86 protein-coding genes, 1 tRNA gene and 7 pseudogenes (2 of these 94 cut by a window edge) are annotated in these 115,343 nt (G+C 73.8%); 60 read left to right on the top strand and 34 right to left on the bottom strand.

Going from position 1 to position 115,343, the window contains the following annotated elements:
- From OYE22_RS05060 to OYE22_RS05030, 7 genes are all read left to right on the top strand, one after another.
- A protein-coding gene (locus OYE22_RS05060; RefSeq protein ID WP_277319283.1) for a citrate:proton symporter crosses the window boundary here: on the top strand, nucleotides 1-412 show its 3' end. Its footprint begins 1,157 nt before the window's first position; the window shows 412 of its 1,569 coding nt (coding positions 1,158-1,569); its start codon lies off the left edge, out of view; the stop codon is at nucleotides 410-412.
- Between the two features lie 3 nt (nucleotides 413-415).
- A complete protein-coding gene (locus tag OYE22_RS05055; protein WP_277319282.1) occupies nucleotides 416-1,810 on the top strand; it encodes an MFS transporter in 1,395 nt (464 codons plus the stop codon).
- Between the two features lie 280 nt (nucleotides 1,811-2,090).
- A complete protein-coding gene (locus tag OYE22_RS05050; RefSeq protein WP_277319281.1) occupies nucleotides 2,091-2,993 on the top strand; it encodes a hypothetical protein in 903 nt (300 codons plus the stop codon).
- A gap of 123 nt (nucleotides 2,994-3,116) precedes the next feature.
- On the top strand, nucleotides 3,117-4,028 hold the full coding sequence (locus tag OYE22_RS05045; RefSeq protein ID WP_277319280.1) for a class F sortase: 912 nt from the start codon (nucleotides 3,117-3,119) through the stop codon (nucleotides 4,026-4,028).
- A gap of 509 nt (nucleotides 4,029-4,537) precedes the next feature.
- Entirely contained in the window at nucleotides 4,538-5,956 is a 1,419-nt protein-coding gene (locus tag OYE22_RS05040) for an aldehyde dehydrogenase family protein (protein WP_277319279.1), read from the top strand.
- A gap of 529 nt (nucleotides 5,957-6,485) precedes the next feature.
- Complete coding sequence (locus OYE22_RS05035; RefSeq protein WP_277319278.1) at nucleotides 6,486-7,568, top strand: Zn-dependent alcohol dehydrogenase; 1,083 nt, start codon at nucleotides 6,486-6,488, stop codon at nucleotides 7,566-7,568.
- A gap of 189 nt (nucleotides 7,569-7,757) precedes the next feature.
- Nucleotides 7,758-9,317, top strand: a complete 1,560-nt coding sequence (locus tag OYE22_RS05030) for an alpha/beta hydrolase (RefSeq protein WP_277319277.1) — start codon at nucleotides 7,758-7,760, stop codon at nucleotides 9,315-9,317.
- A gap of 88 nt (nucleotides 9,318-9,405) precedes the next feature.
- On the opposite strand, the gene OYE22_RS05025 is transcribed toward OYE22_RS05030, so the two are convergent.
- Nucleotides 9,406-10,050 (bottom strand): TetR/AcrR family transcriptional regulator, encoded by a 645-nt coding sequence (locus tag OYE22_RS05025; RefSeq protein ID WP_277319276.1) that lies wholly within the window; start codon nucleotides 10,048-10,050, stop codon nucleotides 9,406-9,408.
- A 70-nt stretch (nucleotides 10,051-10,120) separates the two neighbouring features.
- Between OYE22_RS05025 and OYE22_RS05020 the strand changes: the two genes are divergently transcribed.
- Nucleotides 10,121-11,275 (top strand): acyl-CoA dehydrogenase family protein, encoded by a 1,155-nt coding sequence (locus tag OYE22_RS05020; protein WP_277319275.1) that lies wholly within the window; start codon nucleotides 10,121-10,123, stop codon nucleotides 11,273-11,275.
- 124 nt (nucleotides 11,276-11,399) lie between these two features.
- Nucleotides 11,400-12,020, top strand: coding sequence for a TetR/AcrR family transcriptional regulator (locus OYE22_RS05015; RefSeq protein WP_277319274.1), 621 nt, complete (start codon nucleotides 11,400-11,402; stop codon nucleotides 12,018-12,020).
- A gap of 55 nt (nucleotides 12,021-12,075) precedes the next feature.
- On the opposite strand, the gene OYE22_RS05010 is transcribed toward OYE22_RS05015, so the two are convergent.
- The 3 genes from OYE22_RS05010 to OYE22_RS05000 form a co-directional block, all read right to left on the bottom strand.
- Complete coding sequence (locus tag OYE22_RS05010) at nucleotides 12,076-12,540, bottom strand: MaoC family dehydratase (protein WP_277319273.1); 465 nt, start codon at nucleotides 12,538-12,540, stop codon at nucleotides 12,076-12,078.
- A 257-nt stretch (nucleotides 12,541-12,797) separates the two neighbouring features.
- Nucleotides 12,798-13,388, bottom strand: coding sequence for a hypothetical protein (locus tag OYE22_RS05005; protein WP_277319272.1), 591 nt, complete (start codon nucleotides 13,386-13,388; stop codon nucleotides 12,798-12,800).
- Nucleotides 13,389-13,997: 609 nt separating this feature from the next.
- Nucleotides 13,998-14,567, bottom strand: a complete 570-nt coding sequence (locus tag OYE22_RS05000; protein ID WP_277319271.1) for a hypothetical protein — start codon at nucleotides 14,565-14,567, stop codon at nucleotides 13,998-14,000.
- A gap of 348 nt (nucleotides 14,568-14,915) precedes the next feature.
- Here OYE22_RS05000 and OYE22_RS04995 point away from each other — a divergent pair, with 348 nt between their 5' ends.
- From OYE22_RS04995 to OYE22_RS04980, 4 genes are all read left to right on the top strand, one after another.
- A complete protein-coding gene (locus tag OYE22_RS04995; RefSeq protein ID WP_277319270.1) occupies nucleotides 14,916-15,290 on the top strand; it encodes a hypothetical protein in 375 nt (124 codons plus the stop codon).
- 216 nt (nucleotides 15,291-15,506) lie between these two features.
- Entirely contained in the window at nucleotides 15,507-16,274 is a 768-nt protein-coding gene (locus OYE22_RS04990) for an SDR family oxidoreductase (RefSeq protein WP_277319269.1), read from the top strand.
- A 106-nt stretch (nucleotides 16,275-16,380) separates the two neighbouring features.
- The gene (locus OYE22_RS04985; RefSeq protein WP_277319268.1) at nucleotides 16,381-18,039 is read left to right on the top strand and encodes an AMP-binding protein; all 1,659 of its coding nucleotides are present in this window, start codon (nucleotides 16,381-16,383) and stop codon (nucleotides 18,037-18,039) included.
- Between the two features lie 77 nt (nucleotides 18,040-18,116).
- Entirely contained in the window at nucleotides 18,117-18,716 is a 600-nt protein-coding gene (locus OYE22_RS04980) for a TetR/AcrR family transcriptional regulator (RefSeq protein ID WP_277319267.1), read from the top strand.
- Between the two features lie 89 nt (nucleotides 18,717-18,805).
- On the opposite strand, the gene OYE22_RS04975 is transcribed toward OYE22_RS04980, so the two are convergent.
- The 6 genes from OYE22_RS04975 to OYE22_RS04950 all read right to left on the bottom strand — a co-directional run bounded on the left by OYE22_RS04975 (nucleotide 18,806) and on the right by OYE22_RS04950 (nucleotide 23,860).
- Nucleotides 18,806-20,041, bottom strand: coding sequence for an acyl-CoA dehydrogenase family protein (locus OYE22_RS04975; protein WP_277319266.1), 1,236 nt, complete (start codon nucleotides 20,039-20,041; stop codon nucleotides 18,806-18,808).
- Between the two features lie 7 nt (nucleotides 20,042-20,048).
- Nucleotides 20,049-21,116 carry a phosphotransferase family protein gene (locus OYE22_RS04970; RefSeq protein ID WP_277319265.1) on the bottom strand — a complete coding sequence of 356 codons (1,068 nt, stop codon included), beginning with the start codon at nucleotides 21,114-21,116 and terminating at the stop codon, nucleotides 20,049-20,051.
- Nucleotides 21,117-21,241: 125 nt separating this feature from the next.
- Nucleotides 21,242-22,183, bottom strand: a complete 942-nt coding sequence (locus OYE22_RS04965; RefSeq protein WP_277319264.1) for an MBL fold metallo-hydrolase — start codon at nucleotides 22,181-22,183, stop codon at nucleotides 21,242-21,244.
- A 119-nt stretch (nucleotides 22,184-22,302) separates the two neighbouring features.
- A complete protein-coding gene (locus OYE22_RS04960) occupies nucleotides 22,303-22,614 on the bottom strand; it encodes a DUF202 domain-containing protein (RefSeq protein ID WP_277319263.1) in 312 nt (103 codons plus the stop codon).
- Nucleotides 22,614-23,099, bottom strand: a complete 486-nt coding sequence (locus OYE22_RS04955; RefSeq protein WP_277319262.1) for a DUF202 domain-containing protein — start codon at nucleotides 23,097-23,099, stop codon at nucleotides 22,614-22,616. Before OYE22_RS04955 ends, OYE22_RS04960 begins: the two co-directional genes overlap by 1 nt.
- A gap of 218 nt (nucleotides 23,100-23,317) precedes the next feature.
- The gene (locus tag OYE22_RS04950) at nucleotides 23,318-23,860 is read right to left on the bottom strand and encodes an NUDIX domain-containing protein (protein ID WP_277319261.1); all 543 of its coding nucleotides are present in this window, start codon (nucleotides 23,858-23,860) and stop codon (nucleotides 23,318-23,320) included.
- 159 nt (nucleotides 23,861-24,019) lie between these two features.
- On the opposite strand from OYE22_RS04950, the gene OYE22_RS04945 reads away from it, so the two are divergent.
- From OYE22_RS04945 to OYE22_RS04930, 4 genes are all read left to right on the top strand, one after another.
- A complete protein-coding gene (locus OYE22_RS04945) occupies nucleotides 24,020-25,693 on the top strand; it encodes an FAD-binding dehydrogenase (RefSeq protein WP_277319260.1) in 1,674 nt (557 codons plus the stop codon).
- 569 nt (nucleotides 25,694-26,262) lie between these two features.
- Nucleotides 26,263-27,210 (top strand): hypothetical protein, encoded by a 948-nt coding sequence (locus OYE22_RS04940; protein WP_277319259.1) that lies wholly within the window; start codon nucleotides 26,263-26,265, stop codon nucleotides 27,208-27,210.
- Between the two features lie 49 nt (nucleotides 27,211-27,259).
- A complete protein-coding gene (locus tag OYE22_RS04935) occupies nucleotides 27,260-28,813 on the top strand; it encodes an APC family permease (RefSeq protein ID WP_277319258.1) in 1,554 nt (517 codons plus the stop codon).
- Nucleotides 28,814-29,055: 242 nt separating this feature from the next.
- Nucleotides 29,056-30,987, top strand: a complete 1,932-nt coding sequence (locus OYE22_RS04930; protein ID WP_277319257.1) for a primary-amine oxidase — start codon at nucleotides 29,056-29,058, stop codon at nucleotides 30,985-30,987.
- Between the two features lie 278 nt (nucleotides 30,988-31,265).
- On the opposite strand, the gene OYE22_RS04925 is transcribed toward OYE22_RS04930, so the two are convergent.
- On the bottom strand, nucleotides 31,266-31,703 hold the full coding sequence (locus OYE22_RS04925; RefSeq protein WP_277319256.1) for a (2Fe-2S) ferredoxin domain-containing protein: 438 nt from the start codon (nucleotides 31,701-31,703) through the stop codon (nucleotides 31,266-31,268).
- Between the two features lie 349 nt (nucleotides 31,704-32,052).
- Between OYE22_RS04925 and OYE22_RS04920 the strand changes: the two genes are divergently transcribed.
- Nucleotides 32,053-33,312 carry a glycoside hydrolase family 6 protein gene (locus OYE22_RS04920; protein WP_277319255.1) on the top strand — a complete coding sequence of 420 codons (1,260 nt, stop codon included), beginning with the start codon at nucleotides 32,053-32,055 and terminating at the stop codon, nucleotides 33,310-33,312.
- Between the two features lie 252 nt (nucleotides 33,313-33,564).
- Here the strand turns inward: OYE22_RS04920 and OYE22_RS04915 are convergent, their stop codons facing one another.
- From OYE22_RS04915 to OYE22_RS04905, 3 genes and pseudogenes are all read right to left on the bottom strand, one after another.
- Complete coding sequence (locus OYE22_RS04915) at nucleotides 33,565-33,705, bottom strand: hypothetical protein (RefSeq protein ID WP_277319254.1); 141 nt, start codon at nucleotides 33,703-33,705, stop codon at nucleotides 33,565-33,567.
- 195 nt (nucleotides 33,706-33,900) lie between these two features.
- Entirely contained in the window at nucleotides 33,901-35,844 is a 1,944-nt protein-coding gene (locus OYE22_RS04910) for a galactose oxidase-like domain-containing protein (protein ID WP_277319253.1), read from the bottom strand.
- Nucleotides 35,832-37,679: pseudogene (locus OYE22_RS04905) on the bottom strand (cellulose synthase catalytic subunit); the annotation flags it as partial. The gene OYE22_RS04910 and the pseudogene OYE22_RS04905, both read right to left, overlap by 13 nt.
- A 1,253-nt stretch (nucleotides 37,680-38,932) precedes the next feature.
- On the opposite strand from OYE22_RS04905, the gene OYE22_RS04900 reads away from it, so the two are divergent.
- The 8 genes and pseudogenes from OYE22_RS04900 (at nucleotide 38,933) to OYE22_RS04865 (ending at nucleotide 51,839) form a co-directional block, all read left to right on the top strand.
- The gene (locus OYE22_RS04900; RefSeq protein WP_277319252.1) at nucleotides 38,933-40,348 is read left to right on the top strand and encodes a glycosyltransferase; all 1,416 of its coding nucleotides are present in this window, start codon (nucleotides 38,933-38,935) and stop codon (nucleotides 40,346-40,348) included.
- Nucleotides 40,345-42,117, top strand: a complete 1,773-nt coding sequence (locus tag OYE22_RS04895; protein WP_277319251.1) for an exopolysaccharide biosynthesis polyprenyl glycosylphosphotransferase — start codon at nucleotides 40,345-40,347, stop codon at nucleotides 42,115-42,117. The genes OYE22_RS04900 and OYE22_RS04895 overlap by 4 nt, the downstream gene beginning before the upstream one ends.
- A 2-nt stretch (nucleotides 42,118-42,119) precedes the next feature.
- Nucleotides 42,120-43,349, top strand: a pseudogene (locus OYE22_RS33375) (O-antigen ligase family protein); the annotation flags it as partial.
- A 1,479-nt stretch (nucleotides 43,350-44,828) separates the two neighbouring features.
- Nucleotides 44,829-46,589 (top strand): annotated as a pseudogene (locus OYE22_RS04885) (lipid II flippase MurJ); the annotation flags it as partial.
- Nucleotides 46,590-46,887: 298 nt separating this feature from the next.
- Nucleotides 46,888-47,715 carry a polysaccharide deacetylase family protein gene (locus tag OYE22_RS04880; protein WP_277319250.1) on the top strand — a complete coding sequence of 276 codons (828 nt, stop codon included), beginning with the start codon at nucleotides 46,888-46,890 and terminating at the stop codon, nucleotides 47,713-47,715.
- The gene (locus OYE22_RS04875) at nucleotides 47,712-49,082 is read left to right on the top strand and encodes a glycosyltransferase (protein WP_277319249.1); all 1,371 of its coding nucleotides are present in this window, start codon (nucleotides 47,712-47,714) and stop codon (nucleotides 49,080-49,082) included. Before OYE22_RS04880 ends, OYE22_RS04875 begins: the two co-directional genes overlap by 4 nt.
- A 457-nt stretch (nucleotides 49,083-49,539) precedes the next feature.
- Nucleotides 49,540-50,472 carry a hypothetical protein gene (locus tag OYE22_RS04870; protein WP_277319248.1) on the top strand — a complete coding sequence of 311 codons (933 nt, stop codon included), beginning with the start codon at nucleotides 49,540-49,542 and terminating at the stop codon, nucleotides 50,470-50,472.
- Nucleotides 50,469-51,839, top strand: a complete 1,371-nt coding sequence (locus tag OYE22_RS04865; protein WP_277319247.1) for a GNAT family N-acetyltransferase — start codon at nucleotides 50,469-50,471, stop codon at nucleotides 51,837-51,839. Before OYE22_RS04870 ends, OYE22_RS04865 begins: the two co-directional genes overlap by 4 nt.
- Before the next feature lie 34 nt (nucleotides 51,840-51,873).
- Here OYE22_RS04865 and OYE22_RS04860 read toward each other — a convergent pair whose 3' ends face one another.
- On the bottom strand, nucleotides 51,874-53,070 hold the full coding sequence (locus OYE22_RS04860) for a glycosyl hydrolase (protein WP_277319246.1): 1,197 nt from the start codon (nucleotides 53,068-53,070) through the stop codon (nucleotides 51,874-51,876).
- A 232-nt stretch (nucleotides 53,071-53,302) separates the two neighbouring features.
- Entirely contained in the window at nucleotides 53,303-54,250 is a 948-nt protein-coding gene (locus tag OYE22_RS04855) for a LysR family transcriptional regulator (RefSeq protein WP_277319245.1), read from the bottom strand.
- A 137-nt stretch (nucleotides 54,251-54,387) separates the two neighbouring features.
- Here OYE22_RS04855 and OYE22_RS04850 point away from each other — a divergent pair.
- Nucleotides 54,388-55,581 (top strand): annotated as a pseudogene (locus OYE22_RS04850) (MFS transporter); the annotation flags it as partial.
- A 125-nt stretch (nucleotides 55,582-55,706) separates the two neighbouring features.
- Here OYE22_RS04850 and OYE22_RS04845 read toward each other — a convergent pair.
- From OYE22_RS04845 to OYE22_RS04835, 3 genes are all read right to left on the bottom strand, one after another.
- Nucleotides 55,707-57,773: a GTP-binding protein gene (locus tag OYE22_RS04845; protein ID WP_277319244.1), complete on the bottom strand. Its 2,067-nt coding sequence runs from the start codon at nucleotides 57,771-57,773 to the stop codon at nucleotides 55,707-55,709.
- A gap of 256 nt (nucleotides 57,774-58,029) precedes the next feature.
- Nucleotides 58,030-59,766 carry an MFS transporter gene (locus tag OYE22_RS04840; protein WP_277319243.1) on the bottom strand — a complete coding sequence of 579 codons (1,737 nt, stop codon included), beginning with the start codon at nucleotides 59,764-59,766 and terminating at the stop codon, nucleotides 58,030-58,032.
- Between the two features lie 538 nt (nucleotides 59,767-60,304).
- Nucleotides 60,305-60,389: transfer RNA gene (locus OYE22_RS04835), tRNA-Leu, on the bottom strand.
- A gap of 238 nt (nucleotides 60,390-60,627) precedes the next feature.
- Here OYE22_RS04835 and OYE22_RS04830 point away from each other — a divergent pair.
- The 3 genes from OYE22_RS04830 to OYE22_RS04820 all read left to right on the top strand — a co-directional run bounded on the left by OYE22_RS04830 (nucleotide 60,628) and on the right by OYE22_RS04820 (nucleotide 63,451).
- A complete protein-coding gene (locus OYE22_RS04830; protein ID WP_277319242.1) occupies nucleotides 60,628-61,965 on the top strand; it encodes a M20/M25/M40 family metallo-hydrolase in 1,338 nt (445 codons plus the stop codon).
- 205 nt (nucleotides 61,966-62,170) lie between these two features.
- Nucleotides 62,171-62,404, top strand: a complete 234-nt coding sequence (gene chpH, locus OYE22_RS04825; RefSeq protein ID WP_277319241.1) for a chaplin ChpH — start codon at nucleotides 62,171-62,173, stop codon at nucleotides 62,402-62,404.
- Nucleotides 62,405-62,545: 141 nt separating this feature from the next.
- Nucleotides 62,546-63,451 (top strand): chaplin, encoded by a 906-nt coding sequence (locus OYE22_RS04820; RefSeq protein ID WP_277319240.1) that lies wholly within the window; start codon nucleotides 62,546-62,548, stop codon nucleotides 63,449-63,451.
- A gap of 134 nt (nucleotides 63,452-63,585) precedes the next feature.
- On the opposite strand, the gene OYE22_RS04815 is transcribed toward OYE22_RS04820, so the two are convergent.
- Nucleotides 63,586-63,774: a DUF5703 family protein gene (locus OYE22_RS04815; RefSeq protein ID WP_014059547.1), complete on the bottom strand. Its 189-nt coding sequence runs from the start codon at nucleotides 63,772-63,774 to the stop codon at nucleotides 63,586-63,588.
- Nucleotides 63,775-63,821: 47 nt separating this feature from the next.
- Between OYE22_RS04815 and OYE22_RS04810 the strand changes: the two genes are divergently transcribed.
- The gene (locus OYE22_RS04810) at nucleotides 63,822-64,499 is read left to right on the top strand and encodes a hypothetical protein (RefSeq protein ID WP_277319239.1); all 678 of its coding nucleotides are present in this window, start codon (nucleotides 63,822-63,824) and stop codon (nucleotides 64,497-64,499) included.
- A gap of 141 nt (nucleotides 64,500-64,640) precedes the next feature.
- Here OYE22_RS04810 and OYE22_RS04805 read toward each other — a convergent pair whose 3' ends face one another.
- Together OYE22_RS04805 and OYE22_RS04800 are read right to left on the bottom strand one after the other, a co-directional pair.
- Nucleotides 64,641-67,361 (bottom strand): helix-hairpin-helix domain-containing protein, encoded by a 2,721-nt coding sequence (locus OYE22_RS04805; RefSeq protein ID WP_277319238.1) that lies wholly within the window; start codon nucleotides 67,359-67,361, stop codon nucleotides 64,641-64,643.
- On the bottom strand, nucleotides 67,358-68,341 hold the full coding sequence (locus tag OYE22_RS04800) for an aldo/keto reductase (protein ID WP_277319237.1): 984 nt from the start codon (nucleotides 68,339-68,341) through the stop codon (nucleotides 67,358-67,360). Before OYE22_RS04800 ends, OYE22_RS04805 begins: the two co-directional genes overlap by 4 nt.
- 127 nt (nucleotides 68,342-68,468) lie before the next feature.
- Between OYE22_RS04800 and OYE22_RS04795 the strand changes: the two genes are divergently transcribed.
- Together OYE22_RS04795 and OYE22_RS04790 are read left to right on the top strand one after the other, a co-directional pair.
- Nucleotides 68,469-69,518 carry an LLM class F420-dependent oxidoreductase gene (locus OYE22_RS04795; RefSeq protein ID WP_277323983.1) on the top strand — a complete coding sequence of 350 codons (1,050 nt, stop codon included), beginning with the start codon at nucleotides 68,469-68,471 and terminating at the stop codon, nucleotides 69,516-69,518.
- Between the two features lie 235 nt (nucleotides 69,519-69,753).
- A complete protein-coding gene (locus OYE22_RS04790; protein WP_277323982.1) occupies nucleotides 69,754-70,542 on the top strand; it encodes a ferritin-like domain-containing protein in 789 nt (262 codons plus the stop codon).
- 63 nt (nucleotides 70,543-70,605) lie between these two features.
- Here the strand turns inward: OYE22_RS04790 and corA are convergent, their stop codons facing one another.
- Nucleotides 70,606-71,598, bottom strand: coding sequence for a magnesium/cobalt transporter CorA (corA, locus tag OYE22_RS04785; RefSeq protein ID WP_277323981.1), 993 nt, complete (start codon nucleotides 71,596-71,598; stop codon nucleotides 70,606-70,608).
- Between the two features lie 64 nt (nucleotides 71,599-71,662).
- On the opposite strand from corA, the gene OYE22_RS04780 reads away from it, so the two are divergent.
- From OYE22_RS04780 to mshC, 4 genes are all read left to right on the top strand, one after another.
- A complete protein-coding gene (locus tag OYE22_RS04780; RefSeq protein WP_277319236.1) occupies nucleotides 71,663-72,364 on the top strand; it encodes a histidine phosphatase family protein in 702 nt (233 codons plus the stop codon).
- Nucleotides 72,365-72,512: 148 nt separating this feature from the next.
- Nucleotides 72,513-73,103, top strand: coding sequence for a DUF3090 domain-containing protein (locus OYE22_RS04775; RefSeq protein ID WP_176164842.1), 591 nt, complete (start codon nucleotides 72,513-72,515; stop codon nucleotides 73,101-73,103).
- Nucleotides 73,067-73,957 (top strand): SCO1664 family protein, encoded by an 891-nt coding sequence (locus OYE22_RS04770; protein ID WP_277319235.1) that lies wholly within the window; start codon nucleotides 73,067-73,069, stop codon nucleotides 73,955-73,957. Before OYE22_RS04775 ends, OYE22_RS04770 begins: the two co-directional genes overlap by 37 nt.
- Nucleotides 73,958-74,053: 96 nt before the next feature.
- Nucleotides 74,054-75,283 carry a cysteine--1-D-myo-inosityl 2-amino-2-deoxy-alpha-D-glucopyranoside ligase gene (gene mshC / locus OYE22_RS04765; protein WP_277319234.1) on the top strand — a complete coding sequence of 410 codons (1,230 nt, stop codon included), beginning with the start codon at nucleotides 74,054-74,056 and terminating at the stop codon, nucleotides 75,281-75,283.
- Nucleotides 75,284-75,396: 113 nt separating this feature from the next.
- Here mshC and OYE22_RS04760 read toward each other — a convergent pair whose 3' ends face one another.
- The 6 genes and pseudogenes from OYE22_RS04760 to OYE22_RS04735 all read right to left on the bottom strand — a co-directional run bounded on the left by OYE22_RS04760 (nucleotide 75,397) and on the right by OYE22_RS04735 (nucleotide 83,148).
- Nucleotides 75,397-76,644, bottom strand: coding sequence for a PAC2 family protein (locus OYE22_RS04760; RefSeq protein ID WP_277319233.1), 1,248 nt, complete (start codon nucleotides 76,642-76,644; stop codon nucleotides 75,397-75,399).
- A 252-nt stretch (nucleotides 76,645-76,896) separates the two neighbouring features.
- Nucleotides 76,897-77,574 (bottom strand): annotated as a pseudogene (locus OYE22_RS04755) (hypothetical protein); the annotation flags it as partial.
- Nucleotides 77,575-77,888: 314 nt separating this feature from the next.
- On the bottom strand, nucleotides 77,889-79,490 hold the full coding sequence (locus tag OYE22_RS04750) for a glycerol-3-phosphate dehydrogenase/oxidase (RefSeq protein ID WP_277319232.1): 1,602 nt from the start codon (nucleotides 79,488-79,490) through the stop codon (nucleotides 77,889-77,891).
- A gap of 2 nt (nucleotides 79,491-79,492) precedes the next feature.
- Nucleotides 79,493-81,052, bottom strand: coding sequence for a glycerol kinase GlpK (gene glpK / locus OYE22_RS04745; RefSeq protein WP_277319231.1), 1,560 nt, complete (start codon nucleotides 81,050-81,052; stop codon nucleotides 79,493-79,495).
- 36 nt (nucleotides 81,053-81,088) lie between these two features.
- The gene (locus OYE22_RS04740) at nucleotides 81,089-81,886 is read right to left on the bottom strand and encodes an MIP/aquaporin family protein (protein ID WP_277319230.1); all 798 of its coding nucleotides are present in this window, start codon (nucleotides 81,884-81,886) and stop codon (nucleotides 81,089-81,091) included.
- 497 nt (nucleotides 81,887-82,383) lie between these two features.
- Complete coding sequence (locus tag OYE22_RS04735; protein ID WP_277319229.1) at nucleotides 82,384-83,148, bottom strand: IclR family transcriptional regulator; 765 nt, start codon at nucleotides 83,146-83,148, stop codon at nucleotides 82,384-82,386.
- Between the two features lie 266 nt (nucleotides 83,149-83,414).
- Between OYE22_RS04735 and metH the strand changes: the two genes are divergently transcribed.
- From metH to OYE22_RS04715, 4 genes are all read left to right on the top strand, one after another.
- Nucleotides 83,415-86,924, top strand: a complete 3,510-nt coding sequence (gene metH, locus OYE22_RS04730) for a methionine synthase (RefSeq protein ID WP_277319228.1) — start codon at nucleotides 83,415-83,417, stop codon at nucleotides 86,922-86,924.
- 427 nt (nucleotides 86,925-87,351) lie between these two features.
- Nucleotides 87,352-88,080 (top strand): HAD family phosphatase, encoded by a 729-nt coding sequence (locus OYE22_RS04725; protein ID WP_277319227.1) that lies wholly within the window; start codon nucleotides 87,352-87,354, stop codon nucleotides 88,078-88,080.
- 622 nt (nucleotides 88,081-88,702) lie between these two features.
- Nucleotides 88,703-90,307 carry an ABC transporter substrate-binding protein gene (locus OYE22_RS04720; protein WP_277319226.1) on the top strand — a complete coding sequence of 535 codons (1,605 nt, stop codon included), beginning with the start codon at nucleotides 88,703-88,705 and terminating at the stop codon, nucleotides 90,305-90,307.
- Nucleotides 90,308-90,374: 67 nt separating this feature from the next.
- On the top strand, nucleotides 90,375-91,961 hold the full coding sequence (locus OYE22_RS04715) for an ABC transporter substrate-binding protein (RefSeq protein WP_277319225.1): 1,587 nt from the start codon (nucleotides 90,375-90,377) through the stop codon (nucleotides 91,959-91,961).
- An 86-nt stretch (nucleotides 91,962-92,047) separates the two neighbouring features.
- On the opposite strand, the gene OYE22_RS04710 is transcribed toward OYE22_RS04715, so the two are convergent.
- Together OYE22_RS04710 and OYE22_RS04705 are read right to left on the bottom strand one after the other, a co-directional pair.
- Nucleotides 92,048-92,719, bottom strand: a complete 672-nt coding sequence (locus tag OYE22_RS04710; RefSeq protein ID WP_176164854.1) for a response regulator transcription factor — start codon at nucleotides 92,717-92,719, stop codon at nucleotides 92,048-92,050.
- 14 nt (nucleotides 92,720-92,733) lie between these two features.
- Nucleotides 92,734-93,633, bottom strand: a complete 900-nt coding sequence (locus OYE22_RS04705; RefSeq protein WP_277319224.1) for a PD-(D/E)XK nuclease family protein — start codon at nucleotides 93,631-93,633, stop codon at nucleotides 92,734-92,736.
- A gap of 292 nt (nucleotides 93,634-93,925) precedes the next feature.
- Between OYE22_RS04705 and OYE22_RS04700 the strand changes: the two genes are divergently transcribed.
- The 3 genes from OYE22_RS04700 (at nucleotide 93,926) to OYE22_RS04690 (ending at nucleotide 97,165) form a co-directional block, all read left to right on the top strand.
- Entirely contained in the window at nucleotides 93,926-95,158 is a 1,233-nt protein-coding gene (locus OYE22_RS04700; RefSeq protein ID WP_277319223.1) for a site-2 protease family protein, read from the top strand.
- 183 nt (nucleotides 95,159-95,341) lie between these two features.
- Complete coding sequence (locus OYE22_RS04695) at nucleotides 95,342-96,292, top strand: tRNA (adenine-N1)-methyltransferase (protein WP_277319222.1); 951 nt, start codon at nucleotides 95,342-95,344, stop codon at nucleotides 96,290-96,292.
- A gap of 237 nt (nucleotides 96,293-96,529) precedes the next feature.
- Entirely contained in the window at nucleotides 96,530-97,165 is a 636-nt protein-coding gene (locus tag OYE22_RS04690; RefSeq protein WP_348652183.1) for a hypothetical protein, read from the top strand.
- Between the two features lie 333 nt (nucleotides 97,166-97,498).
- Here OYE22_RS04690 and OYE22_RS04685 read toward each other — a convergent pair whose 3' ends face one another.
- Entirely contained in the window at nucleotides 97,499-97,837 is a 339-nt protein-coding gene (locus tag OYE22_RS04685; protein WP_277319221.1) for a ferredoxin, read from the bottom strand.
- A gap of 240 nt (nucleotides 97,838-98,077) precedes the next feature.
- Here OYE22_RS04685 and arc point away from each other — a divergent pair, with 240 nt between their 5' ends.
- From arc to OYE22_RS04655, 6 genes and pseudogenes are all read left to right on the top strand, one after another.
- Nucleotides 98,078-99,844: a proteasome ATPase gene (gene arc / locus OYE22_RS04680; RefSeq protein ID WP_277319220.1), complete on the top strand. Its 1,767-nt coding sequence runs from the start codon at nucleotides 98,078-98,080 to the stop codon at nucleotides 99,842-99,844.
- Nucleotides 99,845-100,112: 268 nt separating this feature from the next.
- Nucleotides 100,113-101,624 (top strand): depupylase/deamidase Dop, encoded by a 1,512-nt coding sequence (gene dop / locus OYE22_RS04675; protein WP_348652182.1) that lies wholly within the window; start codon nucleotides 100,113-100,115, stop codon nucleotides 101,622-101,624.
- Nucleotides 101,625-101,754: 130 nt separating this feature from the next.
- Nucleotides 101,755-101,973: a ubiquitin-like protein Pup gene (locus OYE22_RS04670; RefSeq protein WP_176164861.1), complete on the top strand. Its 219-nt coding sequence runs from the start codon at nucleotides 101,755-101,757 to the stop codon at nucleotides 101,971-101,973.
- Between the two features lie 242 nt (nucleotides 101,974-102,215).
- Nucleotides 102,216-103,061 carry a proteasome subunit beta gene (gene prcB / locus OYE22_RS04665; RefSeq protein WP_277319219.1) on the top strand — a complete coding sequence of 282 codons (846 nt, stop codon included), beginning with the start codon at nucleotides 102,216-102,218 and terminating at the stop codon, nucleotides 103,059-103,061.
- A gap of 56 nt (nucleotides 103,062-103,117) precedes the next feature.
- Nucleotides 103,118-103,999: a proteasome subunit alpha gene (prcA, locus tag OYE22_RS04660; protein ID WP_277319218.1), complete on the top strand. Its 882-nt coding sequence runs from the start codon at nucleotides 103,118-103,120 to the stop codon at nucleotides 103,997-103,999.
- A 137-nt stretch (nucleotides 104,000-104,136) separates the two neighbouring features.
- Nucleotides 104,137-105,008 (top strand): annotated as a pseudogene (locus tag OYE22_RS04655) (IS5 family transposase).
- Between the two features lie 15 nt (nucleotides 105,009-105,023).
- Here OYE22_RS04655 and OYE22_RS04650 read toward each other — a convergent pair.
- Nucleotides 105,024-105,317, bottom strand: a pseudogene (locus tag OYE22_RS04650) (rhodanese-like domain-containing protein); the annotation flags it as partial.
- Nucleotides 105,318-105,343: 26 nt separating this feature from the next.
- Nucleotides 105,344-106,396 (bottom strand): LacI family DNA-binding transcriptional regulator, encoded by a 1,053-nt coding sequence (locus OYE22_RS04645; protein ID WP_277319217.1) that lies wholly within the window; start codon nucleotides 106,394-106,396, stop codon nucleotides 105,344-105,346.
- 489 nt (nucleotides 106,397-106,885) lie between these two features.
- Here OYE22_RS04645 and OYE22_RS04640 point away from each other — a divergent pair, with 489 nt between their 5' ends.
- The 10 genes from OYE22_RS04640 to tatC form a co-directional block, all read left to right on the top strand.
- Nucleotides 106,886-108,157 (top strand): MFS transporter, encoded by a 1,272-nt coding sequence (locus OYE22_RS04640; protein ID WP_277319216.1) that lies wholly within the window; start codon nucleotides 106,886-106,888, stop codon nucleotides 108,155-108,157.
- 9 nt (nucleotides 108,158-108,166) lie between these two features.
- Complete coding sequence (gene pafA, locus OYE22_RS04635) at nucleotides 108,167-109,528, top strand: Pup--protein ligase (RefSeq protein ID WP_187064369.1); 1,362 nt, start codon at nucleotides 108,167-108,169, stop codon at nucleotides 109,526-109,528.
- Between the two features lie 130 nt (nucleotides 109,529-109,658).
- Nucleotides 109,659-110,657 carry an FKBP-type peptidyl-prolyl cis-trans isomerase gene (locus OYE22_RS04630; RefSeq protein WP_277319215.1) on the top strand — a complete coding sequence of 333 codons (999 nt, stop codon included), beginning with the start codon at nucleotides 109,659-109,661 and terminating at the stop codon, nucleotides 110,655-110,657.
- Nucleotides 110,658-110,697: 40 nt separating this feature from the next.
- A complete protein-coding gene (locus OYE22_RS04625) occupies nucleotides 110,698-111,072 on the top strand; it encodes an FKBP-type peptidyl-prolyl cis-trans isomerase (RefSeq protein WP_187064367.1) in 375 nt (124 codons plus the stop codon).
- A gap of 191 nt (nucleotides 111,073-111,263) precedes the next feature.
- The gene (locus OYE22_RS04620) at nucleotides 111,264-112,259 is read left to right on the top strand and encodes a WYL domain-containing protein (protein WP_277319214.1); all 996 of its coding nucleotides are present in this window, start codon (nucleotides 111,264-111,266) and stop codon (nucleotides 112,257-112,259) included.
- Nucleotides 112,260-112,275: 16 nt separating this feature from the next.
- Nucleotides 112,276-113,229 carry a WYL domain-containing protein gene (locus tag OYE22_RS04615; RefSeq protein WP_277319213.1) on the top strand — a complete coding sequence of 318 codons (954 nt, stop codon included), beginning with the start codon at nucleotides 112,276-112,278 and terminating at the stop codon, nucleotides 113,227-113,229.
- Between the two features lie 278 nt (nucleotides 113,230-113,507).
- Nucleotides 113,508-113,756: a hypothetical protein gene (locus OYE22_RS04610; protein WP_277319212.1), complete on the top strand. Its 249-nt coding sequence runs from the start codon at nucleotides 113,508-113,510 to the stop codon at nucleotides 113,754-113,756.
- 183 nt (nucleotides 113,757-113,939) lie between these two features.
- Nucleotides 113,940-114,143 (top strand): hypothetical protein, encoded by a 204-nt coding sequence (locus tag OYE22_RS04605; protein WP_176164872.1) that lies wholly within the window; start codon nucleotides 113,940-113,942, stop codon nucleotides 114,141-114,143.
- A gap of 242 nt (nucleotides 114,144-114,385) precedes the next feature.
- A complete protein-coding gene (tatA, locus tag OYE22_RS04600) occupies nucleotides 114,386-114,685 on the top strand; it encodes a Sec-independent protein translocase subunit TatA (protein ID WP_176164873.1) in 300 nt (99 codons plus the stop codon).
- Between the two features lie 63 nt (nucleotides 114,686-114,748).
- A protein-coding gene (gene tatC, locus OYE22_RS04595; RefSeq protein WP_277319211.1) for a twin-arginine translocase subunit TatC crosses the window boundary here: on the top strand, nucleotides 114,749-115,343 show its 5' portion. 377 nt of this gene lie beyond the right edge of the window; only the first 595 of its 972 coding nucleotides appear in the window; its start codon is at nucleotides 114,749-114,751; its stop codon lies beyond the right edge, outside the window.

The following is a 115,343-nucleotide window of genomic DNA, read 5'->3' as shown; positions in this document are numbered from 1 at the left end:
CTTCGCCGCGGCCGTGTTCACCGGCGTCCTCACCGGCACCGGCATGGTCGAGCACATGGCCCGCTGGCTGGTGGACGGCGTACCCGACGGGCTCGGACCGCACATGGCCGTGGTCACCGGCGTGCTGAGCATCCCGCTCACGTACTTCATGTCCAACGACGGCTTCTACTTCGGCATCGTGCCCATCCTGGCCGAGGCCGGCGCCGCGCACGGCGTCTCGCCCACGGAGATCGCCCGCGCCTCCCTCGTCGGCCAGGCCCTGCACATGTCGAGCCCGTTGGTGCCCGCCGTCTACGTGCTGGTCGGCATGGCCAAGGTGGAGTTCGGCGACCACACCCGCTTCACCGTGAAGTGGGCGGCGCTCACCGCCCTGGTGGTGCTGGGCGCCAGTCTGGCGTTCGGCATCATCTGAGGCATGACGGGGACGACGGGGAAGACGGGGACGAGGCCCGGTAGGGGCTGGCTGCTGCGCTTGGTCATCGCCTTCGCGTTCGCGCAGGGGGCGGTGAGCATGGCCAGGCCGGCCGTCTCCTACCGGGCCCTCGCGCTGGGCGCGGACGCCCGCGCGGTGGGGATCATCGCCGGCGTGTACGCGCTGCTGCCGCTGTTCGCCGCCGTACCGCTGGGCCGCCGCACCGACCACGGCCGCGCCGCCCCGCTGCTGCCCGTGGGCGTCGTACTCATCGCGGGGGGCTGCGCGCTCAGCGGGCAGGCCGGTTCGCTGTCGGCGATGGCGCTGTGGAGCGGCGTCATGGGCCTCGGGCACCTGGCGTTCGTGATCGGCGCGCAGTCCATCGTGGCCCGCCGCAGCGCCGCCGCCGACCAGGACCGCAACTTCGGCCACTTCACCATCGGCGCCTCGCTCGGCCAACTCGTGGGACCGATCGCCGCCGGGCTGCTGGTCTCGGCGCAGGGCGACCAGTTGGCCCGCACCAGCGCCACGGCGCTGCTCACCTCGGCGGCGGTGGCGCTGTGCTCGTTCGCCGGCCTGTGGCGCGTCGAGAGCGCCGGCGGGAGCACCGGCGGAGGCTCGGGCGAGCGCGCCGGCGCGCGGGGCGCGCGGCCGGCGGCGCGCGAGGCGGGCGAGGCGGGCGAACGGCCGGCCGGGCCGTCCGTGTCCGTCTGGGGCATCATGCGCTCGCGCGGCGTGGCCTCCGGCATCTTCATCAGCCTCGCCGTGCTCTCCACGACCGACGTCCTCACCGCTTACCTGCCCGTGCTCGGTGAGCACCGTGGCATCGCCCCGGCCACCGTCGGGCTGCTGCTCAGCCTGCGGGCCGCGGCCACCATCGCCTGCCGACTGGTGATGACGCCGATGATCCGACTGGTCGGCCGCACCGCGCTGATGGCCGGGAGTTGCCTGCTGGCGGCGGTGCTGTGCGCGAGCGTCGCGCTGCCGCTGCCGGTGTGGGGCCTGGCGACAGCGCTGGCCCTGCTCGGGTTCGCGCTCGGCGTGGGGCAGCCGCTGTCGATGACCACGGTGGTGCGGGCCGCGCCCGACGGCGCGCGCAGCACCGCACTCGCGCTGCGGCTGACCGGCAACCGGTTCGGCCAGGCCGCCGCGCCGGCCGCCGCCGGCGCCCTGGCCGGCCTCGCCGGCACGGCGGCGCCGTTCGCGCTGCTCGGCCTGTTGCTGCTCGGCTCGGCGGTGGTCGCCGGACGCGACCTGCGGCACGGGGGCGACGCGGCCTCGCGCACGGCGGCCCGGGGCGCACCGCGCGACGCCGCGTCGGGCCACCCGCCGACGCCGGACCTCGCCCCCGGGCCAGAACCGCGCGGCGGCGAGGCCACCACCCGCCGGCGACCCTGACCGCCGCGCCTCGCGGAGCGACCGGCCCGCGCGTCCGGGGGTCAACCCTGACCGGCGGGCTCGCCGCGCTCGCCCGGCCCCGCCTCGCCCGTCCGCCTCCCGTACGGCCCGCGCGGGCCGTACGGGCAGTGGGGGTTGGGCCGGCTGGGGGGTAGGGGCGGGCGTTCGGGCGGCGGTCGTTTCGTCGCGTCGTGCACGTGACACGTAGTCAGGCAAACGACTGATTCGTATGAAACGTATGACCGGTCGGACGAAACGTCCCGGTGTGAAGGAGACCCACATGGCCGCCCCGGTACCGCTCCGTCTCGCCGGCGCTCGCGCCGCCGTGGTCGTCGTGGCCGCGCTGGCCACCGGCGCCGTCGCCGCGCCGGAGGCGCCCGCCGCCGAGGCGCCGGGCGCGGACATCCGCATCCACGACGTGGACACACCCGTGCGGGACCCCCGGGACGAGCGCACGGTCTGCGCCTTCTACCTCGTCGCCGCCGACGTCCCCGACTCGCGGGAGCTGCCCTGGCGGATCGCGCCGCGCCCGAACCCCCGCGAGCTGCCCGGCATCGACGGCACCATCCTCATCGAGGCCGGCCGGGGCCACACCGGCCCGTACACCCTCCCCAGCGGCGGCTACGAACTCACCTGGAACGGCGCGGGGGAGGAGTGGGACGAGGACCGGCGCAAGGCGTTCACGGTCGCGTGTCCCCCGGGCGACCAGGGGCAACCCCCGACCAACGACCCCCCGACCAACGATCCGCCGCCCGCCGCCGACGAGACGCGGGGCGACGCCCCGGACGGCCGGCGGGAACCGGCCACGGGGCGAGAGGGCCCGGCCGTGGCCGACGAGGACTGGCTCACCGACACGATGTGGAGCGCGGGCGCGTCGGACCGGAACCGGACGGACCGGCGGCAGGGGCGCGGTGCCGTGCCGGCTGCCGCCGGCCGGCCCGAGGCCGAGGCGCCGTCCGCACCCCGAGAGGCGCGTGCCGAGCGGGCGTCCGTGGATCCGGACGCCGTGCCGGCCGCGGACGGGCGGCAGCCACGGGGCGCCGTGGCGGCGGGTGGCGGTGGCGAGGCCGACGCGGGGGCGGCGCCACCCGGCGTGGGTACGGCGCTGGCCGTCGGCGCGGTCGCGGTGGTGGGCCTTGTGGGGGGCCGCCGCGCCCGCCGTCGCTCGCGGCGCCTCGCCTAGGACGCCATGAGGCCAGGCAGTGGCACACCGCCGCGCCCCGCGCCGTCGCGCCCCGAGGCGGCGCGTCCACGGCCCGGTGGCGCCGGGTGCTGTCGCTGCCGCCGTGGGGCGCCGCGTCGGCGCATGAGCCGCGCCCGTCGGCGTCGCCTGGCGGTGACGCTGAGTGCGGCCGTGTGCCTGCTGGTTGGTGGTGTGTTCTGGGCGCCGGGCCCCGCGTCGTCGCCGGGGGACCGGGCGCACCCGCCCGAACTGTCCGCCTGGGCGGCGGGCGCGGCGGCCATGTGGCTCGTCGCCGAGGGCGACGTGGCCGCTCCCCGGGCCACGGGGTCGCGGGCCGCCGGCCCGGCAGCGGATGGGCTCGCGGACGGCGCTCGGCGCGCGGGCGGTACGGGGCGGCCGGGCGCGGCCGGCACCGGCGCGGCCGGCGCGGCGCGCGACTCCGGTGGGCGCGCGGCGGCTCCCGGTGCGCCCGGCGCGCGGCCTCCCGCCGGCGAGCGCCCGGGTGGCGCGGCGCGCGGGCCGGCGCGGGCTACCCGGCCGCTCGTGCCGCGCGCCCCCATCTCCCGGGCCCGGCCCAGCACCGTGACCATCCCCGCGCTGCGCCTCGACGCCCCGGTCGTCGGCCTCGGCCTGGACCGGCACGGCCGCCTGACGACGCCGGCGGTCGACGCCCCGCGCGTGGCGGGCTGGTACGAGCGGGGGCCGAGCCCCGGCGAGCGCGGCACCGCGATCATCGTCGGCCACCGCGACACCCGCCGCGGCCCGGCCGTCTTCCTCGAACTGCCCACGCTGCGCCGGGGCGACCTCATCGAGGTGGCCCGCCACGACGGCAGGACGGCCGTGTTCACGGTGGACGCGGTGCGCGCCTACCCGCGCTCCGACTTCCCCGACCACGCGGTCTACGGCGACGCGGGCCGCCCCGAACTGCGGCTGCTGACCTGCGGCGGCCCCTTCGAGCCCGGCCGTGGCTACCGCTCCAACGTCGTCGTCTTCGCCCATCTGTACGACGTGCGGGACGCGGCACGAGCGCGCTGACCGTACGGGCACGGCCGGGCGCCCCCGGGCCCAGCGCATCCCTGCCCGTGCGCCCCGGGCCCGGCACACCCCTGCCCGCGCGCCCCCGGGCCCGGCGCACCCTTGCGCGCCCGCGCCCCCAGCGGCGCGCCCCGGACACCCCACGCGCGCGTGGCGCGGCTGTAAACCGCCGCCGGGCGCGGGCGAGCGGCTCGGCGGGGTGGTGCGACGCGCCGGCCGTCGGGCACCGTGGAGGCGACGGACGACGGGCCCCACCGGCCCACCGTGCGTGGCGTGCGGTCGTCGGCACCAGACGTCGACGGGGCCAAGGGGCCGCTCCCGTACACCGGTTGGCGCCGACGGGAGGTAGGTCGGGTGCGCCGCGTGGTGAGGGCGGGGCGACGTGTGCGGCCCGGGAGGGAGCGGCACGCGTGATCGAGGGCACGCGGCGGCCCCTGGCGTCCGAAAACTACCGTCGCTAGTTTGGTGGGGTACGACGGGCCTAAGCGGTGCGCTGGAGGGCGAACGACGTGAAGTCGCATGACGAGATGTACATCGACGGCGCCTGGCGGCCCGCGACCGGCACGGACTCGATCGAGGTGGTGAACCCGGCGGACGAGCAGGTCATCGCCACCGTGCCGGCCGGCACGGCGCTCGACGTGGACACCGCCGTACGGGCCGCGCGCGCCGCCCTGCCGGGCTGGGCCGCCGTTCCGCCGGCCGAGCGCGGCACCTATCTGGCGGCCCTGCGCGACGGGCTCGCCGCCCGCCGCGACGAGATCGCCGAGACCGTGGTGGCCGAACTCGGCTCCCCCGTCGGCTTCGCACAGGCCGTCCACGCCGGCCTGCCGATCGCCGTCGCCGACAGCTATGCCGAGTTGGCGAAGACGTACGCGTTCGAGGAGCGGATCGGCAACTCCACGGTGTTCCACGAGCCGGTGGGCGTCGTCGGCGCGATCACGCCGTGGAACTACCCGCTGCACCAGATCGTCGCCAAGGTCGCCCCCGCGCTTGCCGCCGGCTGCACCGTCGTCGTCAAGCCCGCCGAGAACACCCCGCTGGTGGCCCAGCTCTTCGCCGAGGTGGTGGCCGGCGCGGAGCTGCCCGCCGGCGTCTTCAACCTGGTCACCGGCCTCGGCCCGGTCGCCGGCCAGGCGCTGGCCGAGCACCCGGGCGTGGGCCTGGTCTCCTTCACCGGCTCCACCGCCGTCGGCCGGCGCATCGGCGCGAGCGCCGGGGCGGCCGTCAAGCGGGTCGCCCTCGAACTCGGCGGCAAGTCGGCCAACATCGTCCTGCCCGGCGCCGACCTGACCCGGGCGGTGAAGGTCGGTGTGGCCAACGTGATGGCCAACGCCGGCCAGACCTGTAGCGCCTGGACCCGGTTGCTGGTCCACGCCGACCAGTACGCGGAGGCCGTCGAACTGGCCGCCGCTGCCGCCGCGAAGTACGTGCCGGGCGACCCGCGCGACGCCGAGACCCGGCTCGGGCCCGTGGTCAGCGCCGCGCAGCGGGACCGGGTCCGCGGCTACATCGACCGCGGCGTCGCCGAGGGCGCCCGCCTGGTGGCCGGCGGCCCCACGGCCCCGGAGGGCCTGGAGCGCGGGTACTACCTGCGCCCCACCGTGTTCGCCGACGTCACGCCGGAGATGACCATCGCCCAGGAGGAGATCTTCGGCCCGGTCCTCTCCATCCTGCGGTACGCCGACGTCGACGAGGCCGTACGGATCGCCAACGACTCGGCGTACGGGCTGGCCGGCGCGGTGTGGGCGGCCGACGAGGCCGAGGCGGTGGCCGTCGCGCGCCGCCTGGAGACCGGCCAGGTGGACATCAACGGGGGCCGCTTCAACCCGCTCGCCCCCTTCGGCGGCTACAAGAACTCCGGCGTCGGGCGCGAACTCGGCGTGCACGGCCTGACCGAGTACCTCCAGACCAAGTCGCTCCAGCTCTGACGCCTCGCCGCCCCAGCACGCCCGGCGCCGCACTCCGACGGCGGCGCCGGGCCAGGCCGTCCGACCCCGCAGCCCGCCGCCTCGTACAGGCCGCCGCCCGTATCGCCCGCTGGCCCGCGCGTCTCGTCCCGCCTCCTCCCGGCGCCCGACGGCCCGGCGCCGCCCCGTCCCGTACGCCTGCCCGTACGCCCGCCCCGCCCCGTCCCCCCGCCCGCGCGCGCCGCGTACGCCCGACCGCCCACCCGCCCCCCGGGCCGGCCGCCCGCCCACCGCGGGCGCGCCCGCACCGCAGCGCATCGGACATAACCGAACCGGACCGTCCGGTACGGCCGGGCGCACGCTGTGCTCGGCCGCTCCGTCGCCGTACGATCCGCACCGTCGTGTTGCTCGAACCGGCGTGCGCACCCGCGTACGCCGGAGCACCCCGTCCGTCCGCCCACCCCGTCGGCGCCGGGTCCATCGGCCCGCTGGTGACGGGGGCGGGCCAACGCCCCACCCCCACACCGTGCCTGTGCCCCTAGGAGAAACCGTGGTTCGCGCCGCTGTACTCACCGCAGTCAACGCTCCGCTGGAGATCACCGAGATCGACCTCCCGAAGCCGGGCCCCGGACAGGTCCGGGTCAAGCTCACCGCCGCCGGCGTGTGTCACTCCGACCTGTCGCTGTCCAACGGCACGCTGCGGCAGCCGGCGCCGGCCGTGCTCGGGCACGAGGGGGCCGGCGTCGTCAGCGCCGTGGGCGAAGGGGTGACATCGGTGGCCACCGGCGACCGCGTCGTCCTGAACTGGGCACCCTCGTGCGGGAACTGCCACTTCTGCGCGCTGGACGAACCGTGGCTGTGTGTCCACGCGGGCGCCGCCGCCGACGCCCCGTACGCCACCCTCGCGGCCGACTCCACCGCCCTGTACCCGGGCCTTGGCACCGCGGCGTTCGCCGAGGAGACCGTGGTGCCCGCGCACGCGGTGTTGCCGCTGCCGGACGGCGTGCCGCTGATGGACGCCGCGCTGCTCGGCTGCGCGGTGCTCACCGGGTACGGGGCCGTCTTTCACGCGGCCAAGATCGTCGAGGGCGAGTCGGTCGTGGTCTTCGGCGTCGGCGGGGTGGGCCTCGCGGTGCTCCAGTGCGCGCGGATCGCCGGCGCGGGACCACTGATCGCCGTCGACATCTCGCCCGAGAAGGAGGAACTCGCCAGAGCCGCCGGCGCGACCGACTTCCTGATAGCGGGCGAGGACACGGCCAAGCGGGTGCGCGCCCTCACCGAGGGGCACGGCGCCGACGTGGCCATCGAGTGCGTGGGCCGCGCGGACACCATCCGCGCCGCCTGGACGAGCACCCGTCGCGGCGGCCGGACCACCGTCGTCGGCATTGGCGGCAAGGACCAGCAGGTGACGTTCTCCGCGCTGGAACTCTTCTACTTCGGCCGCACCCTCTCCGGCTGCGTCTACGGCAACAGCGACCCGGTCCGCGACCTGCCGGCGATCGCGGAGCACGTGCGCGCGGGAAGGCTCGACCTGTCGGCCCTGATCACCGACCGGATCGGGCTCGAAGGCATCCCCGCCGCCTTCGACGCCATGCTCGCGGGCCGCGGTGGCCGGGCGCTCATCGTCTTCTGAGCCTTCTGGGCTCTCTGAGCCTTCTGGGCAATCTGGGTTTCTGGGCTTTCCTACCCGCCGGGCCGACGGCCGGTCCGTACGACGGTGGTCAGCCCGACGGGCGCGCCCCGCACGCTGGTGCTGTCCCCCTTCCCAAGGCGGGGGACAGCACCAGTGAGTGGTCCGGGGCGCGCGGCCTAGCGTGCTGTCATGCATGCGATGACAAGGCCGGCGGCGGCGGGCACGGCGCTCGCCGCCTGCCTGACCCTCCTGCCCACGGCCGTCATACCGGCCGCGGCCCACGACGGCCCGCCCGCCGCGACGAGCGAACTCTCCCGCTTCTACGACCAGCGTCCGCAGTGGCGGAGTTGCGTGCTCGGCCCGGGGGACGAGGAGGGGAGGCAACTGGAGAAGGCCGGCGCCCAGTGCGCCGACATCACGGTTCCGCTGGACTACGCGCGCCCCACCGGCCGCACCATCACCGTCGCCCTCTCCCGGATCAGGGCCACCGACACCGCCCACCGCGTCGGCCCGATCGTCTTCAACGACGGCGGCCCCGGCGGCCCCTCCCTCACCAGCCCGCTGGCGGCGCGGACCGCGATGCGGGACAACGCGGCCCGCTACGACCTGATCGGCCTGGACCCCCGGTTCGTCGGCCGCAGCACCCCGCTGGACTGCGGCTGGCCCGTCGGCACCGGCCTGGTCTCGGCCGGCATGACCCGGGCCAGCTTCGACCGGCAGGTCGCCCACCAGAAGGACCTGGCCAGGCGCTGTTCCACCCGACACGGTGCCGTCCTGCCGCACGTCACCACCCGCAACACCGCCCGCGACATGGACGTCGTACGGGGCGTGCTGGGCGAGCGGAAGATCTCCTACCTGGGCTACTCGTACGGCACCTACCTGGGCACCGCCTACACCCAGATGTTTCCGGGCCGCTACGACCGGGTGGTGCTCGACGGGGCCATCGACCCGCGTGAGTACCGGCCCCGGCTGCTCAAGGGCCGGGAGGAGATCGGAGACCAGGCATTGCGCGCCTGGGCCGAGTGGACCGCGCGGCGCCACGCGACCTACGGCCTCGGCACGAGCGGGCCGCGGGTGCTGCGCACCGTCGAGCGCACCGCGCGGGCCGCGGCGGTGCGCCCGCTGGTGGTCGGCTCGGGCCCGGACGCGTACCGGGTGGACGACGCGACGGTGCCGATGATCGCCTTCGCCGGCGCCGCCGACGACCGCGACCCGGCCCGGCACGCGCTCGCCGGCCAGCTCTCGGTGCTCGCCCGCGCGGCGCGCGGCGAGCGCGTCGAGCCGACGCCGGAGTTGGTGGAGATGCTGGACTTCGCCCTGACCGGCAAGCAGTCGGGGTACGGCAGCGCGCAGGTCGCCATCCTGTGCGGCGACGGGACGGCGCCGCGCGACCCCGAGGTGTACTGGCGCGACGTCCAGCGCAGCCGGGACCGTTATCCGCTGATGGGGCCGATGGCCAACAACGTCAACCCCTGCACGTTCTGGCCCGACCTGCCGCGCGAGGCCCCGGTCCGGGTGGAGCGGGACGCCCCGGCGCTCATCGTGGCCGCCACCGGCGACCCCCGCACCTCCTACCAGGGCAGCAAGGCCCTGCGCGGCATGCTGCCCAGCTCCCGGCTGCTGACCCTGGAGGGCGCGAACCACCACGGGGTGTTCGGCGAGTACGGCAACGCCTGCGTGGACGACCAGGTCAACGCCTACCTGCGGACGGGCAGGCTGCCCGGATCGGACGTGACCTGCCGCAAGTAGCGCGTCGGCGGGCGGTGGCGCCCGGGCGCCGGGCGGGTCGGGGAGCCGCGCGCCCCGACCCGCGTCGGTCTCGGGACCCTAGCCCGGCTCAGATCAGCCGCTGGAACTGGAGCTCAAGCCCGTCCAGCAGGGCCGTCAGGCCCGTCTCGAACGCGCCCTCGTCCACCTGCTGTTGCCGCTCGGCCAGCAGGTGCGCCTGGCCCAGGTGCGGATAGGCCGCCGGGTCGTACGCCCCTGGATCGTCCACGAAACCGCGGGCGAAGGAGCCGAGCGCGGACCCGGCGACGAAGTAGCGCATCAGCGCCCCCACCCGCGTCGCGTGGGCGGGCGGCCACCCCGCGCGCACCATGGCGCCGAACACCGCGTCCGCCATCCGCAGCCCCGTCGGCCGCCGCCCTGGCCCCTGGGCCAGCAGCGGCACGATGTGCGGGTGGGCGGTGAGCGCCGCCCGGTAGGAGCGAGCCCAGGCGAGCAGTGCCGGGCGCCAGTGCTCGGGGCCGTCGCGCCCCGCGTCGAACATCGAGAGGTCGACCTCGGCGACCACGGTGTCCGCGACCGCGTCCAGGATCTCGTCCTTGGTCGGGAAGTGGTTGTACAACGACGGCCCGCTGACCCCGAGTTCGGCGGCGAGCCGGCGGGTCGAGACGGCCTGCAACCCCTCGGCGTCCACGAGGGCGAGGGCGGCCGTGACGATTCTCTCGCGGCTCAGCAGGGGCTTGCGGGGGCGGGCCATGCGCCACATAGTAGAGCCCGCCACACAAAAACTAGCGCTGCTAACTACGCGCACACCCTGGGGCGGCGACATGGACCTGGAGCTCACGGACGAGCAGAACGCGGTGCGCCGACTGGCCAAGGACTTCGTCGACCGGGAGGTCGCGCCGCACGCCGCCGCGTGGGACCGCGCCGAGCGGGTCGACCGCGCCATCGTGCCCAAGCTGGGCGCGCTCGGCTTCCTCGGCCTCACCATCCCCGCCCGCTACGGCGGCTCCGACGGTGACCACCTCTCGTACGCGCTGGTCACCGAGGAACTCGGGCGCGGCGACTCGGCGGTGCGCGGCATCCTGTCGGTCTCGCTCGGCCTGTGCGCCAAGTCCGTCGCCGCCTGGGGGAGCGAGGCACAGAAGCGGGAGTGGCTGCCGCCGCTGTGCGCGGGCGAGGCCGTGGGCTGCTTCGGGCTCACCGAGCCCGGCACCGGATCGGACGCCGCCTCGCTGACCACCCGCGCGGTACGCGACGGCGCGGGATACGTCATCGACGGCACCAAGACGTTCATCACCAACGGCACCTGGGCCGACGTGGTGTTGCTCTTCGCCCGCACCGGGCCCGAGCCCGGACACCGGGGCATCAGCGCCTTCCTGGTGCCCACGGACACGCCGGGGCTCGGACGCAGCGAGATCCACGGCAAGCTCGGGCTGCGTGGCCAGGCCACCGCGGAGCTGACCTTCGACGGGGTGCGGGTGCCCGCGTCGGCGCTGGTCGGCGAGGAGGGGCAGGGCTTCAAGGTCGCCATGTCGGCGCTGGCCAAGGGCCGGATGTCGGTCGCGGCCGGCTGCGTGGGCATCGCCCAGGCGTGCCTGGACGCGGCGGTGGCCTACGCGGGCGAGCGCGAGCAGTTCGGCGGCAAGACCATCGCCCACCACCAACTCGTACAGGAGCTGCTCGCGGACATCGCCGTCGACGTGGCCGCCGCCCGCCTGCTGACCTGGCAGGTGGCCGACCACATCGAGCGCGGGCTGCCGTTCGCGACCCAGTCGTCGGTGGCCAAGCTCTACGCCAGCGAGGCGGCCGTACGGTGCGCCAACAACGCCCTCCAGGTCTTCGGCGGCTACGGCTACGTGGACGCGTACCCGGTGGGCAAGCTGCTGCGGGACGCGCGCGTGATGACCCTGTACGAGGGCACCAGCCAGATCCAGAAGCTCCTGATCGGTCGCGAGCTGACCGGGGTCGCCGCGTTCTGATCGGCCATGGGAGCGCAGCCGACGGGCGGCGCGGAACGCGGGACTAAGCGCCCGCTCACCCGCGCGGTAGGGTGAGCCTCCCGTCGCGGAGGGTCCGTGGCGGGCTGGCAGAGCGGGGCCTTCCATGAGCGCGCAGGCGCAGCAGTCCGAGGAAGAGTGGGCCGACATCGCCCCGGACGCCGCCCGGCGGCTGGTCATCGCCGCGGTGCAGGCGTTCGCCGAGCGCGGCTACCACGCCACGACCACCCGCGACATCGCCAGCCGCGCGGGCATGAGCCCGGCCGCGCTCTACATCCACTACAAGACCAAGGAAGAACTGCTCTACCAGATCAGCCTGGTCGGCCACCGGCTCGCGCTCGACATCCTGGAGCGCCCGGCGCTCGCCGACGGCAGCCCGGCCGAGCGGCTGGCCGACGCCGTCCGTTCCTTCGTCCGCTGGCACGCCGAGCACCACACCACGGCGCGCGTGGTGCAGTACGAACTGGACGCGCTGGGCCCCGAGCACCGGGCCGAGATCGTCGGCATGCGCCGGGCCACCGACGCCGCGGTGCGCGGCATCATCGAGGACGGCGTGCGCTCCGGCGACTTCGACGTCACCGACGTGCCGGGCACGACCCTGGCCGTCCTGTCGCTCTGCATCGACGTGGCCCGCTGGTTCAGCACGGAGGGCCGCCGCACCCCGGACGAGGTGGGCGACTCGTACGCGGCCCTGGCCCTGCGCATGGTGGGCGCGGCGGGCGCGTAACCCGCGGCGCGCGGCGGGTGCGTGGCCCACGGGCTTGGCGGGCGCCGCCGGGCGGCTAGTGGAAGAAGCGGCTGACCGACTCCGCGACGCACACCGGGCGTTCGCCGCCGCCCTCGCGCTCGATCGTGATGACCGTGGTGAGTTGGACGCCATCCTTGACCTCGGCGACCTCCGTGATCCTCGCCGTCGCGCGCAGCCGCGAGCCGACCGGCACCGGGGCCGGGAAGCGCACCTTGTTCACGCCGTAGTTCACCCCCATGCGGACGCCCTCGACGCGCCAGAGCCGGGGCATGAACGCGGGCACCAGCGACAGCGTCAGGTAGCCGTGCGCGATGGTCGTGCCGAACGGCCCGGCCGCGGCCCGCTCCGGGTCCACGTGAATCCACTGGTGGTCCCCGGTCGCCTCGGCGAACAGGTCGATCCGCCGCTGGTCGACCTCCAGCCAGTCGCTCGGCCCGAACTCGGTGCCGACCGCGGACCGCAGTTCGTCGAGCGAGGTGAAGATCCGGGGTGGGGTCATGGCGGTGCCTCCCGTGGTGCCGTGCCGTGCTGGCGGCGCACGTACCGGCACGGGGAGCGCCCGCGCCCGTACTCCGTTGACTAAGCGGTTGCTCAGCATGCTGGCCCGGGGCGGGGCTGTCAACGTGCCCCGGGGCGCGCGGGCGTGCGCCACCGGGCGGCAGCCGGCCGGCGCGGTCGCCCCGATCCGCCCGGCGCGCCACGAGCGGCGCGCCGCCAGGCCCCACCCCGAGCGGCGCGCCACGCGCCACGCCTGGCTCAGCGCGCGCCCGCCATCGCGGGGGCCCTGGGCGCGGGCACGGGGCGCGGCACCACGATGCCGCAGCTCGCGCAGACCGGCCCGGGCTCCCAGGCGCGGCCCGCGAGCCCGTGCCAGGTCACGCGGTCCTGCCCGCACACAGGACAGCCGCTGGCCGACCCCTCCGGCGCCTCCATGGCCGCGATGACCTGCCGCAGCACCTGCGGCAGCGGCGCGGCCGGGTGCGTCTCGGGGTCGGCGCACCGGACGACCTCGCAGCCGCCCCAGGTGAGTCGGTGCCAGTCGTCGACGGCGCCCGGTTGGCGTACCCCGTCGTGCTTCTCGCGCCTGCGCCGGGCGGCGAACTCCGCCTCGTAGGCGAGCCACACCTCCCGCGCCTCCTCAAGCTCCGTCAGCGCCGCCACTAGGCGCGCCGGGTCGGGATCGCGGTCTCCGGGCCGCATCCCGGTGCGGACGCACAGGTGGTGCCAGGTGGCGCGGTGCCCGTACGGGGCGAAGCGCTCCAGGCATTTGCGGAGCGAGGTGCGCCGTAGCGCGACGCTGTTCCGTGGATCGCGAACCTCTCGTGCCAGTGCTCTGAAACCGGCCAAAGCATCCCACCTCCGACATGCGAACCAGACCCGATGCTCAATGGACGTGGCCCGCCGCGATTTGGCTCCATCATTTCGCTCGGTCTTCCAGCGCGTTCGCCTCCGGGCCCGCACCGTGCCCCCGCGAGGGCGCGGCGCGAGCGCCGTGGCGCGGCGTCGTCCGCGGCGGGGCGGACGGCTCCGCCGCGCCCGTGCGACGCCCGATCGCCGTGGGCCGTGCCGCTCGCCCGTACGGCCGCGACTCCGGGGGCCGGCGTCCGTACGCGGCCGTCACGGCCACCTCGTCGGCGGCTACCCGCGCGCATCCAGGGCAAACCGCACCGGTCAGGCGCGCCGACCGGAAGCGGGCGTCGGGGCGGGGCTCCGGGCCGGAGTTGGGCCCGTCGGGCGGTGGGCACGCGCGGCGGCGCGGGCGCCACCGCATGGGTGACGCCCGCGCCGGTTCCGGCTCCACTCCGTCGTCAGGTGGGTGTCTGCCACGGCGTCACCGGGCGAGGCTGGTCCGCCGTCCCGTGACCGCGCGTCCCCGCGCGCGGTGGGCTCGGTTCCCCGTGCGGACGCCTCGCCCCGCCGTCCGGCCGAACGGGGCCGCCGCCCCGCTCGGCCGCTTCAGCCGCGGGCCTTCATCGCGCGGCCGTACCGCTTTACCGGAGGCAGCCAGCACAGCACCACCGCGGCGACGCTCGCGAAAACGGCGATGCGACTCAGCATGGCGACGGAATCGGGCTCGTAATCGCCGAGGATAAGCAGGTGCACAATGATCGAGGCAATTGCCGCGACGGTGATGAGAACCCGGGACCAGGTGGCTGCCTTACGGGCCAGCAGGGTGGCTATCAGCGCGCAGCCGGCGAAGAACGCGACCATTCCGGCGCGGGCGACCAGCGTGTCCTGCCGGTCGCTGATCAGCTCCTCCCACATGGGCCCGGTCAGGCTCCTGAAGTCGGCCGCGGTGAACCCGGAGGGGAGGCCGAGCACGTCCGGCTGCTCGTCGATCACGTCCTTGACGTTGGTCTCCGCCATGTCCTTGCCGCCGGCGAAGACCAGGATGGAGCCGAACAACCCGCTCAGGGCCGCCAGCGCGGAACTCAGGAGCAGGGCGAGCAGCAGCGCCGGGCGCCGGGTGTCCGCGGGGGGCTGTCGGTGGTCGCCGAGGGTCGGGGCGACCTGGGAATGACTCACTTACGTATCTCTCCTCGCGTTATCGAATAACCGGTTGGGACCCTGCTCCAGAGAAAAGGAAAGCAGAGCAGGGAGATGGGGAGTGCGACAGCGCAAAAGCCTTCCACGAACCTCGCGGGGTTAGCCACAATTCACGGAACAAATCTGCGGAACATTCCAGGTGTTCCATCGATCAGTTCGTCGCCGAGTGGCGCACGGCCGCGGTTATGCCGCGGCCGTGGAGATGAGAGAGGAGCGACCGCCGTATCCGGCGGCGCTGTTGGGCACGACGCGCTGCTGACCAACCTCCCGGCAGGCCGGCTCCCCGGGCCCCGGGCCCGCGTCGCCGAGCTGCCGGACCTGCCGCTGGTGGTGCCCACCACGGGGCTGATCGGCGGCTTCCTGCGCGGCTGGTTCGGCGCGGGCTTCCGGCAGGTGCTCACCGTCGCCGCCGAGATCGACACCATCGGCTACGGCTTCGAACTGCCGCGCTCCGGCCTGGTCGAGGGCTGTGTGCTGGTCACGCGGGGCATCGCGGAGGCGGCGGCCGACGGGCGCCTGCCGGAGGCGGCCGGCCTGCGCCCCCTGCCGCTGGTCGACGACGCGGGGCCCGAACTCCGGGTGCTCTCCGGCGCGTTCACCCGGCGCGGGGAGCGGGCCGCGCTGGCCCCGGGCCACCCGCTGAACGTGCTGTGGCGCTGCCTCGCCGCCGAACACGAACGGCGCGTGAGCGCGGGGCGCTGACCCGCCGCGAGCGCGCCTCCCGGTAGGCCCAGAGCCGGCCAGACACCCCGTCGACCAGCGTCCGCCGCGCCCTTTCGTACGCCATACCGACCGGTTAGTCTGCGCTGAGCGCGCGGCGTACGCGGCGGCCGGCCGACTCGGTGAGCGGCCCGTCGGCGGGGCTCGCGCGCACGTCGCCGGCGGCCGGGAGCAGGGGAGAGGCACATCGTGGAGTCCATGCGGGGCGCGGGAGTGGTCGTGACCGGGGCGGGCGGCGGCATCGGGGCCGCGCTCGCCAGGGGCTTCGCCGCCCGCGGCGCTCGGGTCGTGGTCAACGACATCGACGCCGACAAGGCGCGGGCCGTGGCCGCCGAGATCGACGGCACCGCCGTGCCGGGCGACGCTTCCGTGGCGCTCCCCGCCGCGCGGGACGCGCTCGGCGGCGCCGTCGACGTCTTCTGCGCCAACGCCGGCGTCGCCCCGGTCGGCGGCCCCGAGGCGGACGAGGCGCTGTGGGCGGCGGCCTGGGACGTCAACGTGATGGCCCACGTCCGCGCGGCCCGCGAACTGGTCCCCGGCTGGCTGGAGCGCGGCCACGGCCGGTTCGTGTCCACCGTCTCCGCCGCCGGCCTGCTCACCATGGTCGGCTCCGCCCCGTACAGCGTCTCCAAGCACGCCGCGTACGCCTTCGCCGAATGGCTCTCCGCCACCTACCGGCACCGGGGCGTCCGGGTGCACGCGATCTGCCCGCAGGGCGTCCGCACGGACATGCTGGCCGGCACCGGAGCCACCGGGGAACTGGTGCTCGCGCCCACCGCCATCGAGCCCGAGGCGGTCGCCGACGCCCTCTTCCAGGGCATCGCCGAGGAACGCTTCCTGATCCTGCCGCACCCCGAGGTGGCCGACTACTACGCCGCCCGCGCCACCGAACCCGACCGCTGGCTGGAGAACATCAACCACCTCCAGCGCAAGGTCGAACAGCTTCCCGACGCGGCCGGGCGGTGACCCGCGGCGGACCCCGCCACCGGGCACCGGCCGCCAGCGGCACGCCCGGGAGTCCGCCACCGATCCCCGCGCCCGCCAGGCGCGGCCGACCGACCAGGAGTGGCCGATGACCACCTACCAGGACCAGCCCTGGCTGTCCCAGCTCAACGCGGCCCAGCGCCGCCCGGCCAGCCCGCGCCCCAGCGTGCTGCACGCCTTCCGGGACTCCGCCCGCGCCACACCCGACCGCACCGCGCTGGCCTACTTCGACGGGCGGCTGAGCTACCGGGAGGTGGACCGGCTCTCGGACGCGCTCGCCGCGCACCTGGCCGCCCGAGGTTTCCGGCCCGGCCAGCGGCTGGCCATCGTGTTGCAGAACTCGCCGCACTTCGTGCTGGCCCTGCTCGCCACCTGGAAGGCCGGCGGCATCGCCGTGCCCGTCAACCCGATGTACAAGGCGGCCGAGTGCGCGCACATCCTGGCCGACGCCGAGGTGAGCGCGCTGGTCTGCGCGGACCTGGCGTGGGAGGGCCACCTGCGCGAGACGGTCGCCGGCTCGTCCGTACGCGTCGTGCTGACGGCCCGCGAGTCGCAGTTCCAACGCCGCGACGACGCGCGGGTACTGCCCGCCGACCGGCCGGCCCCGCCCGTGGACGCCACCGACCTGCTGGCCGCGGCCAGCGGCCCGCCGGCCGCGTCCGCCCCGCCCACCGCGCCCGAGCCCGTCCCCGGCGACCCGGCGCTGATCTGCTACACCTCCGGCACCAGCGGTGCCCCCAAGGGCGCCACGAACACCCACGGCAACCTGGTCTACAACGCGGAGCGGCAGCGCGTCGGACACGAGCTGCCGGCCGGCTCCACCTACTTCGCGCTGGCCCCGCTGTTCCACATCACCGGCCTGGTCTGCGAGCTGTCCGCCTGCCTCGCCGCAGGCGGCACGCTCGCGCTCGCCTACCGGTTCCACCCGGGCGTGGTGCTGGACGCGTTCGCCGAGCACCGCCCCGCCTACACCGTCGGGCCCGCCACCGCCTTCATGGCCCTGCTGGCCCACCCGGAGGCCACCCGCGAGCACTTCGCCTCCTTCGCGGTGATCTCCTCGGGCGGCGCGCCACTGCCGCCCGCCCTGGTGGCCACCTTCCAGGAACGCCTCGGCCCCTACCTGCACAACGGCTACGGCCTCACCGAGTGCAGCGCCCCCTGCGCCAGCGTCCCGCCCGGCCGGCGGGCCCCCGTCGACCCGGTCTCGGGCACCCTGGCCGTCGGCGTCCCCGGGCCCGACACGGTGGTGCGCGTCCTGGACGAGGCCGGCGCCGAGGTGCCGTTCGGCGAGCTGGGGGAGATCGCCGTGCGCGGCCCGATGGTCGTGCCCGGCTACTGGCGCCGCCCGCGCGAGAGCGAGGCCGCGCTGCCCGGCGGCGAACTGCGCACCGGCGACGTCGGGTTCATGGACCGGCAGGGTTGGCTGTACGTCGTGGACCGCAAGAAGGACATGATCAACGCCTCCGGCTTCAAGGTCTGGCCGCGCGAGGTGGAGGACGTCCTGTACACCCACCCCGCCGTGCGGGAGGCGGCCGTGGTCGGCGTGCCCGACGCCTACCGCGGCGAGTCGGTCAAGGCGTACGTGAGCCTGCGCGCCGGGCACGACACGGCGCCCGGCGACCTCGTGGCCTACTGCGCGGACCGGCTGGCCGCGTACAAATACCCCCGCGTAGTGGAGATACTGCCGGAGCTGCCGAAGACGACGAGTGGGAAGATCCTCCGGCGGGAGCTGCGCGCCGCGGGGTGAGCCGCCGGGCGCGGCTCGGGCAGCGCACGACATGCGGCCGGGCCGCGGTGGTACGGAACGAGGGGCAGGTGGCGGCGATGGCCAGGGCGACGGGCGACGAGGCGAGAGCGGTGCCGGTGCCGCGGCGACTGCTGGAGGCCGCCACCAGGCTCTTCGCCGAGCAGGGTTACGACCGCACCTCGGTGCAGGAGATCGTGGAGGCCGCCGGCGTCACCAAGGGCGCGCTCTACCACTACTTCGGTTCCAAGGATGACCTGCTGCACGAGGTGTACGGGCGGGTGCTGCGGCTGCAACAGGAGCGGCTCGACGCGCTCGCGGACGCGGACGCGCCCGTGCAGCGGCGCCTGCGGGACGCCGCCGCCGACGTCGTGGTCACCACCATCGAGAACCTCGACGACACGAAGATCTTCTTCCGTTCCATGCACCAGCTCAGCCCCGAGAAGCACAAGCAGGTGCGGGCCGAGCGGCGCCGCTACCACGAGCGGTTCCGGGCGCTGATCGAGGAGGGCCAGCGCGCCGGCGTCTTCAGCGACGCCACCCCCGCCGACCTGGTGGTGGACTACCACTTCGGCTCCGTGCACCACCTGGGCACCTGGTACCGGCCCGACGGCCCGCTCACCCCGCAGCAGGTCGCCGACCACCTGGCCGACCTGCTGCTGCGCGCCCTGCGTCCGTAACCGGCCCGAACGTCCAGCGGCGAACGTCCTGCGGCGGTGCGGCCAGGACCCGGCGGCCCGGGCGCGCGGGCCGCCGGGGGAGGGGCGGCTCAGCCCCCGGCAGGGCTCTCGGTGGCGTACCGCTTCAACTCGCGGCGGGCCAGCGAGCGCTGGTGCACCTCGTCGGGGCCGTCGGCCAGCCGCAGGGTGCGCGCCGCGGCCCACAGCTCGGCCAGCGGGAAGTCCTGGCCCACGCCGCCGCCACCGTGCAACTGCACCGCCTGGTCGATGATGTCGGCCACCGCGCGCGGCGTGGCGATCTTGATGGCCTGGATCTCGGTGTGCGCGCCCCGGTTGCCGACCGTGTCCATCAGCCAGGCGGTCTTGAGCACCAGCAGCCGCAACTGCTCCACGCTCACCCGCGCGTCCGCGATCCACGCCTGCACCTGACCCTGCGCGGCCAGCGGCTTGCCGAAGGCCGTACGGGACAGGGCGCGGCGGCACATCAGCTCGATGGCGCGCTCGGCCATGCCGATCAGCCGCATGCAGTGGTGGACGCGCCCGGGGCCCAGCCGGGCCTGGGCGATGGCGAAGCCGCCACCCTCCTCGCCGATCAGGTGGTCCGCCGGCACCCGCACCCGGTCGAAGACGACCTCGGCGTGGCCGCCGTGGTAGTGGTCGGCGTACCCGTAGACCCGCATGGCCCGGCGGATCTCGACGCCCGGGGTGTCGCGCGGCACCAGCACCATCGACTGCTGGCGCCGGGGGTCGGCCCCGTCCGGGTCGGTCTTGCCCATCACGATGAACACCTGGCAGTCCGGGTGCAGCGCGCCGGAGATGTACCACTTGCGGCCGGTGATGACGTACGCGTCGCCGTCGCGCTCGATCCGAGTCTCGATGTTGGTGGCGTCCGAGGAGGCCACGTCCGGTTCGGTCATCGCGAACGCGGACCGGATCTCGCCCGCGAGCAGCGGCTCAAGCCAGCGCGCCCGCTGCTCGGGGCTGCCGAACTCGGCGAGCAGCTCCATGTTCCCGGTGTCGGGCGCGGCGCAGTTCAGCGCGGTGGGGGCCAGTTGCGGGCTGCGGCCGGTGATCTCCGCGAGCGGCGCGTACTGCGCGTTGGTCAGCCCCGCCCCGTGCTCCCTGCCGGGCAGGAACAGGTTCCACAGCCCGCGCTCGCGCGCCTCCCGCCGCAGCTCGGCCACCACCGGCGGCGGCGCCCACGGGTCGTCCTGCGCGGCGCGCTGCTCGCGCGCGATGACCTCGGCCGGGTAGACGTGCTCGTCCATGAAGGCCAGCAGCGCGCCGCGCAACTCCTCGGTGCGCGCGTCGTAGGCGAAGTCCATGGCGCTCTCAGCCCTCCTCAAGGGTGGTCAGGCCGCGGTCGACGAGCAGCGGGACCAGCGCGCCGACCCGGTCGAACCCGGCACCCACGGTCTGCCCGAGCGTGTAGCGGTAGTGGATGCCCTCCGCGATCACGGCGAGCTTGAAGAACGCGAACGCGACGTACCACGCGACGCGGCCCACGTCGCGGCCCGAGCGCGCCGCGTACCGCTCGACCAGCTCGGCGCCCGACGGGTGCCCCGGGGCGCCGCGCACGCTGCTGAGCGGGGAGTTGGGCACCTCGGGCAGCTCCGTGTACATCGCGAGCAGGCCCAGGTCGCTCAGCGGGTCGCCGAGCGTGGACATCTCCCAGTCCAGGACGGCGGCGATGGCGCGATCCGCGCCGACCAGCACGTTGTCCAGGCGGTAGTCGCCGTGCAGGACGGTCGGCGCCGGCGAGGTGGGCAGCGCCCTGGTCAGCCCGTCCAGCAACTCCTCGACGCCGGCCAGCTCCCGGCTGGTGGAGTGCGCCAACTGCTTGCTCCAGCGCCGGAGCTGGCGCTCCAGGTAGCCGTCGGGCCGGCCGAAGTCGGCCAACCCCACCTCGGCCGGGTCCACCGCGTGCAGCTCCACCAACGTGTCCACCAGGTCGAACAGCAGCTCCCGGGTGGCCCGCGGGCCCAGCCCGGCGAGCTGTTCGGCGCTGCGGTACGGGACGCCGTCGACGTGCTCCATGACGTAGAACGGCGAGCCGGTCACCGACTCGTCCTCGCACAGCGCCAGCGGCTCGGGCACCGGCACGCGCGTCGGGTGCAGGGCGCTGATGACCCGGTACTCGCGCCCCATGTCGTGCGCGGTGGCCAGCACGTGGCCCAGCGGCGGGCGGCGCAGGACCCACCGGGCGGCCCCGTCGGTGACGGCGTAGGTGAGGTTGGACCGGCCGCCCTCGATGAGCTGGGCCCGCAGCGGCCCGTCCACCAGGCCGGGCCGCGCGCGCTCCACGAAGGCCCGCACCCGCGCCAGGTCGAGCCCCGGGGGAGCGGCGGCCCCGGGGTCGTCGGCGGGCGATGGCCCCGGGGGTGGGCTGCCTGCGCTCATCGGGTCTTCCTCCGGTGGGTCGGGGGCGGGGTCCGCGGCGGTCCGTGGACGCGGGGACCAGCGGACCCCGCTCATGATGCCGACCAGTCGGTATGGAGTCCAGCGATTCCCTCGATCGGCCCGGCTCAGGCGTGGCAGGCCACCGGGCGACCGCCGTTGAGCACCGCCATCTCGGCGAAGATCGTCGCCACGTCCAGCGGGGCGCCCGGCGGCAGCCCGTCCAGCTCCGCGTAGGCCCGGTGCAGGTTGGCCACCAGCCGCTCGCTCTCGCGCAGCGTGCCGAACTCGCCGAGGTCGGCCGCGCGCGCCACCTCCAGCGGCGTACGGCCCTCCTTGTGCCCGTGCTCGGCCAGCTCGCCCACGTACCGCAGGTAGCGCTCCACCGTGTCGTACACCTCGGGCCCGGTGACCGTCCCGTGCCCCGGCACGACCGTCTCCGCGCCCAGCGCCCGCAACTGCGCCACGGCCGCCAGGGAGCCGGCCAGCGAGCCCATCAGCACGAACGGGGTGCCGCCGTGGAAGACCAGGTCGCCGGTGTAGACGACGCGCTGCTCCGGCAGCCACACGATGGTGTCGCCCCTGGTGTGCGCGACGCCCGGGTGGTGCAACCGCACCTCGATCTCGCCGACGTACAGGGTCAGCGAGTCGGTGTAGGTGAGGGTCGGCGGGGCGATCTCGACGGCGCCGAAGTCCACCTCGGGCCAGATCGCGTGCAACTGGCGCCCGCTTGCCAGCGTCTCGGTACGGCACGCGGCGTGTCCCACGGTGGTGGCCTCGGGCAGGAACACCCAGTTGCCGTAGGTGTGGTCGCCGTGGTGGTGGGTGTTCACCAGCACCTGCGGCAGCGGCGCCCCGCTGGCGAGCACCGTCTCGCGCAGCACCCGCGCCCGCCGCTCCGTCGCCGCCGTGTCCACCAGCACCGTGCTGCGTCCGTCGCTGACGTACCCCGCGTTGTTCAGGCACCAGCCGCCGTCCGGTTGGACGTACGCGTGGACGCCCGCGGCCAGTTGGACGGAGTACGGCTCGGTGGCCGCCGCCCAGGTGGTGGCGGCGCTGCTGTGGGACATCGGGTCCTCCCGGAATCCGGCGAGTTGGCGCGCTTAGCGTGGCAGCCGAGTACCCCGTCCGAAAGGGCACCCCCTCGCCCCCGGCACGCGCCCCCCGAGTGCGCCGGCGCGCGCCGTGGCTACCGCAGCATGCCCACGCCCAGCACGCTCAGCAGCGCGGCGCACCCGGCCGCTGCCACGGCCGCCCGCGGGGACAGGGCGGGCGGCCGTGGCGCGGCCAGGGCCCGGATGCGGCGTTGTCCCACGGCCAGCAGGGCCAGCCACACCAGTCCGGCCAGCGCCACCGCCAGCACCGCCAGCGGCCGTGGCCCCCCGATCACCGCCTGCCGGCCGGCCAACACGCCCACCACGGCGCCCGCGAGCGTCGTCCGCCGCCACGCCATCCGGGTCCGCTCCGGCTGAAGCCCCGGATCGCGCGCCGGCCGACCCACTAGCCGGCCCCGCCCAGCGCCACGACCAGCACCATCACCACCGACATCAGGCCCACCGCCAGCGCGAGGACGGTCGGGAAGCGCGAGATGGGCAGGTCCTCGCCGCGCCGCATGGCCCGCTCGCAGCGCAGCCAGTGGTTGACCGCGCGCAGCGCGCACAGCGCCCCGCCCACCAGCAGCGCGATCGCCAGCACGGTCCGCAGCGGCCGGTCCTGGTCCGGCAGGAACTGGTCCACCGCGAAGCCGCCGCCGATCAGCGCGAGCGCCGTACGCAGCCAGGCGAGGAACGTGCGCTCGTTGGCGAGCGAGAACCGGTAGTCAGGCGTCTGGCCCTCGGCCCGCACCTGGGCCGGCGCCCACCACAGCCCGACCTCCGCGCGCGCGGTCCGCCAGCGTCCGCGCCGGCCGGCCGGTTCGCCCTCCCGGCCGTGGCCGGGTCCGGCGGGGGCCCCACCGGTCGGCGGGCGGGCATCGCGGGAGGTCATGACGGCAGAGCATGAACGTTCATGCTGCCGAGCCTAGCCCCGCCCACTCCGCTCGGCGTCCCGAGGCCGCCCGGGCACACGGCGGACCCCGACACCTCGCCGACCGGTCACCCACACGTCACCGGCCCGCCCCCGCCGCGCCCACCCGCGCGCTCCGGCCCCGCCCCGACGCCGCCAGCCCCCGCCCGGCCCCGTTCGGCGTCAGGCCCCCGGGCCCGTCAGCGCGCGTCCGCCGGCCGGGCGGCCCGCCAGGCCAACAGCCGCTCGTACGCCTCCGCCCCGTCCGGCACCCACTCCCACTCGTCCAGCCTGGCCGCCAACTCCTCCTCGGTGAGGAAGGCGTGCCAGGCGACCTCCTCCACCTGCGGATCGACCGGCAGGTCGCAGCGCACCTCGTAGACGTGGCACCACCAGGACTTGCCCGGGCGCTCGAAGCGGAAGGAGAACAGCGGCGTCGGCGCGGGCAGCCCGCTGACGCCCAGCTCCTCCTCGGCCTCGCGCAGCGCGGCCTCCTCGTACGACTCGCCGGCCCCCACCACGCCGCCCACGAACATGTCGTACAGCCCCGGGAAGACGAGCTTGCGCTCGGTGCGCCGGTGTACGAAGACGCGGCCGGCGGCGTCCCTGGCCAGGATGAACACGCAGCGGTGCCGCAGCCCCCGGGCGTAGACCTCGCCGCGCGGCGCCTGGCCCACCACCCGGTCGAGCTCGTCCACGACGTCCAGTACCTCATCCGCCGACCGGGGCGTCTCATCAGCCATGCGGCCATCCAACCAGCACCGCCACCACGCGAAGACCCGGCCCGGACGGTTGACGCCATACCCATGGGTAACGAGGATCGGGCGGGCGACGGGCGCCAAGCCCGGCGCAGGCCACCGGGCCAGGTGCCGCAGGGGCGGGCCCCGACGAGGACGGAAACCATGGCGTACGACGCTGATGTCATCGTGGTCGGAGCGGGACTCGCGGGGCTCGCCGCCACCGCCGAACTGGTCGACGCGGGGCGCACGGTCATCCTGCTCGACCAGGAGCCCGAAGCCTCGCTCGGCGGGCAGGCGCACTGGTCCTTCGGCGGCCTCTTCCTGGTCGACTCGCCCGAGCAGCGCCGGCTGCGCATCCGCGACAGCCACGCGCTGGCCTGGCAGGACTGGCAGGGCACGGCCGGCTTCGACCGCCCCGAGGACCGCTGGCCGCGCCGCTGGGCCAAGGCGTACGTGGACTTCGCGGCCGGCGAGAAGCGGGCCTGGTTGCGCGCGCGGGGCGTGCGGTTCTTCCCCGTCGTCGGCTGGGCCGAGCGCGGCGGCTACGACGCCACCGGACACGGCAACTCGGTGCCCCGCTTCCACATCACCTGGGGCACCGGTCCCGGCCTGCTCGCGCCCTTCGAGCGGCGGGTGCGCGCCGGCGTGGAACGCGGCCTGGTCCGCCTCCGGTTCCGGCACCGGGTCACCGGACTCATCAGCACCGCCGGCGACCTGGACACCGTCAGCGGCGAGGTGCTGGCGCCCTCCGACGCCGAGCGCGGCACGCCCAGCGGTCGCGAGGTCACCGGCGCCTTCGAACTGCGGGCCCAGGCGGTCATCGTCACCTCGGGCGGCATCGGCGGCAACCACGAACTGGTGCGCCGCAACTGGCCCCGCCGCCTCGGCATGCCGCCGGGGCACCTGATCTCCGGGGTGCCCGAGTACGTGGACGGGGCCATGCTGGGCGTCGCCGAGCGGGCCGGCGCCCGACTGATCAACCGCGACCGGATGTGGCACTACACCGAGGGCATCGCCAACTGGGACCCGATCTGGCCCCGGCACGGCATCCGCATCCTGTCCGGGCCGTCCCCGCTGTGGGTGGACGCGGTCGGCAAGCGGCTGCCGGTGCCGCTCTTCCCGGGCTTCGACACCCTGGGCACCCTCGAACACATCATGCGCACCGGCTACGACTACACCTGGTTCCTGCTCACCCAGAAGATCATCGCGAAGGAGTTCACGCTCTCGGGCTCCGAGCAGAACCCCGACCTGACGGGCAAGGACGTGCGCGGGGTGCTCGGCCGGGTCGGTGGCGGCGTGCCGGGCCCGGTGCGGGCGTTCATGGACCGTGGCGAGGACTTCGTCGTCGAGCACAACCTGACCGACCTGGTGCGCCGGATGAACGAGCTGACCGAGGCCGACCCACGGCGCAGGTCCGGCCACATCGACGAGGGCGAACTGCGCCGCGAACTCGCCGCCCGCGACCGCGAACTGACCAACAGGTTCACCAAGGACCTCCAGGTCACCGCCCTGCACGGGGCCCGCGGCTACCTCGGCGACCGTCTGATCCGCACCGCCGCGCCACACCCCATGCTCGACCCCAAGGCCGGCCCGCTGATCGCCGTGCGGCTCAACATCCTCACCCGCAAGACCCTCGGCGGCCTGGAGACCGACCTCTCCGCACGGGTGCTCACCGACGACGGCTCGCCGCTGCCCGGCCTGTACGCGGCGGGGGAGGCCGCCGGGTTCGGCGGCGGCGGGGTTCACGGCTACCGCGCGCTGGAGGGCACCTTCCTCGGCGGCTGCCTCTTCTCCGGCCGTACGGCGGGCCGCGCGGCGGCAGCGGCGGTCGACTAGGCGCGGCCGTCGCGCGGCGGGGCGCGCCCCCTACCCGACCCCTAGTTGTCCGTAACACGCCCCCGTTCGCCGTGACACGGCGCCCGCGCCCCGCTCCACCCGCCGCGCCGACCGACCCCCGGCACCCGCTCACCGCCCACGGCGCGCCGTCCGTAGGGCGGGCCCCGCCACGTGCCGGAGGGCACGGCGCCGAAACGGGGCCCCACCTCGTGCGACCGCGCGCCAGGCTCGCCCCGACGCCCGTCGTCGGGGCGCGAGTTGACTGCGCGCTGGCACCGCGAGCGCACCGTCGGTGAGCGGCGTCGTCGCGACGGGAACCCGGTGCCGGCGCGGGGCGTTCGACGTAAGGGTTCGGAAAGGTTTGGCGGAACGCCCAGGACACGAGGACGTCACGGAATCCGAGGGGCGTCTTCCGGCCTTGACGCAGACCAGTGACTACCGGTTTGCTGTCCGTGATCATTCGCCGTCGGCGGCGCTGGCACCCGGGGCCACCGATGGGCCGGGCGCCCCCGCGCGAGCTGACGCCGCGGCGGGGCTGGAGGTGACAGCGTTGTGGAGGAACTTCACGGATGACGCCTCCTCGACGCCCCTTCACCCGCCCGTGGCGCAGGGACCGACTGGCCTTCGACCCCGCGCTGGACGACGCCCCGCTGGCCGCCGCCCGTAACGCGCTCGCCCAGGGACGCTGGGGCGCCGCGCGGTCGCTGCTCGCCGAGACCGGCGACGACTGGGACCGCAGGGGACATCGGCTCGTCGTGCTCGCCGAGGTCAGCGCGTGCGCCTCCTGGGCCAGCGACTGGCAGCGCGCCGAGCCCGACAGCGCCTGTGCCGCGGCCCTGCTGGCCTGCGCGACCGCGTTGCGCGCCGTGCGCGGCAAGGTGCGCTACGCCACGGCGCGCGAACACGCCCTGGCCGCCGCCCGCTTGGCCCCGGCGGACCCCTCACCCTGGCTGGCGCAGCTCATCGCGGCCCGCGCGCTGGGCGGCGGGGACGACTGCGCGCGCGCCTTCGACCAGGTGCGCGCCCGGCACCGGGACCACCACCACGCCCACCACCTGATGGCCACCTACCTCGCCGAACGAGGTACCGGCGGCGGCGACCCGCTGCACGAGGTGTACGACTTCGCCGACTGGGCCGCCGAACAGGCGCCCGCCGACTCCCCGCTGGCCGTGCTCCCCGTGGTGGCGCACACCGAGCGGTTCCGCGTCCTGGCCGCCGCCGGCCATCTGCCCCGCGACCCGCGCGAGTCCGAGCACTGGTCCACGCGCAAGGCCCGGCAGGTGATGAAGGCCGCCTTCGACTGGTGGCTGGAGTGGGAGGGCGAGGGCCATCCCCGGCAGCAGGTCGACCTCAACTACCTGGCGCACGCCAAGTTCCACGAGGGCCGGCTGGCCGAGGCCGCCGCCCTCTTCCACCGCATCGGCCCGCACGCCACCCGGTCCCCCTGGTCGTACGCCGACCGCGACCCCAAGCAGGAGTTCCGCGCAGCGCGCACCGCGGCGCTCGGCTCGCCCTGACGCACTTCCCGCACCTCCCCGCACTCCCCGTGGAAAGGACCGCTCCGCCATGAAGACGGGTAGCCCGCGCGGGCGAGCGGCCACCGCGGCCGAGGGGCGGGGGCGCGCCCTGCGCGCGGGCCGCGTCGGCACCACCGGGCTCCTGTTGTCCGTGGCGGCGGCCAGCGCGCCGATGATGGTCGTGGCCGGCGTTATGCCGACCACCTACGCGGTGCTGGGCACCGTCGGTCAGCCACTGCTCTTCGTGCTCCTGGGCCTGGTGCTGATGTTGTTCAGCTTCGGCTACGCGGAGATGGGCCGGCACGTGCAGAACGCGGGCGCCTTCTACGCCTACATCGCCCGCGGGCTCGGCGGCACCGTCGGCGCCGCCGCGGCCGTGCTCGCCCTGGTCGCGTACAGCACGTTGCAGGTCGGCATCTACGGCCTCTTCGGGTTCGAGGTCGCCGGGCTCGTGGACGAACACCTCGGCGTGCGCGTCGGCTGGTGGGTCCCCGCCCTGGCCGGCGTGGCGCTCGTCGGGACGCTCGGCTGGCTGAGGGTCGACCTCAACGTGCGGCTGCTCGGCGTCCTGCTCGTGGTCGAGGTGGCGTTGGTGGTGACGTTCGTCGTGGTCGGCGTCGGCGACCCGGGCGTGGACGGCCTCTCCCCGGCCGCCTTCGAGCCCGACACCCTCGCCGGCGCCGGGCTCGGCACCGCGCTGTGCTTCTGCCTCGCCTCCTTCACCGGCTTCGAACAGGCCCCGGTGTACGCGGAGGAGACCACGCGGCCCCAGGCCGTCGTCGCGCGGGCGATGTTCCTCGCCGTGGGCCTCGCCACCCTCCTCTTCGCCCTCGGCTCCTGGGCGCTGGGCGTCGCCGCCGGCCCCTCGCGCGTGGTGGAGCTCGCCGAGGCGCAGGGCCCGAACATGCTCTTCGCCCTGACCGAGGATCGTTTGGGTGGCACGTTCACCAACGTCATGCACGTCTTCTACGTGACCGGTATGTTTGCCGCGATGCTCAGCTTCCACAACGTCGTGGCCCGCTATGCCTTTGCCATGGGCCGCGAGGGATTGTTGCCTTCCGTATTCGGCCGCACCGGCAAGTTCAGTGGTGCACCCACCTATGGGTCCGCACTTCAAACCTCCTTTTCCGTGGCAGTTGTTGCCAGCTTCACTCTCGGTGACGAAACGGGCTTCGGTGACCCGACCGTACCGGTGCTGCGCCTGTTCACCTGGTGCGGCAACGTCGGCGCGCTCGGCGTCATGGTCCTGATGGCGACCACGAGCGTGGCCGTCGTCGCCTTCTTCGTACGCCGCGGCGCCGCCCGCCCCCAACTGGCACGTATTGCCTGCTCAGGGATTGCCGCCGGGGTGCTGATAGCGATCATCTGCTACGCCGTCAAGGACTTCGACGTGCTCCTCGGGGCCGAGCCGGACTCCGCCCCACGCTGGGTGCTGCCCGGCGTCGTGGGCGCCACCATAGTGATCGGAATTGGTTACGGATGGTTGCTGCGGATAGCGCGGCCCGCCGTGCACGCCGAAATAGGTAGGGGCAATCACGCGTTCCAATTGGAGAAGGTCGCGACCGCTCCAGGGAAGGCGAATAAGCCCTCCACCGCCGCGTGAAAACGCCTTAGTCGCTCGACGCGCCACCACCACCGTCCCGCGCACCCGATAAGCCATTCCCCGACCGGGCCGTGCGACTTTTCCGCATGCCCGTTTCACGACACCGCCACCGAGTCGGCGCACCGGCCCGTGGCTTACCCGTGCCGTCATCCGACGGCACCTCCATGCCGTCATCCGGCGGCACGGACACCCGCGACGCACGCTCGCGACCCGCGCGCGTGACGCACATGAAGGAGACCCGCATGACCTGCTGCGAATCCTCGGTCTCGGACGCGAAGGCACTGGCGCACCCGCTCGATCCGCTGACCGCACAGGAGATCGCCACCGCCCGGCGCGTCCTCGCCGAGGCGGGCAAGATCACCGACGACACCCGGTTCCCGCTCGTCCTGCCGCACGAGCCCGACCGGCACACCGTCGCCTCGCACCGCCCGGGCGACCCCGTCGTGCGCCGGGTGCGGGTCACCCTGCTCGACCGGGCCAGCGGCGTCGCCGCCGAGGCCATCGTCGACGTGACCGCCGAGGCGCTCCTCTCCTACCGGCCCCTGGACGCCACGAAGGAGGGGCAACCGCCCATCCTCTTCGGCGAGTTCGACCTCTGCGACGAGATCGTCAAGAACGACCCGGGCTGGCAGCGCGCGATGGCCGAGCGCGGCATCACCGACACCAGCCTGGCCGTCGTCGCCCCGCTGGCCGCCGGCGACCTGGTCATCGACGGCGAGCCCGGGCGCCGCCTGCTGCGCTCGCCCACCTACCTGCGCTGCTCCAACTCCGACAACGCCTGGGCGCACCCGGTGGCCGGACTGGTCGCCGACGTGGACGTCATCGAGCGGCGCGTCGTACGCCTGATCGACACCGGCGCCGTGCCCGTGCCCACCGAATGCGCCCGCTACGAACCGGAGTTCACCGGACCGCCGCGCACCGACGTGCGACCGCTGCGCATCACCCAGCCCGACGGTCCCTCCTTCCGCCTCACCGGGCACCGGATCGACTGGCTGGGCTGGAACATGCGCATCGACTTCAACGGCCGCGAGGGCCTGGTGCTGCACGGGATCTCCTACCGCGACGGCGACCGCGAACGCCCGGTGCTGCACCGGGCCTCGCTCGCCGAGATGGCCGTCGCGTACGGCGAGGCCGACGAGGCCCGCAACTGGGTGGCCTTCCTGGACGGCGGCGAGTACACCCTCGGACGCAACGCCAACGCGCTCCAGCTCGGCTGCGACTGCCTCGGCGAGATCCACTACCTGGACGCCGTCGTCGCCGACGACTTCGGCAACCCCGAGACGCTGACCAACGCGATCTGCATCCACGAGGAGGACATCGGCCTGCTCTGGAAGCACACCGACATCTTCAACGAGATGGCCGCCCACAGCCGCCGCGCGCGACGGCTGGTCATCTCCTACATCGCGACCGTCGGCAACTACGACTACGCCTTCTACTGGTACTTCCACCAGGACGGTTCCATCGCCTTCGAGGTGAAGTCCACCGGCATCGTCCAGACCACCGCCGTGGAACCCGGCACCGGCTCGCCGCACGGCACCGAGATCGCGCCGGGCCTGGTCGCCCCCTACCACCAGCACCTGTTCTGCGTACGGCTCGACGTGGCGGTGGACGGCGACCGCAACTCCGTGCACGAGGTGGACGCGGTCCCGGTGCCGCCCGGCCCGGCCAACCCCAACGGCAACGCGTTCACCATCCGCACCACGCCCCTGACCGACAGCGCCGACGGCGCCCGACTCGCCGACCCGACGACGTCCCGACACTGGCGGATCTCCAACCCGTCCGTACGCAACCGCGTGGGCCAGCCCGTGGCGTACGCGCTGATCCCGCAGCCGAGCCCGGTCCTCCTCGCCCAGCCCGACGCGGCGGTCACCCGCCGGGTCGCGTACGCCACCAAGCACCTGTGGGTGACCCGGCGCGCCGATGACCGGCGCTACCCGGCGGGCGACTACCCCAACCAGCACCCGGGCGAGGCCGGCGTCCCGCGCTGGACGCGGGCCGGCGAGTCGCTGGAGGACACCGAACTCACCGTGTGGCACACCTTCGGCCCCACCCACCTGCCGCGGTCGGAGGAGTGGCCGGTCATGCCCGTCGACCACTGCGGCTTCACCTTCCGCCCCACCGGCTTCTTCGACCGCAACCCCGCCCTGAACCTGCCGGCCGAGCAGAAGATGTAGGCACGACCTCGCTGTTCATGGGAGCGCTCCCATGAACGACAAGTGGAGCGATAGCTGACAAAGCGCGCGGTGTGCACCGCGTACCGCCGCGCACCATCTGCCATCGCGTACCACCGCGCACCACGACGCACCGCACGCCGTCGCGGCTCCCGGGCCGCGACGGCGTGTGCGCGCGTGTGCGCTGACCGCGCGGCCGGGCGCGAGTGAGCGTACGTGGGTGTGGGTGGATGGATGCGAGGCGGCGGGCGCGTGGCCCGGGCCGTCGGCCCTTCAGGGCGTCAGTCCTCCAGGGCCTCGCGGACCCGGCGCGAGACCGTGAAGGCGTAGAGGTCGAGCACGCCGGGCGGTTCGGCGAGGCCCGGGCCGCCCGCGCGCAGCCAACTGCCGATGTCGGCCAGCGCGTCGTCGTCGTTCACCAGCCCGAGCCACACCGGCCGCCCGCCCGCCGCCCGACCCTGTGGCGAGGGCTGCACGACCATCACGTTGGCCTGGTCACACACGTCGAGGCAGTCCGAAGCGCGCACCGCCGCCGAGGCTCCCACCGCCTCACGCAGCCGGGCGATCTGCCCGGCGTGGTCGACGCCGGGCACCTTGCGCGCGTCACCGCAGCAGCAGCCACGGCAGACGGTCACCTTGCAGGCGGTGGCGGCGGCCCGGGGGGCCCGGGAAGCGGCGCGGCGAGCCTCGGGGGCGCGCCGGTCGGCGTTGGACGTCATCCGACCGATGGTACGCGGCGCCGCTGGTCAGCAGGGTGAGACGCCGGCCACGTCCGGCCACCCCCGACCAGGGGCGACCACCCGGGCTGGAGCGCTTGGGCTGGAGCGCCTGGGCGACCGAAGCGTGAGGGGCCCGCGGCCCCGTGCCGTACGGGCGCGCTCGCCGCACCGAGCGCGGCCACGAGGCCGCCGCCGCTCGCCCGGGCGCTGCCCCCCTCCGATCGGCCCTTTGGCGGGCACCCGAGTGACGACCGGCGCGAGCCCGGGAAGGGTTGAGGTTCCGTCACGCCGATCGGGTCGCCCGTGCGGCGGTGTGCGGCCAGCCCGCGTGCGAACAAGGGAGTCCCAGGTGAGACAGGTAGACCGGCCTCGGCCGTCGGCATGGCGCGGTGCGGCGGCGGCCGGCGGGATCGCGGCACTGGTCCTCGCGCTCGGCGGCTGTCTGCCGCACGACGTGGCAGCCCCGGCACCGCCACCCGTGGCCGACCCGCACCCGGCCGCGGCCTCCGCCCCGCAGCCCGCCGACCCGCGCCCGAACACCCCCGCCCCACCGCCCGCCGACGGCCCGACCGACGCCCGCCCGACCGCCCCAGCCGATCGGCCCGACCAGGCCGACCCAGCGCTGCGCGCGGAGCGGACCGAGGACCCGGGCCCGGACTGGACCCCGAACCCGGGCTGGGACTCGGACCCGGGCTGGAACCCGGATCCGGACCAGGATCCGGACGGCCTCTCGGGTGAGTTGTGGCACGACCCGAGCAGCGCCGCGGCCCGCCAGGTACGGGCCTGGCGCGCCGAGGGCCGGTTGGCCGAGGCGAGGCTGCTCCGGGTCCTCGCGGACCAGCCGACCGCGGAGTGGATCGGCGACGAGCCGCGACAGAAGGCCCACCGCGTCACCGAGTCCGCCCGGGCGAGCGGGCGGATGCCGGTACTCGTCGGCTACCACATCCCGTACCGGGACTGCGGCAACCACTCGGCGGGCGGCGCGCCCGACGGCGCCGCCTACCGGCGGTGGGCGCACGACCTGGCCGCCGGCATCGGCGACCGCGAGGCGCTGGTGATCCTGGAGCCGGACGCGGTGGCCCAGGTGGTCGAAGGCTGCGTACCGGCCGAACTACGCGGCGAGCGGCTCGACCTGCTCCGGCACGCGGTGGTCACGCTCTCCGGGCTGCCGGGGACGCGGGTCTACCTCGACGCGGGCAACGCGGGCTGGGTCCCCGACCCGGCCCGTCTGGTGCCCTCGCTCCAGCGGGCCGGCATCGCGTACGCGGACGGCTTCGCGCTGAACGTGTCCAACTTCCACACCACGCGGACAAGCGTGGACTACGGCTACCGGCTCTCCCACCTCCTCGACGGCGCCCACTTCGTCATCGACACCTCCCGCAACGGCCGCGGCCCCGCGGAGGACGACGGCCTGGGCGACACCTGGTGCAACCCACCCGGCCGAGCCATCGGCCAACCCCCGACCACCCGAACCGGCCGCCCCCGCGTGGACGCCTACCTCTGGATCAAGCGCCCCGGCGAGTCCGACGGCACCTGCCGCGGCGGCCCACCGGCGGGACAGTGGTGGCCCTCCTACGCGCTGGAGCTGGCGCGCAACGCGGGCGGGTAGCCGCTGCGCGGCGGGCGGACCACAACCACTGGTGCGCTGTTTCGTTAGGGTTCGCAGGATGCCCGGCTCGGCGCGCGTGCGCCTTGTCGGGCGGAAGCGTGCCCCGCGAAAGCGGGGGTGCTCCCGATTCGGTGGGCGTACCGCCACCTGGTGCCTAGCCGCTCCCCGCGACTGCGGGGCTCACTGCCATCGGACGCCTACTCGACTTCGCACGGAGGCCGAGTAGGTCCGTTGGGTTGCGGACAACTTCCGCTAGTTCGCCGCGTTCGCCAACCCGATGGCGAGGGTGGTCAACAGGGCGAGTACAGCGATGGCCATGGCGATGAGCTGCAGCGCAACCTGCCGAACTTCGTGCTGTGGCCAACGTCGCAGCACGTAGTTGAGCAGCTTCATGAACCAATTCATGGGGGTTGCCCCTTACGCGTTCCGCGCGCCCGTCGCGGGCACGTACCGCTGTGGAGAACGCGCGCGAGCGGGGCAGGTCACGCCATTCTTCCAACGATTCAGTGGGAAGGGCATGCCGAGGCCACGCCGCGGCGCCCCGGCCGACGAGGTCGGGGCGCCGGGTGACGCGTGGTGAGGTGGAGGTCAGGGCAGGTGGACCCACTTGGCGACGGAGGGGACGCCCTCGGAGTTGGTGACGAAGAGCATGTACCAGCCGGGCGGGGTCAGGGTGCGGTCGTCGGGGATCGAGAGGGTGACCGAGTCCTTGTGGTGCTTGACACCGAGTTGGATGGAGCGCTGCTCGACGTCCGTGGTGTGCGTGACGGCGCTGGGCCGCATGAGCTTGGCGTGGGTGACGCGCTCCGGGTGGCGGGTCTGGAAGGTGGCCCGGCCGCCGCGTCGGAGTTCCTTGGGGCCGGCGCCGAGCGCGGGGCGGTCCTTGGCGTACAGGTACGGCGGGCTGTAGATCTCCACCCGGCGCTCGAAGGTGCCCGGCTGGGTGTTGGCCCGGTCGGCGTAGAGCGGGTCGGAGCCGAAGGTGGCGACCCGGCCGTCGGGGAGCAGCAGCGCCGACGAGTGGTAGTTGCGGCCCACGGTCGGGTCGGCCGCCTTCTCGAAGGAGTTGGTGCGCGGCGAGTAGATCTGGGCCTTGTGGACGTCGCTGTCGCCCTTGCCCCGGTAGTCGCTGGAGCCGCCGGTGGTGAACACCGTGTCGTCCGGCAGGATCACGCTCGACAGGTAGCGCGTGCCCTGCGGCAGGTCGGGGCCCTTGACGTAACGCTGCGGGCTCTTGTTCAGGTCGACGACGGCCGTACGGGGCGTGGACTTCTTCGACTCCCCGACGCCGCCCCCGCCGAGGATCATCACCTTCTGGTCCTGCGCCGGTGGCAGGAGCACCGAGGTGGAGGTCTCGGTCTGGTCGGTGTCGGTGAGCCCGGGCACCCGCTGGAAGGTGTTGCGGCGCAGGTCCCACAGGCCCGGCACGCGGCCCTTCTTCGCCGGCCCGTAACCGGCGTTGGAGCCGGAGTAGAAGAGTTTGCCGCCCTTGGTGAGGAAGAGCGCCGGGTAGGTCGGGAAGTAGCGGCGTGGGGCCTTGGACCACTTCCTGGTCTTCGGGTCGTAGATCTCGTTGATGCCGTTGATGATCTGGCCGACGTCGTCCAGGCCGGAGACGGCCAGCACCCGCCCGTCCCCGAGGGTGACCAGCGTCGGGTACCAGCGGCTCTCGTCCATCGGGTCGACCGGGATGTAGCGCTCGGACTCCGGATCGAACTCGTAGGCCGCGTTGATGCCCTGGTAGTCCTGCTTGTCGAGGGTCATGGCCTGTGCCAGGCCGTAGACGTCCCGCGCCGCCTGGCCCGTGAGGCCCTTGATGGCGTACTGCGCGGGCTTGCTCCGGAGGCCGGACTTGCCCTTCTTCACCGACTCGACGAAGACCCGGGTCTCGCTGGCGACGACGGTGACCTCGCCGCCCTTGCGCTTGCCGTTCTTGTCCTTCTTGGGCACCTTCTTGGCGGCGTCCACGCGGAAGGCGCGGGTGGCCCGGTAACGCTTGCCGTCGGGGGCGCGGAAGACGGTGCCCTTGGCGAAGCGGCGGGCCCGGTCCGGGTCCTCGTTCTTCACCAGCATCGGACCGGCGGCCCGCTCGACCTCGCCCTCCAGGACCTCGTAGCGCGCCGTGCCGCCGGCCACCAGCATGTTGCCGCCCGGCAGTTGCGAGTGGCCGCCGCAGAACAGGTCCTCGGGCGTGGGGATCAGCTTGAAGGTGTCCTTGGCCGGGTCCCACAGCAGGGTGTCGAACGTCCCGGCGTCGAACCGCTTCTGGTCGTTGCCCGAACCGGCGATCAGGAGCACCTTGCCGGAGCGCAGCAGGGCCGCGTGGATGGCCCGCACCCGGTACTTCTCCGGCACCGAGAGCAGGTCCCAGTGCCCGTACTGGGCCTTGTAGCCGGGTTGGTTGATCTTGTACGCGTGGTAGGTCCGCTCCGCGTAGCTCACGGCGGCGGGGGCGTTGAGGCCGGCCAGTACGACCATGGCCGTGACGCCCATGGCGGTGGTCCGGGCCCGTGGGGTGATCATGTAGCGCACAGCGAGTCCTTGTCTGCCGTCGTGACGTCTGCCGTCGTGACGTCTGCCGTCGCGGCGTCTTGCGCCGTTGCCGTGGTGGTGGTCCTGGGCGCCTCCGTGGTGGGTGTCGGGGTCGCGGAACTGTCGGCGCGGGCCGCCGGGAGGGTGGCGGCGCCCGGCCGTGGGGCGCGCCGCTCGCGCAGCAGCCCGCCGTACCACAGTGCCGGCGTGGCCAGGCAGAGCAGCACCGCGAGGAACGCCCAGACGCACATGGCCACGTGGGTGTGGCCCAGGAACGGTGCCGCCAGGAGCGAGCCGCCGAAGACGACGGCCCACAGCAGGTGGATGCGGAAGGTGGCCAGCCGGTCGGGGCTGGACGAGTCGCCCTTGGGCGTCACCACGAACCGGCTCTTGCGCCGCAGCACCGCGTCGCACAGCGACTTCGCGTAGATCGGCGCGGAGATCGCCGAGAGCGCCATGCCGGCCGTGCCGGAGGAGCCGCTCGGCTCGTGCGGGCTGACGTTGTGCTTGCGGTTCCAGATGTACAGGCCGATCTGGAGGGCCGCCGCGTCGCTGTAGAGCATCAGCCAGATCTCGGAGGAGATCTGGACGCCCGACGCGCCCAGTCCCAGGAACAGGGTGCAGGAAAGGGCGGAGAGCATCCAGTTGAGCGCGGACATGGGGTAGAAGGTGACCAGCAGCGAGTAGTTGAGCAGCTTTCCCGGGGGCAGCGTGGGAATGCCGCGCCAGTACTGCTTGAGCACCGTTTCGTACGTGCCCCGGCTCCACCGCAGTTGCTGGGTGAAGAAATCGGTCCACGCGGTGGGACCCTCGCCGACGGCCAACACGTCGGGCGTGTACACCGAACGCCATTTGTTGCCCGTCTCCGGATTGCGCGTACGGTGCAGTTCGAAGCCGGTCGCCATGTCCTCGGTGATGGAGTCGTACAGCCCGCCGATGCCCTTGAGCGCGCTGATGCGAACGGCGTTGTTGGTGCCGACGAACATGGCCCCGTCGTAGGCGTTTCCGGCGCGCTGGATGAGCGCGTGGAAGAGGAACTGCTGGCTTTCCGCCGCCTTGGTGACGGCCGCGTCGTAGTTCCCGTAGACCTGCGGGCCGACGACGAACGCGACGTCCGGGTCGCGGAAGTAGCCGAGCATGCGCTCCAGGAAGTTCGGCAGCGGCACGTGGTCGGTGTCCACGCACGCCATGAATTCGTAGGCGTCGCCGTGCGCGTCCAACCAGGAGTTGTAGTTCCCGTGCTTGGTCTTGGCCCGGAAGGCGCCCGTGGGCTGGTTCCAGCGGGCCACGCCCTTGCGCGAGAAGTGGCGTACGCCGAGTTTCGCGCACAGCTCCTTGATCTCCGCGTCGTCACCCTCGTCGAGCAGCCACACGTCCACGAGGCCCGGGTGCCGCAGCCGTGTCGCCGCCTCGAGCGTGGCCCGTACCATCGCCACCGGCTCCTTGCCGGGGACGAAGCTGGTCAGGAACGCCACCCTGGTGCCGGGCGCGGCGGGCACCGGGATCGGGTCCCGGGCCACGAGCGTGGCATGGGCGTTGGAGACCACCGTGAACAGCCGAAACACCTCGATCAGCCCGATGGCCACCAGCATCACGGTGTCGGCCGCGGTCTCCCACCAGGAGACGTAGTCGCGGTGCACCCAGTGCTCCGGCCGCAGCAGCCAGACCAGCAGGATCGCCGAGACGGTGGGCGCCGCCGACAGCAGCAGCGCGGCCCGCACCCGGTGCGGCTCCTGGGCCAGCAGGCTGCGGTAGCGCACCCGGTACGGGGCGTCCGCCGCCGGCTCCGTCAGCGGGCCCGCCAACTGGCTGTAGCGGTCGTAGTCGTAGCGTGGCGCGGGGGTTCGCTCGGGGGGCTGTGCGGGGGGCTGTTCGGAGGGCGAACCCCCCGCGTCGCCGCCGGTGCGGCTGGTATCGCCCGTGTTTCCCGCGTCGTTCGCGCCGTCCGTGTCGTCCGTGTCGTCCGTGCCGTCCGTGTCGTCCGCGCCGTCCGGGCTTTGTGCGTTGTCCGTCGCGTTCGGGTCGCCGGCGTCGTTTCCGGCATTGGTGTTTCGCGCGCCGTCCGATGGGGGCGGGTCGTCCGTGGCGGGTGTGTGGTTCGGGTCGGCCGTGTCGTCCGGGTGCGTTTTCTCCGCGCACGGGTGGAATTCCGCGTCGGTGGTTTGCGCGCGGGCGGATTCCGTGTCGTGGGAATCCGCGTCCGTCGGTGTCGTACCGGCCGAGTTCGCGTCGCTGGTTTCCGCGTCGCCGGTTTCCGTGTTGCTGGTTTCCGGGTCGCTCGATTCCGCGGTGGCCGGTTCGGTTTGCCGGTCGGTCGTGTCGTCCGCCTGACCGTGGGTCGGGGCGGCTTCCTCGCGCGTGGTCGCGGGGGCGGGGGCAGCGTCCTGTGCCGTCGCGGGTGGCGGTGGCTGGTGTCCGGGGTCACCGCCGCCACCAGCGGCGACGGGTTCGACCGGGGGGCCGGTGTCGGCTGGTGGGCTGGCCCCGGTGGGCTTGTTGACACCGCTGGAGTCGACGGGTTCGCTGGCGCTGCGCCGGGCGGCCCGGGGCGCGGCCTTGCCGCCTTTCGCGCGCGCGGCGGTGTGGGTGGCGCCCGCCTTTTCGCTGGCGCGGGCGGATTCGCCGGCTTCTCGCTTACGGCCCCCGCGCACCTTCTTCTTGGGCCGGGGGACGGCATCGTTTTTCCTGGCATTTTTCGCTGACGCACTGACACGGCTGTACGCAGCCAACGCGGCCTCCCGCAGAAACGAGCCACGAGCTACCTCGCGGCAGCGATAGCCCATTTGGTCTACTCGTCGTCTCATTCGACAGAAAAGGACCGTAACAACGACGTGGCCGGGATCGGCTTATATCGGATGATCGGCGCGCCGTGCTCTCGGGCGCTAAATGAGTGAGGAACAGAAAGTCACACTGTCGGCCTATCTGCGCGCGTCTCGCGTGAATTGGTTTTGGCTTTCTGCCATGGTGTGGCCCCCTCAGCTCCGTACATTCCGGAGCCACGCCACCGCTGAGAACCGCTGTTGGGGAGCCGTGCGTGCCGCAAGACAATCACCCGCCACGAGACGACCGCTCGCCGCGCGGGGGCCAGATGCCGAGTAGGGGCTCCGTGCCGGGCCGGCGCGCGGTCCCCGGCGCGAACCGGGCGCCCGGGCAGGGCGCCGGCGCGCCGCTGACGGTGCTCCACGTCTCCCAGCCGGTGTCCGGCGGGGTGGCCCAGGTGGTCACCGATCTCATCCGTGGTCAACGCGCCGACGGGCTGCGCCCGGTGCTCGCCTGCCCACCGGGCGGCACGCTGGCCGCCGCCGCCGCGGCGGCCGGGGCCGAAGTGCTGTGCTGGCCGGCACGCCGCGCCCCCGGGCCCGGGCTGGTCGCCGAGACCGCGCGCCTGGCCCGGCTCGTCCGCGAGGTGGACCCCGACCTGGTGCACACGCACAGCGCCAAGGCCGGCCTGGCGGGGCGGCTCGCGGTGCGCGGCCGGGTGCCGACGCTGCACCAGCCGCACGCCTGGTCCTTCGACGCGGCCGACGGCGTGCTGCGCGCCGCCGCCGTGAGCTGGGAGCGGTACGCCGCGCGGTGGGCCGCCCGGGTGGTGTGCGTGAGCGGGGACGAGCGTCGCCGAGGCGTGGCCGAGGGGATCGCGGCCCGCTGGGAGGTGGTGCCCAACGGCGTGGACACCGACCGCTTTCCGCCGGCCGACGCCGCCGCGCGGCGCGCGGCCCGCGCCGCCCTGCCAGCCCTGCGCGACGTGCCGGCGGACGCGCCCCTCGTGGTGTGCGTGGGGCGGCTGTGCCGACAGAAGGGCCAGGACGTGCTGGTGGCGGCGTGGCCCCGGATCGCGGCCCGGGTGCCCGGCGCGCATCTGGTCCTGGTCGGCGACGGCCCGGACGCCGCCGCCCTGCGCGGCGCGGCGCCGCCCGGCGTCCGCTTCGCCGGCGCCACGCGCGACCCCGCGCGCTGGTACGCCGCGGCCGACCTGGTGGTGCTCCCCTCCCGCTGGGAGGGGATGGCCCTGGCGCCGCTGGAGGCGATGGCCTGCGGCCGGCCGGTCGTGCTCACCGACGTGACCGGCGCCCGCGAGAGCCTGCCACCCGGCCACGCCCCGCACTGCCTGGCCCCGCCCGCCAACCCGGGCGCGCTCGCCCGCACCGTCGCCGCCCTGTTGGCCGACCCGGCCCGGCGTGAGCTGCTCGGCGCGCGGGCGCGGCGGCACGCGCGCGAGCGCCATGACGTACGCCGCGTGGTGGCGCACATGGCGCGGGTGTACGCGACGGTCCTCGGCCAGCGGCCCGAGCCGGCGGCTCGGCTCGGCGATCCACCCGGTGGCGCGGCGCGCGACCGGTTGGCCGCCGGCGGGGCCCGGCCGCGCGCGGTCGCGGATGGCGCGGACCCGGTGCGTACGGCCTCGGGCCGCGCGGGGCAGCGTACGGCCGCCGGTCCTACGACGGCGGGCGGGGCGGGCGCGGGGGCCGGGGGCGCCGGTGGGCCGGGTGTGGGCGGGTCATGACGACGGAGAACGTGGAACTGTCCGACACGGTTGGCGGGCTGGACCAGTTGACGGCCGACCGCCAGCCGACGGCGGCCGTGTGCGCGCCACGCGGCAGCCAGGGTGAGCCGGCCGTCCGTCGGCGGCGCGCCGCGACCTGGCGGCACCTGGCGCCGCTGGCCCTGTTCGCCGCCGACGGCGCGGCCACCGTCGGCGCGCTGCTCCTGGCGGACGCGGACCAGGCCGCGCGGGCGGTGGCGCCCGCGCTCGGTGTGCTCGTCGCCCTCAACGCGCACGCCGGCCTCTACCGTCCCGGGCTGTCCACCGCGGCCCTGGACGAACTGCCGTCACTGCTCTGGCACACCGTCCTCACCTGGTGCGTGGTGACCACCGGGCTCGTCGCCCTCGACCAGCCGGGCGCCGCCCGGTGGGGGCCCCTGCTCGCGCTGCTGGCCGCCCACGCGCCGCTGCTGTGCGCGGCGCGGGCCACGGCCCACCTCGCGCTGCGCCGGCAACGACGCCGTGCGCCGTGCCCCGCGCTCGTGGTCGGCTCGGGTCCGGTCGGCGAACGGGTGTTGGCCACCCTCGTCGCCGCCCCCGGGTACGGGCTGCGCCCGGTCGGCCTCGTGGCGGCGGGGCCAGCCCCCGTACCCGCCGGCCCGCTGACGGCGGGCGCCGCCACCACGGCGCCCCTGACCGCGGCCGCGCCGGCCACGGCCGGCATCGCCACCGGCACGCTGACCTCGGGCGCCCTGTCCGGGCCGGGCGCCGGACCGCTCACCGAGCCCGAGCCGCCCACCGCCCCGGGCCCCGGGACGGCCCGCGACGCCGGCCCGGCGCCCAGCGCGCCGTCCGGCTCGGTGCCCGGAACCGTGGTCGGCTCCGCGGCCGGCGTTGTGCCGGGCCCGGCGCCGGGGGCCACGCCAGGGGGCGTGGCGGACGCCGGGGCTGGACCCGGGGTGCCGGTGCTCGCCGGGCACGAGGACATCAGCCGGGCCATCGCCCAGCACGGCGTACGCGCCGCCGTCCTCACCCGGACGCCGTGGGAGGACCCGCAGGTCGCGGCGTTGCTCGGGCTGTTGCGGGAGCGGCGGTGCACCGTGTGGCTGGTGACCGCCGAACCCGATCCGGCGCTGGCGCCCGCGCGCTCGGCGGTCCCCGACCACCTGTGGGGCTTCGCCTGCCGGCGCCTGGCGCCACCGCCCCGGCACCGGGTCGCCGCCATCGGCAAGCGGGCGCTGGACGTGTGCGCCGCGACGCTGGGGCTGGTCGCGGTCGCCCCGCTGCTCGCGGCGTGCGCGCTGGCCGTGCGCTGCTCCGACGGGCCCGGGGTGCTCTTCCGGCAGGAGCGCGTGGGGCGTGACGGCCGCCCGTTCGTGGTGCTCAAGTTCCGTACGCTGCGCAGCGACGCGTTCGAGTCGGCCACGCGCTGGAGCGTCGCCGACGACCAGCGGATGAGCGCCGTGGGGCGCTGGCTGCGCCGCACCTCGCTGGACGAGCTGCCGCAACTGTGGAACGTCCTGCGCGGCGACATGAGCCTGGTCGGTCCGCGCCCCGAACGCCCCTACTTCGTCCGGGAGTTCAGTCAGCGCTACCCCGCCTACCGGGCCCGGCACCGGATGCCCGTGGGCATCACCGGCCTCGCCCAGGTGCACGGGTTGCGCGGGGACACCTCCATCGAGGACCGGGTGCGCTTCGACAACCACTACATCGAGACCTGGTCGCTGTGGCAGGACGTACGCATCCTGCTGCGCACGGCGGGCTCCCTCTTCCGCTGCGGGGGGAGCTGACGATGGGCCAGGGCGCCGGCCCGGCGGCGACCGACCGCGCCGCCGCGCCCCGGAGCGCGACGTACGGAGCGCGGAACCCCGCGCGCCCTCACCCGCCGCCAACCCCCGGCCCTCAGACGCTCGCCCATGGGATGCCCGTCCACGAGGCGCCCGCTCACCGGGCGCCCGCCCACGAGGTGCCCGCTCACCAGGCGCACGCTCGCCGGGCGCGTGCCGCGCTGCGCGCCGTGCCCTGGCCGGTGCTGCCCGCCGTCGCCACCGTCCTGTTGCTGTGCCTGCCCGGCCAGCGCGGCGACGTCGGCGGCGGCCCGCACGTCACCCCCGCCGACCTGGCGTCGGCGGGACTCGTCGGCTACTGCGCCCTGCGCGTACTGCGGGACCGCGCGCGTCCGCTGACCCGCACCGCGGCCGTGGCGCTCGGCGCGCCCGCGCTCGCCGTGGCCGTCGCGACCGTGGCGGCCGACGACCCGTCATCGGCGCTGGCCGGCTTCGCGCGCTGCACACAGATCTTCGTGCTGGTGCCGGTCGCGGTCGTGCTGCTGCTCCGCTCCCGCCGCGACTTCCGCTGGGTGGCCGGGGCGGTGGTGGTGCTGGCCGTGGTGCAGGGCGCCGTGGGCGTACGGCAGTACGTCACCGCGACCGGCGCCTCGTACGCCGGACGCGACGTGCGCGCGGTGGGCACCTTCGGGCCACTGGACGTGATGGCCATGGCGACCACCGTGGGGTACGGGGCGGTGATCGCCCTGAGCATCGGCCTCGCCCTGCCGCCGACCCGCACCGGCGCGCGCTGGCCCCGCCGCGCGGCGCTGTGCTGCGCCGCCGCGCTGCTGGTGCCGCTGGCGCTGTCGTTCAGCCGGGGCGCGTGGATCGCCACCGCGTGCGCGGGCACGGTGGTGCTGTTCCTGCACGGGGCGCGCCGCGCGCTGCGCGTCATGGCGGTGCTGGCCGCGGTGGCGGTGCTGGCGGTGTGCGGGCTGGGAGCGGGCTCGGGGCTGATGGCCGAACGGCTGGACAGCATCACCCGGGTCTCGGCGGCGCCCGACCGCTCGGTCACCGACCGGTACAGCCTGTGGGCCGCCGCCACCGACATCTGGCGCGACCACCCGGTGACCGGCGTCGGCCCCAAGGGCTTCGCGGCACACCGCGACGGGCACGCCTCGATCGGCCTGTCGGCGGCCAGCGACACGGCGGGCGCGGGCCACACCTTCCAACGCGAACCGCTGCTCTCGCCGCACAACATGTACCTGCTCGTCCTCAGCGAACAGGGCCTCGTCGGCGCCGTCGCCCTGCTCGGCTGCTGGTCGGCCCTGCTGCTGTGCGGTCTGACCCGGCTGGCCGCCCTGCGCCGAGCGCGGCGGACGCCCCTCCCGTGGCAGGCCGCCGCGCCCCCGCCGGACGCCGCACCGGGGTCCGCCGGGGTGCGGCGCGGTGAGACCGGCTTCGGCGCGACCGGCTTCGGCGCGACCGGCTGTGGTGCGGCGGCCGTCGGCCTGCTGGTCTGGCAGGCCGTGGACTTCCTGTACGCCGACATCGGCGGCCCCACGACCGTGTTGACCTCGGTGGTACTGGGGCTCGCCGCGTGGTGGGCGCTGTCACCGGCCGCGTCACACGAAGCGCCGCCGCCACCCGGCGAACGGGCGCCCACGGCGTCCGAGTCCGGCTCGCCCCGGGCCGGGCACCGCCCCCCGTACGCCCGCCCCACCCCCCCACGCCGCCGACCCGGTGCGCCCGTGCGTGCCCCCGCCGCCGGGGCCGCCCCCGTCGCGCCGGGCGACCGCGCCGCGCGGCGGCCCGCACGCCCCAGCCGAGGAGGCGCGCCGATGAGCGACCCGCACCGCACCCCGGGCCGGGCCAACCCGGCGCCAGCCCCGCAGCGGCCCCCGCGCCCCGTCCCCCCGCCCGCCCCGACCAGCCGGCCGACCGACCGGCCCGCGCGGGGCGGCGCACCCGGTTCGGCTGACCCGACCGCGCGGGGCGGCGCGCCCGGTCCGGGCGACCCGACCGTGCGGGGCACGGCGTCTGACAAGGCCGGCACGAGGACATCCAACGGCTCACCCGGAACGACGGGGCCCGCCGCTGAGGGCGCCCAGCCCGCTCCCTCGGCCGGCCCCGCCCCGTCCGCCCGCCCCGCTCAGTCCGCTGGGCCCTCTCAGTCCACCGAGCCCGGCGCGCGACGACCCGTCGCCCGGCTGACGTGGCTGGGCCCGCACGGCGCGTCGCTCGACCCCGTGGACCCGGGCGGTGACGGGCTGTCGCCCCTGCTCGCCTCCGCCCCGTCGCCGGCCACCTTCCAGGTGACGTCCCCCTACCCGGTCGTGCCCACCGCGTCGACCAGGCCGGACACCTCGCGCACCCCCGTGGAACCGGACGCCGCGCCGAGCGCCCGTACCCGGCCCGCGCCACCCACCATCACCCCGTGCCCGCCCCCGGCATCCGCTCCGGAGTCCACTCCGGGCCCTGGCCCGCGCCCGTCACCCGCCGCCCGCACCTCCGACAAGCCGACGCCACCGACCCCGCCGAGCCCATCGACCCCACCAAGCCCCCCGGCCTCACCGACGCCTCGGCGCGGCCCCGCCGCCCCGACAGCCGCACGGGTTGCCACCGAGACGCCCGTACCGTCCACCTCACCTACCTCGCTGATCTCACTGACTTCCTCCACCTCGCTGGCCTCAGCGACCTTGTCGGCCTCGTCAGCTTCGTCGGCCTCGTCAATGTCCCGCACCTCCCTCGCCTCGCCGGCCACGCCGACCCCCGCCTCGTCGAGCCTCCCCGCGAGCCCGGGCCGGTCGCCGCTCCCACCGATCTCCCCAGCCCCGCACGGCCCGCCCGTACCGCCTGCGGCGGCGCCCGCGCGGGAGCGGGCGCCGCGCGGAGCCGAGCGGTTCGTGGCGCGGGCGGCGGCCGTGACGGCGCTCCTCACCGCGTGCGGTGCGCTGTTCGGGCTCGTACGCGATCAGACGATCGCCCGCCTCTTCGGCGCCACCGGCGCCACGGACGCCTTCCTCGTCGCCTGGACGGTGCCCGAGGTCGCCGCGACCCTGCTCATCGAGGACGCCATGGCCCTGGTCCTCATCCCGGCGTTCAGCCTCGCGCTGTCCCGGCGTCAGGCCGCGCCCACTTCCGTCGCGGAACCCGCGCGGACCCCGGGCGCGGTGGACCCGGTGCGCGCACTGGTCGCCGCCACGGCCCCGCGCCTGTGCGCCGGGCTGGCCGGTGCGGCCCTGCTGCTCGCGCTGGCCGCCCCGTGGTGCGTGGACCTCCTCGCGCCCGGGCTCACGCGCCCCGCGCTCGCGGTGGACTGCACCCGCCTGACTGCCCCGACCGTCCTCACCTTCGGCGTCGCGGGCTACCTCAGCGCCGCCCTGCGCGCGCACCGCAGCTTCGTGCCGCCCGCGGCGATCTACGTCGCGTACAACCTGGCCATCATCGGCACCGTGCTGGCCGTCGGCGACCGGTGGGGGGTGCGCGCCGCGGCGCTCGGGGTCGCGGCCGGCAGCGTGCTGATGATCCTCGTACAACTCCCGGCCTTCTCCCGCACGGTGGCCGTCTGGCCCCGCGCCCGTCATCGACCCCGCGCTCGTCACCGCCCCACCCCTCGTCCCTCCCGTGTTCGACTCCGCCGCGTGTCGTGGCCGCGCGGCGCGGCTGTGCCCCTCGGGCTCGCCGTGCTGGCGCCCGTCGCGCTGTTCACCCTCACCCGGCAGGCGCAGGTCCTGGTGGAACGGTTCGTCGCCTCCTCGCTGACACCCGGCGCCATCTCGCACCTCAACTACGCGCAGAAGGTCGCCCAGGTCCCGATGGTGCTGTCGCTGATGATCTGCACCGTGACCTTCCCGCTCGTGGCCCGCGCGATGGCCGACGGCGAGCGGGAGCGCGCCAGGCGCCGCGTGGAGCGCGACCTGTACCTGGCCGGGCTCGTTGTGCTCGTCGGCGCCGCCTACGTCATCGGCTACGCCCCCACGTTGGTGGAACTCCTCTTCCAGCGCGGCGAGTTCGACGCCGACGACACCTCCGTGACCGCCTCCGTCATGCGCGTGTACGCGATCGGCCTGCTCGGCCACAGCCTGACCGGCGCCCTGGTCAGGCCGTTCTTCTCGGTCGCGCGGCCGACCTGGTACCCGGCGCTGGCGATGCTCGGCGGGCTGCTGCTCACGACGGCGGTCGGGGTGGCCACGGCGCCGCACTGGGGCGTGTACGGCATCGCCCTCGCCAACGCGCTGGGGATCACCGCGACCGCCGCGCTGTTGCTACGCGGCCTGAGCCGGCGCATGATCCCGCTCGACGTGCGCCGGATGGTCGCGGGGCTCGGCCGGCTGGCGGCGGCCGCCGCCGTCGCGAGCGCCGTGGGTGCCGTCGCCGCCCACCTGGCGACCGCGTCCCTGGCCGCCGCCGCGTACGGGCTGTGCCTGGTGCCCACCGTGTTCGCCGCGGCGGCGCTCGCGCTGCGCGCGCCCGAGGTGGCCGAGCTGCTCGGCTCGGCCGGTGGGACCGCGCGTCGGGCCGCCGCCCGCGCGGCCCGCCGCCTCCCGGGCCGCGCCGGCCGGCCCTCCGCCCGCTCCGACGATCCGCCCGACGGCCACCCAGGCGACGGCTCCGACAGCGACCCTCTCGACGGTCACCGCGACGACCCGCACCACCAGGCCGCCGTCCGCGCCGCCCGCGCCGACTCCGGCCGCGACCCCCACCGCGCCGACCGTCCCCGCCGCGCGCCGCACACCCGCCCCGTACGAGACGACGCAGCACCCCGCCCGCCCCGTCGAACGGACCCCCATGACCACTGACCCGCTCCGCGCGCTGGGCGCGCGCCGTCCGCGCGGTGCCCACCCCATCCCGTGGCTGCTCATGTACCACTCGGTGGACCACTCCACCGACGACCCGTACCGGATCACCGTCACGCCCGGCCGACTGCGCCGCCAACTCGGCTGGCTGCGCTCCCGTGGCCTGCGCGGGGTGGGCGTGGCCGAACTGCTGCGCGCGTACGCCGCCGGCCGCGACGCCGGCCTGGTGGGCCTGACCTTCGACGACGGCTACGCCGACTTCGTCGAGCACGCCCTGCCCGCGCTGCGCGAACACGGCTGCACCGCCACCGTGTTCGCCCTGCCCGGACGTGCCGGTGGGGACAACGCCTGGGACCCGCTCGGCCCCCGCAAGCCCCTGCTGACCGAGGACGGGCTGCGCGCGGTGGCCGACGCCGGCATGGAGATCGGCTCGCACGGCCTGCTGCACCTCCGGCTCTCCGGCGCGGGCACGGCCACGCTGCGCCGCGAGACGGAGCAAAGCCGCGCGGAACTCCAGCGCGTCACGGGCCAGCCCGTGACCGGCTTCTGCTACCCGTACGGCGCGGTCGACCAGCGCGCCATCGACGCGGTGCGCACGGCCGGGTACGACTACGCGTGCGCCATCGACGCCGGGCCGCTGACCGGCCCGTACGCCCTGCCGCGCAGCCACGTCGGGCAGGCCGACAACGCCTGGCGGCTGGCGGCCAAGCGGCTGCTGCTTCCGCTGCGCCGCCGGCACCCCTTCCCCGCCCCGGCCGGGCCCGTCCCAGCCGGGCGGCGTCGCGGCGCCGACACGCTCCCCGGGGCGGCGGTGCGATGAGAACGCTGCACGTCATCACCGGCCTCGGAGCCGGCGGCGCCGAGCAGCAGTTGCGCCTGCTGTTGCGTCACCTGCCGGTGCACAGCGACGTCATCGCCCTCACCCACGCGGACGCGGTGGCGCGCGGCCTGCGCGCCGACGGCGTGCGCGTCCTGGACCTCGGCATGCGCGGCAACCGCGACCTGACCGCACTGCCCCGGCTGACCCGCGCCATCCGCGCGGGCCGCTACGACCTCGTCCACACCCACCTCTACCGCGCCTGCGTCTACGGGCGGATCGCCGCCCGGCTCGCCGGCGTACGGACCGTGCTGGCCACCGAGCACTCCCTCGGCCACACCCACATCGAGGGCCGCCCGCTGACCGCCGGCACCCGCGCCCTCTACCTGGCCACCGAGCGCCTGGGCAGCGCCACCGTCGCCGTCTCCGGCACCATCGCGGACCGGCTCCGGGACTGGGGCGTGCCCAGCGAGCGGGTGCACACCGTCCCCAACGGCATCGACGCGGCGCGCTTCCGCCACGACCCCGCCGCCCGGGCCGCCGCGCGCGCCCGGCTCGGCATCCCGCACGACGCCTACGTGGCCGGGGGAGTGGGGCGCCTGGTGCCGGGCAAGCGGTTCGACGCGGCGGTACGCGCGGTCGCCGCGCTGCCGGACGTCCACCTGCTGCTCGTCGGCGACGGCCCGGAACGCGCCGCGCTGGCCCGCCTGGCCCGCATGATGGGCGTGGCCGACCGGGTCCACCTGGTCGGCGAACGCGACGGCGCCGTCGCCCCCTCCGCCCCCGCGCGCGGGACAGCCCCGCGCGGGGACACGTACGGGCACACGCACGGGGACGCCCACGGGGGCACGGCGGGCGATCCGGAGGGAGGCCGGGCGGCGGAGATCCCGGCGCTGCTCGCCGCGATGGACGTGTGCGTCTCACCCTCCACGGAGGAGGCGTTCGGCCTCGCGGTGCTTGAGGCACTGGCCGCCGGGTTGCCCGTCATCCACGTCACCTGCCCGGCCATCGACGAACTCCCGCTCGCCGACGCGCCCGGCGCCCAGCGCGTCGGCCCCAGCACCCCCGAACTCACCGCCGCCCTGCGGGCGCACGCCGCCAGGGGAGCACAGCGCCTCCCCGTCCCGCCCGCCGTACGCCGCTACGCCATCGAGCGCACCGCCGACCAGCTCATGTCCCTCTACGCCCGCCTGCACGCCGCCGCGACCGACCCCCACGCCCCGCCGCCTGCCGCCCCGACCCACCCTCCGTACCCGGCCCCGGCCCCCGGGCGCGGCGCGCGGCAGCGACCGTGGCCCGCGCGCGGCACCACCCCGGGCGGGCCCCCACGCACGACGGACCACCACGACCTCAAGGACGCCAAGAGGTGAGCAGCCCCATGCCCAAGACCCCCACCGCCCCGGCCAAGCGGACGGCGGCTCGCGTAGGCACCCCCGGCGGCCCGCCCCGCGACACCCCCGCCGACGGCACGCCCTGCACCCCAGCCGGCCCGACCGACCCCCGGCGACGGACGACGCGTCGGCCCCGCCCCCGGGCCCGGCGCCCGCCCCCACCAGCAGCGCCCCAACCGCGCCCGCCGATGCCTCCGCCCCAGCGCCCACGACACCGCCCGCCAAGGAAGCCGCCAAGCCGCCCACCAAGGAAGCCGTCAGGCCGCCCGTCAAGCCGGCCGCCACGCCGCGGCCGAAGCCCGCCCCCACGTGGGCCGCGAGCAGAGCCACCCCCGCCGCACCGCGCCCCAAGCGGAGCACCGGCGCGGCCAAGGACCGGCAGCGCACCGGCGCGCACGGCGGCTCCGATACCCAGGACAACACCACCGCGCGCCCGATGACCCCCACCGCCGACACCCCGCACGCCAGCGCTCCCGACGCCCCGCCCACCGCCCCGCCCGCCGACGCCCCGGAGACCGGCGACCCCGCCGGCGAGGCCGCGGCCGTCGCGCCCGCGAAGGCGCCGGCCGCGAGCGAGGTGGCGGACGGTCCGGCGGAAGCGCCGGACGCCGCCCGCGAGGCGGCGCGGCCGGCCCCGGGCACGGCCGCCACCGACCCGGCGGCGTCGGTCACGCCGTCCGTCGCGCGGCCGAACGCCGAGCGGCCGCCCGGCGGGCCCCGGCCCGTCGCGGCACGGTGGGGGGCGGTGCGGTCGCGGCTGCCGGGGTGGTGGCCGGTGGCGCTCGGCGCCGCGTTGGGCCTCGCGGGCGGCGGCGCCTACGGAGCGCTCGCCACCCCCGAGTACACCGCCACCAGCTACGTCGTCGCCGTCGCCAAGGACGGTACGGACCCGGCGACCGCGCTGGGCTTCGCTCAGGCGTACGGCCGTATCACCACCGGTGGCGCCGTGTTGGGCGCGGCGCAGCGCACCACCGGGATGCCCGTGGACGACCTCCGGGCCAGCGTGCGCACCGCCACCTCGCCCGACGCCCCGATGATCGAGGTCACGGGGGCCGACGCCCGCGCCGGCCGCGCCGCGACCACCGCCAACGCCGTCGCCCACGCCCTGGCCGAGCACGCCAACCGGTCCGCACGCAGCACGGGGGTACGGCTCACCGTCTTCGCGCGGGCCGTGCCGCCCACCGCGCCCACCTCGCCCTCGCTCCCCATCTCCCTCGCTGTCGGCGGCTGTGCCGGCGGGCTGGTCGGCGCCCTCGCCCTGCTCGTACGCCCGCGTCCCACCCCCGAGCCCCGCCAGGCCGGCGGCCCCGAGCCCTACCAGGCCGGCGCCCCCGACTCGCTCCCCACTCCGGCAGCGGAGCCGCGATGACCACCCACCAGCCGCTCCACCCGACGCCACCCTCCGCCACCCACCCATCAACACCAGCCCCCCTGACACCGGCGGCCACGGCGGAAGTCGCCCCACCCACCCCGGCCATCACACTCACCACCCCGACAGCACCCACCACCCCCGCGCCGTCCGAGCGGCTCGTCGTCACCGTCTGCCGCGACCCGGAGCAGTTCGGGGCGTTGGCCGACGCGTGGGACGGCCTGTACCGACGGTGCGCCGCCGCCACCCCGTTCCAGAGCCACGCCTGGCTCCACTCCTGGTGGCTCTCGTACGGCCAACGCGGCCGGCTGCGCCTAGTGCTGGTCCACCGCGAGGCGTCAGCGACGCCCGAGCCGCCGCAGTCGCCCGAGCAGGTCCACGCCTCCGCCGCCCCCGCTGGTACGCCCGCCGCGCCGGCCCGGGAACTCGTGGGCGCGGCGCCGCTGATGCTCCGCTACCGCCCGCTGCCCACGCTGTTCCCGCTCGGGCTCGACATCTCCGACTTCTGCGATTTCCTCCTCGACGACCGCTGTCCCCGGGCCGCCGACGCGCTCGCCACCGGGCTGCGCCACCTGGCCCGCACCGCGCTGGTCGAGCTTCGCGAGGTGCGGCCCGGGGCGGCCGCCGAGCGCGTGGTCGAACGCTGGCGTGGCCCGGTGCGCCGGCGCGCCGACTCCGTGTGTCTGGAACTGCCCGGCGTACCCATGGACGACCTGTTGCGCAGGCTCTCCGGCGCCAGCGCGCGCAACGCGCGCCGCAAACTGCGCCGGGTCGACGAACTCGGCATCACCCACCGCGCCGTGGCCGAACACGAGGTGCCCGGAGCCGTGGCCACCATGCTCGCCCTGCACGGCCAGCAGTGGCAGGGGCGCGGCGTCACCCCCGAGCACCTGCGGCCCCGCTTCGCGGAACACCTCGCCCGCGCCACCCGCCAGCTGGTGCGCACCGGCGACGCGGCCCTGACCGAGTACCGGCTCGGCGACCTGGTCCTGGTCAGCGAGGTCACGCTGTTCTCCCGCCACCTGGCGGGCGGCTACCTCTACGGGGCGCACCCCGAGGCCCGCGCCAAGGTGGACATCGCCACCATGCTGCTGCGCCAGGACGCCGCCCGCGCCACCGCCACCGGCCGCCGCGTGCTCAGCCTGCTGCGCGGCGACGAGCCGTACAAGCGGCACTGGCGGCCGGAGACCGTCGTCAACCGGCGCCTGCTGCTGGCCCGTCGCCGCCTCGCCCCGGCGCTGTGGCTGCGCGCCGGCCACCTGACGGCGCGCGGCGCGCTCGCGAACCTCGCCCGCACCAGGCTGCCGGTCCTGCTCGCCTGGCGGTCGCGCCTACGCGCCCGCCGCACCGGCGGCACGCCGCGCTGACGCCGCACGCGCCCCCGTCGGCTCGCACCTACGGTCAGTCCGCGTCCGCGTCCGCGTCCGCGTCCGGGCCCGGGTCCGAATCCGCGTCTGGGTCCGAGCCTGGGTCCGTGTCCGTGTCCGTGTCCGGGTGTGCCGCCGCGGCGGCCAGCTCCCGCCGGAACGCCTCCGTCGACTTCGGGCTCCGGCCGCACTCCCAGACCCCGTGCGGGCAGTAGTCCGTGATGGTCTGGTAGACGGGCGGGTGCGCCGCCATCCACTCCAACATCCCCCGCACGAACGCCGGGTTGTCACCGTTGCGGAAGAGTCCCCACTCCGGGTACGAGATCGGCTTGCCGTGCGCCGCGGCGAACTCGACCTGGTGGCGCAGCCCGTACGGCTGGTTCACGTAGTCCGCGAAGTCCTCACCCGGGGGCTGGTCGTAGGAGTCCATGCCGAGGATGTCCACCACGTCGTCGCCGGGGTAGCAGGCGGTCCACCCGATGGCGTCCTCCCCTCGGCTGGGCGCGAAGTCGAAGCGCAGCCGCTGCCCGGGCACGGCGCGCATCGCGGTGACGACGCGCCGCCAGTACGCCCGCCACGCCGGCGGATCGGGCGCGCACCGGCCGGTGTACGTCACGCCGTTCATCTCCCAGCCGAGCACGATGACCGTGTCGGGCGCCCCCAGTCGCACCAGGCGCCGCGCCAGCGTGCGGAAGTGCCGGTCGAACGCGCCGTCGGCGCCCCGCCGCAACAGCGCCCGCACCTCGTGGTCGGGCACGCCCGCCTCGTTGCGCTCCAGCATCGGCACGTTGAGCACGAGGAGGCGCGCGGGGTCGGCCCGCCGCCACTCGGTCCAGGGCCGCAGGAACTCCGGCCGCCCCTCGATGTTGGACCACAGGTCGCCGGGGAGGTACGTGTGCCCGACGCGCAGCGTCGGCCCGCCCAGCCACCGCTGGAATTCAGTCATCCGCCGCAACGCCTCCGGGCCTGAGCCGAGGAAGGCGCCCATGGGAGCCGCGGCTCCCGAGCCGCCCCGCGCGGTCGTGGTGGCGGCCGGCCGCGACGGGGTGGCGGGCGCCGGCGCGGGCGGCTCGCTCGCCGCCTGCCGGTGCGCGGCGGTGGCGGGGGAGGGGGGCGAACTCGCGGCACCGCCACCGCCGTTGTTCCCCGTGACCAGGCCGGCGAGCAGTACGGCGGCGCCGACGGCGGTGGCCCCGATGGCGCTCGCCGTCCTCCGACGTCGGATGACCATGACGCTCCCTCCGCGCCCCGCGACCCGGGGACGCCGGTACCGACCTGCGATGAGGCTCAGCTATTCCACGCCCGCGCGCACCCCGAAACCTCGCCCGCGCCCCACCACCACGCCGCGCCGGCCCGTACCACCACGCCGAGCCACCTCCACCGGCGCGCACCCAGGCAACCCGCGCCCGGCGCCCGCGCGCCACCACGCCGGGCGCGGACGGCCGGCGCCGCGCGCCACCCGGTTACGGCCGCCGGGCCGCCGGCGCGCCCCAGGTCGGGAGCCAGACGTGGGCGTCGGGCGGGTGCGTCCGCCTGGAGTGGAGGTAGCCGCGCAGTTCGCCGAGCCCGGGGTGCGGGTTGTCGGCGCGCCAGATCAGGGACAGTGGATAGAGCGGCGCGGGGTCGCGTATGGGAATCCGCCGCAGGTCGTAGCTGTCCGGCCACAGGTACCGCGAGCCCTCGCCGACCAGGGTCGACAGGTCCGCCGAGCCGGCGATCTCCGCGAGCAGCGTCTCGTTCCCGAAGACCGGCCCCACCACGTCGATCGTGATGCCGAAGGCGGCGGACAGCTCGTCGTAGTAGGTGGCCACCTCGCCACGGGCGTCGAGGCCCGGCATCCGGATGCGCCGCCCGACGAGTTGCCCGGGCGTGACGGCCCGGGCACCGGCCAGCGGGTGCCGCGGCCCGACGAGCAACTGGTGCGGCTCGTGGATCAGTTGGGCCGACCTGACGGCGTCCGGCAGCTGCTGCCGGGGCGGGACCGCGTGGAACGTGGCGTCGATGGTCCCCGCCTCGACGGCGGCGATCGCGCCCTCCACGTCGGCGTCCAGGGTCACCACGTCCAGGGCGAACGCCGGCCGCGTGCGGTAGAAGTCCTGGAGCAGCCCGGCGGTCACGATCCGCCGGTTGACCACGTCGACCCGTAGCGCCCGCCGCCCCGGCCGCACGGACGCGTCGGCCCGCTCCGCCACCCGGAGCAGCTCGCGGGCGTGCGGCAGGAACGCCTGGCCGTCGACGGTGAGCCGGGCCCCGCGCGCGGTGCGCGTGAACAGGCGCACGCCGAGCCCCTTCTCCAGCGTGGCGACGCGCTTGGAGACGGCCTGCTGGGTGACCGACAGCTCGGCGGCGGCTTCCTGGAACTGGCCCGCCGCCGCGACGGCGACGAAGGTACGTACGGCTTCGAGGTCCACGCCGGCCCACCCTAATGAACAACCAACGGTTGTGAGCCGCCCCCGGGACAGTTGTTTGACCTGCTGTGGAGCGCCTCGCTTAGCTCTCTCGCGGCAACGTCGGTTTGTTGGGTCGAGACCTCAAGAGGCGCGCGGGCATGGTGGGCGGAAGGCGGCTGGGCCGGCGGTTCGGCTGGCTGTGGGCGGCGTACGCGATGAGTGCCTACGGGTCGGGACTGGGCTTCGGCGCCCTCCCGCTGATCGCCGTGCTGGTGCTGGAGGCCAGCCCCGCCGAGGTGTCCGCGCTGTCCGCGATCGGGCCCGCGGTGGGCGCCCTGCTCGCGGTGCCGCTCGCGCCGTGGGTGGAGTTCCGGCGCAAGCGCCCGGTCATGATCGCGATGGACCTGATCCGGTGCGCGGCCATGGCCACCATCCCGGTCGGTTACGCCTTCGGCTGGCTGAGCCTCGCCCAACTCCTGGTGATCTCGGCCGTGGTCGCCGCCACCAGGATCGCCTTCAACGCGGCCAGCGGCGCCTACCTCAAGGTCCTCCTCCGCCCGGCCGACCTGCTCGTGGCCAACGCCCGGTTCGAGTCCACGAACTGGAGCTCCATCGCGGTCGGACCACCGCTGGGCGGGGCCGCGATCGGCCTGTTCGGACCGGTCGCCACCGTGGTCGCCGACGCCGTCAGCTACCTGCTGTCCGCGCTCGGCATCACCGCGATGGGCGGCCGGGAACAACCACCACGCCCCGCCGCCTCGCACCCACCCCGCGCGGGCACCGTCCTGGACGGCTGGCGCCACATCGCGGCCGATCCCGTTCTACGGGCGCTCTACCTCAACAACCTGCTCGTCGCCGGCCTCGTCATGGCCACCGAACCGTTGCTGGCCGTACTCCTCCTGCGCGACCTCGGGTTCGCCCCCTGGCAGTACGCCCTCGCCTTCGCCGCCCCCTGCCTCGGCGGCCTCGTCGGCTCCCGGCTGGCCCGCCGGGTCGTGGCCCGCCACGGCCAGCACGCCGTCTTCCGGACCGTCGGCACCCTGCGCGTCCTCTGGCTGATCGGTCTGGCCTTCGTCGGCCCCGGCGTCGTCGGCCTGGTCACCGTGATCGCCATCGAGCTGGCGATCATCGTCAACATGAGCCTGTACACCCCGGTCCTCGCCACCTACCGGCTCGAACACACCCCCGGGCACCTCGTCGCCCGCACCCTGTCGGCCTGGTCCACCGGTCAGCAGGCGGCCATCGCCCTGTGCACCGCGCTCGGCGGCCTGCTCGCGAGCCACACCGACCCGCGCACCGCCCTCGCCGTCGCGGGCCTGCTCGCCCTGGCCACCCCCCTCCTGCTGCCCCGCGCCCCCCCACCCGCCGCCGCACCCCGAGCCGACACCGGCCCGCGGCGACGCCTGAGCACCGGCGCCCCGTACGCCCGCGTCCCGTACGGGGGGCGGCTCCCGGAGCCCGAGCCGCCCCCGTACGCCTACCGCTCGCGCAGCGACAGGTGCCGCAGGTACGCGGCGCGGTCCAGCGGATCGCCGTCCGTACGCGCGCGGCGCGGTACCGCCCCGGTCACCGCCCGGTCGCCGGACGGGCGCGACCACCACACCACCTCGCCGCCCGTCAGCCCCGGCAGCCGCCGCTGGACCGCGTCCACCGCCCGCGCGGGCAACGCCCCGCGCACGCGCCACGCCCCGGCCCCCGCCGCGTCCGTCCCCGCGCCGCCGGTGACCGTGGTGTCGGGCCCCGACTCCACGACCTCGGCGCCCCGCGCCGCGAGCAGGGCCAACACCGCCGGCAGATCCGCCCGTGGCAGCTCCAACTCGAAGGCGTGGTACGGCTCGTAGACCCGGCAGCCCGCCCCGGCGACGGCCCGCATCAGCACCAACGGCGTCAGCCCGCGGAAGTCGGCGGCCGTGCTCAGCACGCTGTTGAAGCCGCACCGGTACAACGTGACCACGCAGTCGGTCACCGGCCACCCGTGCACCCCCTGCTCCAGGGTGTCCCGCACGGCCGACTCCACCGCGCGGTGGAAGGCCAGCGGCAGCGAGCCCAGCTCCACCCCGAGGCGGTAGCTCACGCCTGACCCCGGCTCCCCGGGCTCCACGCGCAGCCCGACGGACGCCCAGAACAGCGTCTCCTCGCGGTCGCCCATCCCCTCGTACGCCTCCGCCCGGCCCACCGGCCGCTCCAGGCAGCGCACCCGGCTCGGCTCGAACTCGGCCTCGACGCCGAACTCGCGGCTGAGCGTCGCCGCGATGACCTCCTTCTGCACCTCCCCGTAGAGCAGCACCGCCGTGCCCTGGCCCGGCACGGTGCGCGCGCCGATCAACGGGTCCTGGTCGGCGAGGGCCGTCAGCGCGGCGTGCAGCCGGGGGCCCTGCCCCGACTCGCGCGGCACGGCCACCGCCTCCAGGGTCGGTGGCGGAAACCGGAAGGCGGCCACCGGCGGTTCGCCCGTGCCCGTCGTGGCGGGGTCCCCGAGCTGATCGCCCACCCGCGCCTCGGCCAGCCCCCACACCCGCGCGATGTCACCACCGCCCATGGCGTACGCCCCGCCGCCCCGGCCCCGCCCGGCCGCCCCGGGCTGCTTGGGCGCCGCCCTGACGACCTCCAACGCGGAGATGCGGCCGGCCCGTTCGACGACTCCGCCGTCCGGGCCGACGCGGCGCAGGCTCACCCGCTGACCGCGCCGAGGTGACCCGGCGCGCATCCGTACGTAACACACCTTCTCGCCGCCCGCGTCGCGCTCGATGGCGAAGACCGTGCCCCGCGCCGCCTCCCCGGCCCGCGGCTCGGGCGCTGTCGGCAGCAGCCCCACGACGCCCTCGACCAGCGCGGCCACGCCCTGCCCGGTCAGCGCCGAGCCGAAGTAGAGCGGGTGCGCCAGACCGGCGGCCGTCTGCGCGACCAGCGCCGCGCGCACCTCGTCAGCCGACGGCGGCTCATCGCCGTCCACCAGCCGCGCCAGCAGCCCCTCGTCGTGCTCGGCCAGTACCTCGGCCAGCTCCGTCGCGACGGCGGCCGACTCCAGCGCACGCGGCACGGCACGGGCCCGCCGGCTCCCCGCGTCCCGCACCTCGCTCAACGCCACGACCCGTGGCGACAGCTTGCGGCGGATGTCCGCGAGCAACCCGCCCTCGCGCGCGCCGGTACGGTCGATCTTGTTGACGAACACCAGGGTGGGCAGGCGGAGCGCGCGCAGCGTCCGCATCAGGACCCGGGTCTGCGGCTGCACGCCCTCCACCGCGGAGAGCACGAGCACCGCCCCGTCGAGCACCGCGAGCGCCCGCTCCACCTCGGCGATGAAGTCCGGGTGCCCCGGGGTGTCGATCACGTTCACCTGGCGGTCGCCCACCAGGAAGGGCGCGACGGCCGTCCGTACGGTGATGCCGCGCTGGCGCTCGATGGCGCCGGTGTCGGTCTGGGTGTCCCCGGCGTCCACGCTGCCGAGCCGGTCGATGCTGCCGGCGTCGAACAGCAGCCGCTCGGTCAGACTGGTCTTGCCCGCGTCAACGTGGGCCAGGATGCCGATGTTCAGGGTAGTCATGGGTGGCGAAGTCCTCGGAAACACTCGTCAGATAGGGGACCTGGGAGATTCCGAAAACTCGCCGCATCTGCGCTCCTTGGAAGTGCCGCGCCCACCGGACGGGGACGCCGGCGCATTCTGACACCACCCCACCCCGCCGGGCACCCGATTTACGCCCCGGCTCCACCCCCTCCGGCAACGCGAAAGGGGCCCCGCGCACGGGGCCCCTCCTACCGCTCTCTCCTTCTCTGCCCGGCCGCGCCCACCGCTCGCGCCGCTACCGGTTCGACCGGGCCTCCAGCAGCCCGTCCGGGCAGGCCGTCCCGCGCGGGAACTTGTAGCGCCCGCCGATGTGGTACGTGCCGGGCGAGGGCGCGTGCAGCACCGTCCACTCGTCCTCCGGCTCGCCCTCCGGCGTCTCCTGGACCTCCTTGGTCAGGCAGCCCTGGACGTTCACCGGCGGCGCGCCGTCCGCGCCGGCGCGCGGCGGCTCCACGTTCTCGCCCTCGCCGTCTATCAGGCCGAGCCAGGGCGAGTACGGGACACGCAGCAGGACCGGGCCCGGCTTGGCCACCTCGATGGTCAGCTCCTCGGCCGCCGCCCGCTTCACGGTGGCCGCGCCCTCGGCCAGCGGCGTGGGGTCCTTGACCCGGTACAGCTTCCAGTTCGCGTCGGACCACACCTCGTCCAGGTACGGCTGGCCCGCCGCCACGAGTTCGGCCTCCTCCTCGCCCGCCCCGTCGAGCCGGTCCTTGGTGGGCAGCACGACGAAGTGCACCGCCCACCGCCCTAGCCAGGCTCGGTAGCTGTCCGGGGTGAGCCGCCCCTCCTCGTAGAAGATCGGGTTACGTCCCTTGTCCGCCTGCCGGTTCCAGCCGCGGGCCAGGTTGTAGTGCGGGGCGATGGTGGAGGACTCGACGTGGCTGCGGGCGGGGATCACCTCGACCCGGCCGCGCTCCGCGCCCGCCCGGTCCAACTGGTCGAGCAGCGGCCGCAACTCGCGTGACCAGGACTGTGACGGCGTGGTCTTGATGACGTCGGCGGTCGACTGGGAAGCCTGCCCGATGGTGACCACCGCGATGGCCACCGTCAGCGCCGCCCACTTGCGGCTCAGCGCCCGCGACAGGCTCAGCCGTGGCATCGCGAACGGCGGCACCATCGCGAGCAGCACCACACCGCCGAAGATCATGCCGAACCGGGTGATGTTGGACCCGATCTGCGAGGGGATCGCCCACACCAGCACCACCGCGAGGCCGTACAACAGCGCGGCCACCCGCACCGTGCGCCACTGCTTGGGCGCGAAGAAGTACGCCGCGGCGGCGCTCAGGAACGGCACGAAGGTCGAGGAGAAGTTCATCGGCATCGTCCCCGAGAACGGGAACAGCCAGGCCGAAAGGGCCACCACCACCGACGGCGTCACGCCGAGCGCGTAGGCGGCCATCCGGCGCTTGGTCAGCCACAGCGCGGCGGCCACGATGCCCACGTACAGCCCGGCCACCGGGCTGGCCATGGTCGCGAGCGCGGACATCAGCGCCGCCGTCCCGCCCCGCGCCAGCCGGTGCGTCCAGCGCGCCGAGCGCCACCGTCGCGGCCAGGCGAAGACCACCGCGACCGCGGCGAGACCGAACATCAGGCCAAGCCCGAACGTCACCCGCCCCGAGGCCGCGTTGAAGGTCAGCGCCACCGCGCCGTACAGCGCGGGCAGCATCGGCCGCCGCACGGCACGGCTGCGCACCAGCAGCAGCGCGATGAGCCCGGCGGACAGCGTGCCGGCGATCACCATCGTGGTCCGCACGCCGATCCCCGCCATCAGATAGGGCGAGATGACGCTGTACGAGACCGGGTGCATGCCGCCGAACCAGGCGAAGTTGTACGCGTAACCCGGGTGCTCGGTCGCGAACGTCGCCCACGCGTCCTGCGCGGCGAGGTCGCCACCGCTGTTGGCGATCAACAGCACCCATAGCAGGTGCAGCACCGCGGCCAGCGCCAGCGAGGCGCCCACCGGGTGCGACATGAGGCGCGTCACACCGACTCTGACCCGCGCGCCCATCCCGTGGGCAGGCGTGGCGGCGTCGCGCTGACTGATCGGTTGACTACCCGTCGCGGTCATATCGGCGGCGGCATCGCCGTCGCTGGCGTCGGCCCGGGCCGGGCCGTCGGTCGTCACTGCGGTTCTCTCCCCAGTCTTCCCCGAGGTCTTCCCTTGTCATCGACCCGGTCCCCCCGGGACCCGCCGCACCGATTCCGGCTTCAAGGCGGCCTTCGACGCTAGCACAGCGCGGCTGACGACAACTCGCCGGACGAGCGCCCCGGTTACCCTCCGGCCGGCCCGCCGCACCACCACCGGGCGCCGCCCCGCGCCGGCCCACCTGGCACGACGACCACCTCCGGACCGGGCCCCGTCGACGCGGACCGAGCCCCGGGCGTAGGAGATCTCCACACCGTCGTGGCCGGGCCCCGGGGGCGACCGGCGACCGGCCGCTGGTCACGCGACGGGTCACGACGTCACCCGAAAAGCAGAAAAACCCCAGTTCAACTGGGGTTCTCGCGAGTGTCCGAGGGGGGACTTGAACCCCCACGCCCGATAAAGGGCACTAGCACCTCAAGCTAGCGCGTCTGCCATTCCGCCACCCGGACCAGGTGTTTGTCGGCTGGGCCGTGCCCGTTCCGACGTGGAAAACCATAGCAAACATCCAGACGTGCTCGATCACACGGCCGGTCGCCCCCGGAGGGGGTGTGACGAGGACGTGTCAGCGGCATTACCGCCTTGGGCTGGGCGGGCCGGCGCGGGAGTATGGACGGCGGACCACGCCACGGGTGGCTCCGCCCGGGGGCGGGAGGCGGCGCGCGGCGTCACGAACGATGAGGAGGCAGCGTGAGCGAGTCGAACCCGGTGGCGACCGGTTCCACCACCGTCACCGGTGAGAACGAGGTCGTCGACCTGTGCCGGGACCTGATCCGCATCGATACCAGCAACTACGGCGACCACTCCGGACCCGGTGAGCGCGCCGCCGCCGAGTACGTAGCGGAGAAGCTCGCCGAGGTCGGCCTGGAGCCCCAGATCTTCGAGTCGCACCCGGGGCGGGCCTCCACCGTCGCGCGCATCGAGGGCGAGGACCCCTCGCGCCCCGCGCTGCTGATCCACGGGCACACCGACGTCGTCCCGGCCAACGCCGCCGACTGGACGCACGACCCCTTCTCCGGGGAGATCGCGGACGGCTGCGTCTGGGGTCGCGGCGCCGTGGACATGAAGGACATGGACGCGATGACCCTCGCGGTCGTGCGCGACCGGCTGCGCACCGGGCGCAAGCCCCCGCGCGACATCGTCCTCGCCTTCCTCGCGGACGAGGAGGCGGGCGGTACGTACGGGGCGCGCTACCTGGTGGACAAGCACCCCGGCCTCTTCGAGGGCGTCAACGAGGCGATCAGCGAGGTCGGCGGCTTCTCGCTGACCGTCAACGAGAACCTGCGGCTCTACCTGGTGGAGACGGCCCAGAAGGGCATGCACTGGATGAAGCTCACCGTGGACGGCACGGCGGGCCACGGTTCGATGATCCACAAGGACAACGCGATCACCGAGCTGAGCGAGGCGGTGGCCCGGCTGGGCCGGCACGAGTTCCCGGTACGGGTCACCAAGACCGTCCGCTCCTTCCTGGACGAGCTCTCCGACGCCCTCGGCGTACCGCTCGACCCCGAGGACATGGACGCCACGCTGGAGAAGCTCGGCAGCCTCGCGAAGATCATCGGGGCGACGCTGCGGAACACCGCCAACCCGACCATGCTCGGCTCCGGGTACAAGGTCAACGTGATCCCCGGGCAGGCCACCGCGCACGTGGACGGCCGCTTCCTGCCGGGGTTCGAGGAGGAGTTCCTCGCCGACCTCGACCGCATTTTGGGGCCGCGGGTCAAGCGCGAGGACGTGCACGCGGACAAGGCCCTGGAGACCACCTTCGACGGGGCGCTGGTCGAGGCCATGCAGACCGCGCTGCGCGCCGAGGACCCCATCGCACGGGCCGTGCCCTACTGCCTGTCGGCCGGCACGGACGCCAAGTCCTTCGACGACCTGGGCATCCGTGGCTTCGGCTTCGCGCCGCTCAAGCTCCCGCCGGAGCTGGACTTCGCCGGCATGTTCCACGGCGTGGACGAGCGGGTTCCGGTGGACGGGCTCAAGTTCGGGGTCCGAGTGCTCGACCGGTTCATCGACGCCTGCTGAGCGCCGGTCGCCGCCCGTGACGTGGGTGGCGACCGCTGACGGGACGGCGCCGGTGAGTCCGGCATCGGCGCGTTCCGCAAGTGACGCGCTCGGGGCGTTAGCTGAGAAGAGTGAAGGCCCAGTTTGGTGCGTTGCTCGATTACCTCCTCTTCGTTACAGGGTGTGCGGTCCGCGGCTGGGGCCGCATTGCCAACAAGGAGGAAGAATGATCAAGAAGGTCGTCGCTGCTGCGGCTGCCACTGGTGGTCTGCTGCTCGCCGGCGCGGGCGTTGCCGCCGCCGACTCGGGCGCCCAGGGTGCCGCTGTGGGCTCCCCCGGCGTGGTGTCGGGCAACAACGTCCAGGTGCCTGTCCACGTGCCGGTGAACGTGTGCGGCAACACGATCTCCGTGATCGGGCTGCTGAACCCCGCCGTGGGCAACACCTGCATCAACAAGTGACGTGATGACTCACTCCCGTAGGGGGTGAGACCCGGGCGGCCCCGGAGTGCGCGCCATGCACTCCGGGGCCGCTGGGCATTGGCGCGGGCGCGGTCGCGCACTCGCGTATTCCGGACGGCAAGAATCAGGGGAACCAAACCTATGCGACAGGTCGCGAAGAAGGGCCTGATCACCATGGCCGCAGCCGGCGGCGTATTCGCCGTGGCCGGCGGCTACGCACACGCGGACTCGGCCGCCCACGGCGCCAGCTCAAACTCGCCGGGCGTCCTTTCGGGCAACAACGTGCAGGTACCAGTGCACGTCCCGGTCAACGCGTGCGGCAACACCGTCGACGTCGTGGGTGCGCTCAACCCGGCCGTCGGCAACAGGTGCGCCAACGTGGACAGCCACGCCGCCAAGAGCGACACGGGCCGGGCGGGCGACGCCGGCAAGGCAACCGGAACTCGGCAGTCCAAGCCCGCGGGGAAGGGCGCCTCGGGTGAGCACCGCGAGGTCACCCGCTCCGCTGGAGGGGCCCAGGCGGTCGGCGGGGCGCACGGTTCGCCCGGCATCGGCTCGGGCAACAACGCCCAGGTGCCGGTGCACGTGCCGGTCAACGCCTGCGGCAACACCGTCAACGTCGTCGGACTGCTGAACCCGGCCGTCCGCAACAAGTGCGGCAACGTGACCGGCCCGGTGTCCCACGAGGGGCCGCACCAGCCGCCCACGCGCGAGCGCGAGGAGGTGGCGCCGCCGAAGCAGCAGCCGAAGCCCGAACCGCGGCCCGAGCCCGGGGACAAGCCGGGTCCCACGGAGAAGCCGCGTGCCGAGCAGCCGCCGACGTCCCGGGTGGAGACGCCGTCGAGGACCGAGACACACATGGAGCGCGGCGAGGAACTGCCCGCGTCCCGCTCCGGGGACCCCGGGGGCTCCATCGAGCGGGTGGCCGCCGAGACCGCCGAGCAACTCGCTGAGACGGGCGCCGGGACCCTGGCCATCGCCCTGCCCGCCGGCGCCGGCCTGCTGCTCGCCGGCACGGTGCTCTACCGCAGGGCCCGCGCCGTCTAGCGGCCGACGCGCGCGGCGTCCGGTGCCGGTCGACCGAGTCGACCGGGCACGCCGGCGGCCCGAGCGGGCGCCGCCCACCGGCAGGCACGGCTCGTGAGCGGCGCGGGCCCCGTCCGTACGGGGCCCGCGCCGCTCTACCAGGTAGCGCGGAGTTGCCGGATGATCCGGCGGCGCAGCCGCACCCTGCGGCTGCCGTCGGGGTTGAGCCGTAGGCGGTCCAACTCCCAGTGTCCGTACTCGGCATGGTCGGTCAGCAAGCGGGTCGTGGCCTTGCGGGAAACCCCCCGAGGCACATACACATCGCAGAATTCGTATTCCGGCATCGCATCTATTGTGCGGGAACTGGCCTGGTACGGATAGCGTCTGCACTATGTCTGATGCTGCGCAGCCATCCGCTGCCGAGGTACGCGCCGCCGCCGAAGCGGTCAAAGCCGCACTGGACCGGCACCTCGATGCCGTCGAGCGGCGGGTCGGCGGGGACGACCCGGCCGTCTACGCCGCGTTCAACGAACTGGCCGCGGCTGCCGAGACCTATGACGAACTCCTCTACGACGCGTACGACGAAGTCACGCCCTTCGAGATCCCCGGCGACGACTCCCTGCCCGCGTACGACGGGCCGGAGGAACCGAACGCCCTCAGCGTGCTGATCCGCCGGGACTACGCGGTGGCGGAGCCGCAGCGGCTGCTCTCGCAGGCCCAGCGGATCGCCGACCTCGATCCGGACGGGGCGTCGGGCAACGGCCTGCCCGGCAAGGGCGCGGCGGCGACCGTCGGCAGCAGCGTGCACGCCGCGCTCGGCGTTCTCTTCGGTGAGTACGAACCCGATGAAATCGCCTCCCGGCACAAGGAGTTCGGCCTTGAGGAGGGCGATTCGACGCTGTGGGTGGCGGCCGCGGACGAGCCCGCCGACCCGGGGGAGTGGCTGGCGGCGCCGTTCGACCACGCGGACCCGCAGCGGATCGTGTGCCGCTTCGACGTGAGCGCGGTCTTCGACGAGGAGCCCGACGACGTCGACGACGACCTGGAGCTCATCGACCCCGAGCCCTGACCCGCCCCGCACGAGCCGCCCGAGCCGCGCCGGGCCCCCGGCGAACCGGGGGCCCGGCCGGGCGGCCGGGCGGCGTCCTCGCGGCGGTCGGCCGGGGTGAGCTCAGGCGCTGCGCGCCGCCCGGCGGGTGGGTCGCGCGGGTCAGGCCGTCGCGTTCTGGGCCCGCAGCAGGGCCCGCAACCGCGTCGTGCGCTCGGCGGCCGGGACCTCGGCCACCGCGTGCGGCAGGGCCGGGCCCGCGCCGTGGACCACGGACAGGTGCCGCTCGCCGCGGCTGAACGCCGTGTAGACCCAGGCCCGGGTGAGCAGCGGGCCCGCGTCCCCCGGGAGGACGACGACGGTCGCGGGCCAGCGCCGGCCGGCCGCCTGGTGCGCCGTGACCGCCCAGCCGGGTCGCAGGGCGTCGGCGACCCGGGCCCGCGGCACGAGCACGTCCTCGCCCCCACAGTCGAGGCGCAGCCCGTCGGGCTCGGCCGCGGTCACCGTGCCCGTCACGGTGCGCCCCGGGGCCACCGCGTACGCGACCCGGTCGCCGGGGTCGAAGCCGCCGAACCGGCCGGGGCCGGGGTTGAGACGCTCCTTGAGGGCGGCGTTGAGCGCCCGGGTACCGACCGCGCCGCCGTGGCCGACGGTGATGACCTGGATGTCGGGTACCGGTACGCCGATCGCCCGTGGCACCGAGTCCGCGACCAACTGCACGGTGCGGTGCACGGCGTCGCCCGCGTCCCGCACGGGAACGATCACCACCTCCTTGCCGGGCGCCTCCACCTGCGTCAGCTCGCCGATGCCGATGCCGGAGACCAACTCGCCGATCGGGCCGGGGTCCGGTGTGCGGGAGACCACCTGCGGGCAGGCGCGGGCGGCCACCAGATCGGCGAAGACCCGGCCGGCGCCCGCCGACCACAGGACCCCCGGATCGCCGCTGAGCACCAGCCGCACGCCGTCCGGCAGCGACTCGACCAGCGCCGCGGCGGCCTCCACGTCGAGCTGCGGAGCGTCGAGCACGGCGAGCAGGTCGAGCCGGAAGGCGCCGTCCGCGTCCCGGCCCGGCCCCTCGGCCCCGGTCAGCAGTCCGGCGACCGTGACCGCCAGCGCGGCGGGCAGGCCGCTGTCCGCCAGCGCCGCGCCGAGCCGCCGGCGGCCGTCGTCCGTGTGCGCGGCGGCGTAGGCGCGCAGGCCGCGCGCGTGCGCGGCGGCGACAACGGCCACGGCCTCGGCACGGGCGCTCTCACCCCCGCTGTGCGTCACCAGTCCGTGCCCCGCGACGGCCCTGACCAGTTCGGCGGCCGACGGCGAGGGGGCGGCGCCGGCGAGCGCCTCCCAGTCGGGCGCCGGGCCAGCCGCTCGCGCCTCGGGCTCCGCGTCGGTCTCCATAGCCTCGTCGGTCTCGGTCTCGGTCTCGGTCTCGGTCTCGGGCTCGGTCTCGGTCTCGGGCTCGGTGCCGGTCGCGGCGTCGGCGGGCGCGTCCGGTTCGAAGGTGTTGATCACCCGGGCCAGGCCGTCGGCCAGGCTCTCCTCGGCCAGTGCGTACCGGTCGAGGCCCAGCAGCACCCGGACGGGCTGCTCGGCCTCCTCGTCCCCGGCCGCCGGGGCCGCCCCCGGGGTCTCCAGGGCGTCCTGGAAGACCAGCACCACGCCCTCCGCCACGGCGTCGCGCAGGGCCTCGTCCGGGTCCGGCACGGCGTGCTGGGCGAGCGCGTCGCGCAGCGTGGCCGACTCGCGGGCCGTGTGGCCTTCGAGGGCGGCCCGCTCCAGCAGCCAGGTGACCAGTGCCCGGGAGCGGCGCTCGTCGCCGGGGCCGCAGTCCGGGCCGAGCAGGGCCCGCGCGAAGCCGTCCGCCTGCTCGGGGCGCACCCCCGGGACAGCGAGCAACTGCCACGGGTCGTCCCGCAGGACCGCAGCGGCCCCCTCGCCCAGGGCCCGTACGACCTGCTCGGCGAGGTGTGGCGGCGCGCCGCCGGCGGTCAGCACCTGGCGGATCTGGTCCAGCTCCGCCGGCCCGACCCCGGGGCCCGCCGCCGGCATCCGCGCCCCACCGCCACCACCGGCCGGCGAGCCGGCACCGGACGGACCGGCTCCGGGCCCGGCTCCGGGCGCCCCGGCCGTGGCGGTCGGGGCCGGCCCGGAAAGAGGCGCTCCGCCCGAGTCGGCGCCGCCGAACCGGGTCGCGGGGCCGGTGTCGACCGGGCCCGTGGGCCCGGTGCCGTGCGGGGCCGCTGCCTGCGGGCCGCCCGGCGTCGGCGCGGCTCGGCCGGGGGAGGCCGAGCGCGCGGCATCGGGTCGGGCCGCCCCCGACCTGCCTCGCGTGGTGAAGAACGAGGCGGCGTCGGCCTCGCCCCGCTCGACGGCGCGCACCGCGGCGGCCAGCGCCTCGGCCGCGGCCGACCGCTTCCCGCCACCGGTGGCCCCACCGGCACCGGCCGCGCCCGGCACCGTAGCCCGCTCGCCGGCCGGGGACTCGGCGGCGGGGGCCGCCTCCGAACCCGCGTCGCGCGCATCCCGGGGCCGCGCGTCGGCCTCGCCCGCCGGGTCCGTCTCGCGCGCAGGGTCGGCCTCGCCTGCCGGGCCCGCCTCGCCCACCGGGTCCGCCTCGTCCGTCGCGCCGGCCTCGCGCGCCGCGTCGGCCGGTGGCGCGGGCCGCTGGTCCGCCTCGGCGTCCGGGGCGGCCGCCGCCTCGTCCGCTTCGGGCTCACCGGGCCGCTCGGCCTGGTCGCGCGGGGCCACCGCGGGGGCCGGGTTCGCGGACGCCGGGTCCTCGGGGGTGTCCGGCGAGGGGTCCGGAGCGGTGGCGTCCTCGTCGCGCGGTGCGGGGTCTCCCGCGGTGGCGGAGGCGGCCTCGCCCGCGGGGCGGTCGGAACTCACAGCGTGCTCCAGTCGTGATCGGGATAGCGGTGCACGGGCGCTGAGACGTCGTCCAGCGCCTGGCAAATCTCGTCTGGAAGCGTAAGCGCCTCCACTGACAAAGCCGCCCTGAGCTGCTGCGCGGTGCGCGCGCCGACGATCGGGGCGGCCACTCCAGGGCGGTCCCGCACCCAGGCGAGCGCCACCTGCAGCGCGGTGGCGGCCAGCCCGTCGGCGGCGATCGAGACCGCGTCGACGATCCGGCTGGCCGCGTCGTCCAGGTACGGGGCGACGAACGGCGCCATGTGCTCCGACGCGCCCCGCGAGTCCGCCGGCGTCGCGTGCCGGTACTTGCCCGTCAGCACGCCCCGGCCCAGCGGCGAGGACGGCAGCAGCCCGATGCCGAGGTCCAGGGCGGCGGGCAGCACCTCGCGCTCGATGCCGCGCTGGAGCAGCGAGTACTCCATCTGCGTGCTGGCGAGCCGGGTCCGTGGGCCCGCCGACGCGAGCTGCCAGGTGGCCGCCTTCGCGAGCTGCCAGCCGCAGAAGTTGGACACCCCCGCGTAGCGCGCCCGGCCGCTGCTGACCGCGATGTCCAGGGCCTGCAGGGTCTCCTCAAGCGGGGTCGACGCGTCGTACGCGTGGATCTGCCACAGGTCCACGTAGTCGGTCCCCAGGCGTTCGAGGGAGGCGTCGAGGGCGGCCAGCAGGTGGCCACGGGAGCCGTCGAAGCGGCGGTCCGGGTCGGGCACGCTGCCCGCCTTGGTCGCGATGAGCAGGTCGCGGCGCGGCACCAGGCCGTCGAGCAACTGCCCGAGCAGGTACTCGGCGCTGCCGTCGGCGTACACGTCGGCGGTGTCCACGAGCGTGCCGCCCGCGTCCCAGAAAGTCTTGAGCTGGTCCGCCGCGTCGTGCTCGTCGGTGTCCCGGCCCCAGGTCAGCGTGCCGAGCCCGATCCGGGATACGCGCAGGCCCGTACGGCCGAGATGCCTCTGCTCCATGAGCGCTGACATTACTGGCCGGGCCACGGCCCGTGGTGGCCTGTGGATAAGCCAACACTGCCGCGCTGGACACATGCGCGCTAGAGTCCCCGACATAGGGACGTTACTGATGAGTAAGGGGAGCGGCATGCGGCTCGGCATCAACCTCGGCTACTGGGGTGCGGGAATGGACGCGGACAACCTCGCCGTCGCGCAGGAGGCGGATCGGCTCGGGTACTCCGTGTGCTGGGCGGCCGAGGCGTACGGGTCCGACGTGGCCACCGTGCTCTCCTGGGTCGCCGCCCAGACCGAGCGGATCGACGTCGGCTCGGCCATCTTCCAGATCCCGGCGCGCACCCCCGCGATGACCGCGATGACCGCCGCCACCCTGGACTCGCTCTCCGGCGGCCGGTTCCGGCTCGGCCTCGGCGTCTCGGGCCCGCAGGTCTCCGAGGGCTGGTACGGCGTCAGGTTCGACAAGCCGCTGGCCCGCACCCGGGAGTACGTGGAGATCATCCGCAAGGCGATGGAGCGCACGCCGCTGCGCCACGAGGGCCAGCACTGGACGCTGCCGCTGCCCGACGGTCCCGGCAAGGCCCTCAAGCTGACCGTGCACCCGGTGCGCGAGCGCATCCCGCTCTACATCGCCGCCATCGGCCCGAAGAACCTGGAGCAGACCGGCGAGATCGCCGACGGCGCGCTGCTGGTCTTCTTCGCCCCCGAGCACGCCGAGGAGACCACGCTTGGCGCGCTGCGGGCGGGCCGCGCCAAGGTGGGCAAGGACCTGACCGGGTTCGACCTGGTGCCCACCGTCCCGCTGGCCGTCGGCGACGACGTACGGGCGCTGGCCGACCAGTTCCGCCCGTACACCGCGCTGTACGTGGGCGGCATGGGCAGCGCCAAGCAGAACTTCTACAACAAGCTCGCCCAGCGCATGGGGTACGAGCGGGCCGCGGCCGAGATCCAGGACAAGTACCTCGCCGGCGACAAGAACGGGGCCGCCGCCGCCGTGCCGCACGAGTTGATCGACGCCACCGCGCTGGTCGGGCCCGTCGAGCGGATCGCCGACCGGATGCGCGCCTACGCCGAGGCCGGGGTGACCACGCTGTCGCTGGCGCCCGCGGGCTTCACGCTGGAGGAGCGGGTCGCCGGCCTGCGGGCGGGCGTCGAGGCGCTGGAGCGCGCCGGCCTCGCCTGAGCCTCAAAGGGAGGGCCGGAGAGGGGCGCGGCCGTGGTGGGGGCTCGGGGGTCTTCCCCGCCACGGCCGTCACGGAGGACAACGCCCCACCCGGCGGCGCGGTTACGGGCCTCGCGGGGCCGCTCCGTCACCCGACCGGCCCAGCCGTCCACGGCACCTGTTGCCTCCCGGAGCACGCGGCATTCGACTGGTTCTCCACGCATGTGGCGCGTGTTGCCCGACGGAGGTGGCGATGATGCTCTCGGCCCGCGGTGTCTTCCAGGAGATCCTCGACAACGACGACTCCTTCCGGCTGTTCTGCTCCATCGCGGCCAGCGGCGAGTCCCAGGGCGGCTGGGAGAACGCCCGCATCGCCGCGCTCGTACCCGAGCGCGAGCGCGCGATGACGCCGAAGATCGCCCGGCACGGCGCGGACGAGGACAAGCACGGCCGGATCTTCCGGGCCCTGCTGCGCAAGCGCGGCCTGGAGCCGATGGACGTACCGCCCGAGACCGACTACACGATGCTCCTCGAACGCCGGGGCATCGGCCTCGCGCACGACAAGCTGCGCCGCGACGAGCCGCTGACCGAGCGCGACATCGTCGGCTACCTCGCCCACAGCCGGGTCACCGAACAGCGCGCCTCCGAGCAGATGCGGCTGCTGCGCGGGCACTTCGCCGACCACCCCGACATCGGCCGCGCGGTGAGCATGATCTCCGACGACGAGGACAACCACCTCGCCTACTGCCACGAGGAACTGCTCCGGCTGGCCGCGGCCGGCTACGGCCGCATGATCCAGGCCCTGCTGCGGGAGAGCGCCCGCGCGGAGATCAGGGTCCACCACGAGGTGAGCCTCGCGGTGATGGGCCACATGGGACGCCTGCTGGGCTGGTCGAGGACCAAGAGCGCGCTGCTGGCCGCGGGCGTGCACGCGATGTACGGGTACGAGGTGGCCGGCGGCTGGCGGCGCATGGTCTCCCTGCGGATGCCCGAGCGGCGCGACGCGCTGGGCGGGCCCGCGACGGCGGCGCCCGAGTTCGCCTGACCCGGCGCCCGGACGCCGACCCCGCCTCCCCGGGCCCGCCACCGGCCCCGGCGCCGCCCGGCCTCACAGCCAGCCGCGCCGCTTGAACAGGCGGTGCAGCACGACCATCGAGACCACCAGCAGCGCGAGCACGGCCGGATAGCCCCACTCCTGTTGCAGCTCGGGCATGTGGGCGAAGTTCATGCCGTAGATCCCGGCGACCATGGTGGGCACGGCGGCCATCGCGGCCCACGCGGAGATCTTGCGCATGTCGTCGTTCTGCCGCACGCCCATCTGCGCCAGGTGCGCCGCGAGGATGTCGGACAGCAGCCGGTCCAGGTTGTCCACGTGGTCGTTGGTGCGCGTCAGGTGGTCGCTGACGTCGCGGAAGAACGGCTGCGAGTGGCGGTGTACGAAGGGGACGGTGGCGCCCGCGAGCCGCGCCATCGGCTCGGTGAGCGGAGCGGTGGCCCGCCGGAACTCCAGGACCTTGCGCTTGAAGGCGTAGATCCGGCCGGCCGAGTCGCTCCTGCCCGCGCCGTCCGGCGAGAAGACCTCGGCCTCCAGCGCGTCCAGATCGGTGTGGAGCGCGTCGGCGACCTCCAGGTAGTGGTCGACGACCGCGTCCGAGACGGCGTACATCACCGCCGTCGGGCCGTGTTGCAGCACGTCCGGGGCTCGCTCAAGGCGGGTGCGCACGGTGCCGAGCGGGTTGGCCTCGCCGTGCCGTACGGTCACCACGAAGCAGTCGCCGATGAAGATCATCACCTCCCCGGTGATCACCGCCGTGGTGTCCTCGTCGTACTGGATCGGCTTGAGCACCAGGAACAGCGAGTCGTCGTACACCTCCAGCTTGGGCCGCTGGTGGGCGCGCAGCGCGTCCTCCACGGCCAGCGGGTGCAGCCCGAACTCGCTGGTGACCTGGTCGAACTCGGCCTCGGTCGGCTCGTACAGGCCGATCCACAAGAACGCGTTACCTCTCGCCCGCGCCTCCTGGATGGCGTCGGAGAAGTCGGCGGGCCCAGGGGTGCGGCGCCCGTCGCGGTAGATGGCACAGTCCACGATCACCCCGGGAATTCTTCCCGCCCTGCGTCAGATATGCATGGTGAGTGCCCGCGAGGCAGGTCGTACGCTTTCAGGCATGCCCACGCTGATCCTGATCCGGCACGGCCGGTCCACCGCCAACACCTCGGGAGTCCTCGCCGGCTGGGCGCCCGGTGTGACGCTCGACGGGCGGGGCCTGGCCCAGGCCGCCGGCCTGCCCGCACGCCTGGCGGAGCTGCCGCTGGCCACCGCCGTGTGCAGCCCGCTGCCGCGCTGCCAGGAGACGCTGGCGCCGCTGGTCGCCGCCCGCCCCGACCTGCGCGTACACACCGACGAGCGGATCGGTGAGTGCCACTACGGCGACTGGACCGGACGCAAGCTCGCCGAGCTGGCCGGCGAACCGATGATGGAGGTCGTGCAGCGGCACCCGTCGGCGGCCGAGTTCCCCGGGCCCGACGGCGAGACGATGCGGGGCATGCAGAACCGGGCCGTGGAGGCGGTGCGCGACTGGAACGCCCGGGTCGCCGCCGAGCACGGCGAGGACGCCCTGTACGTCATGTGCTCGCACGGCGACATCATCAAGTCGCTGGTCGCCGACGCCCTCGGCATGCACCTCGACCTCTTCCAACGGATCTCCGTCGAGCCCTGCTCGGTGACCGCCATCCGCTACACCCGGCTGCGCCCCTTCCTGCTCCGGCTCGGCGACACCGGCGACCTCGCGGGGCTCGCCCCGCGACCGGACGAGGAGCAGGGCGCGAGCGGGGACGCCGCGGTGGGGGGTGGCGCGGGGGCACCGTGATCTCCGCGCGCAGTAGGGTGGTTCCGCGCATGAGACCGTGGTCCTGGCAGTGAGGACGGCGGACTCAGCGGCCCACCGCGGCCGGGCCGCACCGGGCCGCCGCAGCACCACCGCAAGCCGAACCGTCGAGCAAAACTGGAGCAGGACGTTGTCCCGTCAGGTGTTCCTCTATGACCCGCCGGACCGCTTCGTCGCCGGTACGGTCGGGCTGCCTGGCCGCCGTACCTTCTTCCTGCAGGCGACGGCGGCCGGCCGCACCACCAGCGTCGCGCTGGAAAAGGCCCAGGTCGAGGCGTTGGCCGAGCGGATCGACGAGCTGCTTGACGAGGTCGTGCGGCGCACCGGGGGCAACGCGCCGGTGCCGGCCGTCGCGCCCGCCGAGATGACCGACACGGCGCCGCTGGACGCCCCGGTCGAGGAGGAGTTCCGGGTCGGCACCATGGCGCTGGCCTGGGACGGCGAGGAGCAGCGCATGGTGGTGGAGGCGCAGGCCCTCGTCGAGCTGGAGGCCGACACCGACGAGGACCTGGCCGAGGCCGAGGAACGGCTGCTGCAAGACGATGTGAACGGGCCGCCGATGCTTCGGGTGCGGCTCACCGGCACCATGGCCCGGGCGTTCGCCAAGCGCGCCCTGGAGGTCGTCAACGCGGGTCGCCCGCCGTGCCCGCTGTGCAGTCTGCCGCTCGACCCGGAGGGACACGTATGCCCGCGCCAGAACGGCTACCGCAGGGGGGCCTGACGCCCCGGCCGGTGGCGTCCGCGACTCCCTCGGCGGGGGACGCGCCGTCGCCGCGCGAGGTGCTGGCCGCCGGCGAGCTGACGGTGCGCGGCCAGGTGACCGACGCGTCCAACGCCGTGCTCTGGTGCACGGTCACCCACCGTGGGCGGAGCCTGGAGTGCGTCTACAAGCCGGTGGCGGGCGAACAGCCGCTGTGGGACTTCCCCGACGGCAACCTCGCCCGGCGCGAGGTCGCCGCGTACGAGATCTCCGAGGCCACCGGGTGGGGCCTGATCCCGCCGACGGTGCTGCGCGAGGGCCCGTACGGCGAGGGGATGTGCCAACTGTGGATCGAGACCGCGGACGGCGACAGCGACAGCGACAGCCCGGGCCCGCGACTGCTCGCGCTCGTCGAGGGTGGTGAGCCGGGACCTGGCTGGAAGGCGGTCGGTCACGCGGACGTGGGGCAGGGGCGCACCGCGCTGCTCGTGCACGCCGACGACCCGCGGCTGCGGCGGCTCGCGGTGCTCGACGCGGTCATCAACAACGGCGACCGCAAGGGCGGACACCTGCTGCCCACGGCGGACGGCGCGGTGTACGCCATCGACCACGGGGTCACCTTCCACGCGCAGGACAAGCTCCGCACGCTGCTGTGGGGCTGGGCGGGGGAGCCGCTGCCCGAGGAGGCCCGTCAGGTCCTACGGCGACTTTCAGCCGACCTGGCCGACTCTCGGCCGCTGGCCGCCCGCATGGCGGAGCTGATCACCACGGCCGAGCTCGACGCGCTGCGCGGCCGAATAGCCGATCTGCTGCGGAGCGGCAAGCACCCCGAACCCAGCGGCCAGTGGCCCGCGATCCCCTGGCCCCCGGTCTGACGCAGCACGTCGGGGGCCGGTCGGCAAGACCGCCTATCGCGCCAAGACACCCGAACCGGTTCGTAGCCGGATGCCGCGTCCGGTTACGCTCATGTCATGTATGCCTGGCCCGCTTCTGAGGTTCCCGCCCTGCCCGGCAAGGGCCGCGACCTCCGGATTCACGACACCGCGACCGGAGCGTCGATAGCCATCGACCCCGGCCCCGTCGCCCGTATCTACGTCTGCGGCATCACGCCGTACGACGCCACCCACCTGGGACACGCGGCGACCTACAACGCGTTCGACCTCGTTCAGCGCGTGTGGCTCGACACCAAGCGGCAGGTGCACTACGTCCAGAACGTCACCGACATCGACGATCCCCTGCTGGAGCGCGCGGTGGCCAACGGCGACGACTGGACCGCGCTCGCCGAGCGGGAGACGGCCCTCTTCCGCGAGGACATGACCGCCCTGCGGATTCTGCCCCCGCGCCAGTACATCGGCGCGGTCGAATCCATCCCGCGCATCGTCCCGCTGGTGGAGCGGCTGCGCGAGCTCGGCGCCGCCTACGAGCTGGAGGGCGACATCTACTTCTCCGTCGAGTCCGACCCCGCGTTCGGCGGCGTCTCGGGCCTCGACGCGCACGCCATGCGCCTGCTCTCCGCCGAGCGCGGCGGCGACCCGGACCGCCCCGGCAAGAAGAACCCGCTCGACCCGATGCTGTGGATGGCCGCCCGCCCCGGCGAGCCGAGCTGGGACGGGGCCTCGCTCGGTCCGGGCCGCCCCGGCTGGCACATCGAGTGCGTGGCCATCGCCCTCGAACACCTGGGCATGGGCTTCGACGTGCAGGGCGGCGGGTCCGACCTGGCGTTCCCGCACCACGAGATGGGCGCGTCGCACGCCCAGGTGCTGACCGGCGAGCACCCCTTCGCCAAGGCGTACGTGCACGCCGGCATGGTTGCCCTCAACGGCGCGAAGATGTCCAAGTCCAAGGGCAACCTGGTCTTCGTCTCCCAGCTCCGGCGCGACGGCGTGGATCCGGCCGCGATCCGGCTGGCGCTGCTCGCGCACCACTACCGCGCCGACTGGGAGTGGACCGACGGCGTGCTGACCGAGGCGCGGGAGCGGCTGGACCGCTGGCGTGCCGCCGTCTCCCGCCCCGACGGCCCGCCGGCCGACGACCTGGTCGACGAGGTGCGCGCGGCCCTGGCCAACGACCTCGACGCGCCGGCCGCCCTCGCGGCGGTGGACCGTTGGGTCGAGCGCCAGGCCAGCGCGGGCGGCACGGACGAGGGTGCGCCCGGCGTGGTCTCGCGCGCCGTCGACGCGCTCCTGGGCGTGGCGCTGTAGCGGCCGCCACCACCGCGACGTGCGGGGAGGGCGGGTGGTGGGCCACGGCCCACCACCCACCCTCCCCGCTTCGGTCTAGCGCTCGCTCGCCCGGGCCGGGGCGCGGACCGGGCTCAGGCTCCCCGGTCCTCGTCGGACCCGCCGGGCTCGTCGCCCGCGTCCCCGTCGGGCCCCCGCTCGGGCTTGTCCGCCCGGCCCTCGCCTTCCTCGGTCCGCTCCGCCTCGCCCGCCGTGCGGTCCTCGGCCTTCTCGTCCTCCGCGTGACGCTCGGCCCGCTCGGCCTTCCCGGCGTCCTCGCGCCGTGGCTTCTCCCCGCCCGCCGGTCGGCCGTCGCCGGTGGCGGCGGCCCCGTCCGACCCGGCCTTCGCCGCGTCGGAGGACTCCTCCCGGGGTTCGTCCCGGGGCTCGTCCCGCGCGGTCGACCTGGCCGGGCGCGCCCGGCCGCTGCCGGGGTCGCGCAGATAGGGGTCGCGACTGTCGGCGACGCCGGAGTCGCTGGCGTGCCCACCGGGCCCCGGCTGCCCGTCCCGGCGCCGCAGGTAGCGTTCAAACTCCCGCGCGATGGCCTCGCCGGACGCCTCCGGCAGCTCCGCCGTGTCGCGCGCCTCCTCCAGCGACTGCACGTACTCGGCCACCTCGCTGTCCTCGGCGGCGAGCTGGTCCACGCCCAGTTGCCAGGCCCGCGCGTCCTCCGGCAGCTCGCCGAGCGGAATGCGCAGCTCCAGCAGGTCCTCCAGCCGGTTCAGCAGCGCCAGCGTGGCCTTCGGGTTGGGCGGCTGTGAGACGTAGTGCGGCACGGCCGCCCACAGGCTCACGGCCGGGACACCGGCATGCGTGCACGACTCCTGGAGGATGCCGACGATGCCGGTCGGCCCCTCGTAACGGGACTCCTCCAGGTCGAGGCTGCGGGCCAGATCCGGGTCCGAGGTCACGCCGCTGACCGGCACCGGCCGGGTGTGCGGGGTGTCGCCGAGCAGTGCCCCGAGGACCACGACCATCTCCACGCCCAACTCGTGCGCGAAGCCCAGGATCTCGTTGCAGAACGAGCGCCAGCGCATGCTCGGCTCGATGCCCCGCACCAGCACGAGGTCGCGCGGCTTGTCGCCGCCGGTCCGCACCACCGAGAGCCTGGTGGTCGGCCACGTGACCTTGCGCACCCCGCCGTCCAGCCACACGGTCGGCCGGTTGACCTGGAAGTCGTAGTAGTCCTCGGCGTCGAGCGCCGCGAAGACCTCGCCCTTCCACTCCCGGTCCAGGTGCCCGACCGCGGTGGAGGCGGCGTCTCCGGCGTCGTTCCAGCCCTCGAAGGCACAGATCATGACCGGGTCGATCAGCTCGGGAACCCCCTCAAGCTCGATCACCCAGCGCCTCCTTCCGACCGGGGTGGTCGGGTGACCCCGCCGGTTCCAGTTCCGTTGCGTGCGGCCCCAAGCCTACGGCTTCCCCCGCCCTGCCCCGCAGCCCCTGGGTGCCCATCACGTTCAGCTCGTGGCGTGGCGCCCGCGCCCGGCTCGGCGCGCGCCCCGCCCGTCGCCGAGCGGCGGCCCCGGCTTCCGCATCGCCCCGGCGGCCCCAGGCCACCGGGGCGGCCGCGACGGGGAACTGTCCGCCCGTCAGGGCCGGCCGGGCGGCGCGGCCGTGGGCCGGCCGGGCGCGCACCCGGGCGCGGGGCGGCAGGTGCCCCAGTCGCGTCGGTAGGCGGCCCAGTCGGTCTCGGTGGCCGCGAAGTCGACGTACAGCGCGACCCCGAACCGCTCGCGGTGCCGGTCCACACGGGTCAGCCCCAGCCGGACGCCGCGCACGGCCGCGGCCACGGTCTCGGCGGCGGCGCGGTGGCCCGGGTCGTCGGTGTGGAAGAAGGGCAGCCCCATCAGCAGGTCGGTCCGCGCCGGGGTCACCTCGAGGGCCAGTTTCGTCTGGTGTGCGACGTAGCCCCCGTACAGGCTCTCCAGCGGCATCGCCGTGTCGTACGACATGACCGCGATCTGGTCGACGCGCCGGGCCACCTGTCCGAAGTACCGCTGGGACCACCACTTGGGGCGGCCGGTGAGGGCGCGGAGCACGGTGTGCGCGGCGGGCAGCGGGTCGATCTGGTGGGCGGCGACCGAGAGCACGCCGCCGCCCGCCCGCACCACCGGCCGGGCCCGCTCCAACAGGCGCAGGAGGTCCGCGTTGCCCGAGTGCGCCGGCTCCAGGTCCAGGTGGACGCCGTCGAACCCGGCGGCCAGCACCTGCCGGGCGCTGGCGACCACGCGCGCGCGGGTGGCGGCCCGGTCCAGTCGCATGCCGTCCTCACCGCCGTATGGGCCGCCAGCGCCGCAGCCGGCGCCAGCCAGCGCGGCAGGCCGTCACCGCCGCTCGCCACCGGCCTCCCGCCGGGCGGCGTCGCGGCGCGGCCCACCACCCCCGTAACCGACCCCACCACGCGCCCAACGCGGCCGAACCTCGCAACGACCCACCCCCCCGTGTCGTCGCGTCATCGTACGACCGGGCGCGCCGTGACACGGTGGACAGTGCGGGCAGTGCGGGCAGTGCGAACAGCGCGGAGGGGAGGGGCCCCAGGCGGAGCCCCTCCCCTCTCACGACTCGGTACGAGCGCCGGGTGTCAGCGGCGCAGCAGCTCCTCGACCCGGGCGCGCACCTCGTCGGTGTCCAGGCCGCGGATGGTCAGCGTGGTGCGGCGGCGCAGCACGTCGTCCACGGTCTCGGCCCACTCGTGGTCGCGGGCGTAGACGGCCTGGGCCCAGATCTCCGGCCCGTCCGGGTGGATGCGCTCGCCGAGCGCCGGGTCCTCGGCGACCAGGCGGGCGATCTCGAAGGACAGCGAGCCGTAGTGGGTGGCGAGCTGACGGGCCGTGAGCGGGTCCATCCGCACGCCGGGTTCGCGGTCCACCAGGAGGCGGTGCGCGACGGCGTTCGGGTTGGCGATGCCGGGCAGCGGCACCCGGCGCGGGAGCTGGGACAGCGGCTCCATGTCGTCGGCGAGCGCGCCGCCGGGCAGCTTGGCCAGCTTGTTGATGACGGTGCGGCCGATGTGCCGGTAGGTGGTCCACTTGCCGCCGGCCACCGACAGCATGCCGCCTCGGCCCTCGGTGACGACCGTCTCGCGCTTGGCCGACTCGGTGCCCCCGGGCCCGCCGGGCAGCACCCGCAGGCCCGCGTAGGCGTAGGTGATCAGGTCGCGGGACAGGTGCTCGTCGCGGACCGAGAACGCCGCCTCTTCCAGGATCTGGTCGATGTCGGCGTCGGTGGCCCGCACCTGCCCCGGGTCGCCCTCGTACGCCTCGTCCGTGGTGCCGAGCAGGAGCTGGTCCTCCCACGGCAGGGCGAAGGTGATCCGGTACTTGTCGACCGGCGTGGACATGGCGGCCTTCCACGGCGCCTTCCGCTTGAGCACCACGTGGGCGCCCTTGGAGAGCCGGATGCTGGGGGCCGCGCCGGAGTCCTCCATCCGCCGCAGGTGGTCCACCCAGGGGCCGGTGGCGTTCAGGACTATGCGCGCGTTGACGCCGAACTCGGCGCCGTCGCGGCCGTCGCGCAGCTCGGCGCCGCTGACCCGGCCGTGCGTGAAGCGCAGGCCCGTGACCTCGGCGTGGTTGAGCACGACCGCGCCGGACTCGACCGCGGCACGCACGGTCATGACCGCGACCCGCGAGTCGTTCATCTGGTGGTCACCGAAGACGGCGACGGCCTTGAGGTTCTCGGTGCGCAGCGCCGGGTTGTCGGCGGCGGCCTTGGCGGGCGAGATGACCCGGCCGACGCCGTCGCCGAAGGCGGACAGCGCCGAGTAGGCGAAGACGCCGGCACCGAGCTTGGCGGCGCCGTGCGGGCCGCCCTTGTACACCGGCAGGTAGAAGGTGAGCGGGTTGACCAGGTGCGGGGCCACGTCCTTGGCCAGCACCCGCCGCTCGTGGTGGTTCTCCGCGACCAGCTTTACCGCCCCGGTCTGCAGGTAGCGCAGACCGCCGTGGACGAGCTTGGAGGAGGCGGACGAGGTGGCGCCGGCGAAGTCACCGGCGTCCACCATCGCGACCCGCAGTCCGGATTGCGCGGCGTGCCAGGCCACCGAGGTGCCCAGGATGCCGCCGCCGATCACCAGGAGGTCGTACGTCGCGCTGGACAGTCGGTCCCGGGTTTCGGCGCGGTCCTGTCGGGGACCGGCAGCCGGGTGCGTCCCGGGCTCGGGGACGCTCTGCAGGGTGGTCATGATTACTCCTCGTCCTCGATCCAGCCCATGGTCCGCTCGACGGCCTTGAGCCAGTTCTTGTACTCGCGGTCGCGTACGTCCGCTTCCATCCGGGGGGTCCACTCGGCAGCCCGTCGCCAGTTGGCGCGCAGGGCGTCGGTGTCCGGCCAGAAACCGACGGCCAGACCGGCGGCGTAGGCCGCGCCGAGTGCGGTGGTCTCGGCGACCATGGGGCGCACGACGGGCGCGTCCAGGACGTCCGAGATGGTCTGCATGAGCAGGTTGTTGGAGGTCATTCCGCCGTCGACCTTGAGCGCGGTCAGCTCGACGCCGGAGTCCTTGGTCATCGCGTCCACGATCTCGCGCGTCTGCCAGGCGGTGGCCTCGAGGACGGCGCGCGCGATGTGCGCCTTGGTGACGTACCGGGTCAGCCCGGCGATCACGCCGCGCGCGTCCGCCCGCCAGTAGGGGGCGAACAGGCCGGAGAAGGCGGGCACGACGTAGGCGCCGCCGTTGTCCTCGACGGAGCTGGCGAGTGTCTCGATCTCGGCCGCGCTGTTGATCAGGCCCATCTGGTCGCGCATCCACTGCACGAGCGACCCGGTGACCGCGATCGAGCCCTCCAGCGCGTAGACCGGCGCCTGGTCGCCGATCCGGTAACCGACGGTGGTCAGCAGGCCGTTGTACGAGTTGACCGGCGCGCTCCCGGTGTTCATCAGCAGGAACGTGCCGGTGCCGTACGTCGACTTGGCCTCGCCCTTGGCGAAGCAGGTCTGACCGAACAGCGCGGCCTGCTGGTCACCGAGCGCGGAGGCCACCGGAACGCCGGCCAGGGCGCCGCCGGTCGCGGTGCCGTAGACCTCGGCCGACGAGCGGATCTCCGGCAGCACGGCGGCCGGGATCTCCATCGAGGCCAGGATGCGCTCGTCCCAGTCCAGTGTGGACAGGTTCATCAGCATGGTGCGCGAGGCGTTGGTGACGTCGGTGACGTGCACGCCGCCGTCGGGGCCGCCGGTCAGGTTCCAGATGACCCAGGAGTCCATGGTGCCGAAGAGGATCTCGCCGGCCTCGGCCCGGGCGCGCAGGCCGTCCACGTTGTCGAGCAACCAGCGGATCTTGGGACCGGCGAAGTACGAGGCGAGCGGCAGGCCGGTCTCGCGGCGGAAGCGGTCGGGCCCGACGTTGCGGCCAAGCTCCTTGCACAGCGCGTCGGTGCGGGTGTCCTGCCAGACCAGCGCGTTGTGCACCGGCTCGCCGGTCTTCCTGTCCCACAGCAGCGTCGTCTCGCGCTGGTTGGTGATGCCGATGGCCTTCACGTCCGCGCCGGTGATGCCGGCCTTGGCGATCGCGCCGTCGGTGACCTCCTGGACGTTGGCCCAGATCTCGGCGCCGTCGTGCTCGACCCAACCCGGCTTCGGGAAGATCTGCTCGTGCTCCTTCTGGTCGACCGCGACGATGCGGCCGTCCCGGTCGAAGACGATGCAGCGGCTGGAGGTGGTGCCCTGGTCGATGGAGGCGATGAACGGTCCGTGGCCGTGCGAGGCGGCGCCTGGGGTGGAGGCGAAGTCCTGGGTGTCGGTCATGATGTGCGGCTCCTGCGTGATGACGTCGGTCGGGCTTTAGGCGAAGGCGAGTTCGTAGAGTCCGCCCCCGATGGCGCCGCCAGCAAGTGGGCCGACGACGGGAATCCAGGCGTAGCCCCAGTCCGAGCCGCCCTTGTTGGGCAGCGGCAGCAGGGCGTGCACGATGCGCGGGCCGAGGTCGCGCACCGGGTTGATGGCGTAGCCGGTGGGCCCGCCGAGCGAGAGGCCGAGGCCGACCACGACCAGGGCCGTCATCAGCGCACCGGTGCCGGAGACCGCCAGCCCCTCGGTCAGGCCCTGGGTGAGGATGGCGAGCACCAGGACGGTGGTGGCGATGATCTCGGTGGCCAGGTTCTGCACCGCGTTGCGGATCTCCGGGCCGGTGGAGAAGATGCCGAGCACCGGACCCGCCGCGGGGGCGGCCGACTGGTCCACCAGGCCCTCCTGGCCGCCCGTCTCGCCGATGACCTCGGGGTCGGTGAGGTGGGCCTGGAAGTGGCCGTAGTAGGAGACCCACACCAGGAGCGCGCCGATCATCGCGCCCAGGAGCTGCGAGGCGAAGTAGAGCGGCACGTCACTCCACTGGGTGCCACCCTCGCCACCCTTGATGGCCAGACCGACGGTCACCGCCGGGTTCAGGTGGGCGCCGCTGACGCCACCCGCGATGTACGCGCCGGTCAGCACGGCGAAACCCCACCCGAAGGTGATGGCGAGCCAGCCGGCGTTGAGCGCCTTGGACCGCTTGAGTGTGACAGCGGCCACCACGCCACCGCCGAGCAGGATCAGTACGGCCGTGCCGATGGTTTCGCCGATGAAGATGTCGGAGCTGGACACCCGCGACTCCTTTGTCGTTCGTCCAGGGGAGGGCGAACCCCGGGTCCCTTCCGGAGGTTCGCGCGCTCGGTGAGCGCGTTTTACCGGCCCGTGGCGTTGCCCACCATAGCGAATATTGTCGTTAGGTGTTCGACAATGCCGACCGGTGCACGGCAGTTTTCTCGACGCCGTCAACACCGTCAAGGTGCTGTGACCGAAAACTCGTCAGTAACTGACCGGGAAGTACGGGGTGCTTACCCGTCCCGCCCGCGCCCCACCCCACGACGGCCCGCCCCACCCGGTGAGAAGGGGGCGGACGGAGGCCGGAACGGGGTGGGGTAGCGGGCCAGAGGGAGAGGAGAGGAAGCGGAGGTCCGGGGGAGTAGAGGGGGCGGGGCATCAGACCCAAAGCGCTCGGCCCAGGGCACCCGGCCCATGACCCACGGCGTACGGCCCAGGCGCCCGGCCCAAGCCGTACGGACAGCCAGTTGGCGGCGTTGGACAGCCAGCCGGCGGCGTTAGAAGCGGCCCGCGCCCAGGTCGCGGGAGACGGCCCGGGCGCAGTCCCGCACCGCGGCGATCAGCTCCGGGCGCAGGCTGCCCTCCGGGCACACCCGCTCCACCGCGCCGGTGACGCCCACCGCGCCCACCGGCATCCGGCGGCGGTCGTGGATCGGCGCCGCGACCGACGCCACGCCGTCCCAGGTCTCCTCGACGTCGGCGGCCCAGCCGCGGGCGCGGATCAGGTCGAGCACGCCCTCGAAGTCGGCGGCCCCGGTCACCGTGCGCGGCGTGAAGGCGGTGCGCTCGCCCTCGACCGCCTCGGTGTGGGCCACCGGGTCGTACGCGGACAGCACCTTGCCCAGGGCCGTGCTGTGCAGCGGCTGCATCGCGCCCACCTCAAGGACCTGGCGGCTGTCGTCGGGCCGGAAGACGTGGTGCACGATGAGCACGCCCTGCTGGTGCAGCACGCCCAGGTAGACGCTCTCGCCACTGGAGCGCGCGAGGTCGTCCGCCCACACCAGGGCGCGGGCGCGCAGTTCGTGCACGTCCAGGTAGCTGTTGCCGAGCCGGAGCAGCTCCGCGCCCAACTGGTAGCGTCCCGACGCCGGGTCTTGCTCGACGAAGCCCTCCTGCTGGAGGGTGCGCAGGATGCCGTGCGCGGTGCCCTTGGCGAGGTCGAGCGAGGCGGCGATGTCGGACAGGCCGAGCCTGCGCTCGCCACCTGCCAACAGCCGGAGCATCGCCGCCGCGCGCTCCAGCGACTGGATGGTCCGCGCCATCGCGCAACCTCCTCGGGGACTCGGGGACCTCGATGGTTCAACCATCTGTGGTTCGACAATGCTGAACACTATCGGCCCATGCCGACCTCGGGATACCAGATCACCGGGCGCGCGGACTCGCGGGACGGCCCGCCACGCCCCCTCGCGCCGTCCCGCACAGCGGGACGTCCGGCGCCACTTCGACCCTGAGGGCTAGGCTTGCCGGGTGCGCCTTCCACCGGAAGACGCAAAGCCGACAGCCGTCGCACCTCAGGGAGAGCACACCCATGGCCTCGCACAAGCCATCGCCCACTGTCAGCTCCGACCGCGTCCACGCGCTGCGCGAGGCCCTCGCCACCCGGGTGGTGGTCGCGGACGGCGCGATGGGCACGATGCTTCAGGCGCAGGACCCCAGCCTCGACGACTTCGAACAGCTCGAAGGCTGCAACGAGATCCTCAACATCACCCGCCCCGACATCGTGCGCAGCGTCCACCAGGAGTACTTCGCCGTCGGCGTGGACTGCGTGGAGACGAACACCTTCGGCGCCAACCTCTCGGCGCTGGGCGAGTACGACATCGCTGACCGGATCTACGAGCTCTCCGAGGCGGGCGCCCGCATCGCCCGTGAGGTCGCCGACGAGTTCGCGGCCGACGGCCGGCCCCGCTGGGTGCTCGGCTCGATGGGCCCCGGCACCAAGCTCCCCACCCTCGGACACGCCCCGTACGAGGCGCTGCGTGACGCGTACCAGCAGAACGCCGCCGGTCTGATCGCGGGCGGCGCGGACGCCCTGCTGGTGGAGACGACCCAGGACCTGTTGCAGACCAAGGCCTCCGTCATCGGCGTCAAGCGCGCCCTCGCCGAGGCCGGCGTGGACCTGCCGCTGCTCGTCCAGGTCACCGTCGAGACCACCGGCACCATGCTGCTCGGCTCCGAGATCGGTGCCGCGCTGACCGCCCTCGAGCCGCTCGGCATCGACATGATCGGCCTCAACTGCGCCACCGGCCCCGCCGAGATGAGCGAGCACCTGCGCTACCTGGCCCGGCACGCCCGCACCCGGGTGTCCGCCATGCCCAACGCCGGCCTGCCGGTCCTCGGCAAGGACGGCGCGCACTACCCGCTCACGCCCCCCGAGCTGGCCGACGCGCACGAGGTCTTCGTCCGCGAGTACGGGCTCTCGCTGGTGGGCGGCTGCTGCGGCACCACGCCCGAGCACCTGCGACAGGTCGTGGAGCGGGTGCGGGACATGACGCCCACCGAGCGCTCCCCGCGCCCCGAGCCCGGCGCCGCCTCGCTTTACCAGACCGTCCCCTTCCGCCAGGACACCTCGTACCTGGCGATCGGCGAGCGGACCAACGCCAACGGCTCCAAGAAGTTCCGCGAGGCCATGCTGGACGGGCGCTGGGACGACTGCGTGGAGATGGCCCGCGACCAGATCCGCGAGGGCGCCCACCTGCTCGACCTCTGCGTGGACTACGTCGGCCGGGACGGCGTCGCCGACATGCGCGAGCTGGCCGGCCGCTTCGCCACGGCCTCCACGCTGCCGATCGTGCTGGACTCCACCGAGGTGGACGTCATCCGCGCCGGCCTGGAGAAGCTGGGCGGACGCGCGGTGATCAACTCGGTCAACTACGAGGACGGCGACGGGCCCGACTCCCGCTTCGCCCGCGTCACCGCGCTGGCCCGGGAGCACGGCGCGGCGCTGATGGCGCTGACCATCGACGAGGAGGGCCAGGCCCGCACCGTCGAACACAAGGTCGCGGTCGCCGAGCGGCTCATCGAGGACCTCACCACCAACTGGGGCATCCGCGAGTCCGACATCCTCATCGACTGCCTGACCTTCACCATCTGCACCGGGCAGGAGGAGTCCCGCAAGGACGGCGTCAACACCATCGAGGCCATCCGCGAGCTCAAGCGCCGCCACCCGGACGTGCAGACCACGCTCGGCCTGTCCAACATCTCCTTCGGCCTCAACCCGGCCGCCCGCATCGTGCTCAACTCGGTCTTCCTCGACGAGTGCGTCAAGGCCGGCCTGGACTCGGCCATCGTGCACGCCTCGAAGATCCTGCCGATCGCCCGGCTGGAGGAAGAGGAGGTCAAGACCGCCCTCGACCTCATCTACGACCGGCGCTCGGAGGGCTACGACCCGCTGCAGAAGTTCCTCGAACTCTTCGAGGGCGCCACCACCAAGTCGCTCAAGGCGGGCCGGGCCGAGGAACTGTTGGCCCTGCCGCTGGACGAGCGGCTCCAGCGGCGCATCATCGACGGCGAGAAGAACGGCCTGGAGGCGGACCTCGCTGAGGCCCTCACCTCCCGCCCGGCCCTGGACATCGTCAACGACACGCTGCTCGCGGGCATGAAGGTGGTCGGCGAGCTGTTCGGCTCCGGCCAGATGCAGCTCCCCTTCGTGCTGCAGTCCGCGGAGGTCATGAAGAGCGCCGTGGCCTACCTGGAGCCGCACATGGAGAAGTCGGACGCGGAGGGCAAGGGCACCATCGTGCTGGCCACCGTGCGCGGCGACGTCCACGACATCGGCAAGAACCTGGTGGACATCATCCTGTCCAACAACGGCTACAACGTCGTGAACCTGGGCATCAAGCAGCCCGTGTCGGCGATCGTGGACGCCGCGCAGGAACACCGGGCCGACGTGATCGGCATGTCGGGGCTGCTGGTGAAGTCCACGGTGATCATGAAAGAGAACCTGGAGGAGCTGAACCAGCGCCAGCTGGCCGCGGACTTCCCGGTCATCCTCGGTGGCGCGGCGCTCACCCGCGCCTACGTCGAGCAGGACCTGCACGAGATCTACGAGGGCGAGGTCCGCTACGCCAGGGACGCCTTCGAGGGGCTGCGGCTGATGGACGCGCTGATCGCCGTCAAGCGCGGCGTGCCCGGCGCCGCCCTGCCCGAGCTGCGCCAGCGCCGGGTCGCCAAGCGCACCGTCGAGGTCAACGAGCCCGAGCCGGAGTCCGGCCCGGTCCGGTCGGATGTGGCCACCGACAACCCGGTGCCCACCCCGCCGTTCTGGGGCACCCGCGTCGTCAAGGGCATCCAGCTCGTCGACTACGCCTCCTGGCTGGACGAGGGCGCGCTGTTCAAGGGCCAGTGGGGGCTCAAGCAGGCGCGTACCGGCGACGGTCCGACGTACGAGGAGCTGGTGGAGACCGAGGGCCGGCCCCGGCTGCGCGGCTGGCTGGACAAGCTGCTCACCGAGAATTTGCTGGAGGCGGCCGTGGTCTACGGCTACTTCCCGTGCGTCTCCAAGGGCGACGACCTGGTGCTGCTGCACGAGGACGGCACCGAGCGCACCCGGTTCACCTTCCCGCGCCAGCGCCGGGGCCGCCGGCTGTGCCTGTCCGACTTCTTCCGGCCCGAGGAGTCGGGGGAGCGGGACGTGGTCGGCCTCCAGGTCGTCACGGTCGGCTCGAAGATCGGCGCAGCGACGGCCGAGCTGTTCGAGGCCAACTCCTACCGCGACTACCTGGAGCTGCACGGCCTGTCCGTCCAGCTCGCCGAGGCGCTGGCGGAGTACTGGCACGCCCGGGTCCGTGCCGAGCTGGGCTTCGCCGGCGAGGACCCGGACTCGGTCGAGGCGATGTTCGACCTCAAGTACCGCGGCGCCCGCTTCTCGCTCGGCTACGGGGCCTGCCCCGACCTGGAGGACCGGGCGAAGATCGCGGACCTGCTCGAACCGGAGCGGATCGGGGTGAAGCTCTCCGAGGAGTTCCAGCTCCACCCGGAGCAGTCCACGGACGCGATCGTGATCCACCACCCGGAGGCGAAGTACTTCAACGCCCGCTGACCGCCGTCACCACCCCGCTCGCCCCCGCCGCCCCGTTCCGCGCCCCGCGCGGCCGGGGCGGCGGGCGTATGGGCGCGGGGTGGGGCGGTACGCGCACCGGCGGGGCCGGGTGGCCGGGCCTACGCGCGGCGGGCCGGCGGTACGCGTACGGGCGCGCTGGGGGTGGGCCGCTGGCCCGTGGGCGGGCCGTGGACTTATCGCGGGCCGCGGGAGCACGGCCCCGAGACCGGGCCCGGGCCTGCCAGGCGGGCCGTCACGGCGCGAGATATCCGAGGGCGCGGCTGGGGAGCCCGACGTACACTGGTCGGTCCGGTAGCAGCCGGTTGCCTTCCCTTGGGCGGAGGGTGACCGGCTCCTTTGCCCTCGTGGGGCGCTCCCGCCGCGTCGGGGGCGCCCCGCCGGGGCCTTTCGTTACGGAGGTGCATGGATGACCAGCAGCATCCCCGCTGTCGACGCGCGGCCAGACGAGGAGCGGGCCCCGGTCCTGGAGGGCGTCCTGCTCGACATGGACGGCACCCTGGTGGACACCGAGGGCCTGTGGTGGACGGCCGAGGCCGCGATCTTCGCCGAACTCGGGCATGTGCTGGACGAGGCGCACCGTGAGGTCGTCGTCGGCGGCCCCATGACCCGCAGCGCCTCCTACCTCATCGAGGTCACCGGCGCCGACATCGCGCTGGAGGAACTGATCACGCGGCTCAACACCCGCTTCACGGAGCTGATCGGGGGCAGCGTGCCGCTGCTGCCCGGCGCCCGGCGGCTGCTCATGGAGCTGACGGCGCACGGGGTGCCGACCGCGCTGGTCTCCGCCTCGCACCGGCGCGTCATCGACCAGGTCCTGCTGTCGCTGGGCCCCGAGCACTTCCGGCTCACCGTCGCCGGCGACGAGGTCGAGCGCACCAAGCCGCACCCGGACCCCTATCTGCTCGCGGCGGCCGGCCTCGGGGTCGACCCCGCGCGCTGCGTCGTCGTCGAGGACACCGTGACCGGCGTGAGCGCGGCGGAGGCCGCCGGCTGCCCGGTGCTCGCGGTCCCGTCGGTGGTCCCCATCGAGCCGGCGCCGGGGCGCACCGTGGTGCCCTCCCTCGAAGGCGTGGACCTCGCTTTTCTCCGCGCTTTGGTCAAGCCAATTGATCAAGAGAGGGCGGCCATTCCGTAAGCGGGCGGTCGCGGTTCGTATTCCGATTGCCGACTGAGCGTCATATTCGCCTGGCACAGCGCAAAGTGATCCCGGCTCAGATAAAGATGATCTTCCCGGATCGCGCAATGCGACTGCCCCAACTGGCCGCGCGGGCGCCGCACTTCACGCGGCGTCTGCGCACGGTAACCCGGCGGTCGCGACGGCGCTTACGGAAACCGCGTCCCGCATATGCGCTGAGTGCACACCACCCGTCGATGAATCGCTGATCGAATTCCGCTTGGCGCGGCCTTCCGTCCGCCGCGCGGTAAATGGCTGTCACGGCAGGCTCGGTTGCGTGATTTATCTCACTGAACGACCCGTCGACAGGTGACCGTTCCCTGTGCTGGTCGGTCGATTCGGCCGCTTTCTGCCGAGGTCTTGTGTCCCGTTTGGCGGCCTCTCGCACGAATCGTTCTGCGTTGCGTATATCCCCTGTCGAGGCAGCGCGATAACGCCGAGATATCGCCCCAACTACACCGCACTCCAGTAATGCTGGTGACGCCTACTAATGTCTCCCGGAGAACATCAGCACAACCCCGCGTAGCCCGCTGTCCAAACAACGGTGGGGCCTCGGGTTTCGATGGTAGGGAGACCCCCGAGAATGAACCGTAAGACGATGGTGTTGCCCGCGTTGGTGGGCCTGTTGACGTCTGTTCTCGCGGGCTGCGGGAGCGCGGACGGGGCCGGCTCGGACGGTGACGCGATCGTCGTGGGAAGTACGGATCTGATCGAGGCCACCGAGGCGGCGCCGGCGCCGCTCGATCCCGCCCAGGTATACGACGTCGGGTCGTGGGGCGTGATGCACAACGTCTTCCAGACCCTCATGCGCATGCCCAGGTCCGGCAGCACGCCGGTGCCTGACGCGGCGCGCAGTTGCGGGTTCCAGGACAAGCAGAGCGAGCAGTTCCGCTGCACGCTGCGCAAGGGGTTGACGTTCTCCAACGGGAACGAGCTGACCGCGCGGGACGTCGTCTTCTCCTTCGAGCGCATGCTGGCCATCGACTACGCGAACGGCCCCCAGTCGCTGATCAGCAACGTCGACAAGGTCGAGGCCGCCGGCGAGTTGGAGGTGGTCTTCCACCTCAAGTCGCCCGACGCCACCTTCCCGCACAAGCTCGCCACGCCGGCCACCGCCCTGGTCGACAGCGAGGACTACGCCAAGAACAAGCTCAGGTCCGGCTTCGAGATGAGCGGCTCGGGCCCGTACGAGGTGAGCGTCGAGACCAGCGAGAACCGGCTGACCAAGGCCGTCTTCACCAAGAATCCGAAGTACCAGGGCGCGGTCGAGGTGGGCAACAGCAAGGTCGAGATGCGGTTCTTCCCCGACGCCAAGGCGATGGAGAGGGCGCTCAACGAGGGCGACATCAGCGCGCTCAACCGCACCCTGAGCCCGGAGCAGATCGTGCGCCTGCGGGACAAGGGCCAGGGCGACGTCAAGCTCACCGAGTCCTCGGGCCAGGAGATTCGTTACCTCGCCTTCAACACCGACGCCCCCGGGGTGCGCGACAAGGCCGTGCGCAAGGCGATGGCCCAGCTCGTCGACCGGCAGGCGCTGGTGCGCGACGTCTACCAACGCACCACCGTGCCGCTGTACTCCCTGGTGCCGACCGGCACGTCGGCGCACACCAACTCCTTCCACAACACCTACGGCGACCCCAGCGTCAGCAAGGCCCGCGAGATCCTGCGCGACGCCGACGTGAGCACCCCGGTGAAACTGACCCTCACCTACTCCTCGGACCACTACGGGCCGGCGTCCGCCAAGGAGTTCCAGGCGCTCCAGCGGCAACTGAACGACAGCAAGCTGTTCCAGGTGAAGATCCAGGACGTGCCCTGGACGAAGTTCCGCCCGGCCGCGGCCAAGGGTGAGTACGCCGCCTACGGCATGGGTTGGTACCCGGACTTCCCCGACCCGGACAACTACGTCGCACCGTTCTTCGGCCCCGACAACTTCCTGGGCTCCCCCTACCGAAACACCACGATCGAAGATGTCCTGATCCCGCGCACCCGGCAGCAGGAGCAGCGCACCGTAGCGGTCAGGGACTTCCAGCAGGCGCAGGACATCATCGCGGACGAGGTGCCCGTGTTGCCGCTGTGGCAGGGGAAGCAGTACGTCGCCACCCGTGACGGCATCACCGGAGCGGAGTGGGCGGTCGACGACGCGGGCAAGCTCCGGCTCTGGGAGCTGGGCCGCGGAGTCAAGGGCTGATCGGGCCGGTGTCAGCGACGCCACCGGTTCCGAGGAATCATCCGAGGCAACCGTGAGGTAGGCGCGCGTGAGGAAACGGAACCAGTGGCTGGCGGCCCCACTCGTCGTGGGGCTCGCCGGCTCCCTGTTGGCGGGGTGCGGCTCGGACGGCGGGGCGACCGCGGGCACGGGCCAACGCGTGGTCATGGGCATGTCGGACCGGGTCTTATCCACCGACCCGGCCGCCGGCTACGACCCCGGCTCCTGGCTGCTGTTCAACAACGTCTTCCAGTCATTGCTGAGCTTCCCCAAGGGGAGCAGCACGCCACAGCCGGAGGCGGCCGAGTCCTGCGCCTTCCAGGACCGCACGAGCAAGGTCTTCCGCTGCACCCTGCGCGCCGGCCTGAGCTTCACCAACGGCAACGACCTCACCTCGAAGGACGTCAAGCACTCCTTCGAGCGCACGCTGGCCATCGGCCACCAGGACGGCCCCGCCGTCATGCTCTCCTCGATCGACCGCATCGACACGCCGGACGAGCGGACCGTCACCTTCCGCCTCAAGTCCCCGGACGCCACCTTCCCGCAGAAGATCGCCTCGGGTGCCGGCTCCATCGTGGACCACCGCGTCTACCCCAAGGACAGACTGCGCACCGACCCGCAGGCCGTCGGCTCCGGCGTCTACCGGCTGGACTCCTTCGACAGCGAGGAAGCCCGGTTCTCGGTCAACGGCGGCTACCGGGGCCCGGCCGAGCCGCGGAACTCCGGCATGACCATGAAGTTCTACAACGGCGACCAACCCGCCCTGGCCGCGGCGGTGCGCGGCGGCGACATCGACCTCGCCTACCGTGGCCTGGAGTCCGCCGCCGTCGCCAAGATCGCCACCCAGGCCGGCGGCGCCAAGGACCTCCAGGTCGTCGAGGGCACCAGCGCCGAGATCCAGCACCTGGTCTTCAACCTGCGCGACCGCGTCGCGGGACGGCGGGGCGTACGCCAGGCGGTGGCCTACCTCATCGACCGCAGCCTGCTGGCCCGCGACATCTACCAGCGCACCGTACAACCGCTGTACTCCACCGTCCCGGCCGGCATCACCGCCCACAAGACGCCGTACTTCGACCTGTACGGCGACCGCCCGCAGCGCGCCAAGGCCCGCGCGGCGCTGCGCGCCGACGGCATCACCGACAAGGTCCGACTCACCCTGTGGGGAACCCCGATCCGCTACGGCCCCGGCACCAACGCCGGCCTGCGCCTGATCGCCGAGCAGCTCAACGCCAGTGGCCTGTTCGAGGCCAAGGTGCGCAGCGTCGACTTCGACACGTACGAGAAGGCCATCAGCCGGGGCGAGTACGGCGTCTACGTCAAGGGCTGGGTCCCCGACTACCCGGACCCGGACAACTTCACGGCGCCGTTCTTCGGACCCGACAACGTGCTCGCCAACCACTACGACGCCGGCGAGATCACCTCGCGGTGGCTGCCGAGCACCGCGAGCCAGGTCGACCGCGCCGAGACCGTCGGCGACTTCGCCCGCATCCAGACCCAGGTCGCGAAGGACCTGCCGGTGATACCGCTCTGGCAGGGCAAGCAGTACGCGGTGGCCAGCGACGCCGTCACCGGCCTCCAGTGGACCCTGGACGCGTCCACGATCTTCCGCTTCTGGGAGATCGCCAAGACGGGCTGACCCCCGCCGGCTCCGTCCCACCGGCCGGCCTCGTCCCACCGGCCGGGGCCGGCCGGCGCACCGCTCGCCGGCGCGCCCCCGGCGACCTACTGGGCGCCGGGGCGGACCAGGCCGCTCTCGTACGCGTAGACCGCGGCCTGCACCCGGTCCCGCAGGCCCAGCTTGGTGAGCACGTGGCCCACGTGCGTCTTGACCGTCGTCTCGCTGACGAACAGGTCGGCGGCGATCTCCGCGTTGGACAGGCCGCGGGCCACCAGCTTCAGGACCTCGACCTCGCGGTCGGTGAGCGTGTGCAGCGTGTCGGGCACCGACTCCTCGCCCGAGGGCAGGTGGTCGGCGTACTTGTCCAGCAGGCGCCGGGTCACGCTCGGCGCCAGCATCGCCTCGCCCGCGGCCACCACCCGGATCGCCTGCACCAGCTCGTTGGCGGGCGCGTCCTTGAGCAGGAAGCCGCTGGCCCCGGCGCGCAGCGCCTCCACCACGTACTCGTCGAGGTCGAACGTGGTCAGGACCAGCACCTTCGCCGGGCCGTCCCGTCCGGGGCCGGTGATCTGCCGGGTCGCCTCCACACCGTCCATCCGGGGCATGCGGATATCCATCAGCACCACGTCCGGCTGCAGGGCCCGGACCTGGTCGAGGGCCTGGAGCCCGTCCCCGGCCTCCCCGACGACCGCGAGATCCTGCTCGGCCTCCAGGATCATGCGGAAGCCGGTACGCAGCAGCGGCTGGTCGTCGACGAGCAGAACGCGGATAGCCACGGGGGTCTCCTTCGCTAGACCCGCCCCATTCTGCCCTGACTCTCCGGGCCCGACTGCGCGGGGATGACCTGGAGCGGGTAGGGCGGGGGAGCGCCGCCGAACTCCGGGCACAACGCCTGGTGGTCACACCATCCGCAGAGCTTGGTCTGCCGCGGCTGCCAGTTCCCCGTCTCGGTCGCCTCCCGGATCGCGGCCCACAGCGCGAGCAGCTTGCGCTCGACCGCCTCCAGCTCCGCCGCCACCGGGTCGTAGGTCAGCACGTCGCCGCTGCCCAGGTAGACGAGCTGGAGGCGCCTGGGCACCACGCCGCGCAGCCGCCACAGCACCAGCGCGTAGAACGTCATCTGGAACAGCGCGTCGCCCCGGTACCGCGGCGCCGGCGCCCGGCCCGTCTTGTAGTCGACCACCCGCACCTCGCCCGTCGGCGCGATGTCCACCCGGTCGATGTAGCCGCGCAGCGTCAGGCCCGACTCCAGGGCCGTCTCCACGTACAACTCGCGCTCGGCCGGCTCCAGGCGCGTCGGATCCTCCAGCGTGAACCACCGCTCGACCAACTGCTCCGCCTCGCGCAGCCACCCCGCCAGCCGCTCCGGGTCCTGGCCGCCGTCCTCCGTCGCGAACAACTCGGCCAACTCCGGCTTGGCCGCCAGCAGCCGCTCCCACTCGCCGGGGACCATGGCCCGGGCCCGGGGCGCCGTGCGGTCCGCCGCCGGGGAGTCGAAGAGCCGCTCGAGGACGGCGTGCACCACCGTGCCCCGGGTCGCCGCCGCGCTGGGCTTCTCCGGGAGCTTGTCGATCACGCGGAAGCGGTACAGCAGCGGGCACCGCATGAAGTCGGCGGCCCGCGACGGCGACAGCGACGACGACAGCGGTGCCCGGGACGCCGCCCGCCCCGCCTTCTCCGTGGTTCCCATGTCGCAAGACTGTACGGCCCGGCACTGACACTCGCGGCAACCGCCGCGTCGCCGCGAGGGGCATCGCCAGCGCGCGGGGCGGGCAGGCGTGAGGTGGGCGCGGGGTCGGGCGCGGCCCGTCCGCCCGCGACGACGCCCACGAACGCCGGGGCCACCCCTCCAGAGGGTAAAGAGGGAGCCGAGGCCGAGCGAAGCGCAGGCAGACGCATACCATCGACGACAGAACGCCTCACGCCGCAGGCTCGTGAGACCGAGCGGGCGGCGCGAGGGACGTACATGACGAGAGGACACCGTGGACAACAGCGGGCAGCGGCGGTCCGGCGACGGGCCGGACCGCCCGACCGAGCCCGAGGACCGCAAACCTGAGCGGCCCAAGGAGGTCGGCGGCGGCTTCCTCATGGGCCGGCCCTTCGGCGTCCCGGTCTACGTCGCGCCGAGCTGGTTCCTGGTGGCCGCCCTGATCACCTGGGTGTTCGGCGGCCAGCTCGACCGCGTGCTGCCGGAGCTGGGCACCGCGCGCTACCTGGTCTCGCTCTTCTTCGCCATCGCCTTCTACGCCTCGGTACTCGTACACGAGCTGGCGCACACGGTGGCCGCGCTCCGCTTCAAACTTCCGGTGCGCCGCATCCAGTTGCAGTTCTTCGGTGGCGTCTCGGAGATCGAGAAGGAGTCCGAGACGCCGGGCCGGGAGTTCGTCCTGGCCTTCGTCGGCCCGCTGCTCTCGCTCGTGCTCGCCGGCGTCTTCTACCTCGGTATGCAGGTAGTGGAGCCCGGCACCGTGCCCGGCGTGCTGCTCGCCGGCCTGATGATCTCCAACCTGATCGTCGCCGCCTTCAACCTGCTGCCCGGCCTGCCGCTGGACGGCGGGCGCATGCTGCGGGCCGTGGTCTGGAAGCTCAGCGGCAAGCCCATGACCGGCACCGTCGCCGCCGCCTGGACCGGGCGCGCGCTCGCCGTCGCCGTGCTCATCGGACTGCCGCTGGTCACCCACGCGGGAGGCTTCGGCGACTCCGACGGCTTCGGCAGCGTGGACTCGCTCACCGACGCGCTGCTGGCCGCCATCCTCGCCGCGATCATCTGGACCGGCGCCGGCAACAGCCTGCGGATGGCCCGGCTCCGCGAGCGCCTGCCCGACCTGCGGGCCCGCACGCTCACCCGGCGCGCCGTCCCCGTCGCCGCCGACACCCCGCTCTCCGAGGCGCTGCGGCGCGCCAACGACGCCGGCGCCCGGGCCCTGGTCGTCGTCGACAACCACGGCGACCCGACCGCCGTCGTCCGAGAGGCGGCCATCGTCGGCATCCCCGAGCACCGCCGCCCCTGGGTCGCGGTCAGCGGCCTCGCGCAGGACCTCAAGGAGGGCATGCGCGTCTCGGCCGAGCTGACCGGCGAGCAACTGCTCGACACCCTGCGCGCCACCCCGGCCACCGAGTACCTGGTGGTCGAGGAGACCGGGGAGATCTACGGCGTGCTCTCCACGGTCGACGTGGAGCGCGCCTTCCTCGCCGCGATAGCCCGCCCCTCCTAGCCAGCCCCGGGCAGCCCCGGCGCCCGACCGCGATCCGGCCCGCCGGAATCAGCCGCTCCGGCCCGCTCCGGCCACACGACACGGCTCGCGGGCAGGGGGCGGACGCCCGCGGTGGCCACCGCGCGGAAGCCGCCGGTCCGCCGCGCGGTCGGTGCTCCGGCGACAGACCGGTAGGCTGGTCACATGTCCGAACCGACCGGTGCCGCCCGCCGTCGCGGGCCCTTCCAGGTCGGGGACCAGGTCCAGCTCACCGACCCCAAGGGACGCCACTACACCTTCACGCTCGAAGCCGGGAAGAGCTTCCACACCCACAAGGGTGCCTTCCCGCACGACGAGCTGATCGGTGCTCCCGAGGGCAGTGTTGTCCGTACCACCGGGAACGTCGCCTACCTCGCGCTGCGCCCCCTGCTCCCCGACTACGTCCTGTCCATGCCGCGCGGAGCCGCCGTGGTCTACCCCAAGGACGCGGGGCAGATCCTGGCGATGGCCGACATCTTCCCCGGCGCCCGGGTGGTGGAGGCGGGTGTCGGCTCCGGCTCGCTCAGCAGCTTCCTGCTGCGCGCCATCGGCGACCAGGGCATGCTGCACTCCTACGAGCGCCGCGCCGACTTCGCCGAGATCGCCACCCAGAACGTCGAGCGGTACTTCGGCGGCCCGCACCCCGCGTGGCAGCTGACCGTCGGTGACCTGCAGGACAACCTGTCGGACACCGACGTGGACCGGGTCGTCCTCGACATGCTCGCCCCGTGGGAGTGCCTGGAGGCCGTCTCCAAGGCCCTGGTGCCCGGCGGTATCCTGTGCGCGTACGTCGCCACCACGACCCAGCTCGCCCGCACCGTCGAGGCGATCAGGGAGCACGGGACCTTCAACGAGCCGTCGGCCTGGGAGACCATGGTCCGCACCTGGCACGTGGAGGGCCTGGCCGTGCGCCCCGACCATCGCATGATCGGGCACACCGGCTTCCTGCTCACCGCGCGCCGCCTGGCCGACGGCGTCGAGCCCCCGCTACGCCGCCGCCGACCGGCCAAGGGTGCCTACGGCGAGGACTACACCGGCCCCGGCCGCGGCCAGTCCGGCGGCGCCGCGAGCACGTCCGACAGCCCAGCCACCGAGCCCCCCGCCACCAGCGAGTAACAGCGGCCACGGGGCACTTCCGCACCACCGGCAACACCTACATCCCGCGCTCCACGCTCCACCGTGTGCGGCGCGAACCACCCGGCGCCGCCGACGACTTCCCGCCAGGGGAACCGTCGGCGGCGCCGCGTCGTTAGGTGAAGTGCGCCAGCCACCACCCCGCTGTTTCCGCGGGGTGTGACGTGTGGCACCATGCTGGCCACCCCCGACGCCACGACGCTCACAGGAGTTATCCGCGTGCAGCCCTCGGCAGGCTCTGCGTCCGCCCCCTCGTCCAGCGCCGCGCCCGGTGCGAGCCCCGATGCGGGCCTCCCGCACACGCGCACCCGGTGGGCGCACTGGATCGCCACCGCGCTCGCCCTCACCGCCGTGATCGGGGGTTCGGTAGCGCTCCAACCGTCGGACGCCACGGCGTCGCCCGACCGCGCCGCGCCCCCGCCCACCCGCGCGGCGTCCGCCCCGGACGCCCGCGCCGCCGCCTACCCGGTGGACTGCGGACGGGCCGCGGTGGACGTCGTCCAGCACGCGTCGGGCGACCTCGACGGCGACGGCCGACCCGAGACGGTGGCCGTGGTGCGCTGCCACTCGGAGCTGGGTACCCCGCCCAGCGGCATCTATGTGATAGCGCCCGCCAGCAACTCCGCGGGCAAGCACGGCGCGAAGCCGCGCGTGGTGAGCACGTTCCTCAAACCCACCGAGGGCATGAGCGTGCAGCGCCTCGCGCTCCGCGACGCCACGGTTTCGGCCACGTTGCTCGGCTACTCGTCGCAGCAGGTGCCGCGCTGCTGCCCGGACCTGGAGCGCGACGTCAACTGGCGTTGGCAGGGGGACAAGTTCGTCCTGAAGGCGATGCCGCTGCCGGGGAGCGTGTGAGGGCCTCGGCGCGATCGGTCCACGGCGGTTTCCGGCCACGCACGGCGCGTACCGGGCCCGGGCGGCTCGCCCACCCGAGCCCGCGAGGGCAGGCCGGACCGGCCTCCGGAGCAGTCGTGCCGTACGCCGCACGGCGACGGCCCGGCCGCTCGCCCAGCCGTTGGGCCACGGCCGGCCAGTCGCCGAGCCGCCAGCACCCCACACGCCGGGGACCCACGGCCCCAGTCCCCGCCGCGACCACCGCCTCGCCGTAACCCGCTACAGCCGCCCGCTGCATCCGCCCTGACCTGCGATGACGCGGCACACGGGGGACGGGTCCGGCCGGGCGGTCGCTCAGGCGGCGTCCGGCCCGTAGACCTCGACCTTGTCGGCGACCCGCCGCACGTGGATGCAGTCGCCCGGACACTCCTTCGCGGAGTCCCTGACGTCGGCGAGCAGCGGTAGCGGCACCGGGGCCGTGGCCCCGGGCGCCGAGAGCAGCTCGGCCTCCTCGCCGGCCGCCACGGGGGGCTTGACGTAGGCCAGGCCGTCGATGTCGAGCTCGAAGACCTCTGGCGCGTACTGCGCGCAGATACCGTCGCCGGTACACAGGTCCTGGTCGATCCACACCTCGAGAGCCTCGGATGCGGCGGCCGCCGTTTCGTTGCCGGAGACCTCGTTCTGCGCGGTCATTTCGCCTGCCGTTCCTGCGCGGGTGAACCAATTGAAGCCAGCCCTGACGGGTGTTGACCAACCCGACGATACAACCGCCCGCTTTCCGATGTTGTTGGGTGGGTATTCCCCTGGCGTGAGGACGTGCGCAAGGGTGAAGATCGGACACACCCCGAACGGTTTGTGATCTAGGGGTTTCAACCCGCACCGGCCCAGGTAGGGTCTGGAAGCGTCCAGCTCCCCTTGGAGGAGGTGAGGACCGTGGCAGCCCACGACGACGACATCAACCGCGGCATCCGGCCGGGGCGGGGGTCTGAGGACCCAGCCGGCCAGGTTGCCTATCTAGAGCAGGAAATCGCCGTCCTGCGCCGCAAGCTCGCCGACTCTCCGCGGCACACGAGGATTCTCGAAGAGCGGATCGTCGAGCTGCAGACCAACCTCGCAGGCGTGTCCGCGCAGAACGAACGGCTTGCCAATACCCTCCGTGAGGCACGCGATCAGATCGTGGCCCTCAAGGAGGAAGTCGACCGGCTGGCGCAGCCACCGGCGGGCTTCGGTGTGTATTTGCAGGCGAACGAGGACGGCACGGCGGACATCTTCACCGGTGGCCGAAAGCTCCGGGTCAATGTCAGCCCCAGCGTCGAACTCGACGAGCTCAGGCGTGGCCAGGAGGTCATGCTCAACGAGGCGCTCAACGTGGTCGAGGCCATGGAGTTCGAGCGCGCCGGGGACATCGTCACCCTCAAGGAGATCCTCGAGGACGGCGAGCGAGCCCTGGTGATCGGGCACACCGACGAGGAGCGCGTGGTGCGGCTGGCCGAGCCGCTGCTCGACGCGGTCATCCGCCCCGGTGACGCCCTGCTGCTTGAGCCGCGCTCCGGCTACGTGTACGAGGTCATCCCGAAGAGCGAGGTCGAGGAGCTCGTCCTCGAAGAGGTCCCGGACATCGACTACACCAAGATCGGCGGCCTGGGGAACCAGATCGAGCTGATCAGGGACGCGGTCGAGCTTCCATACCTGCACCCCGACCTCTTCAAGGAGCACGAACTCCGGCCGCCCAAGGGCGTCCTGCTGTACGGCCCGCCCGGCTGTGGCAAGACGCTGATCGCCAAGGCGGTGGCCAACTCCCTTGCCAAGAAGGTCGCCGAGGTGACCGGCAAGCCGGCGGGCAAGAGCTTCTTCCTGAACATCAAGGGCCCGGAGCTGCTCAACAAGTACGTCGGTGAGACCGAGCGGCACATCCGGCTCGTCTTCCAGCGGGCTCGTGAGAAGGCGAGCGAGGGCACGCCCGTCATCGTCTTCTTCGACGAGATGGACTCCCTCTTCCGCACCCGTGGCTCGGGCGTGAGCTCGGACGTGGAGAACACCATCGTCCCGCAGCTCCTGTCGGAGATCGACGGTGTGGAGGGCTTGGAGAACGTCATCGTCATCGGCGCCTCCAACCGCGAGGACATGATCGACCCGGCGATCCTGCGCCCCGGCCGCCTCGATGTGAAGATCAAGATCGAGCGTCCGGACGCGGAGGCGGCCAAGGACATCTTCTCGAAGTACCTCACGCCCACGCTTCCGGTGCACTCCGACGACCTGGCCGAACACGGCGGGTCGCGGCAGGCGGCGGTCAGCGGCATGATTCAGTCGGTCGTCGAGCAGATGTACGCCGAATCCGAGGAGAACCGCTTCCTCGAGGTCACCTACGCCAATGGTGACAAGGAAGTCCTGTACTTCAAGGACTTCAATTCGGGCGCGATGATCCAGAACATCGTCGACCGGGCCAAGAAAATGGCCATCAAGGCATTTCTCGACCACAACCAGAAGGGCCTTCGCGTCTCCCACCTGCTCGCCGCGTGCGTGGACGAGTTCAAGGAGAACGAGGACCTGCCGAACACCACGAATCCGGACGACTGGGCCCGGATTTCCGGAAAGAAGGGCGAGCGGATCGTCTTCATCCGTACGCTCGTCACCGGAAAGCAGGGGGCGGACACCGGCCGCTCCATCGACACGGTGGCGAACACCGGTCAGTACCTGTAGCGCCGCACTCCGGCTGCGGATGTCCTACTCCCCGCTTCGGGCGGGGAACCCTGGGGGCGTCCGCAGCCGGATGTTTTTCTCCGGCCGACGCGCGGACAACGACTGGAGCAATGACTGTAATGATCTCCCCACCACCGCTCAGCCGTTCTAGGCTCTGCGGTACCGCGGCGCCGCGAGGTGGGGGATCGGGGACCGCACACGCATCGGACGCGCAGCGGTACTTGAGCGCCGACCTCACCGGTGGGCGCCGCCGGGCAAGGAGGGCCGCATGACCGTACGGCGAGTAATGGGAATCGAGACGGAGTACGGGATCTCCGTCCCCGGCCACCCGAACGCCAATGCCATGCTCACCTCGTCCCAGATCGTCAACGCCTACGCGGCGGCGATGCACCGGGCGCGCCGCGCCCGCTGGGACTTCGAGGAGGAGAACCCGCTGCGGGACGCCCGTGGCTTCGACCTCGCCCGCGAGACCGCGGACGCCAGCCAGCTCACGGACGAGGACATCGGGCTGGCCAACGTCATCCTCACCAACGGGGCACGGCTGTACGTGGACCACGCGCACCCGGAGTACAGCGCGCCCGAGGTGACCAACCCCAGGGACGCCGTCCTGTGGGACAAGGCCGGCGAGCGGATCATGGCCGAGGCCGCCGAGCGCGCCGCGCAGCTGCCCGGTGGGCAGTCGATCCTGCTGTACAAGAACAACACGGACAACAAGGGCGCCTCCTACGGCACCCACGAGAACTACCTGATGAAGCGGGCGACGCCGTTCTCGGACATCGTTCGCCACCTCACACCCTTCTTCGTCTCGCGGCAGGTGATCACGGGCGCCGGCCGGGTCGGCATCGGGCAGGACGGCCACAACCACGGCTTCCAGCTCAGTCAGCGCGCGGACTACTTCGAGGTCGAGGTGGGCCTGGAGACGACGCTGAAGCGGCCCATCATCAACACCAGGGACGAGCCGCACGCGGACGCCGAGAAGTACCGCAGGCTGCACGTGATCATCGGCGACGCGAACCTGTCCGAGATCTCGACGTACCTCAAGCTGGGCACCACCTCGCTGGTGCTGGCCATGATCGAGGACGGCTTCATCGCCGTCGACCTCGCCGTCGACCAGCCGGTGCGTACCCTGCACCAGGTCTCCCACGACCCCACGCTGCGACGCCTTGTCACGTTGCGTAGCGGTCGCACGCTGACCGCCGTACAGCTCCAGATGGAGTACTTCGAGCTGGCCCACAAGTACGTGGAGGACCGCTACGGCGCCGACGCGGACGAGCAGACCAAGGACGTCCTGGCCCGCTGGGAGGACGTGCTCGGCCGCCTGGAGCGCGACCCGATGAGCCTGGCCGGCGAGCTGGACTGGGTCGCCAAGCGCGAACTCCTGGAGGGCTACCGGCGCCGCGACGGCCTGGAGTGGGACGCGGCCCGGCTGCACCTGGTGGACCTGCAGTACGCGGACGTACGCCCGGACAAGGGCCTGTACAACCGCCTGGTGGCGCGCGGCAAGATGTCCCGCATCCTGGCGGAGGACGAGGTCGAGCGGGCCGAGCGCAAGCCTCCTGAGGACACCAGGGCCTATTTCCGCGGGCGCTGCCTGGAACAGTACGCGGACGACGTCGCGGCGGCCTCCTGGGACTCGGTGATCTTCGACCTGCCCGGTCGCGACTCACTCCAGCGGGTGCCCACCCTGGAACCGCTGCGCGGCACCCGCGACCACGTCAAGGAACTCCTTGACCGCTGCCGCACGGCCGAGGACCTGGTCCGCGTGCTGTCGGGCGGCTGATCGCGTCTGAGAGGCGGGGCAGCAGGGAATCATCGAGGTGGTTCTCGAACGTTGTAGCAAGTACGGGCCCGATGTCGGGCCCGGCTTGTAGGGTCTGATCTTGTACGTCGAACCGAGCGGGGTGAGGGATATGGCGACCAAGGACACCGACGGTGGGCAGCAGCGAGCGACGCGTTCCAAGGAGGAGGTCGACGAGCAAGCCCAGGACGCACAGGCCGCTGAGGACCTGAAGGAGCGGCAGGAAAAGCTCTCCGACGACGTGGACTCCGTGCTGGACGAGATCGACGACGTCCTGGAGGAGAACGCCGAGGACTTCGTCCGTTCGTTCGTGCAAAAGGGCGGCCAGTAGGTCCGGCGCACGTGATCGACCCTCCCGCTGAGGGGGTCCTGGCCCGCTGCGCGGGCCGTGGTGGTGGCGGTCAGGCAGACGCTTCGGCGATCTGCCCGACCGTTTCCACCGCGCATGTGGATCAACGTCATGGGACGGGTAGGGTCCCGGGCGTACGGAGCTTCAACCGCGATGCGGCCAAGGGGACGTTGACGACTGGCTCGGACGTACCGCCGGGCCATCGCATATCTGGAAGGAAACTTGTGGAAGCCAACACTCGTATCACTGGGCGTCTACCTGCTGCCTTCCTGACGCCTGGCTCCTCGTCATTCATGGACTTCCTGGGCGACCACGCGCCGGAGCTGCTTCCGGGCAACCGGCCGCTGCCGGAGGTGCGCGGCGCCGTCGAGGCCCCGCACGGCACCACGATCGTGGCGGCGACTTTCGAGGGCGGCGTGGTGCTCGCCGGTGACCGCAGGGCCACCATGGGCAACCTCATCGCGCAGCGCGACATCGAGAAGGTCTTCCCGGCCGACGAGTACGCGGCGGTCGGCATCGCCGGCACGGCCGGCCTCGCGGTGGAGATGGTCAAGCTCTTCCAGTTGGAGCTGGAGCACTTCGAGAAGGTCGAGGGCGTGCAGCTCTCCCTCGAGGGCAAGGCGAACCGGCTCTCCACCATGATCCGTGGCAACCTCGGCATGGCCATGCAGGGCCTGGCCGTGGTGCCGCTGTTCACCGGCTGGGACGTCGAGCGCGGCAAGGGCCGCATCTTCTCGTACGACATCACCGGCGGGCGCTCGGAGGAGTACGGCTTCGCGGCCACCGGCTCGGGCTCGGTCTTCGCCCGGGGCGCGCTGAAGAAGCTCTACCGCGAGGACCTGACGGAAAATCAGGCGGCGACTGCCGTGGTGCAGGCGCTCTACGACGCGGCGGACGACGACTCCGCCACCGGCGGGCCCGACCTGGCCCGGCGGATCTACCCGATCGTCACCGTCATCACCGACGCGGGCTTCCGGCGGCTGACCGAGTCCGAGGTGTCCGAGATTGCGCGGGCCGTGCATGACGGGCGGCTCCAGCAGCCGGACGGCCCCCGGGCCGCGGTTCTCTGACGGACAGGGAAGATTCGCCCATGCACTCGCCACTGACAGAAAGGGACGGATAGCCGGTGTCGACGCCGTTCTATGTCTCACCCCAGCAGGCCATGGCCGACCGCGCCGAGTACGCCCGCAAGGGCATCGCGCGGGGTCGCAGCGTTGTCGTGCTCCAGTACACCGACGGCATCGTCTTCGTCGCCGAGAACCCGTCCCGCGCCCTGCACAAGGTCAGCGAGATCTACGACCGGATCGCCTTCGCGGCGGTCGGCAAGTACAACGAGTTCGAGAACCTGCGCATCGGCGGCGTGCGCTACGCCGACCTGCGCGGCTTCACCTACCACCGCGAGGACGTGACCGCCCGCGGCCTGGCCAACGTCTACGCGCAGACGCTGGGCACGATCTTCTCCAGCAACGCCGAGAAGCCGTACGAGGTCGAGCTGATCGTCGCCGAGGTGGGGGCCGCGCCCGAGGACGACCAGATCTACCGGCTGCCGCATGACGGTTCGATCGTGGACGAGCACGGCTCGGTCGCGGTCGGTGGCAACTCCGATCAGATCGGCAACTACCTCGATCAGCGCCACCGTGACGGCATGACCCTGGGCGAGGCGCTCAAGCTCGCCGTCGAGTCGCTGTCCCGGGACAACAACGGCGGCGAGCGCAGCCTGACCGCCGAGCAGTTGGAGGTCGCGGTCCTCGACCGGACCCGCCCCCAGCAGCGCAAGTTCAAGCGCATCCTCGGCAGCCAGCTCTCCCGGCTGCTGGAGGAGGACGCGCCGTCGACCGGTTCCGGTGCCGACGGGGACGGGGCGTCCGGCGACGCCCCCACGGAGGCCAGCGCGGACGCGTCCGAGGACGCGCCGGAGGCCAAGGAGGCGCCGGCGAAGCCGGCCGGCAAGGCCAAGGGCGCCCCGAAGGGCGACCCGGACGCGTCAGCGGAGGACGAGCAGAAGTAGCCCACCAAGGGCGAGCGCACACCGCGCATCACCGCGCCCCGGCACGTGGTCTGGTCCGCGTGCCGGGGCGCGGTGCGTGGCGCGTTCGCGCGAGCGGCGAACCGGCGCCCGCGCTGCGGTGTGCTAGGCAGTTTCGTTTGGATCAGTCAGTCGTTGGTCCGGGTGTGCCGTTGACTGATGCGCAGTGGGCGCGGATTGAGCCGTTGCTCCCCGACCGGACGCCGCAACGGGGTGGCCGTTGGCGGGACCATCGGGAGGTGATCGACGCGATCGCCTTCAAGTTCCAGACCGGTACCCAGTGGGTGCACCTGCCGGAGAAGTACGGCAACTGGCGGGGCGTCTACAACCGGCTGCGGATGTGGGCCGTCGACGGCACGTGGGAGCGGGTGTTCACCGCCCTGGTGGCCCAAGCCGACGCGGACGAAGACGTCAGCTGGGCCGTCTCGGTGGACTCCACGATCGTGCGGGCCCACCAGCATGCGGCCGGGGCCCGGAAAAAGGGGCCCCGGCCGGCGAGCCGGACGATCACGCCATCGGCCGGTCCCGCGGCGGACTGACCACGAAGATCCACCTCGCGGCCGACGGCCGGTGCCGGCCGCTGGTGTTCGTCCTCACCGCCGGACAGGCCGGAGATGCACCCGCCTTCACGGACGTCATGGCCCGCCTGCGCGTTCCCCGCCCTCTTGGACGGCCCCGCACCAGGCCGGACCTAGTCCTGGCCGACAAGGCGTACTCCTCCCGCGCGATCCGCAGTCACCTGCGCAGACGCGGCATCCGCGCGGTGATCCCGGAACGGGCCGACCAGCAGGCCAACCGGCGGCAGCGCGGACAGGCAGGCGGCAGACCTCCGGCCTTCGACCGCGAGGCGTACAGGCAGCGCAACACCGTCGAGCGGTGCATCAACCGCCTGAAGCAGTGGCGCGGCATCGCCACCCGCTACGAGAAGACCGCGACCATCTACCTCGCCGGACTCCACATCGCAGGCATCTTCCTCTGGTCCGCCCGCTGATCCAAACGAAACCGCCTAGCAGGCGCAGTGGGCCGAGCCGACCGGCGCCGTCAGCGGGTCGGCCGCGCGCCGGACGACGCCGTTCGGTCCCTGGACGGGGAAGCCCTCCCGGGTCCAGTACTCGATCCCGCCGATCATCTCCCGTACCCGGTAGCCGAGCCGCGCGAAGGCGAGCGCCGCCCGGGTCGCCCCGTCGCAGCCGGGCCCCCAGCAGTACGTGATGACCGGGACCGAGCGGTCCACCAGGTGCGCCGCGCGCTCGGCGATCTCGGCCGTCGGCAGGTGCAGCGCGCCGGGGACGCGCCCCTGCGCCCGCTGAGCCGCCGGGCGCGCGCTCACGCCGGCGTGGCGGGGCCCGGCGGGGGAGCGGCGGTCGAGGCGCGGGGGACGAGTTCGACCGGAAGCCGGGTCACGTCGGGGACGCCGCCGTCCAGGACGGCCAGCAGGGCGCGCATGCCCGCGGCCCCCACCTCCTCGGCCGGCAACCGCACCGTCGTCAGCTCCGGCTCGACGGCGGTCGCCAGCGACACGTCGTCGAAGCCGGTCACCGACACGTCCTGTGGCACGCGCAGGCCCAGCCGCCGCACCGCCTTGCACGCGCCCGCGGCCAGGACGTCGTCGTCGCAGATCAGCGCGGTGGGGCGGGTGCGGGGGTCGGCCAGCGCCCGGGTGGCGCCCGCCAGCCCGCCGGCGACGGAGAGCGGGGCGTACTCGGTGTGTAGGGACGTGCCGGGCACCGTACGCAGGGCCGTGGCCAGGGCCGCCGCGCGCACGTGGAAGGTCCAGGAGTCCACAGCGGCGGCCAGGTGCGCCACGCGGCGGTGCCCGAGGGCGAGCAGGTGGTCCACCAGCCGCCCCATGCCCGCCTCGATGTCGACGTTGACGGTCGCGGCGGCCCGGTCCCGGTCCGGGTTGCTGTCGAGCATCACCAGCGGCAGCCCGTCCCCGCGCAGCGCCGCGAGCGCGTCGGCCGCCATGGAGGAGGCGATCACCCCGTCGAGGGTGGCCTGCGCCGAGCCGAACGGGTCCCGGGCCGGGCCGATGCCCTCAGGTGAGGGGTAGAGCACGACGCCGACGCCGTGCGCGGCGGCGACCTCGGCGGCGCCGGAGTAGACGCGGGCGAAGAACTCGTTGCTGAGCGCCGGCACCACCAGCAGGGCCGTCCTGGTGCGGCCGAGCCGCAGGTGGCGGGCGGCGAGGTTGGGCCGGTAGCCCAGTTCCCGCGCGGCCTGCCGTACGGTCTCCGCGGTTCGGGGCGAGACCCGGCCCCGCCACTTGTCCCCGAGCACCAGGGAGACCGTGGCCTGTGAGACGCCCGCGACGCGGGCCACGTCCCGGCTGGTGGGGCGCCCCGAGACGGCCTGCGCGGTCGCCGGCCGCGCGCCCACCGCACGCGCGCCCTCCCGCGCCTCCCCGGCGCCGACCGCCGGAGGCGCCGGCGCGCGCGGGGCGCCAACAGGTCCCGAGGCAACCCCGGCCATCCCGGCGGCTTCGAAGGGGCTGGCCACCCCGGTCGCGCGCGCCGACCCGGGCGCTTCGGGCCGCTCGCGAGGTGCCGCCGCCCGCGTCGCGTCGCCCGCGCCGTCGCGCCGCGTGGGGCGCCCGGGGGCGCGTTCGGGGCCGGGGCCCGCCGTGTCTGTCACCGCTGTTCCGTCTCTCCGCCGTGCCGTGCCTGCCGAGCGAGCCCGTCCGGGACCGCCGCCGTCGCCGGGCCGCGTGGGGCGGCCGACCGTCTGCACCACGCCGGTCGCCGCCGGCCCGATGGCGTAACCGAGTAGACCCGCTGACAGCGGCCATGGTACGTATGACGACGCTTCGTTATACGTAACACTTGACGGCCCCGGGACGCCACGCGGCGCGGGGCGGAGGGAGAGGCCATGGCCACCGGCTACGGCGAGCTGCTGCGGACCAGGTACGCGGCGCGACTGCTCACCGGCACGCTCATCGGCCGGTTGCCCAACGCCACGGCGGCGCTGGCCATCGTGCTCTTCACCCGTTCGGAGGGCGGCAGTTACGCGCTGGCCGGGGCGCTGTCGGCGGTCTACGGCATCGGCACCGCCGTCGGACAGCCGCTGCTCGGCCGGGCCGTGGACCTGTACGGGCAACCCCGCGTCATGCTCCCGGCCGCCGTCGCCTCCGGGCTCGGCATGGTGCTCTTCGCCCTGGTCGGCCTCGATCCGCTGCCCGTCGCGTACGCGGCGATGGTGCTCGCCGGCGTCTGCACGCCGCCCCTGGAGGGCGGGCTGCGGGCGCTGTGGCCGCACGTGCTGCCGCGCCACGACCAGGTGCACGCCGCCTACGCGCTGGACGCCGTGGCCCAGGAGGTGATGTTCTCGGTCGGCCCGCTGCTGGTCACGCTGCTGGTCGCGGCCTGGTCGGAGGCGGCGGCGCTGCTGGTCATCAACGTGGTGGGGGTGCTCGGCGCCCTCTGTGTGGTCGCGTCCGAGCCGTCCCGCGCCTGGCGCTCAGCGCCACGCGAGGCGCACTGGCTCGGGGCCCTGCGGTCACCCGGAATCCTGGTCCTGATCGGCTCGTTCCTCTTCATCGGCCTGGCGCTCGGCTCGATCGCCGTGGCGGCCGTGGCGTACGCCGACGAGCACGGCGGCGGCATGGTCTCCAGCTACCTGCTCTCCGCGCTCGGCGTCGGCGCGCTGATCGGCGGCGTCTGCTACGGCGCCCGGACCTGGTCGGGGGAGCCGGAGCGGCGGCTGCGGCTGTTGGTCGCGGCGCTCGCGGTCGGGTACATGCCGCTGGTGCTGGTGCCCGGCGTGGTGGCCATGACCGTGCTGGCCGGGGTCGCCGGCGTCTTCCTGGCACCCGCCCTCGCCTGTGCCTTCGTCGTCGTGGACCGGCACGCGCCGCGCGGCACCGTCACCGAGGCGTTCTCCTGGCTGGTGACCACCTTCGGCGTCGGCGCGGCCGTCGGCACGGCCGCCGCGGGGCCGGCCGTCGAACTGGGCGGCGTGGTGGCCGGCTTCGCCGCGCCGGGTGCCGCGGGCCTCGCCGCGCTGCTGGTGCTGGTCGGTTGCCGACGCTTCCTGGCTGGTGACGCCGTACGGGCAAGTGCCCCAACGGGCGGTGACACGGGGGCGGAAAATGATCGAAACGGTGCCGTCGAACCCGGTTTCAGAGCGGGTCATCAGGCGTAATGTTCAGTCATGGACCGCCGCATTTTCGGGCTGGAGAACGAGTACGGCGTCACGTGCACGTTCAGGGGACAGCGCCGACTGTCGCCTGACGAAGTGGCGCGCTACCTCTTCCGCCGAGTCGTTTCCTGGGGCCGCAGCAGCAACGTCTTTCTGCGTAACGGCGCCCGCCTCTACCTTGACGTGGGCTCGCACCCGGAATACGCAACTCCCGAGTGCGACAACGTGACCGAGCTGGTCACCCATGACAAGGCCGGCGAGCGCATCTTGGAGGGCCTGCTCGTCGACGCGGAACGCCGCCTGCACGAGGAGGGAATCGCGGGCGACGTCTATCTGTTCAAGAACAACACCGATTCAGCGGGAAACTCCTACGGTTGTCACGAGAACTATCTCGTGGCCCGGCACGGCGAGTTCTCCCGGCTCGCCGACATTCTCATTCCCTTCCTCGTCACCCGGCAGTTGCTGTGCGGCGCCGGCAAGGTGCTGCAAACCCCGCGCGGGGCGGTGTACTGCGTCAGCCAGCGCGCCGAGCACATCTGGGAGGGCGTCAGTTCCGCCACCACCCGCTCGCGCCCGATCATCAACACCAGGGACGAGCCGCACGCCGACGCGGAGCGCTACCGCAGGCTGCACGTCATCGTCGGTGACTCCAACATGTCCGAGACGACCATGCTGCTCAAGGTCGGCGCGACCGATCTCGTGCTGCGCATGATCGAGGCGGGCACGGTCATGCGCGACCTGACCCTGGAGAACCCCATCCGGGCCATCCGCGAGGTCAGCCACGACATCACGGGCCAACGCAAGGTGCGGCTGGCCAGCGGGCGGGAGGCGTCCGCGCTCGAGGTCCAGCAGGAGTACTACGAGAAGGCCGTCGATTTCTGCGAGCGGCGCGGCATCAGGACCGGCACCGTCGAACGCGTACTGGAACTGTGGGGCCGCACGCTCGAGGCGGTGCGCACCGAGGATCTCGACCGCATCGCCACCGAGATCGACTGGGTGATGAAGTACAAGCTCATCGAGCGGTACCGGGCGAAGAACAACATCACCATGTCGCATCCGCGGGTTGCCCAGATAGACCTCGCCTACCACGACATTCACCGTCGCCGGGGCCTGTACTACCTCCTGGAGCGCAAGGGGCAGGCGGCCCGGGTCTGCAACGACGTGAAGATCTTCGAGGGCAAGTCGGTACCGCCGCAGACCACGCGGGCCAGGCTGCGTGGCGACTTCATTCGACGCGCTCAGGAACAGCGCCGCGACTTCACCGTCGACTGGGTGCACCTCAAGCTCAACGACCAGGCACAGCGCACCGTGCTGTGTAAGGACCCCTTCCGGTCGGTGGACGACCGAGTGGAGAAGCTCATCGCCGGAATGTGAGTCACCGCACCGTCAGCACGGCGCCTTCGGGCGCGTCACAGGGCCTCGCGCGTTCCTCGTGCGAGGCCCTGTGCACGTCGTAGAGTGGCGCGCATTGCCCACATCCAGTCTCGACTGAACGAGGAATTCCGTGCGCCGACGCTCCGTACTCCTCGCCGTACCCGCCGGCCTGCTCGCGCTCGCGGGCTGCGGTGACGACGAGAACAACAAGGACAAGGCCGACAAGGCCGACAAGGTCGATACGTCGAAGTCCCCCGCGGCGGAGCCGACCGGGAAGATCGTGGCGGGGCCGCTGCCCGACATCACCAAGGGCAAGGAGTTCGGCCAGAAGCCCACCATGGCCAAGGGGCCCGGCAATCCCTCGCCCGACCTCGCCGTGAAGACCCTGGTGCCCGGCCGGGGCGCGGCCGTCGCGACGGGCGACTTCCTGCAGGTGAACTACCTCGGCCAGAAGTGGCAGGACGGCAAGGTCTTCGACAACTCCTACGACCGGGACAAGCTCGCCGTCTTCCCGATCGGGGTCGGCAAGGTCATCCCCGGCTGGGACCAGGGCCTGGTCGGCAAGAAGGTGAACAGCCGGGTCCAGCTCGCGATTCCGCCGGCCCTCGGCTACGGCTCCGAGGGCAACCCCCAGGCGGGCATCAAGGGCGACGACACCCTGGTGTTCGTCGTCGACATCGTCGGCTCCTACAACACCAAGAGCTCGGCGCAGGGCAAGGAGGTCAAGCAGACCGACAAGGCCCTGCCCGTCGTGGGGGTCAAGACGGACGGCGAGCCGCCCACCATCGAGGTGCCGAAGGGCAAGGCCCCCACCAAGGTCGTCTCGAACTACATCCTGGAAGGCGACGGCCCCGAGCTGAAGAAGACGGACGCCGTCATGGTCCAGTACAAGGGCGTCCTGTGGGACGGCGGCAAGGAGTTCGACTCCAGCTACGCCAGCAAGCAGCTCGCCCAGTTCTCGCTCCAGCAGGTCGTCCCCGGCTGGACCGAGGGGCTCGAGGGCAAGAAGACGGGCAGCCGCGTGCTGATCGTGGTGCCGCCGGACAAGGGCTACGGCAAGGAGAAGAAGGACGGCATCCCGCCGAACTCCACGCTGGTCTTCTCCGTCGACATCCTGGCCGTTCTGTAAGACTGTCCCGGTTGCCCACCCGTAAGCGAGGAGTTTTTTCGTGAGCATCGACAAGCCTGAGATCGACTTCCCGGGCGGCGAGCCGCCGGCCGACCTTGAGATCAAGGACATCTGGGAAGGCGACGGCGCTGTCGCACAGGCCGGGAACACCGTGAAGGTGCACTACGTCGGAGTGGCCTTCAGCACCGGCGAGGAGTTCGACGCGAGCTGGAACCGCGGCACCCCGCTCTCCTTCCAGCTCGGCGCCGGCCAGGTCATCCCCGGCTGGGACCAGGGCGTGCAGGGCATGAAGGTGGGTGGCCGGCGTCAGCTCACCATCCCGCCGCACCTGGCCTACGGCGACACCGGCGCCGGCGGCGGTCGCATCGCCCCCGGCGAGACGCTGATCTTCGTCTGCGACCTGGTCGCCGTCTGAGCCACCCCGGCGCACGGCGCGACCGCCCCCGCGCGGCCCGCTGAGCCGAGCGTACGGTCGCCGCGCGCGGCCACCGAGGGCCCGTGGCCCGAGCACCCCGCTCGGACCACGGGCCCTCGGCTTTTACCCGCGCGAGCGGGAGCGGTACGGTCACCGTCGTAGGAGAGCTGCACTTCGAGAAGAGGGCGTCGATGGCCATTGCCAAGGCCGAGCGGTTGATGAACCTGGCCTTGTGTCTGCTCGAAACCCGGCGCCCGCTCACCAAGCGGGAGTTGAGGTCGTCCATCGAGGCGTACCTGGAGGCCGACGCCACCGGTAGCGACGAGGCCGTCAACCGGATGTTCGAGCGGGACAAGGACGACCTCCGCGAGCTGGGGCTGGTCATCGAGACGGTCGACGGCATCGACGGCGAGCTGGGCTACCTGGCCCGGCGCGACAGCAACCGGCTGCCGCCCATCACCCTCGACCCGGAGGAGGCCGCGGCGCTCGGCCTGGCCGCCAAGGTCTGGCAGCAGGCCCGGCTCGCGGGCGCGGCCAGCGGCGCGCTGCAGAAGCTGCGGGCCGCGGGGATGCCGCTGGCCGACGAGCCGTACGCGAGCGAGCCGCACAGCGCCCTCGAACCGCGCATCCCGACCCACGAGGCGGCCTTCGAACCGCTGATGCTGGCCTGCCGCGACCGCCGCCCGGTGGTCTTCGACTACCGCAAGTCCAACGCCGCGCGCCCGGAGCGGCGCACCGTCGAGCCGTGGATCCTCGAATGCTGGCGCGGCCACTGGTACCTGGCCGGCTGGGACCGGGACCGCGCGGCCGAGCGCGTCTTCCGGCTCTCGCGCATCACCGGCCGGGTCCGCTCGCGGGCCGGCGCCTTCACGGCCGAGGTGCCCGACCACGTGACGGTCCGGGAGACGGTGGAGACCTGGGCCGGCGAGACCGCCACCAGCACCGCCCGGATCAGGCTGCGCGCCGGCCACGGCTACCCGCTGCGGGCCAAGGCGATCAGCATCCGGCCGGTGGCCGGGGAGGGCGCGGCCGACGGCGAGCCGGCCGGCTGGGACGAGCTGGAGATTCCGTACGGGCACGGGTTGGACGCCTGGCTGGTGGAGTTCGGACCCGACGTCGTGGTCCTGGAACCGGCCGAGTTGCGGGCCGACGTGGTGGAGCGGCTGCGCGCCGTGGCCAACGGCTGAGAGGGGCGGACCGACCATGGCTACCAACGCCATCGACCAGACCCGGCGGATGCTGTCGCTGGTGACGTACCTGCGCGAGCGCCCCGGCGCGCGCGTCAGCGACGTCGCCCGGGCCTTCGGCATCTCCGAGGACGAGCTGATCGCCGACCTGGACGTGTTGCCGATGTGCGGCACCAGCTTCCGGGGCGGCGACCTGCTGGACATAGACACCGACGGCGACCGCATCTGGTGGCACAACCCGAACAGCGCCGACACCGAGCCGCTGCGGCTGGCCGCCGACGAGGCCACCGCGCTGCTGGTGGCGGCCCGGGCGGTGGCGACCCTGCCGGGGCTGCGCGAGGGCGACCGGCAGGCGCTGCTGCGCGCGACGGCGAAGCTGGAGGCGGCGGCAGGCGAGGCGGCCGGCGCCAGCTCCCGGCTCTCGGTCATCTTCGAGTCCGAGGGCGGCGTCTTCGCCGACGTGGACCGGGCCATCGCCGAGCGCCGGCGGCTGTGGCTGCGCTACTACTCGCCCGCCCGGGACGAACTCACCGAGCGCGAGGTCGACCCGATCCGGCTGTTCGCCGTCGGCCACACCTACGTCGAGGCGTGGTGCCGGCTCTCCGAGGCCCGGCGCACCTTCCGGCTCGACCGGGTGGCCGAGATCAAGCTGTTGGACGAGGTCTCCGACCCGCCGCCGATCGAACTGCGCGACCTGTCCGAGGGGTTGGTGCAGCCGGCGGCCGAGGACCCGGAGGTGGTGGTCGAGGTGGGCCCCGGCGGACGCTGGGTCGCCGAGTACTACCCGCACGACAGCGCCGAGGAGCTGCCCGACGGCGGCCTGCGCATCACCCTGCGCACCCCCGACCCCGGCTCGCTGCGCCGGCTCGGGCTGCGGCTGGGCAAGGACGGCCGGATCACGACCCCGCTGGAACTCGCGCACAGCGCGCGCGACGCGGCGCGCGAGGCACTGGCCGCCTACGGTGAGTGATCGCTCGGTTGCGTGACGGGGCGCACGCCGGCGCTCAGGGGACCGACGTTTGGGGCGTACGGGCGGAAGCGGAACGCGGTGGATGCGCACCGGGGCCCGGCCGTGATCGGATGGGCGCCGCGCGGGCGAGCGTGACCGGGCGCGTGCGGGGGCTGGCGGTCGGTGAGCGGATCGCGGGCCACCGGTGTCGAGCGCGACCGGGCGCGGTCGAGAGCGGCGGGCCGCGCGCGGTCGGTGCGCGCGCGGTGGAGTGGACGTACGGCGAGCGGAGGGCACAGATGACGGCGCGGGCGACGCGGCGAGCCACCCCAGTGATCTTCAAGGCCGGGTGCCCGCAGTGCCGGGGCAGTTTCGAGCTGGCGGCCGATGCCCTGCGGTTGGTGGTCGGCGGCACCAGTCGCACCACCTTCTACTCCTTCACCTGCCCGGACTGCGGCACCGCGGTCCGCAAGCCGGCGGGCGAGCGGATCGTGGAGTTGCTCACCGGCGGCGGTGTCAGCACGCTGCGGCTGCACTCCGCGGTGTAGCGCCGCGCCGGCGCGGCCACGCCGTCGCGGAGCGGGCCCCGGTCGGGACGGGCCCCGGTCGGGGCGGGCGGCGTGGCGGGGGCGGTGCCGTGACCCGGGTCACCTTCGGGGGGCGCGAGGGGAGTTCGGTGGGGTCGGCGGGCGGTTGCCTGGCCGGGCGGGGTGAACGGTAGGTTGCCTTCCATGCTCTGGCCCATGCTTGCTATCGCCCTCGCGTTCTGCGGTCTCGCCGTTCTCGCCGTCCTCGCGGCGCGGGTGTACCGGGAGGTGCGGCGGCTGGCGCGGCAGGTGGGGGAGAGCTCGGACCGGATCGCGCGGGCGTCGCAGGACCTGGAACGCGCCACCGGCCCGCTCGCCGCTCAGGTGGACGGACTGCGCCGGCGCTGAACCCCGTCCGGCCCCCCTTCCGCGTTCTCGCAGTTCAGGCGCTCTGCTCTGGGGAACAAACGAACGGTACGCTGAGGGGCGCGGCCCTGGTATCGAGGCCCGGGGACGCAATCGGGAGTACGCCCGGGGATTGCCACCCGTTTACCCCGCCGCGTTACGATCGCTGCCACAACGGCTGCCGGACTCCCGCGTCCGACCGGTCGGACAGCCACCCCAGCCGCCTCGGTGAGAAGGTAAATCTTATGTTCGGTGGAAAGATCGGTGCCCCCGAGATCATCCTCATTCTTGTCGTCGTCATTCTGCTCTTTGGCGCGAAGAAGCTTCCGGACATGGCGCGTTCGCTCGGCAAGTCCGCGCGCATCCTCAAGAGCGAGGCCAAGGCGATGAAGTCGGAGGGCAAGCAGCCCGCCCCGGCCGAGCCGGCGCACCCCGAGGACACCGCCGATCAGGCCGGTGGGCACCGCACCATCCAGGCGGCGCCGGGCGACGTGAGCAGCTCCCGCCCGGTGAACGAGCCGAGCGACCACACGACAAAGCGCTAGATCCAGGGCCGACTGAGGCGACGGCCGACGGCCGTCGTCTGCCGCACGAGATGAGGACGTGGGTTGCTCAAGCCTGCCCGCAAGAAGGAGAAGGACCCCGAGGGGCGGATGCCCCTCGCGGAGCACCTGCGTGAGTTGCGCAACAGGCTCCTCAAGGCGGTCCTGGCGATCTGTCTGGTGACGGCCGTCGCGCTGTTCTATTACAAGGACATCGTCGACTTCCTGATGAAGCCGGTTTTGGACTCGGTCGGTTGTGGCGGGCTTTCCGTCTCCGATCTGGAGGCCGCCAAGGACGGCGACCAGAAGTGCGCTTACTTCACCGTGAACGGCCTTTTGTCGCCGTTCACGATCATGCTCAAGGTCTCCTTCATGACCGGCCTGGTGCTGGCCACGCCGATCTGGCTGTACCAGCTCTGGGCGTTTCTCGCGCCCGGCCTGCACAAGCAGGAGAAGAAGTACTCGATGGCCTTCGTGGCCGCCGGCGTGCCGCTCTTCGTGGGCGGCGGCTTCTTCGCGTACGCGATCCTGCCCACGACCGCCGAGGTGCTGCTTGACTTCACCCCGGACGGCGCGGACAACCTGTTGCCGTTGGACGACTTCATCGACCTGCTGACCCGCATGGTCGTCGTCTTCGGCCTCGCCTTCGAGCTGCCGCTGG

This window comes from Streptomyces sp. 71268, assembly GCF_029392895.1.
Classification (GTDB): domain Bacteria; phylum Actinomycetota; class Actinomycetes; order Streptomycetales; family Streptomycetaceae; genus Streptomyces.
Note: the sequence above shows the minus strand (reverse complement) of the source record. Positions and strands in the feature narration are given on the sequence as shown.

Bases quoted from the DNA above. Each gene is read 5' to 3' on its own strand.
- OYE22_RS05055 (WP_277319282.1), top strand. From the start codon at position 416: ATGACGGGGACGACGGGGAAGACGGGGACGAGGCCCGGTAGGGGCTGG.
- OYE22_RS05050 (WP_277319281.1), top strand. From the start codon at position 2,091: ATGGCCGCCCCGGTACCGCTCCGTCTCGCCGGCGCTCGCGCCGCCGTG.
- OYE22_RS05045 (WP_277319280.1), top strand. From the start codon at position 3,117: ATGAGCCGCGCCCGTCGGCGTCGCCTGGCGGTGACGCTGAGTGCGGCC.
- OYE22_RS05030 (WP_277319277.1), top strand. From the start codon at position 7,758: ATGCATGCGATGACAAGGCCGGCGGCGGCGGGCACGGCGCTCGCCGCC.
- OYE22_RS05025 (WP_277319276.1), bottom strand. From the start codon at position 10,050: ATGGCCCGCCCCCGCAAGCCCCTGCTGAGCCGCGAGAGAATCGTCACG.
- OYE22_RS05020 (WP_277319275.1), top strand. From the start codon at position 10,121: ATGGACCTGGAGCTCACGGACGAGCAGAACGCGGTGCGCCGACTGGCC.
- OYE22_RS05015 (WP_277319274.1), top strand. From the start codon at position 11,400: ATGAGCGCGCAGGCGCAGCAGTCCGAGGAAGAGTGGGCCGACATCGCC.
- OYE22_RS05010 (WP_277319273.1), bottom strand. From the start codon at position 12,540: ATGACCCCACCCCGGATCTTCACCTCGCTCGACGAACTGCGGTCCGCG.
- OYE22_RS04990 (WP_277319269.1), top strand. From the start codon at position 15,507: ATGCGGGGCGCGGGAGTGGTCGTGACCGGGGCGGGCGGCGGCATCGGG.
- OYE22_RS04985 (WP_277319268.1), top strand. From the start codon at position 16,381: ATGACCACCTACCAGGACCAGCCCTGGCTGTCCCAGCTCAACGCGGCC.
- OYE22_RS04980 (WP_277319267.1), top strand. From the start codon at position 18,117: ATGGCCAGGGCGACGGGCGACGAGGCGAGAGCGGTGCCGGTGCCGCGG.
- OYE22_RS04975 (WP_277319266.1), bottom strand. From the start codon at position 20,041: ATGGACTTCGCCTACGACGCGCGCACCGAGGAGTTGCGCGGCGCGCTG.
- OYE22_RS04970 (WP_277319265.1), bottom strand. From the start codon at position 21,116: ATGAGCGCAGGCAGCCCACCCCCGGGGCCATCGCCCGCCGACGACCCC.
- OYE22_RS04965 (WP_277319264.1), bottom strand. From the start codon at position 22,183: ATGTCCCACAGCAGCGCCGCCACCACCTGGGCGGCGGCCACCGAGCCG.
- OYE22_RS04955 (WP_277319262.1), bottom strand. From the start codon at position 23,099: ATGACCTCCCGCGATGCCCGCCCGCCGACCGGTGGGGCCCCCGCCGGA.
- OYE22_RS04950 (WP_277319261.1), bottom strand. From the start codon at position 23,860: ATGGCTGATGAGACGCCCCGGTCGGCGGATGAGGTACTGGACGTCGTG.
- OYE22_RS04945 (WP_277319260.1), top strand. From the start codon at position 24,020: ATGGCGTACGACGCTGATGTCATCGTGGTCGGAGCGGGACTCGCGGGG.
- OYE22_RS04940 (WP_277319259.1), top strand. From the start codon at position 26,263: ATGACGCCTCCTCGACGCCCCTTCACCCGCCCGTGGCGCAGGGACCGA.
- OYE22_RS04935 (WP_277319258.1), top strand. From the start codon at position 27,260: ATGAAGACGGGTAGCCCGCGCGGGCGAGCGGCCACCGCGGCCGAGGGG.
- OYE22_RS04930 (WP_277319257.1), top strand. From the start codon at position 29,056: ATGACCTGCTGCGAATCCTCGGTCTCGGACGCGAAGGCACTGGCGCAC.
- OYE22_RS04925 (WP_277319256.1), bottom strand. From the start codon at position 31,703: ATGACGTCCAACGCCGACCGGCGCGCCCCCGAGGCTCGCCGCGCCGCT.
- OYE22_RS04915 (WP_277319254.1), bottom strand. From the start codon at position 33,705: ATGAAGCTGCTCAACTACGTGCTGCGACGTTGGCCACAGCACGAAGTT.
- OYE22_RS04900 (WP_277319252.1), top strand. From the start codon at position 38,933: ATGCCGAGTAGGGGCTCCGTGCCGGGCCGGCGCGCGGTCCCCGGCGCG.
- OYE22_RS04895 (WP_277319251.1), top strand. From the start codon at position 40,345: ATGACGACGGAGAACGTGGAACTGTCCGACACGGTTGGCGGGCTGGAC.
- OYE22_RS04880 (WP_277319250.1), top strand. From the start codon at position 46,888: ATGACCACTGACCCGCTCCGCGCGCTGGGCGCGCGCCGTCCGCGCGGT.
- OYE22_RS04875 (WP_277319249.1), top strand. From the start codon at position 47,712: ATGAGAACGCTGCACGTCATCACCGGCCTCGGAGCCGGCGGCGCCGAG.
- OYE22_RS04870 (WP_277319248.1), top strand. From the start codon at position 49,540: ATGACCCCCACCGCCGACACCCCGCACGCCAGCGCTCCCGACGCCCCG.
- OYE22_RS04865 (WP_277319247.1), top strand. From the start codon at position 50,469: ATGACCACCCACCAGCCGCTCCACCCGACGCCACCCTCCGCCACCCAC.
- OYE22_RS04860 (WP_277319246.1), bottom strand. From the start codon at position 53,070: ATGGTCATCCGACGTCGGAGGACGGCGAGCGCCATCGGGGCCACCGCC.
- OYE22_RS04845 (WP_277319244.1), bottom strand. From the start codon at position 57,773: ATGACTACCCTGAACATCGGCATCCTGGCCCACGTTGACGCGGGCAAG.
- OYE22_RS04840 (WP_277319243.1), bottom strand. From the start codon at position 59,766: ATGTCGCACCCGGTGGGCGCCTCGCTGGCGCTGGCCGCGGTGCTGCAC.
- chpH (WP_277319241.1), top strand. From the start codon at position 62,171: ATGATCAAGAAGGTCGTCGCTGCTGCGGCTGCCACTGGTGGTCTGCTG.
- OYE22_RS04820 (WP_277319240.1), top strand. From the start codon at position 62,546: ATGCGACAGGTCGCGAAGAAGGGCCTGATCACCATGGCCGCAGCCGGC.
- OYE22_RS04815 (WP_014059547.1), bottom strand. From the start codon at position 63,774: ATGCCGGAATACGAATTCTGCGATGTGTATGTGCCTCGGGGGGTTTCC.
- OYE22_RS04810 (WP_277319239.1), top strand. From the start codon at position 63,822: ATGTCTGATGCTGCGCAGCCATCCGCTGCCGAGGTACGCGCCGCCGCC.
- OYE22_RS04800 (WP_277319237.1), bottom strand. From the start codon at position 68,341: ATGGAGCAGAGGCATCTCGGCCGTACGGGCCTGCGCGTATCCCGGATC.
- OYE22_RS04795 (WP_277323983.1), top strand. From the start codon at position 68,469: ATGCGGCTCGGCATCAACCTCGGCTACTGGGGTGCGGGAATGGACGCG.
- OYE22_RS04790 (WP_277323982.1), top strand. From the start codon at position 69,754: ATGCTCTCGGCCCGCGGTGTCTTCCAGGAGATCCTCGACAACGACGAC.
- OYE22_RS04780 (WP_277319236.1), top strand. From the start codon at position 71,663: ATGCCCACGCTGATCCTGATCCGGCACGGCCGGTCCACCGCCAACACC.
- OYE22_RS04770 (WP_277319235.1), top strand. From the start codon at position 73,067: ATGCCCGCGCCAGAACGGCTACCGCAGGGGGGCCTGACGCCCCGGCCG.
- mshC (WP_277319234.1), top strand. From the start codon at position 74,054: ATGTATGCCTGGCCCGCTTCTGAGGTTCCCGCCCTGCCCGGCAAGGGC.
- OYE22_RS04750 (WP_277319232.1), bottom strand. From the start codon at position 79,490: ATGACCACCCTGCAGAGCGTCCCCGAGCCCGGGACGCACCCGGCTGCC.
- glpK (WP_277319231.1), bottom strand. From the start codon at position 81,052: ATGACCGACACCCAGGACTTCGCCTCCACCCCAGGCGCCGCCTCGCAC.
- OYE22_RS04735 (WP_277319229.1), bottom strand. From the start codon at position 83,148: ATGGCGCGGACCATCCAGTCGCTGGAGCGCGCGGCGGCGATGCTCCGG.
- metH (WP_277319228.1), top strand. From the start codon at position 83,415: ATGGCCTCGCACAAGCCATCGCCCACTGTCAGCTCCGACCGCGTCCAC.
- OYE22_RS04725 (WP_277319227.1), top strand. From the start codon at position 87,352: ATGACCAGCAGCATCCCCGCTGTCGACGCGCGGCCAGACGAGGAGCGG.
- OYE22_RS04720 (WP_277319226.1), top strand. From the start codon at position 88,703: ATGAACCGTAAGACGATGGTGTTGCCCGCGTTGGTGGGCCTGTTGACG.
- OYE22_RS04705 (WP_277319224.1), bottom strand. From the start codon at position 93,633: ATGGGAACCACGGAGAAGGCGGGGCGGGCGGCGTCCCGGGCACCGCTG.
- OYE22_RS04695 (WP_277319222.1), top strand. From the start codon at position 95,342: ATGTCCGAACCGACCGGTGCCGCCCGCCGTCGCGGGCCCTTCCAGGTC.
- OYE22_RS04685 (WP_277319221.1), bottom strand. From the start codon at position 97,837: ATGACCGCGCAGAACGAGGTCTCCGGCAACGAAACGGCGGCCGCCGCA.
- dop (WP_348652182.1), top strand. From the start codon at position 100,113: ATGACCGTACGGCGAGTAATGGGAATCGAGACGGAGTACGGGATCTCC.
- OYE22_RS04670 (WP_176164861.1), top strand. From the start codon at position 101,755: ATGGCGACCAAGGACACCGACGGTGGGCAGCAGCGAGCGACGCGTTCC.
- OYE22_RS04640 (WP_277319216.1), top strand. From the start codon at position 106,886: ATGGCCACCGGCTACGGCGAGCTGCTGCGGACCAGGTACGCGGCGCGA.
- pafA (WP_187064369.1), top strand. From the start codon at position 108,167: ATGGACCGCCGCATTTTCGGGCTGGAGAACGAGTACGGCGTCACGTGC.
- OYE22_RS04620 (WP_277319214.1), top strand. From the start codon at position 111,264: ATGGCCATTGCCAAGGCCGAGCGGTTGATGAACCTGGCCTTGTGTCTG.
- OYE22_RS04615 (WP_277319213.1), top strand. From the start codon at position 112,276: ATGGCTACCAACGCCATCGACCAGACCCGGCGGATGCTGTCGCTGGTG.
- OYE22_RS04610 (WP_277319212.1), top strand. From the start codon at position 113,508: ATGACGGCGCGGGCGACGCGGCGAGCCACCCCAGTGATCTTCAAGGCC.
- OYE22_RS04605 (WP_176164872.1), top strand. From the start codon at position 113,940: ATGCTCTGGCCCATGCTTGCTATCGCCCTCGCGTTCTGCGGTCTCGCC.
- tatA (WP_176164873.1), top strand. From the start codon at position 114,386: ATGTTCGGTGGAAAGATCGGTGCCCCCGAGATCATCCTCATTCTTGTC.